This is a genomic window from Gemmiger qucibialis (assembly GCF_027689445.1).
Taxonomy (GTDB): Bacteria; Bacillota; Clostridia; order Oscillospirales; family Ruminococcaceae; genus Gemmiger; species Gemmiger qucibialis.
Genome location: NZ_JAQFEN010000002.1, coordinates 115,344 through 230,686, shown reverse-complemented (window position 1 = coordinate 230,686; position 115,343 = coordinate 115,344). Strand labels below are relative to the sequence as shown.

Below are 115,343 nucleotides of genomic sequence, written 5' to 3'. Positions count from 1 at the left end.
AGCCCGCTGGGCACCGCCTTGTGCGCCGTTGCTGCCTGCCTGCTGGCCGTGGTGCTGGTTTGGTTGGCCGCGGTGCGCCCCAACAATGACAAGAGCCTGTCGGAGCGCATCAGCGATGATTACAGCCAGTACAGCGCCGAGCTGGACGAAGCCAACGGCGCTGCCCAGACCTTTGATACCGACAATGACCTGCTGGCCATGGCCTTTGTGTTTGGCACCAGCAACGGCCAACCCACCGGTGAGCTGCACCTGGAACTTGCCGATGCCGACACCGGCGAGGTGCTGGCCCGCTCCACCGGCGATATGGCGAACATTGTGGCCGGGCAGTACACCGGCATGGGGCTGGATACCCCCGTGACCGGCAGCGCAGGCCGCCGCTACCGCGTGACCCTGAAACCGGAGTATACCGGTTCCGGCCGGTTGACCGTGGGCTGCAGCAACGGCGCTGTGCTGTGGAACGATACCTTTACCGTAAACGGCGAAGCCGTAGACGGCACGCTGGCGCTGCTGGTGACTTACAAACAGATTGGCGGATTTTTGACCCGGTTCTTTTTGCTGGTCGGGCTGCTGGCCAGCGTTGTGGTGTTCCTTGGCATTTATTTTGCCATGCGGGGCCGCATGCCGCTGCATCGGCTGGTGTTTGTGCTGGTGCTCTGCTTTGGCATGCTGTGCAGCTTTGTGCTGCCGCCCTATGCCGCGCCGGACGAAAAATACCACATCAACCAGTCCTTTACTTTAGCCTGCAAATGGGCCAACATGCTCTCGCCGGATGAATGGCGGATGGGCAATGTGCCGCTGGATATGACCTACCGCCGCGAGCACGACTTTGCCCCCCTGCTGCAAAACGAAAAGACCACCGTGTTCAGCTGGCAGGAACTGAGCGAAAATCTGTTCACCACCACCCCTGACAGTTTTGACAGCCACACGGCGCTGGAAGAACTGCAGACCGACCGCAATCCCACGCTGTATCTGTTCAGCGCGGCAGCGGTGTTCCTGGCATATGTTTTTCACCTTGGCTTTGTTCCGGCGCTGATGCTGGGGCGCACAGCAAATTTAATTGTGTTCGCTTTGTTAGCGGCGCTGGCCGTTAAAGCCGCGCCGTTTGGCAGGCGGGTATTCGCTGCGGCGGCCCTGCTGCCCATGACGCTGCATCTGGCGGCTTCTTTCAGCCGGGATTCCCTGCTGCTGGGGCTGGCGTTTGCCTTTACTGCGCTATGTATGCAGGCGATTTTTGGCTGCAAGGACGGCACGGTGCTGCCGGTGCGGCTGTGGCTGCCGCTGGCGGTGTTCGGCATCCTGCTGGCACCGGCCAAACTGGTTTACCTGCCGCTGGCAGCGTTGTTCCTGCTGATTCCCAACAGCCGCTTTGGCCAGAGCGCCGCAACCAAAAAAGCCGCTTATCTGGCCGGATGCGTGCTGCTGGCGCTCAGCATCAACCGCGCGGTGCTGGTCACCTCGGTGGCCGGTTCTTCCGGGTTTGAAAATCAGACTACCCAGACAGAAACCACCTCTGCACAGGGTTCTACCCCGGCTGCCGCGGTTTCTTATACAGCAACAGAGGCAGCTGACAATCGTACCCTGCATGCCGCCCCTGCCGCGGGTGACGGCAAAACCTCCAACCGGTTTGCCAACATGCCTGCCGAGTACCGCGAAAACACGGCTTCCAACTTTGTGCGCCGCCTGTATTACTGCGTGGAGGGCGTGACCGAGATCCCGCAGAAGGAGCTGGAGTTCTGGGTGCAGGCCTTGCAGGAGGGCGATGTGACCGCCGCCGTTCTGGGCCAGAGCTTTTTCTTCAGCCCGGAGGAAGTGGAGCATTCCAGCCTGACCGATGATGAATTCATGAGTGCGGCTTCCCTGGTTTACCTGAACCGCGACCTGATGACCACCGACGCCGAAATGTGCCGGGAACGGCTGGCCACTGCTGACCGCCGAGACTTTTTCAAGTCCATGTTCAGCAGTGATGAATGTGCAGAGCTGCTTTCCGCCTGCCAGATCTACCCCGGCGTGGAGGATGACCGCTACCCGTTGGACCGCAATGTGCTGATCAAAGAGATCGAAGCTGTCCGTACCGTGCGGGACAGCCAGAGCACCCCCAGCGAGGAAGACCAGACCACCTTTACCCCCGGTTACATTCTGCACAATCTGCCCGCCGTGGCTATGCTGCTGGTACGCAGCGTGGTGCAGGATGCCGACAACTGGGTGCGCGGCCTTGTGGGTGGCAGCTTAAGTTACAGCTCGCTGGACCTGGCCTGGTTCTGGGTGTTGGCGCTCTACCTGCTGCTGTGGTATGCCGCCGTTCCGGCGCAGGATGTTCCCGTGCCGGGGCTGCCCCAGGGGCGCTACCGGGTGTGGTGTGCGCTGGCCGCGCTGCTGTGCGCCGCGTTGGCCTTTGCCGGCTGCCTTGTGTGGACCCCGACCTATTACCAGACCGTTTACGGCTTCCAGGGGCGGTATCTTCTGCCCGTGCTGCCGTTGTTCCTGCTTACCTGCCTGCCCCGCCGGGTCCAGGTTGCCAGCGGCAAACCGTCCGCCTGCACCCTGGTCTGCTGCCTGTGCGTAGTCAACGCCGGGGTATTGCTGAACGCCATGCTTGCGGTGATTGCCCGATGACGATTTGTTATTTTTCTGCGCAGTACCTGCCCACGGTGGGTGGTGTGGAACGCTACACCTGGAACCTTGCCCGCCGCACTGTTGCCGCCGGGCACCGCGCCATTGTGGTTACCAGTGCTCTGCCCAACCTGCCGGAGCACGAAATTGACGGGGATGGCATTGAAATTTACCGCCTGCCCGTCTGGCCTGTCATGAACGGGCGCTTTCCTGTCATCAAGCCGGGGGCGCGCTTCCACGCGCTGACCGCGCAAATCTGGGCGCAAAAGCTCGATTTCTGCGTGGTGCAGACCCGCATGTACACCCAAAGCGTCTGGGCTGCCCGCGCGGCCAAGCGCCGCGGTATCCCCATGCTGGTTATTGACCATTCCACCGGATACATGCCGATGGGCAGCGGCCTGCTGGGGGCCTGCGGGCGGCTGTATGAGCAGATTGCCTGCCGCATGGTGCGCAGCACCGGCGCGCCGTTCTATGGCGTTTCCGCCGCTGCCTGCCGCTGGCTGCACACCTTTGGCATTACGGCTGCAGGAACCATGCCCAACGCCATTGACCCCGCTGCTTTGGAACAGGAAGCCGCCCACGCGCCAGACTGGCGCGCCAAGCTGAACCTTGGCGACCGTAAGATCGTGCTGTTTGTGGGCCGCCTGATTCCCGAAAAGGGCGCCGGATTATTAGCCCAGGCCGTGGCCCAGCTGCCGGGCGTTGTTCTGGTGGCGGCTGGCAGCGGTCCGCAGCAGCAGGAACTGGCGGACCTTGGGGCCGTTACCCCCAGTGCCCTGCCGCATGATGCGGTGGTTCAGCTGCTGCGGCAGGCAGATGTATACTGTCTGCCCACCCGGTATGCCGAGGGCTTTCCCACCACCTTGCTGGAAGCCGCGGCCTGCCGCTGCCCCATCGTGTGCACCCGTACCGCTGGAACCGAGGAGCTGCTGCCGGACGATACCCACGGCATTGTGCTGCCCGGCCAGCCACAGGACGCCACGGTGGAAACCATCCGCGCCGGGCTGCAGACCCTGCTGGATGATCCCGCCCGCGCCCATGCCTGTGCCGAGGCGGCGTACCGCAATGTGTACGCGCACTTTACATGGGATGCCGTATTTGATAAAATGATGGGGATCATAAACCAAAGCTGACATCTGCCCGGTGTTTGCCGGGCAAGTGGATAAGGAACATTTGTTATGTCAAAATTGCTGATTGTTATTCCTGCATATAATGAGGAAGCCAATATTGTCAAGGTCGTCAACGGCATTGTCAAGAACTACCCGCAGTATGACTATGTTGTAGTCAACGATGGCAGCCGTGATAAAACCGCGGCCATCTGCCGGGAACATGGGTTCCGCTTGATCGATCTGCCGGTCAACCTGGGGCTGGCAGGTGCATTCCAGACCGGGCTGCGCTATGCCGCCGAAAACGGGTATGACTGCGCCATGCAGCTGGATGCTGACGGCCAGCACCGACCGGAATATATCGCCGCCATGCTGGAAGAGCTGGAAAGCGGGGCCGACATCGTGATTGGCAGCCGTTTTTTGACGGTAAAAAAGCCCAAAAGCCTGCGCATGCTGGGCAGTTACATCATCAGCTGGTCCATCCGGCTGACCACCGGCCGTGCAATCTGCGACCCCACCAGCGGCATGCGGCTGTTCAACCGCGCCATGGTGGAAGAATTTGCCCAAAATTTGAACTATGGCCCGGAGCCGGATACCATCAGTTACCTGATCAAAAACGGCGCTGTGGTACGCGAAGTACAAGTTACGATGGGCGAGCGCGAGGCCGGTCAAAGCTACCTGACCTTTTGGCGCAGCATTGAATATATGGTCAAAATGTCCATCTCCATTTTGCTGATTCAGTGGTTCCGCAAGCGGGACACCGAAACGCCTTACCCGGAAAGGAGCCTGTAAGCCATGTTTGATCAGCCAATTATCCGTATATGCCTTGTGTTGGGCAGCCTGATCACCGCAACCTATATTCTGCGCCGCGTGCGTTTGGCTAAGGTGCAGATCGAAGATACCATTTTCTGGCTTCTGTTCAGCGGCATTCTGCTGATTTTGGCCATCTTTCCCGGCATTGCCTACTGGGCGGCGTATCTGCTTGGGTTCCAGAGCCCCATCAATTTTGTTTATATCGTCATCATCTTTTTGCTGCTGGCCAAACAGTTTTTTATGTCCATCCGGCTCAGTCAGCTGGACAGCAAGGTGCGCATTTTGACCCAGCGCGTTGCCTTGAACGAAGAAAAGATCGAAAGCGAAAAATTAGATTTGTAATCCCCTATCTTGTATGGTATAATATTTTTTATTGATTAAGGTGTAGCTGAAAACAAAGAAAATGACGCATATTTCGCAAACGCAAGACGGATTTAAGGCAAAAGCCGCCGGAATCCTTTGTGGATTCCAAGGTCTTTTAACGCAAAATCCGGCTGTGTTTGTAGAAACAGGCTATATTTTCGGCTTTTCGGATACAACAACAGCGAAAGAAGGTTGTAAGAGATGGCTTTTACCCCCAGTCTGACCTATAAGGGCCGCCCGCTGGTGCGCTGCGGCAACGATATTTACTATGGTTCTATGCATGATCCCTATGTTGTGTACCTGCAGGTACTGACCACCAAAAAGGAAGGCAATGCCGACGTGGCCGATAAGGTTCACATTGTATTGCTTTCCACCGATGAAAGCAAGCCTCTGCCGGCGCGCATTGTGCGCCAGGCCAACAAGGCCGGCGGTTTGTTCAACGCCCTGACCTTTGGCGATATCATGCTGCGCAACCAGCTGAAGAACGAGAAAAAGTAAACAGGAACCCACAATGCCCGGTCCGTTTGGACCGGGCTGTTTTTGTTGTACTTCATCCCTGTGCCGCAGGGCGTTGCTACCTGACCACGCCGGAGCTTTTACATCATTGAGCATCACAAATTTTATAATGATATATTGTCTTACGGTTTCGGAACGGTCAAGCATCGTCCCCTACACATCGTCTACAGGTTTATGGCAGCGTTTGCAACCTCGCTGCAAATTACTTTCTTCCCCAATAATCAAAAAATCACCCCTGCGGCCAGAATAATCCGGCCACAGGGGTGATTTTCTATCTGTTATTCTATTTTGTGCACTTAACCGCTTACTCGATGGTCACATCGGTACTTTCGGCTTCTGCATCGGCGGGCATCTCGGCATCGTCGGGCAGAACTTCCACATCGAAAGCTGCGCCGCACTCTGCGCAGACGATCTTATCGCTGTCCATCAGGGTGTCTTCATCCACAATGTTGACGGTACCACAGTTGGGGCAGGTGACTTCATAGCTGGTTTCAAATGCGCCGTCGTCATCCTCGTCCTCATCTTCGTCCTCATCGTCATCGCCGAAGATGTTGTCCACCAGATCATCCATATCTTCATCAATGGCGTCCAGCTCGTCAAAAGCCTGATCCAGGGCATCGTCATGCTCGCTCACAACATCGGCCATCTCTTCCAGCAGGTCCATCATTGCAACAATGATCTTGCCTTCCTGGGTGGTGGGGTCAAACTCCATCCCTTTCATCATACCGCGGATGTAAGCGGCCTTTGCATTCAGATCCATAGCCATAAGGGAAAACCTCCTTCACGCACTGTAAACAGGGTGTTTGTTTTTGCAATTTTCCAAAAAAGCCGGGACGCGGCAAAAACCACGGCCCGGCCATTTGTTTTAAGATCAGACGCGCTCCATATACTCGCCGGTGCGGGTATCGATGCGGATCTTGTCGCCCTCGTTGATGAACAGGGGCACGCGGATCTCGGCACCAGTCTCAACCTTAGCGGGCTTCAGGGTGTTGGTAGCGGTGTTGCCCTTGAAGCCAGGCTCAGTCTCGGTAACTTCCAGCTCGATGAAGTTGGGGATTTCAACGCTGAAAACCTTGCCCTTGTAGGACAGCAGTTTGCAGATTTCGTTTTCTTTGCAGAACTTGAAGTTTTCCGGCACATCGGCAGCGGCAACGGGGATCTGCTCGTAGGTTTCATTATCCATGAAGTAGTACAGGTCGCCATCCTCGTAAGAGTAGGTAACCTCACGGCGCTCAATGAAAGCCTGGGGGAACTTAGCGGTCGGGTTGTAGCTGGTTTCAACAACGGAACCGGTAATCACGTTCTTGGTCTTAGTGCGCACAAAAGCAGCACCCTTGCCGGGCTTAACATGCTGGAACTCAACGACCTGAAGGACCTGGCCGTCCTGCTCAAAAGTTACACCGTTACGAAATTCGCCTGCAGAGATCATATAGGAACTCCTCCATAATTTTAGAATCGGGCCTGTTTGAAAAAGCGGCCCCGCCGCCCATCAAGCAATGCCATTGCATTGTCATACCTGTAAGTATTTTACCCGAAAAGCGCCAGTATTGCAAGAGGTTAGCGGGATTTTCGGGTGATATTTTGGTTTTTTTCGGCTTTTGTTGGCTGTTTTTGGGCTTTCTCAGCCCTGTTCATACAGTTTTTTCAGCGCCGCCGCATCCTCGGCCTGGGTTCCGGCGGATTCACAGATAATGGTGGGCGCCAGGCCACGGGTTTTCAGCAGCTGCATCAGCGGGGCAGGCGGCGGGCCAAACTCGGTATCCGCAAAAGTCAGGTGGCATTTTTCCCCACCCTTGGTGTAGGCAATGCGGGAAAAATGCGCGTGGAACTTTTTGGCCCGCTCCCCCGGCAAGGCTGCGGCAATGGCATCCAGGATGGCGGCGTAATCTGCCGGGGCGGTCTCATCGTTCAGCTCGGTGCCCTGGCTGCGGGCATACAGGTGTCCAAAATCCACGCAGGGAATAATGCGTTCATCCACACTGCAAAGGGCCAGCACTTCATCCAGCGTGCCCAGCTGGTTCACCTTGCCCATCGTTTCAGGGCAAAGGATACAGTCGCCATAACCGGCTTCATCCACGGCCTGAACGGCGCGGCGCATGGTGTCCAGCGCCTTTTCCAGTGCAGCTTCCCGGCTCTGCTTGCCGCAGCTGCCCGCGTGGAAGATGACCCTGCGGCCGCCCAGTGCCTTGACCAGTGCACAGCTTTGCAGCAGGTAGTTCACGCTGTTCAGCCGCTTGTCCTCCTCCAGGCTGCTCATGCTGATGTAGTACGGCGCATGGACCGAGAAAGTGATGCCTTTTGCATCAAACGCTTCTTTTAAGGCGGCGGCTTTATCCAGCCTCAGGCGCACACCGCGCCCACACTGGTATTCAAACGCCGTCAGCCCAAAGGAAGCCGTATACTCCGCCATGGCCTGCGGGTCAAAGCTGCGGACACGGTAGCTGTCCGAAAGCCCAGCCGTGCCAAAGCGCGGTGCTTCACTCATACAGGCGGCCCCCTTTTTGGTAATACCGGTCCAGCCAGTAGGGTTCAAACCTGCGCTTGAACTGCACACCGCGCTGGTGGTCGCCCCCACGCGGCATGGTATACAGGCAGGGGATACCGTACAGCCCCGCGGCAAGGCGGTCCGTAAAGATCTGGTCGCCCACCATGGCCATCTGATTTTTGCGAACGCCAAGGCGGCGGCGGGCAACGGCCAGGCCGACCGGCAGCGGCTTGCAGGCCAGCGGCACCCAAGCCAGGCCCACACGGTCCGCAAAGGGGCGCACGCGGGCGGCGGTATTGTTGGAAACAATCGTCAACCGCACACCCGCGGCACGCATAGTATCCAGCCATTGCTGCACGGTGGCATCCAGCTGCTGGCTGCCATCCCCCGTCAAGGTATTATCCACATCCAGCACCAGGGCGGTGATACCGTGCTGGCGCAGGAACTCCGGCGTGATGGCCTCAATGGCACGGAAAATATATTCAGGGGTAAGAAGCATAGACAAACTACCTTATTATAAGCGCGGGGCAGCGGGCAAGCGCCACCCCGGTTTTTAGACATAAAGAAAGAACAGGCCCGCATCTCTGCGAACCTGTTCTGCCGTTCCTTTGGGTAAACACGGTTATCGAAAACGGCGGCATAGCCGCTGCGATGGCTCCGGATTACTTAAACTTGCGCTTGCGGGCGGCTTCGGACTTCTTCTTGCGACGCACAGACGGCTTCTCATAAGCCTCGCGCTTGCGCACCTCAGCAAGAACACCGCTGCGGGCAGTGCTGCGCTTGAAACGGCGCAGGGCGCTCTCAAGGGATTCGCCCTCTTTGACACGGATCTCCGACATCTTTTTCCCTCCCTTGGTCTGAGACAGGAGTTTGCCGGTCAATCAAAATTACAATCAACCAGTAACTGAAATTATACTATACTTTATAGGCTTCTGTCAACCACGATTTTACGCGTTCTGGCCCACTTTTTGAAATTTCATAAAAAGTTCAGTTTTTTGCCCTCATACGCGGGGTCTGGGCAATAGTTTATACAAAATAATAAATAATAATGAATAAAGAATAATGCTGGTGCGCCGCCCGCAGCGGCGCAAATAAAATAGGTTGGCTGCTCTGGCTGGAATGCTTTTTGCCGGAGCAACTGACTTGGTTAAAATGTGACGCCGTGGGCGGCACACATCCATTATTCATTATTCTTTCTTCTTTTTTCTTTACCCAAACTTTATGCCAACCCCAATGCGTGCAGCCCCAGCAAAGCGCCGTAAATCACCGGCTGGTGCAGCATATAAATCAGCAGCGTGCGGCTGCCCACGGCGCACAGGGGGCGCAGGGCTTTGGGCGGCAGGCCGGGCTGCGCGGTGCAGCGGGCGCGGAACCACCGCGCAAAAAAGTACCCCACCCAATACAAAAACACCCACGGCAAAAGCGGGAAATAATCCGATGAGGAAAACACCGTCAGATCTGGCAGACCCAGCCAGAAAAGATTCGGCTTGTACCAGGCGGCGGGTAGGGCCGCCAGGTGCGTTCCCTCAAACCCCAGCCAGCCCTGCGGCAGCTGGTTCAGCAGGGCAAACAGCACCGCGCTGCCCGTAACCCCTGCCAGCGGGGGCAGCTTTTCCAGCGCGGGGTGCAGCAGACAGGTCAGCAGGGCCGCACAGCCCAGCAGGTGCAGCACGCCGAACCAGATGACTTCCTCCGGCATGGCAACGGCGGTTGCCACGGTCAGCACCACCGCGCAGGCCGCCGTGAGCAGGCCGTTCTTGAGCGGGCGGCGGGATAGGGTAAAGCTGTAACCCGAAAGCAGAATAAAGCTCCAGCAGATATACTGCTGCCACACATGGCAGTGCGTGGACCAGATATCGTACCAGCCGCTGGCATGGCCAAAAATATACACCCAGTCATACATGGCATGGTAAACCAGCATATTCAGCAGCGCCAGCCCGCGCAGGGCATCGATCTGCCAAAAGCGCTGCCCGGCTGCCGCACGCAACGATTGTTGTTCAGTTTGCATCGCGTTCCCCTTCCCTGCCCTGTGCCAATATGCAAAGGGCTGATGTCACTTTACCATACTTGGCATAGCAAATGCAAGGCGCCCTTGCAAAATGACCGAAAATGCGCTAAAATCTTTGGTGAAATATAACAAAGGAGGGGTCCGTTATGCCCGATATCCGTCTTGTTGCATTGGATCTGGACGGCACCGTATTCAATGATGAAAAAGAGATCACACCCCGCACGCTGGAAGCCATCCGCGCTGCCATTGCCAAAGGGGTTGATGTCATCCCCGCAACGGGGCGTGTGGCATCGGGTGTGCCGGAAGCGTTTTTGCGCATTCCCGGCGTGCGGTATGCCCTGACTTCCAACGGGGCCAGCGTGGTGGAGCTTTCCACCGGCAAACCGCTGGTCAACCTGCCGTTTGATGCTGCCCTTGCCAGCGACATTTATGATATCGTGGCCGCAATGGGCGGTGCCATGGGCATTTTTATCGGCGGCAAAGCCTACACCGATTATTTTGGTGCTAATGACGGCCTTGCCCTGATGCCCCCTGCCCTGCGCCGCTACCTGCGCGACAGCCGCATTGTGGTGGATGACATGCACGCAGTGTTCGCCGCCCACCCGCACGAGGTGGAAAAGTTCAGCATCACCTATCGGGACAATGCCGCCCGCGATGCCGCCTGGCAGGCTGTTGCCAGCCGGTTTAATGTTGAGATTACTTCCAGCATTCCCAACAACATGGAGATCAACGCCCCTGGCGTGACCAAGGGCAGCGGATTAAAAACGCTGGCCGATACCCTGGGCCTGGCGATGAACCAGGTGATGGCCTGCGGCGATTCCGGCAACGACCTTGCCATGATCCAGGCCGCCGGGTACGGCATTGCGATGGGCAACGCCACACCGGATGTTCTGGCCGCCGCCCGCTATGTAACGGACGACAACAACCATGACGGCGTTGCCAAGGCCATTGAAACCTATGTGTTGAAAGGATAACCCCCTATGCCAAATATCGTTGACCGCTTTGGCCAGCTGGTGGATGATGCCATTTCCAAGCCGGAGCTTGCCCGCCAGCTGCTGCTGTTGGGCTACCGCGCCAAGGATGTGCAGCTGCTGCTTGCCCCGGAAAAAGAGCTCACCCCCGCGCGGCAGTATGCGGCACAGATCGCCATGGACGCCATGATTGCGCCCCTGGCCCACCCGCAGCGGGCGGCGCTGGTCAATATCTTTATGCCCTGTGAACTGCTGCACGCCTTCCACCTGCTGCCGATGTTTGCCGAAGCCACCGCCTGTTACCTGAACGGTGCCGCAGCCGAGCGCGGCTTTATCCATTATGCCGAGAGCGCAGGCATCAGCCCCACGCTGTGCAGCTACCACAAGGCTTTGCTGGGCATGGGGCTTTCCGGCACGGCGGGCAAGCCGCTGTTCACTGCCTGCACCTCCATTGCCTGCGATGCCAACAACCTGACCTTCCGGCGGCTGGCGCAGCATTACGGCATCCCCCACTTTTATCTGGATGTGCCCTATGACCACGATGAGTACGCTGTGGCCGAAGTTTCCGACCGCCTGCGAGAGTTCGCCGCCTTTTTGGAGGATGCGACCCACCAGAAGCTGGACGAAGCGGCCCTGCAGCAGGCAGTCGCCCACAGCGGCCGCACGCTGGAACTATTGCAGCAGGCACAGGCCGCCAAGGCCGGGCGGAACCTGCACAACGATGTCACCTCCGAATTTTACGAAGTGTTTGTGACCCACACCATGCTGGGCACCCCGCAGGCTGAACAGTACGCCCGCAAGCTGCTGGCTGATATCGAGTCCAGCCCCATGGGTGGCGGCACCCGGCTGCTGTGGGCGCACGCCGTGCCGTTTTATCAGGCGCCCGTGCGGGAGCGGCTGAATTTCTCGGCAGAAAACCAGCTTATTACCTGCGATATGAACGCCGATACCTTAGGCTGCTACATGGACCCGGACAAACCGTTTGAGAGCATGGCCGCGCGGCTGGTGAACAACATCTTTAACGGCAGCGCCCAGCACCGCATCCAGCGCGCGCTGGAGCTGTGCCGCATGCAGCAGATCGACGGGGTGGTCTACTTCTGCCAATGGGGCTGCAAGCAGACGATGGGGGCCGCACAGCTGTTCAAGAGCGCACTGGAAGCCGAGGGCTACCCGGTGCTGCTGCTGGACGGCGATGGCTGCGACCGCGCCAACACGATGGACGGCCAGACCGCCACCCGGCTGGATGCTTTCCTGGAGATGCTGCACAGCAAACAGGAGGCGCTGGTATGAGCAAAACGATTTATTATGCCTGCAAATACGCCCCGCTGGAGCTGTTTGCCGGGTATGGGGCTACCTTCTCGGCGCTGGATCCGCTGGCGGAAAGTTTTTCCTGCGCGGAGCGCTGCGCCCACGCCAACCTGTGCGGTTACGCCAAGGCTGTGCTGGAACAGGTGGAGCAATCCGGCATCCGGGCTTTGGTGCTGACCAACTGCTGCGATGCCATGCTGCGCGTTTACGATGTGCTGGCTGCCAGTGGTAAGATGGAATTTTTGCAGCTGCTGCCCGTCCCCCACCAGAGCACCCCGGCCACCCGCGCCCGCTTTGCGCGGGACCTGCGCAGGCTGGCGGATGCCCTGCAGCGGTACACCGGGCAGGAATTCGACGCCCAGCGCGCCCACGCCTTTTTTGTGCACAAACCCCACGCCGAGGGTCCGCATTTGACCCTGCTGGGTGCCCATGGCGGCAGCGTGCTGTATGATACCGTGCAGAAAGCCTTTGCCCTGCCCGTGGTGGATGCTACCTGCACCGGCAACCGTGAGCTTGCCGATGTTGCCCCCGCCGCACTGGAGGACTTTTTGCCCAGTTACGCCGCCGCCCTGCTGGGCCAGATACCCTGCATGCGGATGGATGCCCCGGTCAGTGAGCGCGCCGCCCTGGTGGACGGCCAGACCGTTGGCATTGTGTACCACACCGTGCAGTTCTGTGATTATTACGCCCCCGGCCTGACCGCGCCGGAGCAGTTCCATCTGCCGGTATTAAAAATTGAAACCGACTGTTCCCGCCAGACCTTTACCAGCGGCGGCGGGCAGCTGAGCACCCGCCTGGGCGCATTTGCCGAAAGCCTGAACGCCGTTCCCGATACCGAAAACAAGGAGGCCCCCGCCATGAACACCAACGCACAATATGCCGCCGGCATCGACAGCGGCTCTGCCAGCACCGATGCCGTGATCCTGGATCGCAGCGGAAAGATCTGCGGCTGGGCCATTGTGCCCACCGGCGCCGGGGCTGCAACCGGCGCCCGCCAGGCACTGGAACAGGCCCTGACGATGGCAGGCATTGCCGAAAGCGACCTGGGTTCCAAGGTATACACCGGCTACGGGCGCGAGTTTCTGGGCGATGACGGCGCAGCCGTGACCGAGATCACCTGCCATGCCCGCGGGGCTCATCATCTAGACCCCGCCGTGCGCACCGTGATCGACATTGGCGGGCAGGATTCCAAGGTGATCCGCCTGAGCGAAAGCGGCGCTGTTGAAACCTTTGCGATGAACGACAAATGCGCCGCCGGTACCGGCCGTTTTTTGGAGATGATGGCCCGCACCCTGCAGATGAAGCTGCCGGAGATGAGCGAGCTTGGCCTGGACTGGCACAACGATGTGACCATTTCCAGCATGTGTACCGTGTTTGCGGAAAGTGAGGTCGTCAGCCTGATTGCCCGCAGCACCGCACCGGCGGATATCATCCACGGCCTGAACAAATCTGTTGCGGGCAAAACCGCTGCCCTGGCCCGCCGCACCGGCGGCGTGGCCCCCTTTATGATGACAGGCGGTGTAGCCCGCAACCGCGGCGTTGTGAAAGAGCTGGAAACCGCCCTGAAAGCCCCGGTGGAGGTCAGCGAGTACAGCCAACTGTGCGGCAGCCTGGGCGCAGCGCTGTTTGCGCTGGAAAAAATGGGCGTGAAGCTGTAAAACCTCCGGTGCGCAAAGTACTTGCTTTAAGTCGTACTTTCGTGTACACTAGGGTGTATCATATTAAGATAGCATGATGGCTGCAAAAATAAGGAGGGCTTTCTTATGTCTTGGGGAACAAATGTACTGGTCGGCCAGTCCGGCGGGCCGACTGCTGTGATCAATTCCAGCCTGGCCGGTGTGTATGAAGCTGCCAAAGCTCTGGGTGCCGCCCATGTATACGGCATGGAGTATGGCATTCAAGGGCTTTTGCAGGGCAAGATTGTGGACCTGGATGACCGCCTTGACGACAAGATGGAAATTGAGCTGCTCAAGCGCACGCCGTCCAGTTACCTGGGCAGCTGCCGGTTCAAGCTGCCCAACCCCGCCACGGACGAACGCCCCTTTGTGCAGCTGTTTGAGCTGTTTGCCAAGTACTGCATTGGGGCCGTGTTCTACATTGGCGGCAATGATTCGATGGACACCATTGCCAAGCTTTCCGCTTACGGGGCTGCCAAGGGCAGCGAGATCCGCTTCATCGGCGTGCCCAAAACCATTGACAACGACCTGATGTACACCGACCACACCCCCGGTTACGGCAGTGCCGCCAAGTACATTGCCACCATCCTGAAAGAGGTCATCTGTGATTCCAGCGTGTATAACATCCGCAGCGTAACGGTGGCCGAGATCATGGGCCGCCATACCGGCTGGCTGGCCGGTGCCGCCAGCCTGGCTGCCGGGGCTGACTGCAACGGCCCGGACATCATTCTGCTGCCGGAGCGCCCCTTTGACGAGAATGTGTTCCTGGAAAAAGTAGCCCAGCTGGAAAAAGACCGCCACAATGTCATCATTGCGGCCAGCGAGGGCGTAAAAAACAAGGACGGCGTTTTCCTGTGTGATTTGGTATCCACAGCAGGCCAGCTGGATGCTTTTGGCCATAAAGCCATTTTGTCCGGCACCAGCCGCTACCTGGCGGATTTGATCCATGTGCGCCTGGGTTGCAAGACCCGCGCGATCGAGTTTTCTACCCTGCAGCGCTGTGCCTCCCATCTGGCAAGCCGCACCGACATTACCGAGGCATACCAAGTGGGCGGTGCTTCGGTGGAAGCTGCTTACCGCGGCGAAACCGGTAAGATGTGCGCCATCCGCCGCATTTCGGATATGCCGTACCGCACCGAAACCGAGATGGTAGATGTGCAGAAGGTTGCCAACCTGGAAAAGCGCGTGCCGGATGACTGGATCAGCCCGGACGGCATGCATGTGACCGAAGCATTCCATCACTATGCCCGCCCCCTCATCCAGGCCGAGCTGACCCCCATCTACATCGACGGCGTGCCCCGCCATCTGCATCTGCATTGATTTACGGGGGTTTTTGTTCCTTCTTTGAAAAGAAGGAAGCAGAAGCTTTAATAATATAACACAATAATATTATTTTCCATCAAGAAAGCAATGAATAATAAAAGGCGCATCGCAACCCCTTGGATAGGGTGTGCGGTGCGCTTTTGTGTTGTACTTTTATTTAGGCACTGTAGGGTGGGATGCCTTCATCCCGTCCTTGAGGAACATAAATCATCCACCACATGCTAAAAAAGCTTCTGTAGGGAACAGTCTTGACCGTTCCGAAACCTTGTCCCGAATACCATTAACAAAATTCACCGCATCAGCTCATCCGCGGGACGATGCAAGCATCGTCCCCTACAAATGTTTGTAGGTTTGCAGCAAATATTTACGTTTCTCAGCGGGGTCGGGTGCCCCCACCTTACCGGGCAAGTTGCTCTTTCCCCACAAAACAAAACACCCCCGTCCTTATTCCAGCTGTCACGCAGCCAAAACAAAGGCGGGGGTATTTTTTAATGCCAGAGGGTAAACAGCAGCGCCAGCAGGGCCAGCAGGCCAAGCAGGTAGACACCACAAATCAGCAGGGTAGCTTTCAGCGCACCCAGGATCGCCCACAGGCGCTCCTTACCGGTCAGCTGGGGGTCTTCCTCCCAGGGACGGTCAGCAGCCTGTTGGGGCTGCTGCGCGGGGGTATGGCCCTGCTTGCGGCGGCGCGGCAGCCAGATACTGTCGTGCTCAATGCCACTCATATCGGCCACGGTGCGGCCGTCATCCTCAAAGGGTTCGTTATGCTTCATTTTTCGTACAGGTGGCACACAACATAGTGGCCGGGTTCCACCTCACGCTGCTGCGGCGCTTCGGTCTTGCAGCGCTCGGTCGCATAGGGGCAGCGGGTATGGAACTTGCAGCCCTTGGGCGGGTTGGCCGGGGACGGAATGGAGCCCTGCAGCACGATGCGCTCGCGGCGAATGGTCGGGTCCGGGATAGGAATGGCGCTGAACAGTGCCTTGGTGTAGGGATGTAGCGGATGGCTGAAGATATCCGGCGTTGCACCGTACTCCACCAGGTTGCCCAGGTACATAACGCCGACCGTATCCGAAATATGCTCAACAACAGAAAGATCGTGGGAGATGAACAGGTAGGTCAGGTTATATTTATCCTGCAATTCTTTCAGCAGATTGATGATCTGGGCCTGAATGGAAACGTCCAGTGCAGAGACCGGTTCGTCACACACAACAAACTCCGGGTTCAGGGCCAGGGCGCGGGCAATGCAGATGCGCTGGCGCTGGCCGCCGGAAAATTCGTGCGGATAGCGGGTTTTGTGGTAGGGCTGCAGGCCGCAGTTATCCATGACCTGGTCAATATAATCATTGAACTCTGCCTTGGGCACCAGGTTATGCTCGCGCACAGCCTCACCGATGATCTCACCAACCGGCAGACGCGGGGACAGGCTGGAGAACGGGTCCTGGAAGATGATCTGCATCTTGGTACGCAGGTTACGCAGCTCCCTGCCGGTCATATCGTACACTTCTTTGCCGTTGAACAGTACCTGACCGCCGGTTTTTTCGCCGGCAAGGCGCAGGATTGTACGGCCGGTGGTGGATTTGCCGCAGCCGGATTCGCCGACCAGACCCATGGTATGGCCGCGCTTGAGGTTGAAGGTAACGCCATCGACAGCCTTGACATGACCCACGGTCTGGGACATCAGGCCGCCCTTGATGGGGAAGTATTTTTTAAGCTGGTTGACCATCAGAATATACTGATCATCATAGGTGACGGGGGTATAGTCCAGCTTTTTTGCGTTTTCTGCCTGTGCCATCGTCACTCACCCGCCTTTCGATTATTTTCATAGTAGCGGTAGCAGCTGACCTTGTGCGTGGGGGACAGGCTGATCTCGCAGGGGTATTCACCATCGCAGCAGGGCAGAGCCATCTCGCAGCGATCCTTAAAGTAACAGTAGTTGGGCATATTGACCGGGTTGGGCACCTTGCCGGGGATGGAGTACAGTCGGTCCACCTTTTTGCCCACGATCGGTTTGGAAGCCATCAGGCCGATGGTATAGGGGTGAGCCGGGTTTGCGAAAATCTCCTGAGCGGTGCCCTTTTCCACCACGCGGCCTGCGTACATGACAACAACGTAATCTGCCATCTCGGCAATCACACCCAGGTCATGGGTGATCAGCATGATGGAGGAGTTAATGCGGTCCTTCAGGCTGCGCAGCAGGTCCAGGATCTGGGCCTGAATCGTCACGTCCAGTGCGGTGGTGGGTTCGTCGGCGATGATAACCTTGGGGTTGCAGGCCAATGCCATGGCGATCATGACACGCTGGCGCATACCGCCGGACAACTCATGCGGGTACATCTCATATACACCCTGGCTGTTGGCGATGCCAACCATCTCCAGCATTTCAACGGTGCGCTTTTTGATGTCCTCTTTGCTCTTGCCTTCGCCGTCATGCAGAGCAATGACTTCATCGATCTGAGCACCGATGCGGAACACCGGGTTCAGGCTGGTCATCGGCTCCTGGAAGATCATCGAAATATAGTTGCCGCGCAGGTGCTGCATGACCGTGCCGGGAGTTTTGGCAACATCATAGGCTTTGCCATTACCCAGGTTCAGGCGGATCTCGCCCTGAACGATCTGGCCCTGGGGGCGCTGCAGCAGCTGCATCAGCGAAAGGCTGGTAACGGATTTGCCGCAGCCGGATTCGCCCACAACGCCCACGGTTTTGCCCACGGGAACTTCAAACGAAACACCGTCCACGCTTTTTACCACGCCGGTATCGGTAAAGAAATAGGTGTGCAGGTTATCAAATTCAACAGCGTTTTCCGGGTTCTTCATCTGGGTCAGATACTCAGATTCCGGCACATTCTTGCGCTTGCGCTGTTTTTCGTACTGGTCCGTAATGCGGCGGTTTTCTTTGGAGATACGCCGCGACTCCTTGGCGGAAAGGTAACCGTCCTGTTGTTTAGCCATCGTGTGTGTCTCCTTTCATCAGCGTTTCATCTTGGGGTCAAAGGCATCGCGCAGGCCATCGCCCACAAAGTTGAAGCCCAGAACCGTGATCAGCAGGCAGATGCCGGCCGGGACCCAGATGAACAGATAATTGGTCATAACATAAGCGTTGTTGACATCGTTGATGATGTTGCCCCAGGATGCAAACGGGTACTTAACGCCCAGACCCAGGAAAGACAGGGTGGCTTCCGTCAGGATGGTGGAGCCAAGGCTCATGGTGCAGGTAACAATCAGCTGCGGGATAACGTTGGGGATCAGGTGGCGGAAGATGCGGTGCCATGCGCTGATACCGCAGGCTTCGGCTGCCGTCATAAACTCCTGCTCGCGCAGGGACAAAATCTGGCCGCGGACCAGGCGGGCAATGCCGGGCCAGCCCAGGAAGCCGAGGATCAGCATCAGGTACATCATACGGGTCCAGGAATCAATGCGCATAGCGTCCATGGCAGCGCCCAGAATGATGATGATGGGCATGGAGGGCAGGCAGTAGAACACGTCCACGATACGCATGATGAGGTTATCCACCCAGCCGCCGAAGTAGCCGGAGATACCGCCCATGACAATACCGATGGAGCCTTCAATCGCAACAACGATGAAGCCGATGATCAGGGAAACGCGGCCGCCGTACATCAGGCGGGTCAGCATGTCCATACCGTTGGTATCGGTGCCCAGCCAGTGCTCCTTGTTGGGGCTTGCGTAACGGTCAAACACATAGGTTTCCGTCATCTGCTTAACACTCCAAACACCGGTGCTGGCATCGTACACGATGTCATACTCGGCTTCGTTGCCGTCGGCATCGGTGTAGTTGAACTCGGTAATATTATCGTCAATGGCTTCTTCCAGGCGGTCGCGGAAGTCACGGCTGATGACCACGCTGGCATCGGCAGCGGAAACGACAAAGCGGCCGATGTAGGCAACTCCGCTGCCGCTCTGGGTGATATTGCCGTCAGCGTCCAGTTCATAATCCTGGCCATCAGCAGTAAAGGTGGTCTCCCCTGCTGCCTGGGCAGTCAGGGCGGCCAGCTTGGCATCAAAGCTCAGCTCGGCCACGCCGTCCGCTGCGGTGACCATATCCTTAGCGGCATAAGCCAGCACAGTGCGGCCCTGGCGGAAGACGTACAGGTCCTCGTTCAGGGTTTCCACTTCGTAATCGTTATCTTTATAGGTAAAGGTCTCTTCACCTTTCTTGATGGCCTCACTGCCCTTGCTCTGGGCAATGGAGCCGAACTCCTGGCCATCGGCAACAACAAAGCGCAGTTTATCGTTGCGGGTCACACCCACATACTCTTTGGACATCTGGGTGTAGGTGTAGAACTGCTGGTCCTGGCCGTAAGGGCTGACCACGCCGCCAATGAAGGAAAAGACGAACATGGCAAGCAGCATCGTCAGGCCCACAACGGCCAGACGGTTGCGGAAGAACCGCTTGGCAACCAGCGCGCCGGGCGAAAGCACCTTAACGCGGCGGTCGTCGTTCAGGGAGTACTGCTCCTTTTTGGGGGTGTTGTTCTGGGTATTCTCACTCATGGGTGCAGTCTCCTTTCTTTAAGAAATGCGCACGCGCGGGTCAACCACTGCGTACATGATATCAGTCAGCAGGTTGCTGACCAGGGTAAGCACCGCCATAAAGGACAGGTAGAACATGGTGAACGGGATATCGCCCGCAACCATGGACTGGTAAGAGATGTAGCCGATGCCGGGGATGGAGAACAGGGTTTCCGTGATCAAGGCACCGCTGAACAGGCCGGGCAGGGAACCGCCGATGATGGTAACCAGCGGGATCAGGGTGTTGCGGAATGCGTGCTTATAGATGACCACATGCTCCGAAAGGCCCTTGGCGCGGGCGGTACGGATATAGTCGGCGTTCAGCACTTCCAGCATGTTGGTGCGGGTGTAACGCATGGTAGAGCCGATGGAAACAATGACCAGCGTGACGATGGGCAGCACCAGATGGTTGGCGCGGTCACAGAACTGGCCCCACGAGCTGAGCTGGGCATAATCACGCCCGACCAGGCCGTACAGGTCAAACCAGCCAAGCTTGACAGAGAACAGCAGCTTGAGCAGCGTGGCAAAGAAGAAGCTGGGCAGAGAGATGCCCACCAGAGCCACAGCGGTGATGACGTAATCGGTACGGGAATACTGTTTGGTAGCAGCCAGGATGCCCAGGGGCACAGCGATGATCATGGACACCACAAAGGAGATGCCGCCCATGACAACAGACAGACCAATAACTTCCTGGAATTTTTGAACAACAGGGACGTTCCACTTCCAGCTGTCACCGAACTGACCGCGCACTGCGCTGGACAGCCAGGTCATGAAGCCGGGCAGGACGCCCTTATCCAGACCATAGGCTGCGTTGAGCTGATCCAGCCATTCCTGATACGGTTTTGCGCCCGGTGCCTGAGACAGCTGCATGGCCATGTTCTCGGCAAAAGAGCTGGGCAGGCTGCGCATCATCACATAGATGATGAAGGTAACGCAAAACAGGATCACAAAAGAAAGCAGGATACGCTTGATGACGTAGTTTCGCACTTGAAAAATCGTTCCTTCCTTCGCGGGCAGGGAGGCCGCGTTTTTAATGGCTGCGCCGCATGGCTCCAAAATACACATGAGCCGGGGCCTTGTAGCTTCGCCTATGGTGTACCTAAAAAGTCGAAAATTTAGGGCAATACCGCATAATTCTAAGTGCCGATACGGCGAGCGAGGTGCGGCAGATGCTAAGCCAAAAGCGCAGATAATACTGGAGTCTTATCGAGCATTTTGGCAACGCAGATGCCGTGCCGCAGCCGCCGGAGCGGTGCTTAAGCCGTCAGGCGGGAATTGTGCGGTGTTGCCTTAGCCTGTTTCTACAAACACGACTGAATTTTGCGTTAAAAAGCCTTGGAATCCACAAAGGATTCCTGCAGCTTTTTGCCTTAAATCCGCCTCATGTTTGCGAAACATCCGTCATTTTCTTTGTTTTCAGATACACCTCATTACTTTGATACCGAATATGGGCATCCCCCTCCCTCGGACAGAGGGAACTGTCCGGGGGAATGGGACGGCCACATTTGGGCTGCAAATGTACCGTTGCTTTTACCACAGCAAGCAACCGCCCCCTTAACCGGATCGGTACAGAGAGCGGTTGCTCACCATAAATTCAACAACAGGCTGCGCTGAAAAAAATTACTTCAGAGCAATCTTGTTGATCTCAGACTGATAAGTCCAGTACGGGGTCATATCGTTGGGGATAGTAGTGGTGTCGACACGCTCGCTGGAGAAGATGGTAGCTTCGCTGCGCTGGTAAACCGGCAGTTCAACACCCCAATCCAGGATGATCTCCATTGCTTCCTTGTACATGGCCTTACGGGCATCCTGATCGGTGGTCTGGCGTGCAGCCTCGATCAGTTCGTCCAGATCAGAATCGTTGATCTTGTAGTAGTTGGTGGAACCGTTGCTGTCGTACAGCTGGTACATATCGGGGTCGTTGGTGGACTGCCATGCAGCAACCCAGCCTTCGGCAACGCCGGACTGATAAGAGCTGTACAGGTCAGATGCGTTTGCCAGGTCGTTGACGGTCAGGGTGAAGCCGATGGTCTTGAGAGCAGCGGCTGCATTGGTCAGAACCTGGAAAGAGGGGTGGTCGCCGTTGCCGGAAGCACCGATGTTGACGGTGTATTCCATCTTGGCGCCAGCCGGAGCTGCGGTGACCTGGCCGTTTTCAACGGTGTAGCCGGCTGCTTCGAAGTAGCCGAGGGCGGCCTGCAGAGCAGCAGCATACTTGGTGTCGCCGCTCATATCGCTGGTGTAGATCTCGTTGCCGTCAACGTCGGTAGAGTAAGCGATCTTGTAGCCGTCGTCGGTAACGGAAGGAGCTGCCCAGGAAGTGTTGGACATGGGGTAGTTGATGATGGTTGCGGTGTCGCCGTAGTAAGAGTTGATGCCCTCATCACGGTAAGCTGCGATCACGGTCATGATGGCCTTGCGCAGGTCCTTGGACTCTTCAGAAGCCGGGTCGTTGCCAACCTTGACGTTCTCAGCGCTCAGGGCAATGTAGCCGTAGCCGCGGAAGTCCTTCAGACGGGTGGTGATGACAGAGCCGTCCAGATCAGAGTCGCCGCCGTTGATGGTAGCGATCTGGTTGGCAGCTTCCAGAGAGTAAGAAGGATCGGAAATGTCGATGGTGCCGGCCTGAACACCGGTGATCTTATCGGCTTCCTGGGTCTCCTTCATGTTGACGTGCTTGATCAAGGCTTCGCCTTCGTAGTAGTTCGGGTTAGCATCCAGGTAGATGACACCGTCGCTGTACTTGTTGAAGGTGTAGACACCGGCACCCATGGGAGCGCTGGTGACAGAACGAACCTTGCTCAGGTCGCCCTTCTTGAAGCCGTAGGAGTGGTTGTCGTAATCATACAGGCTGCGGTCGCCATAGTAATCCAGGGAGGCGATAGGCAGCTGCAGCTGGTAGATCATGGAGTTGGACAGCTCGGTGGTGGTGATGGTCATGCTGTAATCGCCGGTCTTGACAATGCCGGAAACGGTGTCAACGTCAGCGCCGGTGGCAACACCGGTGGTGGAGTAAGCATAAACATCAGCCGGGATCAGGTCAGACAGAGCAGAGCCTGCGGTCTCAGCTTCCATGGAAGCAAAGTTCCAGTCATATTTTTCTGCGATAGCCAGGAAGAAATCCTTTGCGGTAGCGTCAGCGGCCAGGCCGTCAAAGCCCCAAGCGGAAGCAGCAGCGGCAACGTTGCCTTCGTCAGCGTAACCGGCAGCAACGCAGTTATCAACGATCTCCTGTGCAAATGCAGTGCCGCCTTCGTTAACAGCATCCCAGAAAGCCTTCTGCTGCTCAGCGGTGAACAGGCTGTTATCAGTGTTGTCCTCGCCTGCCTCAGCAATCAGCTTGGACAGGGTGGTCATGCTGTTGCGGTAATCATCCAGGCCGGCAATGGGCATGGAGTACAGGGTGGCGGAACCGTCATAGGTCGGGTCCATGTAAACATACAGGTTGAAGATGACGTCATCAATGGTGATGGGGGTGCCGTCAGAGAAGACCAGGTCATCGCGCATGTTGATGGCATAGGTAACGGTGCCGTCAGCATTCTCGGTCACTTCGCAGTCAGCGGGGCCATAGTAGGTGTAATCGGTGCCGTTGTACTCGCGGGTCTCACCCTCGATGCCCTTCAGGATCATTTCGCCCTTACGGTCAGCGCCCAGCAGGGCAATGTTGGTCAGGTCGATAACGTGCTGGTCAGCGGAAGAAGCGGCGAAGAACGGGCTGAACTTGCCCTCAAAGCCGGTATCTGCCAGAACCAGGGTGCCATCGCTGCTGCCGGTATCGGTAGCAGCGGCTTCGCTGGTAGCCTCGCTGGAAGCAACAGACTCAGCGCTGCTGGAAGCGGAAGAACCGCAGCCAGCCAGCAGGCCCGCAGCCATTGCAACAGCCATGGCCAGTGCAAGCACTTGCTTGGTGTTTTTCATGTTTGTATAACCTCCCAAATCATTTTGGTAATGGCGGCAATTTTAACACTACCAAAAGGAGTGTTAAATAAGAAAGGCTTAAGCCTTTCCGCATTTGCGGTGTTCCCTCACCGCAAACAAATGTCACCAATAACTATGTTATAATATCGCAATTTTCAATTTCTGTCAACCAAAAAACGCCGTTTTGGCAACATCTAAATAAAAGTCAGCAGGATAACCATAACAGCACGCTGAATTTTGTAAAATTCTTCCGCGCCGCACTTTAGCGGGCTAAATTCTGCGTTATGGTGCAAGGTCTTTTACTCTTCGCGCCCGGAACCGGATTCTTCGGTATAAACCGCTGCCCGGATGGTGTGCCCTGCGGCAAAAGCAGCCGCAGCAGCCGCAGCGGCCAGCGCTGCAAATAATACTGCATACCGGATAGCGTTTTGTCCGCCATTCAAGAACACATCCACGCACTCCCCTACTGCAGCCAGCGCGGCGAACACCCCGGTCAACAGGCAGCGCAGCGGCAACTTGGCTACCGTTTCTTCATACACATAGCTGCGCAGGCGTGCCCCGCCGCGGCTCATGCGGGCCAGCGCCCACACCGCGCTGATGCCAGCCACCAGCGCCCCGGCATACGGCAGCAGTACATAAAATTGCTGCATGGCCCCCGGCGCGGGCACCATGCCCGCCGCCGCCAGCGCCGCCAGTGCCCCGCCGCACAGCGCCCACAGCAGGCCCCGCAGTTTGGCATACGGCATGCTGCCGGTATAGCAGCGGTAGCTGCCCTGGTACAGGTAGCTGCCGTTGACATCCCTGCGGAAGTCATTCAGGTATTCCCGCCCACGGCGGGTTTTCTTTTGCTGCATTATTCGATCCCCGTCAGGTCATAGTTGTCCAGCCACTGCTTGGCCGTTTCGCACACGCCGCGCAGGCAGCTTTCCTCAAAGGGGCTGTCCAGTCCGGCGTTTTTCAGCAGCTCAGTAAACACGCGGCTGCCGCCCTGGCGGGTGTATGCCATGTAGTGCTCCCACGCGTTGGCGCGGTCCTTTTGCAGCATGGCCCAGAACTGCAGGCTGACGGTCTGTGCCAGGCAGTAGTCAATATAATAGAAGGGGCTTTCGTAAATATGCTTCTGGCGCTGCCAGCCCTCACCCTCGCTGTAGAACGGGATCTCGCCGTCCAGCTTCATCCACGGCATATAAATGCCCAGCAGTTCTTTCCAGGCGGCGTGGCGCTCGGCAGGGGTCAGGTCCGGCTTTTCGTACACGATATGCTGGAAGTGATCCACCATGGTGCCATACGGGATAAAGGTCAGCGCACCGGCCAGGTGGCTGTACAGGAACTTGCGGGTATCCTTGCCAAAGAAGCCCTCCGCCCACGGCCAGGCAAAGAATTCCATCGACATGGAGTGGACTTCGCATCCTTCCATGCTGGGCCACACGGTGGAATACGGCACGCGGTCACGGTTGGTGTATGCGGCAAAGGCATGACCCGCTTCATGCGTGACCACCTCAACGTCATGCTGGGTGCCGTTGAAGTTGGCAAAAATGAACGGTACCTGATAATCCCACAGGCTGGTGCAGTAGCCGCCCGCCGCCTTGCCGGGGGTGGAAAGCACGTCCAGCAGCTCATTGTCCAGCATGGTGTTAAAGAAGATGCCGGTTTCGGGTGAAAGTTCCTCATAGAATTTTTTACCCTGGGCCAGAATGGCATCGGCATCGCCGCAGGGGGCGGGGTTGCCGGAACGGAACATCAGGGCATTATCGGCAAAGCTCATGGGGTACTGTTTGCCCAGGCGCTTGGCCTGCTCACGATAGATGCTGTCCGCCAGCGGCACCAGATACTTGACCACGGCGGCACGGAACTTTTCTACATCCGCTTTGGTATAGCAGTTGCGGCCCATGCGGTAGTAACCCAGGGTGGTGTAACCCTCGTACCCCAGCTTTTTGCCCATCTTATCCCGCAGGTGGGTCAGCTTGTCATAAATATCATCCAGCTGTTTCTGGTTGTCCTTATACCACTGGCCCTCGGCTTTCCAGGCGGCCAGGCGGCGGGCATCGTCCGGGTCATTCTTGAACGGGCTCAGCTGGGACAGAGTGTACACCCCGCCCTCAAACGGGATCTGTGCGCTGGCCAGCAGCTTGCCATACTGCTGGGTCAGCTCGTTTTCCTGCTGCAGTTCCTCCATGATATCGGGCGAGAATGCCTTGCGCTCAATTTCGGCGTTCACAAACATCAGGTCGCCGTATTCTTCGGCAAAGTCTTTGCGGTAGGGGCTTGCCAGCATGGCGGCGGTCCAGGAATCCTGCCACTGCTGGATCTGCGGCATGGCGCTGTTGGCAAATTCCATCTCTTCATCATAGAACTTATCCCGCGTATCAATGGTATGGCGCACGCTGGCCAGGGTGAACAGGGTATCCACATGCTTGTTCAGCACCTGCTCCTCCAAAAAAGCGGCGCGGGCAGCGGCATAGTCAGGGGCGTTCTGCAAACGTTCGGTCAGTGCGGCAAACTGTTCTTTCAGGGCGCTCATGTCCGGGCGCTCATAGGGCATTTCGGAAAATTTCATGGGTTCGTTTTCTCCTTATTCTACAGTTTTGTTCGTGACTTAGGGACATTATACCATGGCGCAAAAAATAAGACCAGCCCGAAAAAGGCTGGCCTTCCATGATTCTGTATGATTTTACATGCTATTCATAAATTATCGCACGCAGCGGCGGCGCGCGCTCCCCTGCCCCTTTGCCGTCAGCGCAGGGGTTGGCCCGCCTGCCATTCTGCCCGCCGGACCTGATAAACCGCCAAGCGGCGGGCGGCAAGGGCATTTTTGCAGGCAGCTACCCGGCGTTGCACCTGCTGTTCGGCACAGGCGGCAGCGCGCTGCTGCGCGGTATTTTGTGCAAGCATCAGTTTCATGGTTTATGCCCTCCCCTTGTGTGCTTCCAGCATACCACGGCGCGGTGTGGCACACCATACCGTATTTCTCCATTCAGGAAAAATTTTATTTTACTTTCAGGAAAGTTTTATCCGCTTGCATCCCTATGGTATAATAAAGCTGCAATATTAAATGAAAGGGATGGCACTACCATGACCAATGAAGTTTTGAATACCATGAAAACCCGCCGCAGCTGCCGCTGCTACCTGGACAAGATGCCGGAGCCGGAAGCGCTGAACGCCGTGCTGGAAGCCGGCACCTGGGCCCCCACCGGCATGGGCCGCCAGAGCCCGGTGATTGTCTGCATACAGAACAAGGCCGACCGCGATACTTTGAGCAAGATGAACGCCGCCGCGATGGGCGGCAATGGCGACCCGTTCTATGGCGCTCCCTGCGTTGCCGTTGTGCTGGTGGATAAAACCATCCCCACCTGTGTGGAGGACGGCAGCCTGGTGATGGGCAACATGCTGAACGCCGCCGAGAGCGTGGGGCTTTCCGCCTGCTGGATCCACCGCGCAAAGGAAATGTTTGAAACCGCCGAGGGCCAGGCCCTGCTGAAAAAGTGGGGTGTGCCCAATGCCGAAAACCTGCGCGGCGTGGGCAACTGCATCCTGGGTTATGCTGCCGAGGGCGGCAAGAAGGCCCCTGCCCCGCGCAAAAAAAACTATGTGGTGCTTGTAAAGTGATGCAGAACGAGAAAAAGCTGGTTGTTTTGTTCCCCGGCTTTGGTTACGGACCGGACAAACCGCTGCTGTATTATGCCGCCAAGGTTGCCCGCCGGCAGGGGTTGGACTGCATGGTGGTGCAGTACAGCCAGCTGTTCCCCCACGAGGAAACGCCGCAGGCCAGCGCCGCCAAAAGCTACCCCGGCGCCGCGCAGGACGCCATGACGCAGATCCCTGCCGGGTATGACCGGTACATCTGCATTGCCAAGAGCTTTGGCACGATGGTGGCCGCCGGTTGGGTAAAGGCCCACCCGGAATACCATGTGACCCTGCTGCAATTAACGCCCCTTGCGTGGGAGTATGCCCCGCTTTACGCCGGGATGCCCGCCTGGCACGCCACCGGCACTGCGGACCCGTTGGGCGGTGCCGCGCTGCGCCGTGCTTTGGAGGATGACCCCGCCATTACCACCTATTTTGTGGAGGGCGGCAACCATTCGCTGGACACGCCGGAGGATTACACCATTGGCCTTGAGGCGCTGAAAGACATTGTGAGAAAGTATGAAGAAGCGATGAGGTAAGTTAGGCGGGAGGAGTTTTCGTTTTTAATTAGAAATGAGAAATTAGGGCAATACCGCATAATTCTAAGTGCCGATACGGCGAGCGAGGTGCGGCAGCTGCCAAGCCAAAAGCGCAGATAATACTTTGTGTATTATCGAGCATTTTGGCAACGCAGATGCCGTGCCGCAGCCGCCGGAGCGGTGCTTAAGCCGTAAGGCGGAAATTATGCGGTGTTGCCTTAGCAATTAGGAATTGGAGATAAGGCAGGGCCCGGTGCATGGTTTAAGATGCACCGGGCCTTGTGTTTGTTTTGGAAAGAATAATTAAAAAAGAATAATGGCCACATTTTTCGTGATGTGCCGCGATTCTATTCGTAGGGGCGTATATTATGCGCCCGTCGCCTTGCGGGTGGGTGATGGGGTGAGATATCCGGCACGGCCCGTTATTAAAGTTTCTGCTTCCTTCTTTTCAAAGAAGGAACAAAAACCCCCATAAACTCATTCCACCTTCAAAATCGTCACGCTGACGGGGGCGAGTTCGATGGCATTGCGGCAGGCGGGGCCAAAAGGTTCGGCGGCGGCACGGGTACCATCGCACAGATAGCGCCAGCTCCCGGCAGGCAGGGCCGCCCACTGGCGGGTGCACTCCGGGTTATAATAAACGGCCAGTCGCCCTGGCAAGCTTTCGCCCTGGCGCTCTGGCACAAAGCCGATCAGCCACCCCGGCAGGGACAGAATGCAGGGTTCTGCATCCCCCGCCATACCGGAAAGCTCCGGATACGCCTTGCGGATTTCCAACAGTCCGTGATAATACTGCACCAGCTCCTCCAGCTGGGCGGCGCGTGTCCAATCCAGGCGGTTCAGCTCCAGCGGGCCGCGGTAGGTGTTGTGGTCGCCATGCTTGGTGCGGGCAAACTCTTCGCCCCCCTGCATGAACGGCAGACCCTGGCAGGTCAGGTAAATACCCGCCGCCATGCGGTTCTGGGCTAGCAGATCGGCATCCGGCGCGGCATAATCCCCGCGGCGGGCCACGCATTTCAGCTTATCCCACAGGGTATAGTTATCATGGGCCGAAACATACTGCACCACCTGGCCCGGCGCCTGGGGCATAAAATCCGCCTGGCCGCCGCGCCACGCCGGGATAGAATGCAGCACTTGATACCCACAGTGCATATCGCCGTTGATGTAGCCCGCGCTGCCCGCATTGAACACCCCGCCCTTGATGGCATCGCGGGTGTTATCGCAGAAAAATCCGATGCGGCTGTCCAGCAGGCCCGCCGCCTGTTTGTTGGCGGGGATCGCGCCGTGTTCCATGCGGGTGCTGCCGCCCTGCCACGGTTCACCGTACATGAGGATATCTTCGCCGCCGGGCAGGGCATCCAGTGCAGCGCGGATTGCGTTCATGGTTTCCACATCGTGCAGAGCCATCAGGTCAAAGCGGAACCCGTCAATATGGTACTCTTTGGCCCAGTACACACAGGAATCCACCAGATACTTGCGCACCATCGTGCGCTCGCTGGCAAGGTCACATCCACAGCCGGAGCCGTTGGTCAGGCTTCCGTTTTCCCACCGGCGGTTCCAGTAGCCGGGCACCGTGCGTTCCAGCCAGCTGTTGGAATAATAGGTATGATTATACACCACATCCATCACCACGCCCAGCCCGGCGCTGTGCAGGGCCTGGATCATAGCGCGGCATTCCCGCACGCGCACCTCGCCGTGGAACGCATCGGTGGCATAGCTGCCCTCCGGCAGGTTATAATTCAGCGGGTCATACCCCCAGTTGTAGTCCTCGCCGCTCACTTCGTCCACCGTGGCAAAGTCAAAAATAGGCTGCAGCTGCACATGGGTCACACCCAGCCGCTTAAGGTAGTTCAGCCCGGTGGGGTGTACGCCGTCCCCGTTCAGGGTGGTGCCGTCCACCGTAAAGCCCATAAACTTGCCGCGGTAAGCCTGCGGCACGCCGCTGGCCGGGTCGGCGGTAAAATCCGCCACATGCACCTCCCACACGCTGCGGGCATGGGCGGGGATAGCCGGGCGTTCATCCTTCTGCCAGCCGTCCGGCACGGCGGCGGCCTGGTTCAGCACCATGCTGCGGGTGCCCCCTGCCCCGGCTGCGTGGGCGTAGGGGTCCGCTGTAACGGTGGAGGTTCCATCCGGGAACTGCAGCTCATACTGGTAATACTGCCCGGCCAGGTCACCCGCCAGTTCCAGGTACCAGGTGCCGCCCTCACTGCGCTGCATGGCCAGGGTGCCAAGGTCGGCAGCTTCCGGCTCTGCGTCCGTGCCCGTAGCAAAGCGGTGCAGCGCCGCGCTGCACGCCGTGGGGGCCCACAGGCGGAATGCCGTAGCGCTGCTGCGCCACACTGCACCAAGGTCATTCCCGGCATAAACCGGCAGCTGGGATGCCTGTGTTTCGTTCATGGGGATTCCTCCTACTGATATACCACAAAAAAGGCACAGCCTTTGCGGCTATGCCCAAAATGCTTACGCTATAATTTTAACAGGTCTGGCCCGCCAGTGCAAGGCTGAAATCAGCCGCGGTTTTCCATCGGCAGGTAATCTCTGGTTGCCATAACACTTTTGTACGCGGGGCGAATGATTTTATCCACATTGACCAGCTCTTCCATGCGGTGGGCGCTCCAACCGACCACACGAGCCACAGCGAACATGGGGGTATACAGTTCCACGGGGATGCCCAGCATGTTGTAGACAAAGCCGGAATAGAAGTCCACGTTGGTGGAAACGCCTTTATAGATATGGCGCTTTTCGGCAATCACCTGCGGGGCCAGGCGCTCCACCGTGTTGTAAAAGTCAAAGTCCGCCTTGCGGCCCTTGGCCATGGCCAGCTGCTGCACAAAGCTCTTGAACACCACCGCGCGTGGGTCCGACAGAGAGTAGACCGCATGGCCCATGCCGTACACAAGGCCCTTATGGTCAAAGGCCTCTTTATCTACAATTTTGCCGATGTAGGCACGCATTTCGTCCTCATCGGTCACATCGGAAACATGGGCGCGGATATCGTCCATCATCTCCATGACCTTGATGTTCGCGCCGCCGTGCTTGGGGCCCTTCAGACTGGAAAGCGCCGCTGCAATGACCGAGTAGGTATCCGCCCCCGAAGAAGTGACCACGCGGGTGGTGAAAGTGGAGTTATTGCCGCCGCCGTGCTCCATGTGCAGCAGAAGAGCAATATCCAGAACATGGGCTTCCAGCGGGGTATACTGCTGGTCGGGGCGCAGCATCTGCAGCAGGTTTTCTGCCGCCGAAAGCTCCGGCCGCGGGCGGTGGATGTACATGCTGCCGTCATTCAGGTAGTAATTATAGGCATGGTAGCCATACACCGCCAGCATGGGGAAGACGCTGATCAGCTTGATGCACTGCTCCATCTGGGTCTGCAGGCTGTTATCCCCCACCGAATCATCATAAGAAGCCAGGGTCAGCACGCTGCGGGTCAGGCTGTTCATCAGATCCTTGCTGGGGGCTTTCATGATAACGTCCCGCACAAAGTTGCTGGGCAGGGCACGGCATTTGGTCAGGCAGTCGGTAAATTCATGCAGCTGCTGTTCATTGGGCAGATCGCCAAGCAGCAGCAGGTAGGCAACTTCCTCAAAGCCATAGCGCTTGCCGCGCAAACCACGGATCAGGTCATACACGTTATACCCGCGGTACCACAGTTTGCCATCGCAGGGGGTTTTAACGCCGTCACGCATTTCAAACGCATCAATGCGGGAAATATTGGTAATCCCGGCCAGCACACCGTTGCCGTCCTTATCGCGCAGGCCGCGCTTTACACCGAACTCATCAAACAGGTTCGGATCAATGGCATCGTTATGTACACACAGTTCTGTAAACAGCTTGGCTTCTTTTTCGATTGCCGCATACTCACCCATGGTTTGTCCTCCTTTTACTTTTGAGACTTATCGTTGCATTATACAGTGTATTAGATATATTATACACCGTGTTCAACGTCAAAAGGTGAAAAAAGCGTTAATTTTAATTAGGGTGTATCTGAAAAGTCGAAAATTTAGTCTATTTCTACAAACACAGCCGGATTTTGCGTTAAAGAGTCTTGGAATCCACAAAGGATTCCTGCGGCTCTTTGCCTTAAATCCTGCTTGTGTTTGCGAAATATCCGTCATTTTCTTTGTTTTCAGATACACCTTAGCGAAATCATGTCGAACGGCAGCAAAAAGCCGCAAATGTACTAAAATAAAGAACATTCACGGCCATCTTAAAGCAATGTATAAATACCAGAATAATTATTCGTCGGAGACCTCGGAACCTGGTAGTTGCCCGCGGGCGACGGTGTGAAGTTCCGGGACATACCGGGCGCTGGCACCCCATCGGCATAGCCGCCGGGGCCTCACTCCGCATCATCCCGAAACTTCCCCCGCCGCCCTTGGTTCAGCTCAAATTCCTAAGGCAACACCGCACAATTCCCGCCTTACGGCTTAAGCACCGCTCCGGCAGCTGCGGCACGGCATCTGCCGCACCTCGCTCACCGTATCGGCACTTAGAATTATGCGGTATTGCCCTAATTGAGATAACTCCTACCTCCTGCTTCCTAACTCGTAACTTATGCTTGCAGTGCCTGCAATGCCGCCATCAGCGGGGGGATCAGCTGCTTTTTGCGGCTGACAACCCCGGGCAGCACAGCTTTGCCGTCCTTGGTTTCCACATGGAATGCGCTGCGCACAATTTCTTCCGCCTGCTGGCCGCAGAACAGCAGGTCTGTGGCCTGGGCACGCATATCGGTGCACATAAAGAACACCATGGGCACACCGGCCTGGGCCAGTGCTTCCGGCAAAAATGGCGTGATGAGCGCTTCTGCCGCCGAGCGGGAGTTGGAGGTCATGTAAATAGCCTGGCCAACGCCGAACTTGGCATCGCCGCGGCTGAATACCTTAAAGTCAGAGAAGAACACATCGTCCGCCGTGCGGCCCGTCAGGTCGGCGCCGGCTTCAAACATCTGCTCCGCATAGGTGGGGATCTCCTCGCCCGCGATCCTGGCCAGCTTTTCGGCAATGTGCTGGTCAAGCGGCGTGGAGGTAGGCGAACGGAACATCAGCGTGTCCGACAGAATAGCGGAAAGCAGCAGGCCTGCAATCTGGGGTGGGATCTCTACACCGTGCTCTTCATACATGCGGCTGATGATAGTAGCGGTGCAGCCAACCGGCTCGTTGCGGAAATACACCGGCCCGGCAGTTTCCAGTGCACCAAGACGGTGATGGTCGATGATCTCCAGAATCTCCGCCTGCTCCAGACCATCCACAGCCTGACCGCGCTCGTTGTGGTCCACCATAATGACCTGCTTGCGGTGCACGTTCAACAAATTACGGCGGCTGATGACACCGCAATATTTGCCATTGGCATCCAGGATGGGGAAATAGCGGTGGCGCACATTGGCCATGACCTTGCGGGCGTCTTCCACTGCAGTATTCACGCTGAATTCCAACAGGTTCTTGCTGCGCATAAAGTGGCGCACCGGGGCGGCGGTGGAAATCAGGCGGGCGGCGGCGTACGTATCAAACGGGGTGGTAATGACAATGCATCCTTTTTCCTGTGCGCGGGCCAAAATGGTACGCGGCACAGCAGAGCCGCAGCAGACAACAATGGCACCGGCGCCACAGTCAATGGCGCACATCTGCACTTCGTACCGGTTGGACACCAGCACAATATCACCGGGGTTCACGGCACCATCCATAATTTCCGGGCTGGTGCCAATAAAAATGCGGCCGGAGGTAATGCAGGCATCGGGGTCGCCCAGCAGCATTTCGCCTTCCAGGGTGCTGAGCACGTTTTTGTAGCTCGTCTTGGATTTTGCCAAAACCTCAGTATCAAATAGGTCCATATTGGCATTGGCAATGTCCTTAACGGTGATCAGGCCCAGCAGTTCTTTATCCTCGTCAATGGCGCACAAGGTATCGATCTCGGTGTCGCGCATCATGCTCCATGCGGCACGGATGCTCATTTCCTTATCAATGCCGGGCTGCTCGCGGATGTCGATGTCCTTCACCTGGGGGCTGACGTCGGTACACAGGCGCGGCGGCTCCACCCCAAAATGCTTGAGCACAAAGGCGGTTTCGCGGTTGATCTGCCCGGCACGGCGGGCTTCGTACACAGCATCCCCCAGCTGGTTTTTCAGGTAGGTATAGGCCAGCGCAGAGCAGATAGAGTCTGTATCCGGGTTGCGGTGACCAATGATGTTGACCTTACGGCGTGTCTTTGGCATAGTTTTTCCCTTTCCCAATCAATTCAAGGGGTATATGCAGCAGCCTTTCCCCTCTTTTGGGTTATTTACCGCAAACCATGTTGTTGGTAGAATAACCAGAAAACCGCGCAATTCCCCACGATTATTTTTAATTATACCATAAGAAAAAACAATTTACGATTCTTGACAATTTCATCATGGTGCCGTACAATATAGTATAAGTGTGCTGCAGTTGGGATGTTAGCCCCTGCCGCAGCCTATGTTCGTGCACCAAACCCCAGATTTTGAAAGTATAAAGAGGTATCGTAGGTTATGATCCAAGAAAATCTTCGCAATATTGCCATTATCGCCCACGTTGACCATGGCAAGACCACCCTCGTGGATCAGATGCTGAAGCAGTCCGGCGCATTCCGCTCCAATCAGCAGGTTGCTGAGCGCGTGATGGACTCCGGCGCCATCGAGCGTGAACGCGGCATCACCATCCTGGCAAAGAACTGCTCCTGCGTCTATAACGGCGTCAAGATCAACATTGTTGACACCCCGGGCCACGCCGACTTTGGCGGCGAGGTAGAACGCGTGCTGAAAATGGTCAACGGCGTTCTGCTGCTGGTTGACGCAGCCGAAGGCTGCATGCCCCAGACCCGTTTTGTTCTGCAGAAAGCTTTGCAGCAAAATCTGTCCCTGGTCATTGCCGTCAACAAGATCGACCGTCCCGACGCCCGCATTAAGGAAGTTATTGACGAGATCCTGGAGCTGCTGATGGACCTGGGCGCTACCGACGAGCAGCTGGACAGCCCGATGGTGTTCTGCTCCGGCCGTAACGGCACCGCCAGCTATGATTGGACCCACCCCGAAAACGGCACCGACCTGAAGCCGCTGTTTGATACCATCCTGAAGTACGTTACCCCGCCGGAGGGTGAACCCGAAGCCCCGATGCAGATGCTGGTTTCCAGCGTGGACTACAACGACTTTGTGGGCCGCATGGGCGTTGGCCGCGTGCAGAACGGTATCATCAAGGTTGGCCAGGCTGTTCAGGTTTGCGACTGGCACAACCCCGACCTGCACATGACCGGCCGCATCACCAAGCTGTTTGACTTTAAGGCAAACGGCCGCGAGCCCATTGAGCAGGCCGCTGCCGGTGATATTGTTGCCTTTGCCGGTCTGCCCGATATTTCCATCGGCAACACCGTGTGCGACCCCAGCAAGGTTGAGCCGCTGCCCTTTGTTAAGATCAACGATCCTACCGTTGAGATGACCTTCTCCGTCAACGATTCCCCGTTTGCCGGCAAGGAAGGCAAGTACGTCACCAGCCGCCAGATCCGTGACCGCCTGCAGCGCGAGCTGCTGAAGGACGTTGCCCTGCGTGTGGAAGATTCCGCCACCAACGATTCCTTCCGCGTAATGGGCCGTGGCGAAATGCACCTGTCCATCCTGATTGAGACCATGCGCCGCGAAGGTTACGAGCTGCAGGTCAGCCCCCCGCATGTTCTGACCCATGAGGAGAACGGCAAGACCATGGAGCCCATGGAGCGCGTTGTGATTGACGTGCCGGAAACCTATCAGGGCAACGTTATGACCGCTCTGGGCGCCCGCAAGGCCATCCTGATGAACATGCAGATGATGAACAACCGTTCCCGTCTGGAGTTCCGTATGCCCAGCCGCGGCCTGTTTGGCTACCGCAGCCAGTTCCTGACCGACACCCACGGCGAAGGCATCATGAACACCATTTTTGATGGTTACGAAGAATGGTGCGGCCCCATTGCCACCCGTTCCAGCGGCTCCCTGATCAGCTTTGATACCGGCGATGCCGTCACTTACGGTCTGTTCAACGCCCAGCAGCGCGGCACCCTGATTGTGACCGCAGGCGAAAAGGTTTACGAGGGCGAAGTTGTTGGCTACACCCCGACCGGTGAGGACATCACCGTCAACGTGTGCAAGACCAAGCACCTGACCAACACCCGTGCATCCGGCAGTGACGATGCTCTGCGCCTGATCCCCGTGACCAAGTTCAGCCTGGAAGGCTGCCTGGAATTCCTGGCACCGGACGAGCTGCTGGAAGTTACTCCGGAGAACCTGCGCATCCGCAAGCGCATCCTGGACCACGACCTGCGCATGAAGGCCACCAGCAAAAAGAGCAAGGGTTAATGTTAAGTTTGCCTTTCCAGCCTTTTTGAAAAAAGGCTTCGGCGAAAAACTTTAATCGGCTTCGCATAGAATAATAAAGATCCCGGCATGATTTTGGAATGAACAGCACCCCATTTGTTAGACAGTATGATATACTATTTAACAAGTGGGGTGTTTTGCTATGCCAAAAGGAGTACCAAACAAACGATATACGCCGGAATTCAAGAGAATGGTTGTAGAAACCATGAAAAAAGAACATCTGAGTATCTATGCAGCGATGCAGGAATTTGGAATTAACGACCATAAAATTATAGAGCGTTGGGAACGCATTTATCTGGAAGAAGGGCCGGAAGGGTTAGCCATCGAACGGCGTGGTCGCAGCAACAAAGGCCGTCCGCCAAAGCAGTTGCCGAAGCAGGTGGAAGAAGATCTGCTAGCCGAAGTGCAGAGACTGCGTGCGGAGAACGATTACCTAAAAAACTTGCAAGCCTTGGTTTTGGAAGACGAGCGACGCCAGCGCAGAAAACGCAGGTAGTTCAAAAGCTGAGGCAAAGACATTCTCTGGATATTCTTCTCTCAATCGCTCAACTGCCCCGTGCCACTTTCTACTATCATCTGAAGCGGATGAACAGTTCAGATAAGTATAAAGCTGTCAAAGCGGAGATCACGGCCATCTACCACGAAAACAAAGGAAGATACGGCTATCGCCGCATTACAACAGAACTTCACAAGCGCAATTTTCTCCTGAATCACAAGACTGTCCAGCGGCTTATGAAGGAGCTGGGTTTAGTTTGCCGTGTCAGGAGGAAGAAGTATCGTTCTTACAAGGGTGAAGTTGGCAAAATTGCGCCGAATCTGTTAAACCGGGACTTCCGCGCCGAAAAGCCGAACCAGAAGTGGGTCACCGATGTGACAGAGTTCAGTTTGTTTGGCGAGAAGCTCTATCTCTCGCCCATCCTTGATCTGTGCAGCAGCGATCTGGTCAGCTATACCATCTCTGACCATCCTGTTCTGAGTATGGTTACGACTATGCTGGATAAGGCTTTTGAGAAGATACCGGATGGAATCGGGTTGATCCTTCATTCTGACCAGGGCTGGCAATACCAGCATAAGCGGTATCAGCGGATGCTCCGCGAGAAGGGCATCCGACAGAGCATGAGCCGGAAAGGAAACTGTCTGGACAACGCCGTGATAGAGAATTTCTTCGGACTGCTCAAAAGTGAGCTGCTGTATTTGCAGGAGTTCCGCTCCATGGAACACTTCAAGCAGGAACTCGTTGCATATCTGGATTACTACAACAACCGCCGCATCAAGGCAAAGTTAAAGGGCTTGCCGCCTGCAATTCACAGACAGCAAGCCCTTTCAGCTGCTTGAACAATTTTTACTTCAAAATATTGTCTAGCTTTTTGGGGTCACTTCATTTGCATACTCTGCTTTGGTTTTTGTTCAACGATTTTCCGGTCAATTACCCGTGCAGAACGCTGCGCAGCTGAGCCAGCAGGGTTGCCTGGTATTCGGGGCTGAACGTGCCGTGCAGCAGTTTGGGCAGGGCTTCTTCCTGCAAACGGCGCCAGCTTTCGGCTTCGCGGCCGGGCAGAATGGGCACAAAGGAAACGCCGTTTGCAGCGGCTGCCTGGGCATCGCCCATGGCATCGCCCACCATGACCACCTTGCGGCTTTCATACCCGCAGGCCAGCATGGAGGCAATGGAGTTTGCCTTGCTGCCAACCTCCTGGCCAAAGATCACATCGGCATGGGTGGCAAGGCCGTAACGCGCCCACTCGCTGGCGATAGCGCTTTCATTGGCGGCAGAAACCACCGCCACATCGGCCACGGTGTGCAGCTGATGCAGGCTGTATTCCACGCCGGGGAACGGCTTAAAGGTAGGTTCCAGGGCCTGAATGCGGCGGTTGCAGGCGTTATTCCACTCCTGCAACTTGCGCAGGGCCAGGCTGCCGCTGCGCAGAACTTCCTGCTGCAGGCTTGCGGTGGAAAGTTCCGATGCGGTGGAAACCCACGCGGCGATATCTTCACTGCCGGGAACATCGATGCCACGGTTTTTCAGGCGGTCAAAAATCAGCACCGCACTTTCAAAGCGGGAAATCCCGCGGGTGATGCTGTTCAGGTTGATCTCTTCCCACGCGGTGGTAATAAAATCAGTGTGGGCTTCCAGGCCAAACACACGGATCAGCTCTGGGCAGAACACCGAGCAATGCTTGATGCGCACCGTATCCATGACGCAGCCGTCAGAATCCATACAGACAAGAAAATCCCGTTTGCGGATAAAATCAGTCAATGCGTTTGCCATACAAGAACCCCCTCTATGTTATCAATCGCAAAACCTCACATGCGGCATGCGGCGCTTTCCCGCGCTCTGCCGTCAACTCTTATCATACCAGAAAGCAGCAAATTTTTGCAAGCGTTTTTGTAAGGTTTTACACTTTTATGACAATTTTCTTTCAGCGACAAATTGCCCCTCCTTCCCCCTCGGTCTCACTCAGTGCCTGGCCGATGGGCTTGTTTACCAGCAGGGTTGCCATACCGTCCGCCGGGGTGGGTTGCTTGTTGATGACCACCAGGTCATCCCCGCGGAAATAGCGGATCAGCCCCGCCGCCGGGTAAACGGCCAGGCTGGTGCCGCCCACGATCAGCATATCCGCCCTGCGGATGGCGCTCACCGCACCCTCAATGGTAGCTTCGTCCAGGCCCTCCTCATACAGGACCACATCCGGTTTTACAATGCCGCCGCAGTCCGTGCAGCGGGGCACACCGTCCCCCTTGCCGCCGGCTTCCTCGATAAAGCTGACGGGGTAGAACTTGCCGCAGCGGGTGCAGTAGTTGCGCAAGGTGGAACCGTGCAGCTCATACACGGTTTTGCTGCCCGCTGCCTGGTGCAGGCCATCAATATTCTGGGTGACAACGGCTTTTAATTTACCTTCCCGCTCCAGTTTGGCCAGCCGCAGGTGGGCAGCATTAGGCTTGGCCCCATGCACAATGAGCTTTTGGCGGTAGAAATCAAAAAATTCTGCGGTGTGCTGCTCATAAAATGTGTGGGACAGCATGGTTTCGGGCGGGTACTTGAATTTTTGGTGGTAGAGCCCGTCCACCGAGCGAAAATCTGGGATGCCGCTTTCCGTCGAAACCCCTGCGCCGCCAAAAAACACGATGTTCTGATGTGCTTGGATCAGCCGTTCCAGTTCCGGTACCATGGTGCCGCCCCTTTCGTTTTATCGTGAAATGCTTTATAATAAAAGATATGGAACCATCCTGTTAGGGTGTATCTGAAAAGTCGAAAATTCAGTTTATTTCTATAAGCACAGCCGGATTTTGCGTTAAAAAGCCTTGGAAGCCGCAAAGGATTCCCGCAGCTCTTTGCCTTACATCCTGCTTGTGTTTGCGAAATATCCGTCATTTTCTTTGTTTTCAGATGTACCTTAGATACTTTTTACTATACATCTTTTACGCCAAAACGTAAAGGGGGGAAACCGCTGATGCATGATCTGAATCAACACAAGATCGCCGCCCTGCTGCCGCAGCGCAGGGCGCAGAGCAACAAGGGCAGTTACGGCAGTGTGGCTGCTGCAGCGGGCAGCCTTGCTTACCGGGGGGCTGCCGCCCTTTGTGTGGAGGGTGCGCTGCGCACCGGGGCCGGGCTGGTGTACCTTGCCAGCGTGGAGCCGGTGATCCAGTTGGTGCTGACCCGCACGCCGGAATGCTGTGCCCTGCCCTGCCGCACCGACGCGGACGGCGGGATTCTGGCCGCAGATGCCGCTGCCGTGCGTCAGCGCTTTACGGAAAAGCCTGCGGTCCTGCTGGCTGGGCCGGGGCTTGGCCCCAGTGCGGCACGTATCTTGAACGCCCTTCTGACGGCGGATGCCAAGTGGAAAGCCGCCGTGCTGGATGCGGACGCCCTGAATGCACTGGCTGCCGGGGAGCTGGGGCAGTTCCCGCTTTTGCCCACCAATACCGTGCTGACCCCGCACCCCGGCGAGGCAGCCCGCCTGCTGGGGTGCAGCGTGGCGCAGATCCAGACTGACCGCCCCGCCGCCGCGCAGGAGCTGGCGGAGCGGTATGGCTGCGTTGCGGTGCTGAAAGGTTCCGGCACGCTGATTGCCGCACCGGGGCGCGAGATGCTGCACAACCCCACCGGAAATCCCGGCCTGGCCCGCGGCGGCAGCGGGGATGTACTGGCTGGAATGCTGGCTGCTCTGCTGGCCCAGGGGTTAGCGCCCTTTGACGCCGCAGCCTGCGCGGTATGGCTGCATGGCGCCGCTGCGGACCGCTGCGCCGCCCGCACCAGCCAGCTGACAATGCTGCCACATGATATTTTAACGGATCTTGCGGATGTTGTGAATGAGCTTACAGGGAGATAATAAATAAGGCAGTGCTGCCAGGCAAAGGACAGCACTGCCTTTTTATGGTTTGGTTTTTGCATGATCCCGGGGGTGAAATATTGAGAAAGACCCGTCATGTCGGACAGCGGGCATCGCCCCCTACAGATAGTTTACGGCGTTTGTGGCAGTCAACAAGGTTCCTCTGCGGCGCGATGAGGGCATCGCGTCCTACCCGCATTTTCAAGGGCAACACCGCACAATTCCCGCCTTACGGCTTAAGCACCGTTCCGGAGCATTGCCTTTACAAAAATCTTCGGCAAGTATCTGTTTCCTTATTCCATTCTCCGCACGCTGAGGACAAGGCCCTGTTTATCCCAGCCAAAATCTGCCACGGCGCCGCCGCGCTCCAAAAGGCGCGGCAGGGCGGGGTCCTGCAAGTGTACGCGGCGCACCGTGCTGCCGCGGCCCACCGGGGTGTGGGCCGCAAACACCAGCAGCTGCTGGCTGTCCAACGGCACCACGGCGCGCAGGGTAAGGCCAGATGCCAAATATTGGGCGCATAGTTCCTCGCCGTCCGGGGTGGGGGTCAGCGGCAGGGCGGCCCAGATATGGTAGCTGGCGCAGCGCTGTTTGGCCAGCCCCAGCGCCATGGCCAAAAAGCGCCGCACCGGCAGGTACTGCGCGGTAAAGGCGGGCGGTGCCAGCACAATGCCCTGGCCGTCCGCCCCAAAGCCAGCTGCGCGCAGCGCGAGCGCCAGACGGCTTTGGCCAAACATGGGCAACATGCCCATGGCGGCCTGTAACGTGTCGGTTCCGGCATAGTCCCCCAGAACGGCATTGGTCTGCAGCAGCGCGGCGGTATCGGGGCCGCCGGGGGTGCCGCAGGCGGCGCACAGCTGATCCATTGCAGGTGCATCCTGCGGGGTAAGCAGCTGCGCGTGGAACACATCAAGATTGGTTTCGGTCATCAATAACAATGGAATACCCTCCCATACCGCCCGCCGGGCGCGGCAGGCGGTGAATTTGCATCCCTATTGTATGATGCCGCCGCCAGCAAAAATGCGCGAAACCTGCAAAAAGGTTCCGCGCATTTTTCGTTTGGGGCAATACCGCATAATTCTAAGTGCCGATACGGCGAGCGAGGTGCGGCAGATGCTAAGCCAAAAGCGCAGATAATACTGGATGTCTTATCGAGCATTTTGGCAACGCAGATGCCGTGCCGCAGCCGCCGGAGCGGTGCTTAAGCCGTAAGGCGGGAATTGTGCGGTGTTGCCTTGGCTTTATCGGGTTTTGTTATGGCTTTTTGTTACCGTTTTACGCCGGTTGCGGGGTCAAAATAATAGGTCATACCGTCAATGGTGGTTGTACCTTTGGCCATGGCACCAGTGATGGGATCGAAGTAATAAGTACCGTCGGCATTGGTGTTCCAGCCTTTGATCATCTGGCCGTTGGCATCATACCGCACCCATTTGCCGCCGCTGGATTCCTGATAGACATCCTTGCTGACGGCTTTTGCACCCTGCTGCACGTTATCCAGCCAGTACCAGCCGTTGCTGGCGGGGTCATAAATCTCTTTGCCGCGGTAGGCTGCGTTGTTGGGGTCATAGCCCTGACGTTTGCCGCCCTCGTACCAGTAATCTTTACCGTTGATGCGCTTCCATGCGCAGTTCAGGCCAATACCGGTCACCGTATCAAAGCAGCAGGGCAGGCCGTCGATCGTTGCATCACCCTTGGTCATGGCACCGGTGACAAGGTCAAAGTAATAGGTGCCGTCATCGTTGGTATCCCACCCTTTGATCATATGGCCGTTGGCATCATAGCGCACCCATTTGCCGCCGTTGGATTCCTGGTAAACATCCTTGCTGACGGCTTTTGCGCCGCCCCGGTTGGCGTCCAGCCAGTACCAGGCGTCGGAATCGGGGTCATAAATTTCCTTGCCGCGGCCAGTGGTGCCCTGCTTTACGCCGTTTTCGTACCAGTAGTCCTTGCCGTTCACGGTTTTCCAACCGGTATAGCCGCTGGCAGGGGTTGCGGTGGGTTTCACAGGGGTAGCGGTAGGTGTAGCAGTCGGCTTGACCGGCGTTGCAGTGGGGGTCGCGGTAGGTGTTGCGGTAGGCGCTGCAGTAGGCGTTGCGGTAGGCGTTGCGGTAGGCGCTGCAGTAGGCTTGACCGGCGTTGCAGTGGGGGTCGCCGTAGGCTTAACCGGCGTTGCAGTAGGCGTTGCGGTAGGTACAGCAGTCGGGGTTGCTGTGGGGACTGGGATATCCCTTGTCTTGATATACTGGCGCACATCCTGGTGGTATTCCTGCTGGCTTACGGCATAATAAATGCCATCCCACTGGGCCGCAATGCCGATGCTTTGGAGACTTTCCTTCTTTTTCTCGGTCACTTCATGGCTGGCCGGATCCAGTTCATATTGTTTGATCCAGCTGCTCTGCTCGCACGCTTGTTTGTCCGTGGCGACCAGCAGCGTTCCGTCCAGCGCAATACTGCCGGCAACCACACCCGAATCATCTTCATGCGCCAGGTTGGAATCACAGTCGCCCAGGTCATCACGCCAGAAAAGGCGTTCGCCGGACGCATAGTACCAGTCGCCCCCGCATGGGAAGATTGCACTCTTTTTGTCTTTCCACCAGGTGTTTTCATAGGTATCGTCCGTGGCCAGGTTCACGATGTTCTGCGTGCCAAGGTTTTCAAGGTCAAAGGCAACGCTGTCATCGCCGTCATCGTTATGGTTGGTGTTCATCTTCTCTGTGGTACACAGCAGGTGTTTATGCATGCAATATCCCAGCTGATCCGAACCGTCCACCGGGTCATCCCAGGTGCAGTCCACCTGGTACCAGTTCCCGTCCAGCTCGACCATGTTCCACGCATGGCCGATATCTTTACTGGTTACCAGCACACCAGTGATACCCAGCTTGCGCAGGGTAAGGGCATACGTTTTGGCGTAACCGTCACAGACGGCAGTCCCTTCCAGCAGGGCGCCGCGCAGGTTGTGGTCGTCCTGCACATCATCACTAAGGTGTTCCCGGTCATAGGCAATGTTCTGCACCAGCCATTCATGCACATAGAACACCTTTTCCAGATCCGTCTGGCACAGGGTGTTGGCCTGGTCCACCAGCTGATCCAGCTTTACCTGCATGGCGGCAACATCCTGCGCCGTGCAGTATTCAAGGCCGATTGCCACCGCCAGCCCGGTATCTCTGCTATAATAGCAGGACAATTTGCTGATGGCCTCGCCGCCTTCCACACGCGCATTCAGGTCAGCCAGGGTGGAAAGCACCAGATCTTTATCCAAGTTCAGGTCTTTGATATTTACTTTCTCTGCTGTTTCCGTATGGTTCTTTACGGCATTGGCCACGCGCTCCACCATGGCCTGCGCCGCCTGAATGTTGTTGTCATCCTCCGCCAGCGTTGCCGGCCGCGCAGCCAGTGCTTCACGGGCAGCTATGATGTTTTCCAGCGTGCCTTCCACTTCCACCACGCTGCTGTCCGCCGTTTCCGGGGTCTGGGCCCAAACCGGAAGCGCAGTGGTGCCCATCATGGCCGCCGCCAAAACAAGGGCCAAAATCCGTTTATCTTTTTTCATTTTTCCCTCCCTGGAATACAGCCAAAAAAACGTTTTTGCCGCTGTATATCCTAATTTTAAATTTTACACGAAACAGAGGAGAAATACAATGCCAGACGCACCAACATCCTGCACAGAAAAAGTTTTCAGACTTTACATTTTTTAATAAAAAGGCTATCTTTTCGCGTGCAAAGTGGTGTATAATGATACAAAATATGGGGGTGTGTGTCCATTTTGGCACACCCCGGAGGCAGCGTGGGCGGAACGGTGTATCCGGCACGTTTCCACTGCCCGAACAACCGCCACCTGCCCTTGCCCCCCACCTGCAGCTGGTGGACAAAAGGAGGATGACTTTTTGATGGAACACAACATTCCCGAACTGGTTGCCCAGCTCACGCTGGAAGAAAAGGCCGGGCTTTGCTCCGGCGCGGATTTCTGGCACACCAAAACCGTGGAACGCCTGGGCATTCCCACCCTGATGGTTTCGGACGGCCCGCACGGCCTGCGCACCCAGGACCCGGAACGGGACGACCCCAACCACAGCCGCAAGGCGGTCTGCTTCCCCGCCGGGTGCTCCGCTGCCGCCAGCTTTGACCCCGACCTGGCCCGCCGGGAGGGTGCGGCCATCGGGCGGGAAGCCCGCGCGTTCGGCGTTGGCGTTGTGCTGGGGCCTGCCATAAACATCAAGCGCAGCCCGCTGTGCGGCCGCAACTTTGAATATTACTCCGAAGACCCGGTGCTGGCCGGTGAGCTGGCCGCCGGGTACATCAATGGCGTACAGAGCCAGGGGGTTGGTACCTCCATCAAGCATTTTGCCGCCAACAGCCAGGAGTACCGCCGCATGAGCGCATCGTCCGACATGACGGAGCGTACGCTGCGCGAAATTTACCTGCCTGCATTTGAAACCGCCGTCAAGAAATCCCAGCCCTGGACGGTGATGTGCAGCTACAACCGCGTGAACGATGTATTTGCCAGCGAAAGCCGCATGCTGCTGACCGATATCCTGCGCACCGAGTGGAACTTTAAGGGCTTTGTGATGTCCGACTGGGGCGCTGTAGCTGACCGTGTAAAGGGTGTTGCGGCTGGGCTTGACCTGGAAATGCCCGGTTCCGGCGGTGTCAATGACGCCAAGATCGTGGCCGCCGTTAAAGCCGGCACCTTGAGCGAAGCCGCGCTGGACAAGGCTGTGATCCGCATTTTGAACATTGTGTTCCGCGCGGCGGACGAAGCTGCCGCCCCGGCCCCGGAGCTGGACCTGAAAGGCGACCACACCATCGCCGCAGAGCTGGCCAAGGAATGCGCCGTGCTTTTGCAGAACCGCGGTGTGCTGCCGCTGAAAAAGGGCAGCAAGGTAGTATACATCGGCGGCTTTGCCAAAACGCCGCGCTATCAGGGCGGCGGCTCCAGCCACATCAACACCATCAGGGTGGACAGCGCGCTGGAAATGGCCGAAAGCCATGGCCGCCGGGTGAGCTATGTGGAGGGCTTCCCCGCTGATCTGGACCAGCGGGAGGAGGAAGAGTTCCTGCGCGCGGTTTCCGCCGCAGCAGAAGCTGACGCGGCGGTGATCTTTGCGGGCCTGCCGGAATCTTTTGAAAGCGAAGGCTTTGACCGCAGCCATATGCGCCTGCCGGAAAGCCAAAACAACCTGATTGCCCGCGTGGCCGCCGTGCAGAAAAACACTGTTGTGGTGCTGCACACCGGTTCCCCGGTGGAATGCCCCTGGGCCAACGATGTGAACGCCGTGCTGTGCATGTATCTGGGCGGCGAAGGTGTTGGCGCTGCGGCGGACGCCCTGCTGTGGGGCGATGCCAACCCCAGCGGCCGCCTGCCGGAAACCTGGCCCCTGCGGCTGGAAGATACCCCGTGTTATCTCGACTTCCCCGGTGACGGCCGCCATGTGGAATACCGCGAGGGCGTGTATGTCGGCTACCGCTGGTACGATGCCCGCAAGATGCCGGTGCTGTGGCCGTTTGGGCACGGGCTTTCCTACACAGGGTTTGTGTACCGCAATGCCCAGCTGACGGCGGACGAGTTTGCCGAGGGCGACAGCGTGCGGGTACGGGTGAGCGTGAAGAACGTTGGCATGATGCCCGGCAAGGAAGTTGTACAGCTGTATGTAGCAGACTGCACCGGCACAACCGGCCGCCCGCCCAAGGAGCTGCGCAAGTTCGTGAAGGTCAAGCTGGAACCTGGCGAGGAAAAGCAGGTAGAGTTCACCCTGACCGCGCAGGATTTGAGCTACTATGACGAAACGCTGGGCAGCTGGTACGCCGCCCCAGGCGAGTACAAGATTTTGCTGGGCCATTCCAGCCGGGATATCCACGCAACGCTCAGCGTGCGGTTCAGCACCCCGCGCCGCCGCCCGTTCGTGATTGACGAAAACACCACCATCGGCGAGCTTTCCAAGGATGACCGCACGGCTGCCATCATCCAGCAGGTGCTGGCACAGGCGGGCAATGCCCTGACCGGCGGCAACGCAGGCGGCAGCGAGATTGCCAGCAGCGAAGCCGTAGCTCAGATGCTGGATTCCATGCCGCTGCGCGGCATCGTGAACTTTGGCGGTCCCGCTGCAGCCGGGATGATCACCCCGCTGCTGGAAATACTGCGCGCCGCTATCCAGTGATTTGGGCCTTGGCGTAATCAAGGCATCCCCGAACCCCGCAAAAGAGAGTTGAAATATTCCGATCAACACATTTCGATCAACACATTTATAAAAGAAGTACATGCAGGAGGAATATCCCATGCAATTTCGTTTTCGCTGCGCGGCCGTTCTGACCGCCGTATTGCTGTGCAGTGCTGCTGCACTGCCCGCTTTGGCGGAAGAGACCGCCACGCCGGAAACCGCCGACAGTGTTGCCACCTACACCGGTTGGAAAACCGTGAACGGCAAGGATTACTGGTACGAGAACGGCGTGAAACAGGGTACCACCGGCCGCGGCAAAGAGATTTACGACCCTGATTCCAACGCCTGGTACTGGCTGGACGCCAAGCAGGGCGGCGCAAAAGCCGTCAATAAGGATGTCTACCAGGAAACCAACGGCGGCAAATGGGTGCGCTACGATGCAAACGGCCATATGATCAAAGGGTGGGATACCAACGATGACGGCACCTATTACTTTGACCTGATCACCGGTGCCATGGCCAAGGGCGATATTGTGGTGGACAACCTGCCCTGCAGCTTTGATACCACCACCGGCATTGGCTGCAACCTGATGTGGCACAGCATGGACGGCAAAGATTACTGGTACGAGGCTGGCAAGCGCCAGGGTTATGATCCCAATAATGCAGCCTACCGCGGCAAAGAAATCTATGATCCGGCCTCCGGTGCCTGGTACTGGCTGGATAACGTGCAGCAGGGTGCTAAAACCGTCAGCAAGGATGTATACCAGGAATCCGAAGCCGGCGACTGGGCCGAAAACGCAGACGGCACCGGCAAGTGGGTGCGGTATGATGCCAACGGCCACATGGTAAAAGGCTGGGATACCAACAATGACGGCACCTATTACTTTGACCAGGTGTACGGCACCATGGCCAAAGGCATTGTGACGATCGACGGCAATCTGTACCTTTTTGATGTTGATACCGGCGTGATGCAGGCCAGCATTACGACCAGCGAGGAAGCCATGGCAGACCGCGTGATCGAGCTGGTCAACCAGGAGCGCACCTCCCGCGGATTGCAGCCCCTGCTCAAGCACGATGGCCTGATGGTTGCCGCCGCGGCCCGCGCCAAGGAGCTTTCCCAGCGATACAGCCACACCCGCCCCGACGGTTCTGAATGCTTTACCATTTTGTGGCACCTGGGCATTGACTATGCCTATGCCGGCGAAAACATTGCCATGGGCCAGAGAACCCCGGAGATCGTGATGAACGACTGGATGAACAGCTCCGGCCACCGCGCCAACATCCTGAACGAAAACTATGACTGCATCGGCGTTGGCTACACTATGGTGGATGGCCACCCCTATTGGGTGCAGCTGTTTACCGGTGACTTTGATTTATAAGTAGTTTGTAAACAAATTTAAAACACAGCCCCGCAGCCGTTGCATTTTTTCGGCTGCGGGGCTATACTGTTTCCATATGCTTAACATATGCCAACTATTTACATATAGCAACAGAAAGGAGAACCTTTATGGAGGGACATATTGGTGACCAGCGCAGCAAAGCCGTGATGCGCTATCTTGACCGGCTGAAAAAGTCTGTGCGCCGCGGGGCGTCTTTAAGCCTTGCCAACGCCCCCAAGCTGCATCTTGGCATTCTGGAAGGGCTGAACCACGCCATTGAGGTGCGCGGCCAGGATGGTGCCGTGTATGTTTCGGACCTGGCGGAGATTTTCAAGCAGCCGCTGCCGGCGATTTCCCGCGGACTGCGCACACTGGAGCAGGATGGCCTGGCCCAGCGCCAGACCGATCCCAATGACCGCCGCCGCACTCTGGTGCGCATCACCCCAAAAGGGGAGGAATCCCGCCTGATCTGCGAAAGCCGTCTGAATGATTACATCACCGGCATTATGGATGACCTGGGCGAAGAATTTTGCCAGCAGTTTGCAAAGGATGCCGAAACCCTGCTGCAGGCCATTGAGCGCCAGAACGAAAAGCTGCTGGCCGAAAAGGAGAAGATGCCATGACAAAAATTTTCAAACATCTGGCCAAACACTGGGCGGCCTGCCTTGTTATTATTGCCCTGCTGTTGGTGCAGGCATACGGCGATTTGACCCTGCCGGACTACACCAGCAAAATTGTGGATACCGGCATCCAACAGTCCGGCATTGCGGACGCTGTGCCAGAAGTAGTACGGGATTCAACCCTGCAGGTGCTGGAGCTGCTGATGACGGACGCGGACGCCGCCGCGGTGGAAGCCGCTTACACCCAGCCGGGCGGCACCGACAACGCACTCTCCTCCGCTGCCAGCTTACAGAAAAAGCTCGCATCCCCCTATACGGTCCGCCTGCTGCGGGGCGATGCGGACCGGGATACGCTGGCGGAGGTATTTTCCACCCCGGATATTGTGCTCTATCTGGCTTCCGCTCAGGCAGCCGGGGAGGGCAACGCCCCGGATGCCGCCGCGCTGGATACCGTTACCGCCCAGTTTGCGGCCATGACCCAGATGCCCGGTTTCAGCCGGGATGCCGTACAGGCCCAGCTGGCCGCAGCCATGGGTCAGGCCGGCGAAAGTGAGCTGAGCGGGCTTTCAGCCCAGGCAGTGCTGCTGGTGGGGCTGGAATATCAGGCCCTTGGCATCAGCGATGCGGTACAGATGAACTACCTGATACAGACCGGCGGCCGGATGCTGGGGCTGACCCTGTTGATGGTTGCCGCCGCGGTTCTGGTGGGGCTGCTTGCTTCCCGCGTGGCGGCTGCCATTGCGCGGGATCTGCGCCGCGGTGTGTTCCGCCGGGTGGTCAGCTTTTCTGCCTCTGAAACGGACAAGTTTTCCACCGCATCCCTCATCACCCGCACCACCAACGATGTGCAGCAGATCCAGATGACCTGCGTAATTTTGCTGCGCATGGTGGCGTATGCCCCCATCCTTGGCATTGGCGGCATCATCCATGTGGCGCAGGCGGGTTCCAGCCTGACCTGGATCATTGTGCTGGCCGTCGCTTTGCTGCTGGCGCTGATTACGGTATTGATGCAGTTTGCCATGCCCAAGTTCAGGATCATGCAAAAGCTGGTGGACCGGCTGAACCTGGTATCCCGCGAGATTTTGACCGGCATTATGCCCATCCGCGCATTCAGCCGCGAACAGCACGAGGAAGCACGCTTTGACGCCGCCAACACCGACCTGATGCGCACCCAGCTGTTCACCAACCGGGTAATGGCTGCCATGATGCCCTTTATGACCCTGATTATGAACGGCACTTCCCTGCTGATCGTCTGGTTCGGCGGCAAACAGATTGATGCCGGCACCATGCAGGTGGGCAGCATGATCGCCTTTATCACCTACACGATGCAGATCGTGATGTCCTTCCTGATGCTGACGATGGTTGCCGTGATGCTGCCCCGTGCCGGCGTTGCCGCGGACCGCATTGACGAAGTGCTGACCACCGAGCCGGCCATCCATGACCCGGTGCCGGAAGCCATCCCCGGTGACCTCAATCAGCACCACTGGAACGGCGAAGTCGCATTCCATCATGTCAACTTTACCTACCCCGGCTCCAGCGAGGACGCCCTGCACGATATTGATTTTGTCGCCAAACCCGGCCAGACCACGGCCATTATCGGCTCCACCGGTTGCGGCAAAACCAGTTTGCTGCATTTGATCACCCGTTTTTATGATGTGACCGGCGGCAGCGTGACGGTAGACGGCGTGGATGTGCGCCAGATGCCGCAGAGCACCCTGCGCGGCCTTTTGGGTTATGTGCCGCAAAAGGGCGTACTGTTCAGCGGCACGATTGATTCCAACCTGAAATTCGGCGGCGAGAATATCACCGATGCCGATGTGCGCACCGCCGCCCGCATTGCCCAGGCGGAAGAGTTCATCTCCGCCAAGCCGGAGGGGTACGAAAGCCCCATTGCCCAGGGCGGCACCAACGTTTCCGGCGGGCAGAAGCAGCGGCTTTCCATCGCCCGCGCCATTGCCAAACACCCGAAGATCTACCTGTTTGATGACAGCTTCTCCGCGCTGGACTACAAGACTGATGTTGCCCTGCGCCGCGCGCTGAAAGCCGAAACCGGCGACGCCACCGTGATTATTGTGGCACAGCGCATTTCCACTGTGCTGCACGCCAACCAGATTCTGGTTCTGGAAGATGGCCGCATTGTGGGCAAGGGCACCCACGCCCAGCTGATGGAAAGCTGCCCGGCTTACCAGGAAATTGCCCGCAGCCAGCTGAGCAACAAAGAGCTGGACCTGAAAGGAGGGGAAGCCTGATGCCGCATCCCGGACGAATGACGACCCAAAAGGCAAAAGACTTTAAGGGCACCATGCGCAGCCTGCTGGCAGAGCTGGGGCACTACAAGTTCCGCCTGATTTCCGTGATTGTTTTTGCCGTTCTTTCCACGATTTTTAATATTGCAGGCCCCAAGGTGCTGGCCAAAGCCACCACTGCCCTGGCCACCGGCTGGGTGGCCAAGCTGCGGGGCACCGGCAGCATTGACTTTGGCTATATCGGCAAAATCCTGCTGATCCTGCTGGTCATGTATCTGGTTTCCGCTGCGTTCAGTTTCTGCCAGAGCTGGATCATGAGCGGGCTTTCGCAGAAGATGTGTTATGACTTCCGCCGCCAGATCAGCGAAAAGATCAACCGCCTGCCCCTTGCCTATTTTGAAAAGCGCACCGTAGGCGAGGTACTTTCCCGCATTACCAACGATGTGGACACCCTGGGCCAGAGCCTGAACCAGAGCATTACCCAGCTGATCACCAGCATTACCACCATGATCGGCGTGCTCATCATGATGCTGACCATCAGCCCCACGATGACGCTGATTGCCATTTTGATCCTGCCGGTCTCGATGGCGCTGGTGCTGTTGGTGGTCAGGTTCAGCCAGAAATATTTCCGCGCCCAGCAAAAAGTTCTGGGCTCCGTGAACGGCCAGGTGGAGGAAGTATATTCCGGCCACAATGTGGTCAAAGCGTTCAACCGCGAAGATGCCGTTCTGAATGATTTTGACGAAGCCAACAACCGCCTGTTTGAATCCGCCTGGAAAAGCCAGTTCCTTTCCGGCCTGATGCAGCCCATCATGACCTTTGTGGGCAACCTGGGCTATGTAGCAGTGGCCGTTTCCGGCAGCATTTTTGCCGCGCGCGGCATCATCACCATTGGTGACATCCAGGCGTTCATCCAGTATGTGCGCAACTTCACCCAGCCCATCCAGCAGCTGGCCCAGGTCAGCAACATGCTGCAAAGTATGGCGGCGGCTTCGGAGCGCGTGTTTGAATTTTTGGGTGAGCCGGAAGAAGAACAGAACGCTGACCCCGCCCGCCGGGCAGACCCCGCCTGCATTGACGGCCAGGTCACCTTTGACCATGTCAAGTTTGGCTACACGCCGGAAAAGACTGTTATCCGGGATTTCAGCTGCGATGTAAAACCCGGCCAGAAAGTTGCCATTGTCGGCCCCACCGGCGCAGGCAAAACCACCATGGTCAAGCTGCTGATGCGCTTTTACGATGTCAACTCCGGCGCCATTACGCTGGATGGCCACAACGTAAAGGACTTTGACCGCAGCGCCCTGCGCGAAGGCTTTGGCATGGTATTGCAGGATACCTGGCTGTTCCAGGGCACCATTATGGAAAACATCCGCTATGGCCGCCTGGATGCCACCGATGAGGAAGTCATCGCCGCCGCCAAGGCCGCCTGTGCCGACCACTTTATCCGCACGCTGCCCGGCGGCTACCAGATGGAGTTGAACGAGGATGCTTCCAACGTGAGCCAGGGCCAGAAACAGCTGCTGACGATTGCCCGCGCCATTCTGGCGGACAACAAAATTTTGATTTTGGACGAAGCCACCAGCAGTGTGGACACCCGCACCGAACAGCGCATCCAGACCGCCATGGACAACCTGATGCGCGGCCGCACCAGCTTTGTGATTGCCCACCGGCTTTCCACCATCAAGGACGCCGACCTGATTTTAGTCATGCGGGATGGTGACATTGTGGAGCAGGGCACCCACGACGACCTGTTGGCCGCTGGCGGGTTCTACGCCGATTTGTACAACAGCCAGTTTGAAGATGTAAGCGCGTAATTTTTTCTCTGATAAAACAGCAAAAGCCCAAAGCTGCCGGTTAAGTGAACCGTGCCGCTTTGGGCTTTTGGGTTATAAAATAGAATTTTTCAATACATGTACACTCTGCATTGCTTCTTCCACTTTTCTGCCAGGTTTCATTTCCAGCAGTCTACACATAAAAACACCAAAGGGCCAGCGTGCAGTGCTGGCCCTTTGGTGCGGTATAGGAAAACATAAAAAAGAGAATGGCAATGTTATTGGGTGTACCTGAAAATTCAAAATCCAAGCAGTTGGCTTCAGGTTCACCTTGGGGCGGCCTCACACGCCGCCGGGCAAGATCACACGATCTTGCGGGATTTGTGAACGCCGGTCTTTAAGAATTCGACCCATTCGGCCACGTTCACGGCGTGGTCGCCAAGGCGTTCCAGATATTTGGTCGCCATGAACAGATCCAGCGCAGTCTCTGCTTCGGTGGGGTGGGCGGCAATGTACTGGGCAATTTCGCTGCTGATGCGCGCGAACGAGGCGTCGATGACGTCATCATGGGCGATCACTTCCGCGGCAACGGCAAGGTCCACCTGCACATAGGCGGCAATGGAGCGCTTGACCATCTTCAACACATCATCGCCCATTTTCAGGATATCTTCCAGCACGCCCACGGCATCGGTGGATTTGGCGTGCAGGTGCAGTACCAGCTCCGCAATATCGCTGGCCTGGTCGCCGATGCGCTCCACATCCGTTACCATTTTCAGGGCTGTACTGACCTTGCGCAGATCCGAAGCCACCGGCTGCTGGCGCAGCAGCAGCTGCAGGCAGCGGTGTTCGATCTCATGTTCGCCTGCGTCGATCTGGCTGTCCCGCGCAACCACGCTGCGGGCCAGTTCAATATCATCATTGCGCAGGGCAGTCAGTGCGCTTTCAATGGCGGCACCGGCTTCGTGACCCATGCGGGCCAGCAAGGTATCCAGCTGCAAAAGCTCTTCATCATAAGATTTACGCACACTAGGCATGGTATTGCTCCTCCGATCAACCAAAACGGCCGGAAATATAATCTTCCGTGCGCTTGTCCACAGGGGTGGAGAACAGGCGTTCCGTATCGCCCATTTCCACCAGCTCACCCAGCAGGAAGAACGCCGTCTTATCTGAAATACGGGCGGCCTGCTGCATGTTATGGGTCACGATTACGATGGTGTAGCGGTCCTTTAATTCCAGAGCCAGCTCTTCCACCTTGGAGGTGGAGATGGGGTCCAGGGCGGAGGTCGGTTCGTCCATCAGCAGAACTTCCGGCTCCACCGCCAGGGCGCGGGCAATGCACAAACGCTGCTGCTGGCCGCCGGACATGCCCAGCGCGCTTTTGTTCAGGCGGTCCTTCACTTCGTCCCAGATGGCAGCGCCGCGCAGGCTTTTTTCCACAATTTCATCCAGCTGCGCCTTACTGCGCACACCGTGGGTGCGGGGACCGTAGGCGATGTTATCGTAAATGCTCATCGGGAAGGGGTTGGGCTTCTGGAACACCATGCCAACCCGCTTGCGCAGCACATTGACATCCATCTTATCCTTATAGATATCCACACCGTCCAGCAGGATATCGCCGGAAATGCGGCAGCCTTCCACCAGGTCGTTCATGCGGTTCAGGCTCTTCAGGAAAGTAGACTTGCCGCAGCCGGAAGGACCGATGAACGCCGTGATCTCTTTTTCGGGGATGGCAATATTGATATTTTTCAGTGCATGGAAGCTGCCGTAATACAGGTCCATGTTTTTAACTTCGAATTTATTCATCATGCAGTTCCTTTCGGCATTACTTTTTGGCAAGGCGGCCGGCAATAAAGCTGGACAGGCTGTTGATGAGCAGCACCAGGATCAACAGCACCACGGCAGTGCCGTAGGTTTCATTGATATGCAGGCCCTCGTTGGAAAGCAGATACATATGGGTGGCAAGGGTACGTGTGGAGTTGAACACGCTGGCGGGCACGGCGGCAACGGTGCTGGCCGTGTAGATCAGGGCCGCGGTTTCGCCTACAATGCGGCCCGTTGCCAAAATCACGCCGGATAGGATGCCCGGCATGGCGCTGGGCAGCACAATGGTGAATACGGTGCGCAGCTTGCCGGCCCCCAGGCCAAAGCTGCCCTCGCGGTAAGAATCCGGCACTGCAAGCAGCGCTTCCTCGGTGGTGCGCATGATGACCGGCAGCACCATGATGGCCAGCGTGAAGGCACCGGCGATCAGGCTGTAGCCCCATTTGAGCTGCATGACAAAGAACAGCATACCGAACAGACCGTATACGATGGAGGGGATGCCCTGCAGCGTTTCGGTGGTGATGCGCACCACCTTGACCAGCTTGCTGCCGCGTTTGGCGTATTCCACCAGCCAGACCGCAGCAAAAATGCCCAGCGGTGTGGCAATGGCCAGCGAGAACGCCGTCATCAGAATGGTATTGATAAGCGCGGGCATCAGGGATACGTTGTCGGAATTATAGGTCCACTCAAACAGGGACGGCTTGAGGTTGGGAATACCGTTGACCAGGATATAGCCGATCAGGAACACAAGGATCGCCACGGTAATCAGGGCCGCCAGCCGCACCAGCCAGCGCATGACAAGGGCATACGCGCGGGCCGCCATGCGGTTTTCGTGGCGGGTGGGGGGAACGATTTTCGCATTTGCGTGGGTCATATCATCGGTTTTACCGGCGGTTGCAGCAAAATCAGCCATTCTTTTTGCCCCCCTTTACCAAACTAAAGCAGAGATTGATCAGCAGAATGAAAACGAACAACACAACGCCGGTTGCGATCAGCGCTTCGCGGTGCAGGTCTGCAGCGTAACCCATCTCGATGACGATGTTGGAGGTCATCGTGCGCAGCCCCTGGAACAAGCCCTTGGGCATCCAGGTCTGGTTGCCGGCAACCATCACAACGGCCATCGTTTCGCCGATGGCGCGGCCAACACCCAGGATTACAGCGGACATTACGCCGCTTTTGGCGGCGGGCAGCACCGCGCAAAACACGCTGCGCTCATGGGTAGCACCCAGAGCCAGGCTGCCCTCGTAATAGCTTTGGGGCACAGCGTCCAGGCTGGTTTTGCTGACCGTGATGATGGTGGGCAAAATCATGATGCCCAGCAGCAGGCTGGCGGTAAACAGGCTCATGCCCTTGCCGCTTTTCACGTGCAGCACAGTTTTGAAAAAGTCCGATTTGACCATAGCCTGCACCGCCGGGACCATAACGATCATGCCGAAGAAGCCGTACACGACCGAGGGGATACCGGCCAGCAGCTGTACCGCCGGCAACAGCACCTTGTTGATACGGGGCGATGCAAAGCGGGACATATAGATGGCCGTCAGCAGCCCAATGGGCACCCCCACAATGATCGCGCCTGCGGTGACATAGATGCTCCCCAGGATCATGGGCAGGATGCCGTACAGGTTGTTGCCGGGTTTCCAGGTGGTGCCAAGCAGGAACTTGAGGGAGCCGATCTCAAAAATGGTGGGCAGGCCGTTTGCAAATAAGAAGATGCAGATCAGCGCCACGGCCAGAATGGAGATGCATGCGCAGGCGGTAAATACACCCTGCATGACGATCTCTTTCAGGTGCGAAGTTGTTGTTTTCATTTTCCCATACTCTCCTGTCTTTGCTCAGGAACGATATACCGATGGCTTTCAAAAAACGGCCGTTGCCGCCTTTTGCCGCCGCAACAGCCGTTTTTTTTAGAAAGGGGGATTACTGAACGTCTGCCCAGGTGGTCAGCTCGCCGGTGTAGATGCCTTTGATCTGGTCAACGGTCAGGTTATCAGTGGGGTTGTCGTTGCTGACGATAACAGCAATGCCATCCTTTGCCAAGACAGTCGCCTTTGCGCCGCCCTCAACCTCAGAATCTTTCAGCTCACGGCTGGCCATACCGATGGTGTAGGTGCCATCCAGTGCGCCGGAAACGCCGGTGGTGGAGTCGCTGGTCTGGAGTTCCAGGGTTGCGTTGGGGTTCACGGTCTTATACGCTTCGATCAGTTTTTCCATCAGCGGGGAAACAGAGGAGGAACCGCCAACCACGATCTTGCCTGCGGGCTGGGTGCTGGTGTAATCAGCGCCAACATCGCCGATGTAACCTTCCTCGGTGGCCAGGGCCTGACCGTCGGTGCTCATGCAGTAAGCAATGAAGTCCACGGCAACGGGGTCGGCAGCTTCGCCGTTCGTAACGATGTTGAACGGACGAGCCAGGGTGTAAGTACCATCCTTCACGGTGTCAGCGCTGGGGGCAACGCCTTCCACGGTGACAGCCTTGACATCATTGTTCAGAGAACCCAGGCTGATGTAGCCGATTGCGGTCTCATCGTTGGAAACAGCGGTCAGAACGCCGTTGGTGGAGCTCTGGATGGCAGCCGCCTCGGTGGTGTTATCAACCTTTTCGCCTGCATCGTTCTTGGCTTCCACACCGGTCAGCTCGATGAAAGCGCCGCGGGTGCCGGAGCCATCCTCACGGGAAATCACGGTGATGTCCTGATCGACATCGAAATCGCCGGCAGCCGGTGCAGCAGCGGCTTCACTGGAAGCAGCCTCACTGGAGACGGCCTCGCTGGAAACTGCTTCGCTGGAAGCAGCGGAGGATGCCGGGCTGGAACCACAGGCGGCCAGGCTGAGAGCCAGAGCAGCAGCAACTGCAACGGAAACATTACGCTTTAACATAAACTTTCTTCTCCCTTAATTGTATCTGTTATTCTATCTCACACATTCGCTCAGGGGTTCGTGTTTTCCTATTCGTTCTTCCTGAGTGCGTATTTATTGTACCGCGCTGTTTCCCCAGTATCGACCATCGTGCAGTACAATCCGGGTAAAGCTTTGGTAATGGAAACTTCCCTTTTGCAAAGTTTGTGTAAAGTTGCCCAAAATCAATACGCCAAATTTTTACAATGTGCCAATTTTGGCAGTTTTCTTGCGTTGATTCGACATTTTACACGATCTTTACAATTCTTTTACTGGCTTTTGGTGTTCATAAAGCCCTGTTTTCTATTATAATAGGTAACGGTATCGTGCCATTGTGGGCATGTGCAAAACGATTTGATTCGGTTTTGCTCCGGGTGCGGCTGCACCCAACAATGAAAACATAACAAAAGAGAAATGGAAGTGTAACCCCCTGTATGAGCATTTTTAATGTGTTCACGCTGATGGGCGGTATTGCCATGTTCCTTTACGGCATGGACCTCATGGGCAAAGCCCTTGAGCAGACCGCTGGCAGCAAACTGCAAGGCATCCTTTCCAAAATGACGGCCAGCCCGGTGCGCGGGCTGCTGCTGGGCATGGTCATCACTGCAGTGATCCAGTCCAGCGGTGCCACCACCGTTATGGCGGTCGGCTTTGTCAACTCCGGCCTGATGGAGCTGCACCAGGCTATCGGCGTCATCATGGGCGCCAACATCGGTACCACCGTTACCGGCTGGCTGCTCTCGCTTTCAGGCCTGGAGGGTGATTCCTTCGCCATCCAGATGCTGAACCCCAACGCGTGGGCCCCCATCCTTGGCTTTATCGGCATCTTCCTTTATATGCTGGGCAAGGATAAGGACCGCCGCAGCGGCGTGGGCAAGATCATGGTAGGCTTTTCCGTCCTGATGGCCGGTATGAACACCATGTCCACCGCCATGAGTCCTCTGGCCGATGAGCCCTGGTTCATGGACCTGTTTCTGAGCTTCAAAAACCCGGTTCTGGGCGTGCTGGCCGGTGCCGTGCTGACGGCTGTGCTGCAGTCTTCCTCCGCTTCGGTGGGCATTTTGCAGGCCCTCACCTCCACCGGTGCCGTCACCTATGCGGCGGCGGTTCCCATCATCATGGGCCAGAACATCGGCACCACCGTTACCGCGCTGATCTCCTCTGCCGGTGCCAACAAAAATGCTAAGCGCACCGCATTTGTTCATCTGTACTTTAACCTCATCGGCACGCTGGTGTTCCTGTGCGGTTTTTATGGGCTGCATGCGCTGTTGGGATTCTCGTTCTACAGCGAAACCGCCAACACCTTTGGCATTGCCATTGTGCACACGATATTCAACATTGTGACCACCGCCATCCTGCTGCCGTTCAACCGCGTGCTGGAAAAGCTGGCCATCCTGACCGTGCCGGACAGCAAGGATCAGGCGGGCGAGCAGCATTCCCTGCTGGACGAACGCCTGCTTTCCACCCCGTCCGTTGCCGTTGGCCGCGCTATGCTGACCGGCGGCGATATGGCCGAGATCTGCCGCACCTCCCTGCTGCAGGCTATGTCCCTGACCCACAAGTGGGATGAAGCCATTGCCGACGAGGTGAACCGCAAGGAAGACGCTGTGGATCATTACGAGGACGTTCTGGGTACCTATCTGGTCAAGCTGAGTGCCAAGGCACTTTCCCGCGAGGACAACCGCACCATCAACACCCTGCTGCACACCATCAATGACCTGGAGCGCATCTCTGACCACTCGGTCAACCTGCTCAAGGCCGGGCAGGAAATTCAGGAAAAATCCATCCACTTCAGCCACGAAGCGATCGATGATCTTTCCGTTCTGGAGGCCGCCGTTCAGGATATCGTGAACCGCACCGTGGATGCGTTCCAGAAGAACGACTGTTACGCCGCCGGCAAGATTGAGCCGCTGGAGCAGGTTGTGGACGGCCTGGTGCGCGAAGTCAAAACCCGCCATATTGCCCGCCTGCAGGCCGGCGCCTGCACCATTGAGTACGGTTTTGTGCTGGATGATTTGCTGACCAACTATGAGCGCATTGCGGACCACTGCTCCAACATTGCCGTTGCCATGATTGAAGTATCGGAGGACCGCTTTGATACCCATGAATACCTGAACCACATCAAAAACGGTGAAAGCCCCAGTTTTGAAAAGCGCTATGAGCGCTACCGCGGCCGCTATACCTTTGAGCCCGGCCCCAGCGGAACTGCCGCTGCACCGGAGCAGAAAAAATAATTATCGCAGGGCTTTCCCCTGTAAAATGGGCCGGGACCTGTGGCATATCGCAGGTTTCGGCCTGTTTGTTTGGAGGATCTTATGATCTATATTGTTGAAGATGACGCATCCATCCGTGAGCTGGAGCAGTATGCTCTGCAAACCAACCAGTACACCGTCCGCGGGTTTGAGGACGGGGCTTCCTTCTGGGCTGCCGTGCGGGAGACCGTGCCCGACCTGGTGATTCTGGACGTTATGCTGCCCGATGAGGACGGCTACCAGATTTTGGGCCGCCTGCGGGAGACCGCCGCGACCCGCACCGTACCAGTCATCATGGTCACAGCCAAAACCAGCGAGATTGATGTGGTAAAAGGGCTGGACCACGGTGCAGACGATTACCTCTGCAAGCCGTTCGGCATTATGGAGTTCATCAGCCGCGTCAAGGCGGTGCTGCGCCGCGCCAGCACCGCACCAGCCAGCACCACCACCCTGCGGTTTGGAGACATCACGCTGGATGACGTTGCCCGCACCGTTACGGTGGACGGTGAGCCGGTGGAGCTGACCTTTAAGGAATATTCGCTGCTGCATTTCTTTTTGGAGCATCCCGAAGAAGTTCTGGCCCGCGAGCGCATCATGAAAGCCGTGTGGGATACCGACGACCTGTTGGAAAGCCGCACCATTGACATGCACGTGCGGACCCTGCGCCAAAAGCTGGGCCACGCCGGGGACGCCATCTGCACCGTGCGCAAGGTGGGGTACAAACTGTCCGCCAAGGGCACGGAGGCCGGGGAAGATGCCTGATACCGCCGAAACCGCCCACATCACTGCGCCGCGCAGCATGGCTCACCTGTTGCGCACCACTTTGATGGCTGTGGGTATTTTGTCCCTCCTGCTCAGCGTGGTGGGGGCAGCGCTGCTGTTCCAGCACGCTTTTGCCGAGCAGTTTGACACCGACCTTTCCCGCACGGTGGAAGCTATTGCGGTGGGGTATGAGCATTCTGCCGACCCACAGCCAGAGCAGCTGGCCCAGTATGCAGACGGCCTGCGTCTGACCCTTGTGGCCCAGGATGGCACCGTTTTGTACGATTCTGCCACTGCTGATCCCAGCACCTTGCCCAACCATGCCAACCGCCCAGAGATCCAGCAGGCTATGGCAGAGGGCACTGGTGCCAGCGTGCGCCGCAGTGCAACCCTTGGGTACGACACCCATTACTATGCCGTGCGCCTGACGGACGGAAGCGTTTTGCGGCTGGCGGACGAAACCAGCAACATGTGGAGCAGCTACAACCGCGTGCTGCCCGTTCTGGTGGCCGGGTGCATCCTTATCATCATTCTGGCGCTGGTGCTGGCGCAGGTCATTACCAAGCATCTGGTGCAGCCCATCACCCGAATGGCGGAGCACCTGGACTGCATCGAGGCCAATGTGCCGTATGAGGAGCTGATCCCGCTGGCGCACACGGTACAGTCTGACCGCAAGCTGCGGGAGGACAATGAGACCATCCGCCGGGAGTTTACCGCTAATGTCAGCCACGAGCTGAAAACCCCGCTGACAAGCATTTCCGGCTATGCAGAGCTGATTGAAAACGGCATGGCAAAACAGGAGGACATTCCCACCTTTGGCCACCGTATCCACAAGGAAGCCCAGCGCATGATCACGCTGGTATCGGATATTTTGCAGCTTTCGGAACTGGACGGCATGAGCAAGCATCAGGAAAACAGCCCCACCGCCGATTTTGTACCGGTAGACCTTGGCGTGCTGGTCAAAGATGTTGCCACCAACATGACGGTGAACGCCCGCAAAGCCTACATTACGCTGCAATACAAAGTACAGCCCGTTACGGTGCGCGGCAGCCACGACCTGTTGACCGAGCTTGTAACCAACCTGTGCGACAATGCCATCCGCTACAACCGGCCGGGTGGCCATGTGGAGCTGAGCTGCGGCACCAATGCGGACGGTTGCCCGTATTTCTGCGTGGAGGACAATGGCATCGGCATCCCACAGGACAGCCAGAGCCGCGTGTTTGAGCGCTTTTACCGAGTGGACAAATCCCGCTCCAAGGCGACCGGCGGAACAGGCCTGGGGCTCGCCATTGTCAAGCATATCGCTGTTCTGCACGGTGCGCGCATTGATCTGGAATCCACCGTCGGCACCGGCACCACCATCCGCATTATCTTCCCGAAGATGTGAGGTTCTATTTACGGGAGATTGGCGGTCTTTTTGAAAAAAGTCCTGGCGAAAAACTTTAATGGCGATAGAATAGAATTATAGGGCAATACCGCATAATTCCCGCCTTACGGCTTAAGCACCGCTTCGGCGGCTGCGGCACGGCATCTGCGTTGCCAAAATGCTCGATAAGACATCCAGTATTATCTGCGCTTTTGGCTTAGCATCTGCCGCACCTCGCTCGCCGTATCGGCACTTAGAATTATGCGGTATTGCCATAGAAATAGAAAAAGGCACGTGCTTACATCTTTGAGGGATGGGGCACATGCTTTTTTCTTTTCTTGTTCCTTGCGCCAGTTTTCACTTGCAACCAGGCAAAGTTCCGGCGGGGTCAGCGGGACGACAGCAAGCATCGTCCCCTACACATGATTTGCAATGTTTAAGGCATGGGGCGTATGACTGGCGAAATTTAGGCTCGTCAGTCACCCCGCCCTCCCCCTTTATTTTCCCGTCAACCGTCCCATGTCTCCCTCCCGCGCACAACATTTCCGGCAAAAGTTCCCCATTTCCCACCCTGCCACAGGGCAGTTTTCAACATTGACCACATTTTTTGCGGATAATTTCTCCTGTTTACGGTCAGTTTTCCACTATCTCTGCAAAATAATCACACGATATTTCGTCATCTATTCCTGCGCAATTTTGCAACTCTGAGTTTTCAACGTTTTTCACAGATTTTCCCACCGTTTCCACTGTGGAAAAGTTGAAAACATTGTTCAAAGACATAAATCTTTTACATTTACAGTTGTAACATCTTGGTTACATGCCTCGTTTATATATTATAGAAAGTTGAAATTTTCCGCCAAAGGAGGTTATCGTATGGGAATGCACAGCACTTATACCGCAACGCATTACAAGGATTTGAATATTGACTGGCAGGCGCGCGCCGTTACGCGCCACGGGGAGGATATTCTCCTGACCCCGCAGGAGTTTGCCCTGCTGCAAGTGCTGTTTGACCACCGCGGCCAGGCTGTAAGCCGCGGCGACCTGCTGCATACCGCCTGGGGTTACCCCTGCATCGGCATTACCCGCACGGTGGATGTACATATCCAGCATTTGCGCCGCAAACTGGGGCTGAAACAGGAGATCCAGACCATTTACCGTGTGGGGTATACCCTTTCCTGAACATAATTGGGAACACAAATCAATGGCAACACCGCACAATTCCCGCCTTGCGGCTTAAGCACCGCTCCGGCAGCTGCGGCACGGCATCTGCGTTGCCAAAATGCTCGATAATGTCGGGTTGCGGTACCCGCATCGTGCTTCGGGGGCAAAAGCCCCTCGCACTCTGCGACCGCTGCCCCTGCTTCGGTTCGCTGTTTCCGCCACTGGCGGCGCTCACCTTTGCAGCATCCAGTATTATCTGCGCTTTTGGCTTGGCATCTGCCGCACCTCGCTCGCCGTATCGGCACTTAGAATTATGCGGTATTGCCCAATATTTTTTCCGTTTGTGCCCGTCAAAGTCCGGTTTATCGCCCTTGCCTTGTGGTATAATGAGGGTATTCGGGTGTATCTGAAAAAAATCACGGCTGTTTTGCAGGCGCAAACCACAAAACTGCACTTGCGAAAAACCGCTTATTTTCGCCTTTTCAGGTACACCCAAGGCAAAAATGTAAGCAGCAGGCTTGACATTCCCTTGCGGCGGGGGTATCCTGAATACAGGAACAGAATTTAATCACTGCGTGGTTCTGCCCCGCGCAGTGCAGGTAAAGTGAGGCTCCCGCCATGAGCAGAATGTATGATATCATCCAGGAGCTGTGCCGCCGCGACGGCACTGACGTAACCAAAATGTGCCGCGCGCTGAAAATCCCGCGCAGCACCCTGTCGGAGCTGGCATCCGGCCGCACCAAACAGCTGACGCTGAAGCACGCGCGGCCCATTGCCGAGTATTTTGGCGTTACCATCGCCCAGCTTGCCGGGGATGAACCGCTGGAAACCGAGCCGGACCAGACGGATGCCGTTTCGGACCTGATCCGCGATGAGCCCATTGCCGCTTATGAGAACTTGAAGCGCTACCTGACCGAAGAGGACAAGGCTGATATTGCCACCCTGATCCGCCTGCGTGCGGAGATCAACCAGGGCAAGCAGTAAGCCGCCTTTGGCCGGGCCTGCGCTTGCGGGAGGGGCACGAATGTTCAAATATACCCTTGCAGCCACACTGGACGAGATGGACCGGGAAGGCATTACCGTGGCGGAATGCCCGCTGCGCAGCATGCGCTGCCTTTCTTTGCAGAACGGGCGCATTGTGGGCATCAACACCGCGCGGTTTGATTCTTCCGCCGAGGTGCGCACCGCCCTGATCCACGAGGACGGGCACTTTGCCAGCGGCGCGTTCTATCTGCCGTATTCGCCCTACCAGCTCAAAGCGCAGGCCGAATACCGGGCCGACAAAGCCGCCGTGCTCAAGCACATCCCCTACCCCGAACTTGCCGCCCGCCTGCGCCGCGGCGACACCCTTGCCGATGCCGCCGAATACTTTTGCGTAACCGAAGATTTCCTGCGCAAAGCCTATGCTCTGTACCGCGATATGGGGTATAGCTTTGGGGCTGAGGAAAAAGCGTAACCATGATTGTATACGACAAATTCTGGGAAACGATGAAGCGGTGCGGGGAAAGCACTTATACACTGATCAACCATTACAACATCAGCAGCGGCACCATTGACCGCATCCGCAAGGGGCAGGGCATTACCACGGCCAAGCTGGACGACTTCTGCCAGATTTTCCACTGCCGGGTTGAGGACCTGATAACCTATGTTGAACCTGCCGAGGGTGAACCGCACAGCCCTTACAGCGAAAAAAGCCAAAAATAAAACGACCGTTTGAACCCAAAAGCTCAAACGGCCGCTTTTCTATTTTACTTAGGCAATACCGCATAATTCTAAGTGCCGATACGGCGAGCGAGGTGCGGCAGATGCCAAGCCAAAAGCGCAGATAATACTGGATGTCTTATCGAGCATTTTGGCAACGCAGATGCCGTGCCGCAGCTGCCGGAGCGGTGCTTAAGCCGCAAGGCGGGAATTGTGCGGTGTTGCCCTTACTTTTCTTTCTCCCACGGCTGCAATGGTGCCAGGAAACCGGCATCCTGCAATGCCTGGCCGATCAAATCCAGGCGGTCGGGGGTGGCGGCTTCCACAAGGTGGTAGTGGTAGCCGTCCGTTGCGGTGGAAAGCACGGTGGAAGCGCCGCCTGCCAATGCCTGCAAAAACTCCTGCACATCCTGGCGGGAGCGGATATCCATTTCCGCGGTGATGCGCCCATAAACGCGGTGGCTGATGCTGATATTTTTCACCCGGCCGCCGTGGTCCACGATCAGGTTCAACTCTTGCCCGGCCTGCTCCGGGGTGTGGCGGACCTTAAACTCCCGCAGGCAGCCGGTTTCCTGCTGCTGCAGGATATAGCCGCGGTTGGTCGAGATGATATTGGGCCGGGATGCCCGGATCACGGCAAGGTCCTGCACGATCACCTGGCGGCTGACCCCAAACCGCGCGGCCAGGTCCTTGGCGGCAATGGGGGCATCGGCCTGGTTAAGCAGGGCCAAGATTTCTTCCCGGCGCTGTGCGGTCGTCATACGGGTGCCCCCTTTCCCATCAGGCTGTCCAGTTCTGCATCGTTCATGGCGTTTGCTACTTCCTTTCGCATGGGTTCTGTAAACAGTATAGCACCTGCCGCGCACCGGTGCAAACGGATGGCGAAAATTCCCGGCAAGCGGCTTGGATTTTTAGGGTTGCCGGGCTTTTTAGGGTTGCTGGGGTTCTGGGTTTACCCGCAGACCGAGGAAGTTTTCCCTTTGCATTCTTTTTGTTCTTTGGCTTTTTCGGGTTCTTTTTTGAGGGCAGAATGTCCCACGCGCTGATAGACAAGCGTTGCACTGAAAACTGCGCCAAAGCGCAGCTGACTGTGGATATTTCCCGCACGGTGGAAGCACCGATTGAAGAGATTTTTATTTTTGAGTAATTTTTAAGCACATAACAAACACCGGGCCGCATGTAATATTGCATGCGGCCCGGTGTGTTATTTCAGGCTATATTCTGTTTGAAGCGTGGGGGAAAAATCAAACCACACCCTGGCTCATCATAGCGCTGGCGATCTTCTCGAAGCCTGCGATGTTGGCACCGGCAACCAGGTTGCCCTTCATGCCGTAACGCTCGGCTGCATCGGCAGCGTTCTTGTAGATGTTGACCATGATGTTGTGCAGGCGCTCGTCAACCTCTTCAAAGGTCCAGGAGAGGCGCAGGCTGTTCTGGCTCATTTCCAGGCCGGAAGTAGCAACGCCGCCGGCGTTGGCTGCCTTAGCGGGAGCGAACAGGATACCGTGGCTCTGCAGGTAAGCGATTGCTTCCGGGGTAGAAGGCATGTTAGCACCTTCGGCAACAGCGTAGCAGCCGTTGGCAACCAGTGCCTCGGCACCTTCCAGCTGCAGCTCGTTCTGGGTTGCGCAGGGCAGAGCGATATCGCAGGGAACAGTCCAGATGCCCTTGCTGCCCTCAACGTACTTAGCGGTGGGAACGTAATCCAGGTAAGTCTTGATGCGGGCACGCTTGACTTCCTTGATTTCCTTGATGACCTTGTAGTCAATGCCGTTCTCGTCCACGATGTAGCCGTTGGAGTCGCTCATGGCGATAACCTTGCCGCCCATCTGGGTAGCTTTCTGGTTTGCATAGGTAGCAACGTTGCCGGAGCCGGAGATGACCACACGCTGGCCCTCAAAGCTCTTGCCAGCATCAGCCAGCATTTCCTTGGCAAAGTAGCACAGGCCGTAGCCGGTAGCCTCGGTACGGGCCAGGGAACCGCCGAACGGGATGCCCTTGCCGGTCAGGATGCCGGAGTACTCGTCGCGGATGCGCTTGTACTGGCCAAACAGGAAGCCGATCTCACGGCCGCCAACGCCGATATCACCGGCGGGCACATCGGTATCGGGGCCAATGTGGCGGTACAGCTCGGTCATAAAGCTCTGGCAGAAGCGCATAACTTCGGCGTCGCTCTTGCCGTGGGGGTCAAAGTCAGAACCGCCCTTGCCACCGCCCATGGGCAGGCTGGTCAGGCTGTTCTTGAAGCACTGCTCAAAGCCCAGGAACTTGAGGATAGACAGGTTGACAGAAGAATGGAAGCGCAGGCCGCCTTTGTAGGGGCCGATGGCAGAGTTGAACTGCACACGGTAGCCGCGGTTGACCTGCACCTTGCCGGCGTCATCCACCCAAGGCACACGGAACATGATGATGCGCTCCGGCTCAACCAGGCGCTCGATCAGGCTTGCCTTTTCATATTCAGGATGGGCCTCAACAACGGGCTCCAGGCTTTCGAGAACTTCCTCAACAGCCTGCAGGAATTCCTTCTGCTCAGCATTGCGCTTTGCAAGGCCCTGGTACACTTCGTTCAGATAAGCATTTTTAATAGACATGGTATACACTCTCCTTTTTGGTGGGCTGCTGTTTTCCGCTTCCGGCCGCACTGCCGGACCCCTTGAAACTGGCGGAAAGCGCGCGGTCCTCTATTTCTTTCACCGGTATTTATATTAGCACGCTAAAGCGCATTTGACAATATTTTTTGAAAAATTTTGTTTGTGCGATAGCGGCAAGTGTATTCCATTTGCACACAAATGATAGTTTTTTACGCTTTTACCTCATTTTTCAGTTCTTCACCGCGGGCAAAGGCACGGGCATTTTCCAGCGTGATGGCCGCAATGCTCTGCAATGCCGTGCGGGTAAAGAACGCCTGGTGGCTGGTAATGACCACATTGGGGAAGCTGAGCAGCACCGGCACCACCTCGTTTTCCAGCACATCGTCGGAGAAATCCTGGAACACCTGGTCATCCTCATCCTCGTACACATCCAGGCCCACGCCGCCGAACTTGCGGGCGCGCAGGGCTTCGATCAGGGCGTCGGTGTCGATCAGGCCGCCGCGGCTGGTGTTGACCAGGATGGCAGAATCCCTCATCATGGCGATGGTATCCTTGTTAATCATGTGATGGGTACCCTCGGTCAGCGGGCAGTGCAAGCTGACCAGGTCGGCTTTCTGCAGCAGTTCTTCCAGCGAAACATAGCGGGCAAACGTTTCCACTTCGGGGTTTTTGTACATGTCATAGCAGAGCACATTCATGCCAAAACCGTGGCAGATGCGCGCCATGGCGGCGCCAATGCGGCCGGTGCCCACAATGCCGGCGCAGGCGCCATAAAAGTTTTGGCCCAGCAGGCCGTCCAGTGCAAAGTTGTTATTGCGCACCTTGATATATGCCTTGCAGATGCGGCGGTTTGCGGCCTGGGCCAACGCCATGGCGTGCTCGGCAACGGCTTCCGGGCTGTAGCCCGGCACACGCATAACGGTAATGCCGTTGGCTTTGGCGGCGGCAAGGTCCACGTTATTGTAGCCCGCGCAGCGCATCAGCAGCAGCTTGATGCCCGCTTTGGCCAGCACGGACAGCGTTTCGGCACCGCAATCACTGTTGACAAAGGCGCAGACGGCATCGCCGCCCGCGGCCAGCTGGGCGGTATCCGGGTCCAGGTTGGCCGCCAGGAACTTGATGGTGCAGCCATAGTCCGGGTCAGCGGCCAGAACGTCAAAATACAGGTGGTCGTAATCACGGGTGCCATAAAAAATGATCTTCATACTTTTCCCTTTTCTGCCCTGCGGGCGTCCTCTTGTTGCGGCGTACCGGAATCCTTTTGTTTTCCGGCACACTCCGGCTCGGTCGTTAATATTTTATCATATCCGACGGTTTTAGTATAGCCAGTTTTCAGCATTTTGAATGTTGCCAAGGCAACAAAACGTGGCAAAAAAGGGGTGCATGCCCTGTTTTTCTTTTACACGGTTTTCTCGCTGCCTTCGTTCGGTTTGGCGGTTCCGGCAGAGTGTTCCACGTTTTTCAGCAGCTCTTCCGCCGAAATACCATACAGCTTGGCCAGCGCGATCAGGTTGGAGGTGTTGGGGTCCGAGGTGCCGTTTTCCCACTTGGATACCGCCTGGCGGCTGACACCGATGGTTTCCGAAACAAACTCCTGGGTCATTTTGCAGCGCACACGGTTCTCCCGCAGGGCTTCGGCCAGGGACTTGCGGGTGGCTTTCTTTTCTACCCGCACTTCGTGGGAGTTGATGTAAACCCTCAGCGCCTTGATGACCAGCCACAGCAGGTAGATACCGACAATGCCCATAACCAGCATGAGCGCAAGATTGAATACCGTCCAAAGAATGCCAAATACTTGATATTTCATTTTATAATCTCCTATCAACAGCTTGCAGTGGGCGGTGCACCGCCCGGCAAAACCCGGCCGGATGGTCCGGCCCCTTGTGTTTTGCTGGCCTTATTATAGCGAAAGCACCCGGTTGCCGCCACCAACTGGGGCGATACTTTGGGTTGCAGCCTGCTATTTTGCCGGTTTTGGGGCCATTTTGCATCAAAAAGCACCCACCCGCCGGAAAAACCTGGCCAGGCGGGTGCAAAACCATGCGATCCGATTTTGGCAGAACCAGCGCAGCAAACCGGGCCGCCGGGCGGCGGTTGTCTGCGCGCGCAGTGTTATACAGTTTGTATTATTTGTTTAGGCAATACCGCATAATTCTAAGTGCCGATATGGCGAGCGAGGTGCGGCAGCTGCTAAGCCAAAAGCGCAGATAATACTGGATGCTGCAAAGGTGAGCGCCGCCAGTGGCGGAAACAGCGAACCGAAGCAGGGGCAGCGGTCGCAGAGTGCGAGGGGCTTTTGCCCCCGAAGCACGATGCGGGTACCGCAACCCGACATTATCGAGCATTTTGGCAACGCAGATGCCGTGCCGCAGCCGCCGAAGCGGTGCTTAAGCCGCTAGGCGGGAATTGTGCGGTGTTGCCTTTAATATATCCAAGTCAAGCATCCTTTTGTTCGATCTCGACCATCACCAGTTCGGTCTTGCCCTCGGTACGAATCTTGTAGCCCCAGGTCCCGGTGCCGCCGCTCACAATGGCGGCGCAGGCGGGGGTGATCTGTTTCATGCCGTAATTCAGTTCATTATAGCGGAACAGCTTTGCCACAAGGCCGGTGGGCCAGATCTGACCGCCGTGGGTGTGACCGCTCAAAATCAGGTTTGCACCGGCTGCGGCATCGGCTTTCAGCTCGCGCGGCTCGTGGTCCAGCAGGATGGTATACACATTGTCCGGGCCGTTCGGCATCAGCTGGGCGGGGGTAAAGCGGTTACCCTGGGTGTACAGCCAGTCCTTGCGGCCCACAATACGCACCGGGGTGGCATCTTTACCCACATAGGCCAGCTGGGAAACATCCTCCAGAATGCGAATGTGCGCCCGCGCAAAAGCGCCCTCCAGGTCCGCGCGGCCATAGCTCGGCTCCCGCCAGTGGTGGAACAGATCATGGTTGCCCAACACGAACCACTTGCCGCCGGGCGGATCCAGCGTGGCAAAGAAGGCATTGAAGGAATCAAAATCCGGGCGTTCCACATGCTCGTCAAAAATATCGCCGGTGAAAAGGATCATATCGGGGTTCAGTTCCCGGATGCGGCGGTTCAGCTCCGGGATGCGCTTGCGGTCCACGGCACCTTTGCCGGGGTGCAGGTCGCTGATTTGCAGCACCCGCAGTTTGCCGCCCGGCAGGGGCTTGGTGGTTTGCAGGCGATAGGTGGTGGTAACCAGGTGCATAGCCTTGAAATAGCTCCAGACCATCATGGCGGCCGTGCCCACCCAGACCAGCAGACCGCCCATCCAGATGGTCTGCCAGACCGTCAGCACCGTTCCGCCGATTGCACGAGCCAGCAACCCCACAACGTCCCCGGCGATATACAGCCCGGTCAGATGGGAGTTGACGATCATGCCGGGGCCGAGCGGGTCCCGCCCGATCCAGGACATAACAGCCAGCAGCAACAGCGGCAGCAGCAGATACACCGCCGGATGAGCACCCGCAAAGCAGGCCACAAACGGCAGTTTGAGAAAATTCAGATACAGCACCACCGCCACAAGGACCTTGCCGATTTTGGGGATGGTGAACTGGATAAAATGCCCGTACATTGCAGGACCTCCGTTCTTTAGTTAGGAGTTAGGAGGGAGGAGTTGAGAGAATTAGAAATGAGCAATGAGAAATTAGGAATTTGAGGTGGGGCGGGGTATGGGACGGAAGATTTTATTGTCGGCAGACAACAGTAAAATTATCTGTAGGGCGGGATGCCCTCATCCCGCCGGGGAGGAACACAGATCATTTGCCACAGCCCTAAAAACAATCTGTAGGGAACGGTCTTGACCGTTCCGGGGACATATTTGCATATGCCGTGATGAGATTTACTGCAGGACTTGTCATACGGTGCGGTAATGACAACACGGCCAATCATTTTGCAAATGTGCAATAAATTTTACGCCCGCCCGGGACGTCGAGGACGCCGTCCCCTACAAATTGGGAAAGATTTGGCACAGGATCTGCAAAGTGTGCCAAGGCGTGGTTTCGGCGTGGTCGGGTGACCACGCCCTACAAGGCCCATCTCCAATTCCTAATTTCTCATTTCTAATTCCTAATTATCCCCTAACTCCTAACTCCTAACTCCTAACTCCTAACTCCTAACTCCTAACTCCTAACTCCTAACTCCTAACTGATATTGTATCACTCGTGCCCGGCAAACTCAACAAACACAACAGGCAGGCTGCCTGCGGGGTTGCGGGCAGCCTGCCTGGAAAAAGCAGGGATAAGTCTTTAGGCAATACCGCATAATTCTAAGTGCCGATACGGCGAGCGAGGTGCGGCAGATGCCAAGCCAAAAGCGCAGATAATACTGGATGCTGCAAAGGTGAGCGCCGCCAGTGGCGGAAACAGCGAACCGAAGCAGGGGCAGCGGTCGCAGAGTGCGAGGGGCTTTTGCCCCCGAAGCACGATGCGGGTACCGCAACCCGACATTATCGAGCATTTTGGCAACGCAGATGCCGTGCCGCAGTCGCCGGAGCGGTGCTTAAGCCGCAAGGCGGGAATTGTGCGGTGTTGCCTTTATTCAGTTATGCCTGTTCTTTTGCCTTGATGGCTTCGTCAATGGCCTTGGCGGCTTCCTTACCGGCGCCCATAGCCAGAATGACGGTAGCGGCACCGGTAACAGCATCGCCGCCGGCATAGACGAACGGGCGGCTGGTCAGGCCATCGGGGCCATCGGTGATGATGCAGCCGTGCTTATCGGTATCCAGGCCGGGGGTAGTGGAACGGATCAGCGGGTTGGGGCTGGTGCCCAGAGCCATGATCATGGTATCCACATCCAGCTCAAACTCGCTGCCCTCCTTGACGATGGGGCGGCGGCGGCCGGAAGCATCGGGTTCACCCAGCTCCATCTCCACGCAGGTCATGCCCTTCACGCAGCCGTTTTCATCGCCCAGAACCTCGACCGGGTTGGTCAGTGTCTTGAAGATGATGCCCTCTTCCTCGGCATGCTCGACTTCTTCCTTACGGGCAGGCAGTTCGGCCATGCCGCGGCGGTATACAATGTACACCTGCTCGGCACCCAGGCGCTTGGCGCAGCGGGCTGCGTCCATGGCGACGTTGCCGCCGCCCACAACGGCAACGGCACGGCTCTTCATGATGGGGGTGCGGCTGCCGGGCTGGTATGCTTTCATCAGGTTCACGCGGGTCAGGTACTCGTTAGCAGAGTAAACGCCCTTCAGGCTCTCGCCGGGGATGCCCATAAAGCGGGGCAGACCGGCGCCGGAAGCGATATAGATTGCCTCAAAGCCATAGTCGTTCATCAGCTCGTCAACGGTCAGCACCTTGCCGATGACCATGTTGCACTCAATATCAACACCCAGCTCTTTCAGGCCTTCCACTTCGTGCTGCACAATATCCTTGGGCAGACGGAACTCCGGAATGCCGTACATCAGAACGCCGCCTGCAACGTGCAGGGCTTCGTATACGGTAACCTTATAGCCCAGCTTGGCCAGGTCGCCGGCAACAGTCAGGCCGGAAGGACCTGCACCGATAACTGCCACCTTATGGCCGTTCGGCTCCGGCTTGGCAGCCGGGGTGTGGACGTTTTCACGGTGCCAGTCAGCCACAAAGCGCTCCAGGCGGCCAATGCCGACGGGTTCGCCCTTGATGCCGCGCACGCACTTGCCCTCGCACTGGTTCTCCTGCGGGCAGACACGGCCACAGACAGCGGGCAGCGCGCTGGACTTTGCGATGACCTGGTAAGCAGCTTCAAAATCGCCTTTTGCCACTTCGGCAATAAAGGCGGGAATATCGATCTGAACAGGGCAGCCGGTGCGGCAGGCGGGCTTTTTGCACTGCAGGCAGCGCTTGGCTTCGTTCACAGCCATTTCAGCGGTATAGCCCAGGGCAACTTCCTTAAAGTTTTTGTTGCGGATGTTGGGGTCCTGGCTGGGCATGGGGCATTTTTTCGGGTCCATATTCGGCATGTTACTCAACCTCCTTTTTCAGCAGGTTGCATTCCGCTTCCCGCGCGTGGGTTTCAAAGTCGCGGTACATGGTGCCGCGGTGCATGGCTTCATCAAAATCGACTTCAAAGCCATCGAAATCGGGGCCATCCACACAGGCAAACTTGGTTTTGCCGCCCACAGTCAGGCGGCAGCCGCCGCACATGCCGGTGCCGTCCACCATGATGGGATTCATGGAAACAACGGTCTTAACGTTATAAGGCTTGGTGGTCTTGACAACGAACTTCATCATGATCAGCGGGCCGATGGTGATGACCTCGTCAAAGTTGGCGCCAGCCTTGATCTTTTCTTCCAGCGGCATCGTCACAACGCCCTTCTGGCCGTAAGAGCCGTCATCGGACATGATGATCAGCTCGTCACAGCAGGCGCGGAATTCGTCTTCCAGGATGACAAGGTCTTTATTACGGAAGCCGATGATGCCGGTAACCTTGGTGCCCTGGGCCTTGAGGGCCTGGGCAACGGGCAGGGCAATGGCGCAGCCGACGCCGCCGCCGACCACGCAGACATTTTTGAGCCCTTCAATTTCAGTTGCTTTGCCCAGCGGGCCGACAAAGTCATGCACATACTCGCCCTCTTTGAGGGAGTTCAGCTGCATGGTGCCTGCGCCGACGATCTGGAAAATGATGGCCACAGTGCCTGCTGCGGCATCATAATGGGCAATCGTCAGGGGGATGCGCTCGGAATCCTCCTTGGCGCGGATGATGATGAACTGGCCCGCTTTCGCCTTTTTGGCAATCAGCGGTGCTTCAATGACCATTTCGGTCACTGTGGGGTTCAATTCCCGCTTTTTAACGATCTTGAACACTTGTTCTAACCTCGCTTTTTCTCCGTTTTATCATTCCGTCCCCCGCCTGCCAAATGCGCACAAGCAGGCAAAAGGGTAGATGGTATCATTGTACCATATTTACTTTACCAGCTTTTTTCAGGATTGTAAAGCGGTAAAGTGTGGTGTTTTATCGTCGCAGTGTGTCAAAGAATGCTCTGTCGGGGCGAACATTGTTCGCCCGCAGTCTTTCTCCATGTATGCTGTTTCCCGGAAAAGCCGCTGCATCATCAGGTTGGTGGGCACACAATGTGCGTTCCTACGGCCTCCACAGAATATTTGGGCATACCAAGTTATGACATGCGGTACCGTCCTGTCTGCGCTGTTCACACCGTCAAAGCGTCAATGGCGGCTTTGCATGCCTGCAGGGTCAGGTAGGTGACTGCACAGTCTGAGCCGATAAACCAGCGTTCTTCGCCGTTACAGACAATTTTGCGGATCAATTTTCCACGGTACTCCGCCTGGATATAAATGCCGTTTGCCATGTTGCTGCCCCCTTTTCCGGCCGGCTAAAAGTAGCCTTACTTTTTATTGTGCCATCTTTTGGAGCAGCTTACAAGGGCAGGCAGTGTAAAATTTCGCCCATGCTGCGTACAGAAAATTCAGCAGTTGCACCAAAACTTTATCCATGCGCGGCAAACTGATAATATTTGACAGCGTTTTCCAGTTTTTTCACTGGAAAACTGTAGCTTTTTATGCTATACTGTATCAAAATATCTGCCGTTTTATTTTTACAAAATTATTGCGTCCTTTTGCAGGGCGTGTATAATATAATAGTAGATAATACGGGTGTAGCTGCACCCGGCTGGAGGAATACGGATATGACAAAGCAAGAGATGCTGCAGTTAAAAATGACTGCGACCCGCGTGCGCATGGGCATTATTGAAGCGACCCATGGCGGCAAAAGCGGGCACCCGGGCGGCAGCCTTTCTGCTGCTGATGTGCTGACTTACTTATACTTTAAGGAAATGCAGATCGATCCGCAGAACCCGCAGGACCCTGACCGTGACCGTTTTGTGCTTTCCAAGGGCCATGCAGCGCCGGGTCTGTACTCGGTGCTGGCAGAGCGCGGGTTCTTCCCCGTGGCTGACCTGCCTACCCTGCGCCGCTCCGGCAGCTACCTGCAGGGCCACCCCAACATGAACACGGTTCCCGGTGTTGATATGAGCACCGGCAGCCTGGGCCAGGGTGTTTCCGCCGCAGCCGGCATGGCACTGGCCGCCAAGATGAAGAACCCCGACATCAACGTGTACACCCTGCTGGGTGACGGCGAGATCGAAGAGGGCGAGTGCTGGGAAGCATTTATGTTTGCCAACCACTATAAGCTGGATAACCTCTGCATCATGATCGACGTGAACGGCCTGCAGATTGACGGCCCCACCGCCAAGGTCATGAACAGCGAACCGCTGGACCAGAAGATGGATGCCTTCGGCTTTAACACCATCATCTGCAACGGTAACAGCCTGGCTGATCTGGAGCAGGCATTCATCCTGTTTGACCGCTCCCATGGTTCCGGCAAGCCGACCTGCTTCCTGCTGCACACCACCAAGGGCCTGGGCGTGAGCTTTATGGAGAACGCTGTGGATTGGCACGGCAAAGCCCCCAACGATGCCGAGTATGACAAGGCGATGGCCGAGCTGCGCGCCAGCTATGAAGTGATGGAAAAGGAGGCTGAACGGATCAATGGCTGATAACAAGAGCATTGCCACGCGCGACAGCTACGGTGCTGCGCTGCTGGAACTGGCCGATGCAGGCCATGACGATATCGTGGTATTTGATGCGGATTTGTCCGCTTCGACCCGTACCTCAGTATTTGCAAAAAAATATTCTGAACGCTTTTTTGACTGCGGCATTGCCGAGTGCAACATGGTCGGTGTAGCCGCCGGCATGTCCACCTTTGGCTATGTGCCTTTTGTTTCCTCGTTTGCCATGTTTGCTGCGGGCCGCGCTTTTGAGCAGATCCGCAACAGCATTGGTTACCCCGAGCTGAACGTCAAGATTGCTGCCACCCATGGCGGCCTGTCCGTCGGCGAGGACGGTGCTTCCCACCAGTGCTGCGAGGACTTTGCGCTGATGCGCACCATCCCCGGCATGGTCGTGATCTGCCCCTCTGATGATCTGGAAGCCCGTGCCGCTGTGCGCGCCGCTTACGCCCACAAGGGCCCCGTTTACCTGCGTTTCAGCCGTCTGGCCACCCCTTCCCTGCATGATGCCAATAACTATACTTTTGAAATCGGCAAGGGCGAGGTTCTGTGCGACGGTTTTGATCTGGCCATCATCTCCACCGGTCTGATGACCAGCGAAGCTCTGAAGGCTGCTGTCACCCTGAAGCGTCAGGATGCCATCAGTGTGCGCGTGATCAACATGCCCACCATCAAGCCGCTGGACGAAGAGATCGTTCTGCGCGCTGCCCGCGAGTGCCACAAAATCATCACGGTGGAAGAGCACAGCGTGATCGGCGGCCTGGGCGAGGCTGTTTGTAGTCTGCTGAGCGAGAAGGCCCCCACGCCCGTGCGCCGCATTGGTGTGCAGGATAAATTCGGCCATTCCGGCCCCGCATGGGAGGTTCTGCGCGATTACGGCCTGACCGCCGACGCCATTGCCGATGCCGTGCGCAGCTTTGTGAAAGAGGACCAGTAAGCTCTTTCCCCCGCCCCATTTGATTCAATAAGCAACACCCCGCCATCCGGTTCAAACGCCGGGCGGCGGGGTGTTTTTGTTTGTTGGATTTAGGGCAATACCGCATAATTCTAAGTGCCGATACGGCGAGCGAGGTGCGGCAGATGCTAGGCCAAAAGCGCAGATAATACTGGATGCTGCAAAGGTGAGCGCCGCCAGTGGCGGAAACAGCGAACCGAAGCAGGGGCAGCGGTCGCAGAGTGCGAGGGGCTTTTGCCCCCGAAGCACGATGCGGGTACCGCAGCCCGACATTATCGAGCATTTTGGCAACGCAGATGCCGTGCCGCAGCCGTCGGAGCGGTGCTTAAGCCGTAAGGCGGGAATTGTGCGGTGTTGCCTTAGGTTAGAACTGATTGCACGCAAACACGCTGGCTCCGGTGGCGCGGGCGGCGGCAAGGCCGGTGGCGCTGTCCTCAAAGATCATGGTATGGGCGGCGTCCACGCCAAAGTGGGCCATGGCTTTCAGGTAGCCCTCCGGGTCCGGCTTATTGTTGACCACATCTTCCTGGGTCAGGATCAGGTCAAACCAGTCAGTGCAGTGAAAGTGGTCCAGCATTTCCGTTGCGTTCTGGCGGCTTCCTGTGGTAATCACAGCCAGGTAATGGGTGGGGCGCAGGGCTTCCAAGATGACAAACAGTGCCTCGTTTTTGCGGGCTATGTCCATGTTGGCGGCGTAATACTGCTTTTTCAGGTCATGCACCCGCTCCACATCCTCGGCAGAGGGGCTGCCGCCCATCAGCGGCTGCAAAAAGGCGCGGTAATGCCTGCCGTTGCAGTAAGCGGCATAGTAATCATAATCCAACGTAAAGCCGAACGACTCCAGCGCACGGCGGTAGCTTTCAGCGTTGACGGCAACCGTATCAATCAATGTGCCGTCCAGATCAACGGCGATCAGTCCTTGCTTTTTCATCAAATTTTCCCTCGTTTTCCCATGTGTTTAGGTCGTTGGCCACCATGACAAGCCCAGCATAGAACATGGGGGCACGCTTTTTATCTTTGTTGAGCTTGTAGGGCATCAGGCGCAGCCAGTGGATGAGCTCGTGCGCCAGGATGCTGTGCAGCCCTGCCGCGCCGCAGCGGGCACGCAGGTCATCGCAGACCGCTTCAAACAGCGTATCATAGGCGGCGGAGCGGGTCAGCTGGAAGTCAATGTGGTTTTCCTGCACAGTGCAGCGCGGGGTCATCATCATGAACTCATAGCCGCCGTGCAGGCTTTGCAGCAGTTTGCCGTAATCCAGGTAGGGGCTGTCGTGCAGGTTGCCGGTGTTGGGGTCAATGATGTACCACGCTTTATCGGGGTTCTCCACATCGGTGCGGCAGATGATGTTTTCCACCGTCAGATCGCCGTGGATATCCGCCACGGGGTCTGCGGCAAACAGGGTACGCAGCGCATTGTGGTCAAACAGGCGGCCCAGCTCTTTCAGGTTGCGGTAGCTGCGGCCATTGATCCAGATGCGGTCATAGTTCCACAGTTCTTTCAGGATGCGGGCGTCCCGGATCTTTTCCAGATTGGCATCCATCTTTTTGTTCAGGTATTCCTCTATTTTTTCGGGATCCGCCGGGCGGGCTGTGGGGCGGTAGAGCTGTTCATCCAGTGCCCGCAGCACACTGCGCAGGATGGCTGCGCTTTTTCCCGGCGGGTTGGAATGGATATAGCGGAACAGCCCCACCGCGCTGCCGGAATAGGTCATATCATACCAGCAGTAGCCTTCGCCGGTGCCCTCGCGCAGAATTTCGCACAGCGGCAGGCGGGCGGCATTGCGGCGCAGCCAGGCCAGCTGTTCGGCCAGTTTGGCACCGTCCGCGCCAAAGGCGTATTTGCGATAAAAGGTCGCGGCACCATCGGTACACAGCATGGTGGTTGCGTTGGAACCGGCGGAATAATCCTGCAAAATGGTAATGTTCTGGTTGATCTCAATGAACTTGGCCACATAGGCTTTGTTCTGCAGGCTGAAATACTGGTTGAGGAATGCGCCGCGGTCCCGCGGGTCCACCTGGGGCAGCAGGTTCAGGTAGTTTTCCTGCCCGGCTTCCCGGTTGGCGATCGGCTCCGCTGCACCGTTCAGGGCGGCGCGCAGATGTTCCGGCAAAAGAGGTGCCGCAAACATAACCGCCAGCGGCAGCAGGAACCAGGCGATCACCAGCCCACGGGCGGCATCGCTCAAACCGAGGGAGCCCGCCACGCCAAGGCTGGTCACATCCACGCTCTTGACGCCGAACAGCATGTTGAACACTTCCACCAAGCCAAAGCTGCCGCCAGCGCCGCCGCAGGCAATGATTGCTTGCCCCAGCACCGCGTAAGAAGCAAGGTAGGCCCCCCACATGAGAACTGTATTGAGCAGCAGCCGCCACAGGTTGACGCGGCGCAGATCCTTGAAGGTATTGATGAGACTCCAGCAGAACACAAGGCCGTCCAGCTTGATGGTATCATTGAAAATGCTGCACACGGCCAGGCAACACCGCTTGAGCAGGTCCCGCAGCAGCACCACCAGCACCAGGGCGGCGGCCAGCAGCAGCGCAAAAACCAGATAATACCGCGCTGCGCCCAAAACTGCAGCGCCGCCCAGCCCAGCCAGCCGGAACCCGCCGAACAGCAGCGCCACCACCCACACATCCAGAAAGCGATCCATGATGACAGTGGCAAAAGCAAAGCCTGTTCCGGTTTTCATTTTGCGGCCAGCCAGAGCGGCGCGCAGAAAATCGCCCACATGGAATGGCAGCAGAAAGTTGACGGCATAGCCCCCGGCCATGGCGCGCAGCAGGCTGCGGCGCTGGGGGTATTCATAAATGCGGATGAACTGTTCCCACCGGAGCAGGCGGAACACATGCCCCAGCAGCACCAATGCCGCGGAGGAAAGCAGCAATAATAAAATGGTTCCGAAAGGTTGCATCGGCGGTCACCTGAATCAGTTAGTTTATTGGGGGGAATTTTACATCAGCATTTCAAACGCGGCCTTGTTGGCTTCCTGTTCCGCCTGGGCATACTCCGCCGGGGTGCCAAAGGGCAGGTGCAGATCAGTTGCAAATCCGCGCAGGTCCGCCCCGCGGTCCGCCAGCACGTTGTAAATGCCGGAAACAAAAAATTCTTTATAATCGCAGTGGTGCAGGTACTCTGCACAGGCAGAAGCATAGAGCTGCTTATTTTTGAAGTAATACGCCCCGCAGATGGCATCATGGCTGACGACCTGCTTTTCCACCGTGTGGCACACCCTGCCGTCGGCCTCATATTGCAGGTAGCTGTAGGCCGGGGAATCGCTGGCAAAGGTCAGCAGTGCGCCGTCTGGGCCGTTGGCAAAATCGCCCGCCTTGCAAAACTCATTGAACGGCTTGCAGAGGAACAGGTGGTCGCAGTCATTAAAGAGCAGCGGCTCATCGTCCGGCAGGCTTTCCGCCCCGCGCAGGGCGGTGATGGCGGCGCCCTCCGTCACTTCGGGCAGGGCCACGATTTTGGCATCGGGGTAATAGGTTTTGATTTCCCGGTCAATGGCATGGTCGCGGATATGCTCCTCCAGCACCACAAAGGTGATATCGGCACAGTCCACAAATTTGGCAATGCTCTGGGTTGCCCAATAGAAAAACGGGTGGTCGTTGATCTCGATCAGGGGCTTGGGCATCACAAAGCCGTTTTCAAAAAAGCGGCTGCCGCGCCCGGCCATCGGCATTACAAGGTGCAGCTTTGCCATGTTATTCCCCTTTCGCATCGCGGGCAGCCAGCATGGCGCACTCGTTCTCGATCACGCGGCGCAGGCCTTCGCGGATGTCGATCTTCGGTTCCCAGCCATAGCACTCTTTGGCGTGGGTGTTATCGCACAGGGAATACTTGTTGACCTCGTGGTCCAGAATTTCCGGCTTGATGCCGTAAGCGCCGCCGTACAGCTCCGGGTACTTGGCCCAGTAATGGCTGGACGGGCAGTATTTGGCTTCGATCTGCTTGCCCATCAGCTCGCAGGCCGTGGCGTACAGTTCGCGGACGGAGTAGTTCTTGTTGCTGGAAACGTTGACGGCATCAAAGCCCGGCTGATCCCACACGCGCATGGCCAGGTCGATAAGGTCATCCACATAGATATAATCGCGGCGCTGGTTGCCGTCAGAGTGGAACTCCGGCACGCGGTCATAGTACAGCTCGCGGATCATATAGCCCACAAACGGCGGCTGCTTGCGCAGGCAGTCAATGTGCGGGCCGTAAACGTTGGCAAAGCGCAGGCAGGTGATGTTCATGCCGTAGGTATCGGCAAAGCTCTGGCAGAACCGCTCGCCGCAGTATTTGGTGTTGGGATAGATCAGCGTGGGCGGGTTGAACTTGGATTCCACGGTCGGGAACTCGGTTTCATTCTCGTACATCGCGTTGGTGGATGCCTGAACGACATGCTTAACACCGGTGCGGCGGGCGTTTTCCAGCACGTTGACAAGGCCCAGCGTGTTGACGCTGACGGCCTCCACCGGGTCGCTCTGGCAGTCCGGCAGGGGGGCAATGCCCGCAATGTTATAGACGATATCAAACTTTTCCTGCTCAAACAGGGCTTTCATGCCCTCTTTATCGCGGATATCCATCTTGATGACATCGGCGGAAAAATCATGGTCGTCAAAATGCAGGTTATCGGCGCTGCCATAGCTGTAGTTATCCACACCAATGGCGGTATGGCCGTTTTTCCACAATGCATGCATAAGCTGGCCGCCGATAAACCCGGCAGCACCCGTTACCAGAACCTTCATAATCAACATCCCCCTTTACAGATTGGAAGCAATGATGGTGCTTGTATATTCTTCGATTGGTTTTTCCCGCCATTCGCGGGTCACAAACTCGTTTTTGTTTTTCAGGTAGCGCCCGCACAGTTTGAGCAGGCTGATGCCAAAGCTGGTCAGTTTGTTGTTGGATACCTGGTCTTCCTCCCGCCAGCTGATGGGGAAGAAAAGGACTTTCTGCTTGAGGTGGCAGAGGGCCAGGATCATGCAGTCATTAAAATACAACGTATCCGGAAATTTTTTATAATAACCGTTTGCCAGCGGTGGCACTGCGTACAGGTTCAGGCCGCTGCCCAGGTCGGTGATCTTGTGCCCGGCCACCAGGCTGAACAGCCAGTTAAAGCCATAGTTGCCCACCACGCGCAGAGTGCTGTAGCCCTTGATGCGGCTTCCCGGCATAAAACGGGAGCCAAGGCAGCAATCATACTTACGGTGGCGGCCGCTGTGTACCAGGGGCAGCACATCGCGGATATCGCCCTGGTCGTCGCCATGCAGCACAATCAGGTAGTCGAAGTTATGCTGAACGGCGTACTGGAATGCCACTTTATGGCTGCCGCCCAGGCCATAGTTCTGGTCGTTGCGCAGCAGGCGGACCGGGGCCTGCGGGTGGGCCTGCATCCAGCTTTGCACGGTGGCCTCGGTGCCATCGGTGGAGCGGTTATTGACCACGATGCACTCGGTGACCATAGCGGCCACCTGACAGTCCAGCAGCTGGTTCAGCACACGGGGCACCTGTTTTTCACAGTTATAGGCAGGGATAAAAACAAGAAAGCGTTCCGGCATAGGGCAAGCCTCCTGAACAAGATATTTTGATTGATTATAGAATACTATATTTGGGGCGGGGGGTCAAACGAAATCGCATGATTGCCAGGCGAATCATGCGATTTGAATGAATAATGAATAGAGAATAAAGAATAATGTTGGTGGACCGCCGCGCGGCGCGCGGCTCAAAAATAATAGTGGGGTCGTTTCCCTTGCAAATGCCCGCAAACTTTCCACATTTTTTCCTGTGCTTGTGGAAAACTCAATCGACTACCAGCACTTGCAGGTGGGCGGTGCCGTGGGTGACGGGGTAGCGGGCTGTGATGGTAAAGTTTTCTTCGATCCAGGCATGGAACGCGGCCATATCGCGCACTTCGGCTTCATCGTACAAGATCACATCGGGACGCTTCTCGGGCAGTTCCTCATAATACTGGATGAACCGCGGGTCGCTGTCGGTACCGGAGATGACGGACGCCTGACCGATGGTCAAGGTTCCTCCCGCCATCATAAAGCCAAGGCCGTGCTGCTCGCCAATAGCCTGCAGCACCTGCTTGCCCGCAAAGGGTTCCAGCGCTTCGTACAGGGCCATCTGCATATCGGCGGCTTTTTCATCCGCCCAGGTCCCTGCGGCGGGGCCTGCGGTGATCTGCTTCAGGTTGGCTGTTGCCACATTGGCAGGCTTCCAACCCGTTACCAGAACGCACCAGAACCGGCACACCAGCAAAAATACCAGCAGCGCCGGCAGCACACACTGGCCCTGGGGCAGTTTCCCCTGCTCCGGATTTTCCTGCCTGCACGCCAACATGGCAAAGCAGCCGCAGAGCGCGGGCCAGGTCAGATACATAAAGGTAGCCGAAAAGCCCAGCAGCGTAGAGCGCAGAATGAACGCATACGCCGCCATGCCCGGCAGAAAGCCCAGCCAGAACAGCGGCTCCCGCGCTGTGCCGCGCCCCTTGCGGAACGCCCAGGCCGCCGCCAGCACCAGCGCCGGCATAAAATAGCGCTCATCGGAGCTGGAGTCCGCCACAGCGCGCACCGCGCAGAGCAGAGCCGCCAGAATAGCCCAAAGGTTCAGGGCAAGGCCGATCCAATCCCGTTTTTGGCGGGTTTTGGCCCACCACAGCAGACAGAGCACCACGCTGGCGGCCAGCGGCTTTGCCAGGAATTTGGCGGTGTTCAGTGCCTGGCTTGCCAACAGGGCCAGCCGCTGGCTTGTGGTAAAATCATACTGCGGGTCGTTCAGGATCAGGCTGACGCGCTGCAAAAACGCGGTAAGCCCCATGCCGGGCAGCACATACGCCAGAAACGCTGCCGCGCAGGCCATACAGCCCAGCACAAACAGCACCGCGCCGCGGGGGATCTTACAGATTGTCGGCTCCTTGCCGCGGCGGCCCAGCAACACCATGCCGATAAAAATCACCGCCGCCGCCAGTGCGCTTTGCGGGAACGCCAGAAAGCTGAAGCAGGCGCACACCGCCCCCAGCACTACCAGCCATGGGCGGCGGAAACCATGGGTGTAATAATGATAAAAGCACAAAAATGCCGCCACGGTGAAGTGGAACTGCTGGCTGATATAATCCGGCCCCAGGAACCACTTGGGGGTGTAGACAAACAGCACCACCGCGCTCAGCAGCGCCCCATGGCGGCCAAGGGTCTGCTTGAAATCGCGGTAAAATACCGCGCTCATGGCCGCTTTGCAGACCAGCACCACAGCGCGCACAAACAGCAGCGCCCCGGTGGTTGTGCCTGCAATGGCGGTATACAGAGCCAGCACCAGCGCTGCCGGTAAGGCCGAAAGCTGGTGCGGCTCCCACATGGTATAAAACAGCCGGTCCCCCTTTACCAGGCGGAAGCCCAGGGAGAACGCATATTCTTCATCAATTTCCAGCCCCACAAACAGCGTTTTGGCCATGGCGAGAACCGCCAGAACCAGCAGCACCGGGGTTAAAATTTTCCACAGGCGGTCCTGTGCATTTTTTTGCGGCATAGGCCGCCCCTCCTCTATTGTTTGATTTCATGTAAGGCAAAGCGACGGGCGCACAATGTGCGCCCCTACGGGAGTTCTGCAATTTCTAATTGCTAATTAGGTTACAGGTGTTTTTGCAGCAGTTTGTCCCTTGCGCACAGCAAATACGGCAGGTAGTTTTCGCAAAAGGCTTCCCATTTGCATTGCAGCCAGCTGCGGGTGTGCTGAGAATGGTGTTTGACCGCCGCCACATCAAAGTAGCGGGATTTATTGCGCACAATGATTTTTTGCTCAAAGGGCATCTGCCAGCCTTCCGGGTACCAGTAAGCAGGGGTCAGCAGGCGGTAGCTGCCGGGGTGTTCGGCGGCATAGCGGTTCAGCTGGCTTTCGTCATGCCACAGGGGCACCACGCCGTTGCGGATATCCTGCTCTGTGCGGCGGTCCAGCTCTTTGCACATGGCCAGGAATGCCGCGGAGGTACCGCCGTTCAGCCCGCCGGAAACATAGTCCCGCCCGCAGTTGTACGGGATATAGGCCGTACATCTGGGGTTGCGGTCATAGCTGTAAAACATCGGCTTTTTGTTCCAGAACCCCGGCTGCTGGACCAGCAGCAACTGTTCCCCCTGCTGCGGACGGGGCAAAAATTCTTCCGGGGTAATGACCTCCCGGCAGGTCAGGTTGGCGTTGAAAAAGAAGAGATAATCCAGCTGTTCCAACGCCTTTTCCTGGGTTAGGAAAATCGCAAAGCGCTTCATGGTGCTCAGCGGCCAGTCATAGGCGGGCTGGTCAATGCGGTGCACAGCGGGGTCATCCTCGTGAGCGATGGACGGTGCATCGGTAAAGACAAAATATTCTTTTTTGCAGCCGGGTAAAAAGTTCCGGCTGAAAGTTTCATAAAATTCCGGCCAGAACACGGTGTATTTGCCGGTGCAGATATACAGCATGCCAATGGTTGCCATGTTGTGTTTCCCCCTTAACGATGGGTAATTTTTTGCCAAAGGCGGCCAGCCTGGGTGCGCAGATAGGCGGCATCGCTGGTCCAGATATAAAACGCAAGGTTCAGCACGTTGGGCAGGATGCAGACCACAACAGCCCGCCCCAGCAGCCCCAGAATACCGCCGGACAACAGGGCGCACACGCGGTAGCTGCCTGCCATAAGTACCACAAGGGTGACAAGATGCACCGCCTGCACCCGCAGGTAGCGCCAGCCGCTGCCGCGCATATACTGGCGGCAAACCACAATGCCGCGCCCCACCCACATGATGCAGTGGGCCACAACGGTAGCCGCCACAATGCCGGTAATGCCAAACGCCGGGAAGAGTGCAAAGCTTAGAATCAGGTTTGTGGCGGCAGAGGCGACCATGAACCACTGGTCCTGCTCAAAGTGGCCCAGCACGGCGCGGTAGGAGCCGAGCATCCGGTGGTTCCAGCCCACATATTCGTTCAGGCTGAACACAATAACAAAGCCCAGCGGCAGCAGGCGGTCACTGCCCATCCACAGGCTGATAAACGGCTGGAACAGGCAGAGATATGCCGTTGCCACAAAGCTGCCGAAAAAATAGCTGAACAGATCCAGCCCCCAGAACACCTGTTTATCATGGGCGTTGGCCGTGGCGGATTTATCGTACACGATATTGCCGATGGCTGCGGCAAAGCTGTCCATGATTTTATTGCCGATGTTGGTGGCGCTGTCCGACACGGTGGTATAGTTGCCAAGGTTAGCCGTCATAGCGCTGCCCGCCATACGGCTGGTGACGATGGTATCGGACGAGCCGTAAATGGTGTTGGATAGGCGGTGAACCAGGTAATACTTGAGGTCATGGAAGATGCCAAGATCCTTGAAATCCCGCAAAGTAACCTTGACCTCGTGCAGTTCGGGGAAGTCCTTTTTATATCGCGCTGCCACCACCAGGTTGGCACCGGTGTTGAACAGGATGCTGACGCCGAAATACAAAATATAGTTTGGCAGCCACAGCGCAATGGCAATGCGGGCCAGATAGTTGGCAACATTAAAGCAGAAGTCGATGCGGGTACACAGGTACCCCTGCTGGGTGCAGGTGTACATCAGCCGCCGGGTGACAAGGAAATAACCCGACAGCGTGGAGATGGTGTTGAGCAGGTAAACGGTATAGGCCGTCTGGATGCTGGCCACGCCGGGCATGATCCATGGCAGGGCCAGCGCCCCGATGCCCGCCAGCACGCAGATAACCACACCCACGGCGCGGTATGCCCATTTATACATGGACATATATTTACTGATCTTCTCGGTATCCTTGGCGGCGATCTGTTCATACAAGCGGTAGCTGATGACGCTGCCAACACCGAATTCCGCGATGGAGAAAAAGTTGAACAGCTTATCCACCACCTGGGATGCAGCGGTGATATCGTTGCCAAAGTTAAATACCAGCAGCCGCCGCGTGGCAAAGCCCAGCAACATCAGCAGCAGGCTGGACCCCAGCGCATAGACCAGGTTCAAAATTGTTTTTTGTGTACGCAATCAGGTGTTCTCCTAGGTGATTTGTTTGGGCAGGGTGATGCGGCCAGGTGCAGCGGGGTCGAGTGACCCCACCCTACGGGGCCTGGAGCCGAAACCGGCATTTACGGCAGAGGTTCATGGGGCATCGGGGACGCCGCCCCCTACAATGGGTGCAGAGTTTTATTTCCGTTTCAGCAGCCCGGCCGCCCAAAGGGCAAAGCGGGGGCTGAAGTGGTTGAGGAGGAAGGCAAACAGCTTCCAGTCCGGGCGGGTGTTCTCGTCCCCCAGTTTCCAGAGTGCTTTGCAGGCGGTCAGGCCGGGGGCACAGGCGGCGCGTACCTCGGCATCACGGCAGGCAGCGCCGCGGGCCTGCGGCCAGAACACATTGGCGGTGCGCCGCCAGATCTCGGCTTGCTCCGCCGGGGTCCAGGGGCAGTCCGGCGCGGCGAACATTTTTTCAAACCGGTGGATGACCGCCGCGATGCCCGCAAAATGTTTGGCAAGGCCCGCGTTCAACAGGCTGCCCGCCCGGTTGGCGCGGTAGACCACCAGCTCCACATCCAGGTAATACAGCCTGGGGCAGGCACCGGCCAGCACCAGGTCAAAGGGATAATCCTCCGCCCAGCGGACCTCATTCCAGAAAAGCAGGTTATACTTAACCAGAAATTCCCGGTCAATACAAAAGCGCCAGACCGCCCAGTGGCCCGCGGCATACAGCCGCGCCACGCGGGCGGCGTAATCGGGGTCGGCATCCGGGCCGGGGGTGAACCGCTCCACCGGGCCGGGATAAGGCTTGGCATCCATCCCCTGGCTTTCGTCCTGCTCCAGATAGCGGCAGACGTACCAGCGGTAACCCGGCGCGGCGGCCAGGGCGGCGCGCAGCTTTTCCAGCATATGGGGCGGCCAGTAATCGTCGCTGTCCAAAAACAGCAGCCACTTGCCCTTGGCGGCCTTGATGCCGGTATTGCGCGCGGCGGCCAGCCCGCCGTTAGAGCGGTGGATGACCGTAACGCCGGGGCAAAGCTGAGCAAAAGCATCACACATGGCGGGGCAGGCATCCGTGGAGCCATCGTCCACCAGGATGCACTCCCAGTCCGCCGGGCCGGCCTGCTCCACCACGCTTTTGACGCAGGCAGAAAGATAAGCCTGCACATTATACACCGGCACAATGACCGAAAATGTGATGTTTCCTGTGCGTTCCATCGCAGTTGTTTCCTTTACTTTGTCGGGATCAATGTCCAGTCGTGGTCATACAGGGCGGTCTTTTTGCCGTTGGCGTACCAGCGGTCCGGCGCGATCACACAGCGGCCCGGCACACCGGCCAGCCACTGCCCCCACCAGCTGAAGGTGGAGTTGCTCAGCACAAACGCCCGGCAGCGGCGCATCAGGGCAAGGTCCGCCGCGGCACTTTTTGCCCCGGTGCTGTAATGCACCGGCAGGCCCGCAGCGTCCAGATGCTGCCGCACATAGGCGGGGTCGTCTGAAAAGACAAACAGTTCCGCCTGGGGCAGGCTTTGGCACACCGTGCGGCAGGCGGCGGCGTAATACTCCGGCGTGCAGACCTGCAGGGCCGCGTTCTGCGGCAGCAGATAGTCCCCGCAGCGCCAATGCAGGCAGACGGGGAACGGGCTTGCCTCAATTTCCCGCGCAAAGGCGGCGGCCGCAGCGGTAAAGCCGTGTTCCGGGTTCTCAATGGGCAGCAGCTCCGCCCGGATAGTTTCAGCCTGGTCCTTAAAATAATCTGCCCCCTGGAAGTACCCCCAGGCCAGAAAGTTTTTGGCGTGACCGCGCTTGGCAGGGGTAAAGCCTTCAGTCGCAAAATGCAGGCCGATGGCGTTCAGCATAGGGGCCATGCGGGCTTCAAAGGGGTGCCAGTCCCGGTCCATCAGGCCCGCGCGCTGTTCGTGGCGGATCATCAGGGCCTTGGCGGCGTTCTGCACCGGCAGATGCTGCTTAGCAAAGCCTGCATCTGTGATGAACTGCACCTCTGAGCTGATATGCAGTGCCTGCAATGCCAATGCAGTGTGGGCCGGGGAGCCGGTTTTCCAGTCCTGCCGGTCAATCAAAGTGACAGGCTCCTGGCAGCACAGGCCCATGGCGCGGGCAAAGGCATACACAAACATCTGGTTGCCCAGCCCGCCGGAAAGTTCGGCGTAAATCATCGTGCGCCCTCCCCTGCCACTTTATCATACACCTGCTCCATGCGGTGTGCAGCGGTTTTCAGCTCATAACCGGCAGCGGCCAGCGTGGGCCAATAGTCCGCGTGCGGCCCGCCGGGAGCAATGGAATCCGCCGTTTTGGCCCACTCTTCAAACGGGGCACTGAGCGGCAGAAAATGCACCAGCTCGGTCACCGAGCCATCCCCCGGCACATTGGTGGAGGCCAGGCAGGGCACGCCGCAGCCCTGGGCTTCCACCAGGGTAACGGGGCTGCCTTCAAAGTTACTGGGCAGCAAAAACAGGTCAAAGGCATTCATATAGTCGGGCACATTGTTCTGCACCCCGGCAAACAGCACCCGGTCCGCCACGCCAAGCTGGGCGGCAAGTTCCCGCATGGGCTGTTCCTGCTCGCCGCCGCCCACCAACAGCAGCTTCCAGCGGGGGTCCTGCTGAACCATAGCCACAAACACCCGGATGAGGTAGAGCGGGTTTTTCTGGTGGTTGAGCCGCCCTACAAACCCGGCCAGACGCTCGGTTCCGGTAATGCCGTACTGGGCGCGGATTGCCGTGCGCGCCGCGGCGTTGGGGTAAAAGCGGGTTTGGTCCACCGCATTGCAGGCAACGGAAAAGTTCGGCCTGCGGTCGATATGGTCACCAAACACAAACCGGCCCGCAGCCACGCCGCAGCCCAGAAAGTAATCTGCAAACAGCTGGTACACCAGATGGGCGGCGCGCCAGGTCAGCGTCATGGGCGGGTAAACGATATGGCTGTGCACAATGATCTTGGCATGGGGGCAGAGCACCCGCATCATACCGCAGACGGGCGCGCCGATTTTGCTGGCAGTATGGTAATGGATGATATCGTAATCCTTATGGGTTTTCAGATGCTGGTACAGTGCGCGGATACGGGCTTTTTTATTGTCCGGCACCGCAATGATATGCACCCCGGCTGCTTCCAGTGCCGGCGCGCACGAAGCTTGATCCGGCGGGCAAAGGCCGACAAACAGATCCACCTGGTAGCGGGTAAGGTCCAGATTGAGCAGAAGGTTCTGCACATAGCGCTGCACCCCGCTTTGCACGCCAAGGTGGTTGCTGATCATCAGGATCTTCATGGATACGGCTCCTTTGCACATCTGGATTCGGGCGGACGGTTTGTTATAACGTAATTTTAGGGGCGCAGGTTCTACCAGTAGCTGCCACCCTCCACCGCCTGCTTGTTGGCGGGCTGTTCGGCGGGGGCGGGGCGCACCCATGCAGGGTTATACAGCTTGCTGATTTGGGGGTGGGTGTCCCACCGGCGGCCCTTGATGCCAAACAGCAGCTGCGTAGCGCCGCTCATCTGGATGGCAACATGGCCGGTGTCCCGCGCATGGGCGGCCAGCGGCAGGCCGTAAGCACCTGCGCCAATGATGGCAACCTCATAATCGCAGGCATCCATCTGTTTTTCCATTGCGGCAAGGGCATCAAACCAGGTATCATACCCAGTTTTCTGCCCGGCAAGGCCCTGCACTGCCGGGATGACGGTCAGGGAGGCCAGTTCCGGCAGAGTGTTTACCCCGCCGGGGGCGTTGGTGAACAGCTCCCCGTGCTTTTGGTACTGGGCGCGGATGGTATCCGCAAAGGGGTGTACCACCAGCACATGCTTTCCGGCCAGTGCGGCGCTCCAGGGGTTGGCATAATAATATGGTTCCAGCGCGCGCAGCTGGGTAAAGCGGGTGCCGTGGCAGCCATTGATTACCTGCCGCTCGGCCCCCACATCCCACAGCGCCAGCAGGTCCGCCCCCTGAGCGCAGGAAGTGTACAGCTTGCAGAAGCGGTTCAGCGCTTTATCATCGGTGGGAAACACACCGGACAGGGTGTTGATCTCACCCCTGGTTTTCTCGGTATATTTCCCGGTCAAATATTCGGCCACGGTGCGCATCTCGGTTGCACCGCAGCGGCCGAACAGAAATGGCTGCCCGGCGCGGATGGCATCGGCAGCAGCCGCATTGCCCTGTTCCGCGGGCAGAATGATCAGGCCGCGGTATTTCCACCGGAATCGCAGCCCTTTATAGGTATTGCGCAGTACCTCCAGCAAGGCTCCATCATTATCCACGGCGGTTTCCTCCTTGTTTGTCCAGCATGGCCAGGGCGGTTTCGGCGCTGTTTGCCCACAGGAAATGTTCATTCACGCGGCGCTGGGCAGCGTGGCCGCAGGCCGGGTCCGCCGCTGCTTTCTGGATGGCCTCAGCAAACTGGGCAGGGGTATCGGCAAAATAGCCGCTGGTGCCGGGCTCTATGATCAAATCCGGCCCCGGCGCATGGCGGGCAACCGGCGGGCAGCCCGCATACATGGCTTCCAGCAGGCTCATGCCAAAAATTTCGCCGTCATTAAAGTTCACAAACACATCGCAGGCATGGTAATAGGCCTGCACGGTTGCGTTGGGCAGCTGGGGAATGCAGGTACAGCGGTTTTCCAGCTTGTGGATGCGCAGGGCATCCTGCAGTTCCCCGGTCAGGCTCCCCTGCCCGATGACCACCGCGTTCCAGCTGCGGGGCAGTGCTTCCAGTACCGGCACCAGATCCAGCGGGCGCTTGTAGGAATCCAGCCGCCCCACAAAAACAAGATAGTTGGCTTTGGGGTCCAGCTTCAAAAATTCCCGCAGTTCATGTTTTTCCCCATTTGCATTGGGGATGATGGCGGTATCCAGCCCAACGGGCATTACCCCGGCGCATGGCACATGCAGCTGTTCCAGCTGGGCGGCCACGGCGGGGGTTTTGGCATAGGTGGGGGTTTTGCGGTAGATAGCCAGGTTGCGGCGGCACAAAAGGTCCATCACAGCCCGCATAACCGGGTTTTCGGACGCACTTTTGATGGCCCCCAGCTGGCTGTAGAAAAAGATATCGTGATCCCGGCAAAAGCGGTACAGCCCCGGCACGCCGAGGGCGTTATCCCCCATCACATGCACGGCGTCCACATGCTCGTTCAGCAGCGGCTGCCAGGTGCGGTAAAAGGCACTGACCCCGGCTTTGCGGGCCGGTACATAATAGATGCGCACATTGGGCTCCAGGTCCTCGCTGGTCACAGCTTCGGGGGCGGCGTCCGGGTCCGGGTACAGTACAACAGCCCGGCAGCCCAGGGCGGCAAACGCCCGTGCAAGGCCAACCTCCTGCCGGTTATAGGCTCCTTTTTTGCCGGATGCCCCGCAGTACAGCTGCGGGATGGCAATGGTTCGCATAAGCTTTGCTACTCCAATTTATTTTTAGGGCAACACCGCACAATTCCCGCCTTACGGCTTAAGCACCGCTCCGGCGGCTGCGGCACGGCATCTGCGTTGCCAAAATGCTCGATAATGTCTGGTTGCGGTACCCGCATCGTGCTTCGGGGGCAAAAGCCCCTCGCACTCTGCGACCGCTGCCCCTGCTTCGGTTCGCTGTTTCCGCCACTGGCGGCGCTCACCTTTGCAGCATCCAGTATTATCTGCGCTTTTGGCTTAGCATCTGCCGCACCTCGCTCGCCGTATCGGCACTTAGAATTGTGCGGTATTGCCTTAGGGTGTATCTTGCTTTTGGTCACACCTTGCGCAGGTAGCGGGCATCGATCACCTCAATGTCCGCATCCCGGCAATAGGTGTGGATGCCGATCAGATCCGCCGGGTCAATGCCCGCAATGGCAACGTTCTGCGGCATGGCGGCGCACAGTGGCACTTCCGAAGCACCGCGCCGCACCCAGAATTGCAGGTACACACCGTAATCCACCTTGGTGCTGACCTGGGCCGGGCGCACGGTCTGGTCGTTGTTGGTAAACAGCGGGCCAGCATTGCGGCTGCCCAGCTCATAATTGCGGTGCTGCAGGTTAAAGGGTTCATCCTCATCCAGGATAAACTCATCCACATCATCGCGCTCTTTCGCTTCGGGGTTTTCGCGCACAGTATAGCGGCGGTAACGGGTGTACAGCTGGTTGTCCGGCCTGGTTTCGCTGCACAGCACCGTCAGGGCTTCGGGGGTTTTATCCACAATAATGCTGTCGCACAGTTCGCGCCCCACGCTGAACGCCTGCACTTTCTCCCATTTATCCGGGAACTGGGTGCAGCGGTAAAGGGTCAGGCTGTGGTCGGCGCTGGTTTCCGGCAGCATCCACACTTCCCCGCGCCAGTCAAACACGGTGGGGAAAGAGAGATGGAAGTTTTCCTTTAATACCACGCGGGGCGGCAGCAGGTGGTCGTTTTCATCAAACTCCGCCACGGCAATATCACCGCGGTTCTCCGCCATATTGAATGCTTCGCAGAACAGCCAGCGTTTGCCGTTGTCATCCTCATACAGCAGGGGGTCGGCATACCAGGTGCCGGGGGTGTAGGGCAGCGGGGTGTAAGGTTCTTCACCCAGAGCGGGCAGCGGGTCGCAGCCTTCCCCCTTGGGGGCGCGGCGCACCGCAATGGTATAGATTTCTTTTTGGCCGCTCAGCTTTTTGATCAAACGCTTGGGCGGCATATGCAGGGCACGGTAGATCTGGTTCATGAATTTTCGTTCCTCATGATTTCCCGGTAAATTGTCATCAGTTCGCGGTAGTTTTGTTCCGCGTTATACGCCTGGCAGGCTTTTTGCTGCATGGCGGTCAAATCAAAGGTTTCGCCCACGTTTTGCAGCCTGCGCACGGCATCCGCCAGCGCGGCTGCATTGCCGGGGGCAAAGTGCAGGCCGTCAATCCCCTCCTGCACGGCAGCGCCCACGTTGCCAAGATCACTGGCAAGCACAGGGGTGCCCACCGCATGGGCTTCCGCCGGGATCAGGGCAAAGCTTTCATAGCACAGGCTGGGGCAAAGGGCGGCGCGGCTCTGGGCCAAAAGCTCGGTAAGTGTTCCATGCGGGAGCTGGCCGGTAAAGGTTACAGTATCGGGGGCGTTCTCTTTGGCCCAGGCTTCCAGCGGGCCGGTACCGGCCACGATCAGCTGCGGTGCGTCCGGCCCCAGCAGCTGCCAGGCCTCGATGGCGGTGCGCAGCCCCTTTAATTCTTCCAGCCGCCCAGCAAAAACAATCTGGTTTTTGCGCTGTGCCCAGGGCAGCGGGGAATGGTTCGGCGCGGCCACGCCGTTGGGCTTGCAGTACAGCCGCTCCGGGGTAAACACCGGGCGCGAAGCTTTGCGGTTGAATTCCAGCAGCTTGCTGCGATCAAACTCCGTCAGGGTGATCAGGTTCACCTTGCGGTAGGTGCCAAGCAGGCGATGGAACGCATAAATGCCCGCACAGACCAAACTTTGGGCACGGCTGCCGCGGTAGCAGCTGTGCCGCACCGCACAGCCAAGGCCATGCTGCGGGCATTCCTCGCACACATGGCCGTCCCGCATCAGGATGCCGTTGGGGCAAAAAATGCGGAAGTTGTGCAGCGTCTGCACCGCCGGAACATGCTCTTTGAAGCATGCCTGGAACACCGACGGGCTGATGGTCAGCAGGGTGTTATGCACATGCACCAAATCCACCTGTTCTTTGCGGATCAGGGCGCGCACTTCCCGCACGGTTTTGGTGCTGTAGATGGCCCGCAGGGGCAGCAGCAGTTTTTGGGCCAGGCCGCCGGCATCATTATTGCGCTCATAGGTGATCACGCGGTGGCCGTGGGCTTGCAGCATGGCGCACTCCGCGGCAAACACGGCGTCCTCGCCGCCGGGCAGGCGGTAGTGGCAGTGCACCAGCAAAATGGTATGCGGTTGTTCCGGCTGCGGCATCTGCGGCCCCCTTTCCCTGCGTGAACAGAACTAAGGCAGCACCGCACAATTCCCGCCTTACGGCTTAAGCACCGCTTCGGCGGCTGCGGCACGGCATCTGCGTTGCCAAAATGTTCGATAATGTCGGGTTGCGGTACCCGCATCGTGCTTCGGGGGCAAAAGCCCCTCGCACTCTGCGACCGCTGCCCCTGCTTCGGTTCGCTGTTTCCGCCACTGGCGGCGCTCACCTTTGCAGCATCCAGTATTATCTGCGCTTTTGGCTTAGCAGCTGCCGCACCTCGCTCGCCGTATCGGCACTTAGAATTATGCGGTATTGCTCTAAATATAATTATTATACCGCGCAGCACCAGATATGGAAAGAGATAAAACGTAAAAAATGCCCCTGTGCACAACGCCTGCGCACAGGGGCAGCGGTTATTCAGCTTCTTCTTCCAGCTCGCGGACCAAGTTCCAAACTTCGCCAATGGTACCAAGCTGTTTTAAGCGGTCCTCTTCAACCTCGGTACCGGTAGCTTCCCCAAGCTGCCAGGCCAGCTCCACCAGGTCTTCTGCATCCACGCCCAAGTCTTCAAAGCTGGTGTCCTGGCTCAGTTCGGCGGCGTCACAGCTGAACTGCTCCGCCAAAATGTCAAGCAGATCCTCAAACGTCATGTGTCCTTCCCTCCGTATCGATGCATATAGTATTTCTATAATACCCATACGGCAGCATGCCGTCAATGGCAGATTCGACTAATATTGCGAGCTTTTTCCGTTAAAAGCGCACAAGTTTGTACGGTCAGGCTTCGGGTACGGCTGAAAAGCCGAGAATTCAGCCCATTTCAGCCTGTATATCCATGCCGGGCTGCAGGGGCATTGTCTGCTTTATGTATTCAGCATGTAGAGCGCACCATACAGGTTGAACAGCATTGCCGCACCGCAAAGTGCCCAAGCGCTGGAATCCGGTCTCCACTTAGGGCGCCCCAGGAACCATACAAACAGCCACGGGAAAAGATCGATCATATACCGTGCGCCAAACTGCCAGCCGCCCAATGTGCGGTGCATACAGGTCAGGCAGGTCATTAACAGGCACATCGCCGCAACAAACCACCCCGCTGATGGCAGTGGAACACTGACCTGCACTTCCGCCTGGTGCCCGGGCAGGCGCAGCAACAGTCCGCGTACCATCGCCAGCAGGAAAAGCGGGTTGGCAGCAAAGAACAAAAATCCATTGTATATCTCAAAGTGCAGCTGTCCCTGCGCGTCCAGTGTGACCGGGCGCAGCAGCTGCAGCAAATTGGGTACAAGGTAGGTCAGGCTGAACTGGCCGTTCTCCGCGCGGACAAATTCCGGCAGATAGTTGTGTCCAAACTCCGTCACGCTGCCAAACCGCGCAAAGTTATACGCCATCATGCAGGCGGCCATCACAACGGCGGGCAGCAGCGCGGGCAGAATCTTTTTCAGACTGCGCCGCTGATAAAACTGCCAACCCAGCCAACAGGCCAGCAACAACGCGTAAAAGGGGCGGCACCCCACTGCCAACGCCATGCAGAGGGACGCTGCGGCATCCTGCACAGCGTTGCCGCCCTGTGCAAAAAACAGCCCCCAAAAAGCAAACCCCAGCGCACAGACCTGCGCCAGGAACCACACGCCATCGCTGGTTGACATCCAAAAGACATTGGAACCCATGCTGACAAACAGGGTAAAGAACGCACAAGTCACAGGCTGCATACCACCGCGCATACAGCAGGCATACACCCCGCCCGCGCAAAGCAGCGCCAGCCCCATTGCGATCAGATTACCGGGGATGGCGCTCCATTCCCCGGCTGCCGCCACAAAAGGCAGCATCAGTACCGCTGGCACCGGTGGAAAGGATTGATAATACCGTCCCTGATAAATTGCCAATTCCAGCCATGTGTAGTTTTCGCCATTTGCTATATTGTTACGGCCTGCAAGCCAGTTTTCGGCCTGCAAAGCATAACTGTTATAAGGCGAGCTTTGCAGCAGCGTGCCGCCAGCCAATGAGTGATACAGCACCAGTGCCAGCGCAAGGCACGCCAACACCGCCGTCAGTGCAGACGCATGTTGTTTTACGGAGTTTTTCACGACAGGCTCCTACAAAAAAGGGCTGTTGCACAAGAAAAATTCAGGTGCAGCAGCCACCGAGCTATACTTAAATACTTAATTTTCCAGAAAAGATCTGATCACTTGCCTTCGTGCCTTTTCCGTCCTTATTATAGCCTTTCCGGCCGGGCCGTCAAGTTCAGGACCGGCTTTACTTTTTCTGGCCGTAATAGGCGTTGGGGCCGTGCTTGCGCATAAAGTGCTTGTCCAGCACATGCTGGGGGGCGGGCTCCGCGTTGGGGTTGATCTGGCAGGTCAGCAGGGCCATCTTGGCCACTTCTTCCAGCACAACGGCGTGGTAAACAGCCTGGGCGGCATCCTTGCCCCAGGTAAAGGGGCCATGGCTGGCGCACAGAACGCCGGGCACATGCACCGGGTCAATGCCGCGGGTGCGGAAAGTTTCAATAATCACCTTGCCGGTGTTTTTCTCGTAATCTTCCTCGATCTCTTCGGGGGTCAGCTCACGGGCACAGGGCACAGGGCCGTAAAAATAGTCTGCATGGGTGGTGCCGAACGCCGGGATATCCCGCCGGGCCTGGGCCCATGCCACGGCGTGGGTGCTGTGGGTATGCACCACACCGCCCAGCGCGGGGAATGCCTTGTACAGTTCCAGATGGGTCTTGGTATCGCTGCTGGGGTTCAGGTCACCTTCCACCTGATTGCCGTTCAGATCCATGACCACCAGCATATCAGGGGTCAGTTCATCGTACTCCACGCCGGACGGCTTGATGACGAACAGCCCTTTTTCCCGGTCAATGCCGGACACGTTGCCCCATGTGTAAGTAACAAGGCTGCGGCGGGGCAGTTCCATATTGGCTTCGTATACCTGTTGTTTCAGTTCTTCCAGCATAATTGTTCCCTCACATTGTTTCAACGGCGGTGCGCTCGGCGCACAGTGCCTTTTTGTATTCTTTCAGGAATGCGGCAAACCCGGCTTCATCAGCGGCATCCGGGTTCAGGGTGGTGCTGGCGGCACCGGCGGACACGCGGTTCTGCAGGTAGTTTGCCAGCGTTTCGCCATCGGCGTGCTCCACACGGTAAGCAGCCAGCAGGGCCATGCCGTAAGGGCCGCCCTCGCCTGCGGTTTCGGTGCAGGACACAGCGGTGTGGGCGGCAGCGGCCAGGTAGCGCTGGGCCACGCCGGGGGTCTTGAACAGGCCGCCGTGGCCCAGCAGGGTATCCAGCGTCACATGTTCTTCGTTCAGGATATCCAACCCGATGGCCAGCGTGGCAAACGCGGAGTAAATGTTGGCGCGCATCAGGTTTGCCAGGCTGAAATCACTTTCCGGCCCACGCAGCAGCATGGGGCGGCCTGCATCAAAGTGGGTCACGCCCTCGCCGGAGTAATAGTTCACGGGGATCACACCGCCGCAGTCCGGTGCCCCCTGCAAAGAAAGGTTGAACAGCTTGGTAAACAGCTCACCCTTGTTCACTTTTGCACCGCAGAGTTCGGCGTTCTGGGCCAGCAGCTCCACCCAGGCGTTCAGGTCGCTGGTGCAGTTGTTGCAGTGCACCATGGCAACAGGGTCGCCTGCGGGGGTGGTAACCATATCAATTTCGGGGTAAACTTTGCTCAGGGCCTTTTCCAGCACAACCATGGCAAAAATGCTGGTGCCGGCGCTGACATTACCAGTGCGGGGCGCCACGCTGTTGGTGGCGGCCATGCCGGTTCCGGCATCGCCCTCCGGCGGGCAGAGCGGAATACCGGCCTGCAAATTGCCGGCGGGGTCCAACAGGCGGGCACCGGCTTCGGTCAGGGTGCCGGCGTCCGCACCGGCGGGCAGAACCTCCGGCAGCAGCGCGTTCAGGTCCACGGCATAGCCCTTGGCGGCGGCCATGGTGTTGAACTTTTGCAGCATGGCGGCGTCATAACCGCCGGTGGTGCTGTCAATGGGGAACATGCCGCTGGCATCGCCAACGCCCAGCACTTTATGGCCGGTCAGCTGCCAGTGCACATAGCCTGCCAGCGTGGTAAAAAAGTCCAGCTTGGACAGATGCTCTTCTTTGTTCAGCATGGCCTGGTACAGGTGGGCAATGCTCCAGCGCTGGGGGATGTTGAAGCCGAACGCCGCAGTCAGCTCCTCGGCCGCTGCGCCGGTGATGGTGTTGCGCCAGGTGCGGAACGGCACCAGCAGTTCGCCGTTGGCATCAAAGGCCAGGTAGCCGTGCATCATGGCGGAAATGCCAATGCAGCCCACCTTAGTCAGGGTGCAGCCGTATTTTTGCTGTACATCAGCGGCAAGGGCAGCGTAAGCACTTTGCAGGCCCTGCCAGACCTGTTCCAGTGGGTAGGTCCAGATGCCGTTGTGCAGCTGGTTTTCCCAGGTATAATCCCCCTGTGCCAGCGGGGTATGCTCCGGGCCGATCAGCACTGCCTTGATGCGGGTAGAGCCGAATTCGATGCCGAGAGCTGTCTTTTCCGGTACAAAGTTGGACATATTGCAGGACTCCTTTTTGGCAAGCGGAATGCCGTATTTCTTATTTGTTAGTATAGCAAAGTGCGCCCCGGAAAGATAGACCTCTTTGCTTAAATTTCTGGACTTTTGTTCAGGAATGCTGCATTTTAGTTATTTGAACAAATTTCCCCGTGCAGCTTTGTAAGGTCTGCACAGGGGGATGGATTACAGCATGATAACCAATGCGGTTGTGATCAAAACGATACTGGCAATGATGGAAACCGAATTGATCGCACTGGCAAGGCCGAAGTCACTGCCCATCTGCGCGGTAAAAGGCGGGTTGGCGCTGGCCACCGGGGCCAAAAATACGATCACAAGTGCCTGGCGGTATTCCAGCGGGAGCGGCAAGATAAAATAGGCTGCCAATGCTAACGCAATGCCGATGATGTACCGCACGCCCAGAATTTTAATGATATCCCCGATCTGGGACGGGTCGCCGTTCAGGTGGAACCCCACGCCGATCATCAGCATGGCCATAAAGGCGTTGGCATTGCCCACAATGCCCGCAAACTCCACAACCGGGGCGGGCAGGCTCAGGTGCAGAAGCCCCAGGATCGTCATAAAGATATAGGTCATCAGCGGGATGCTGTGCACAAGGTTATTCAAAATCGGCTTGATGCGGAACTTTCCATCGCCGGATTTGACAATGCTGGCAATGCTGTAAGCCCCGCCCAGGCAGATCATGCTGTTGCCGCAGTCAAACAGGCTGACGGCGATAACGCCCACCGGGCCAAGGAAGCCCTGGGCAAAGGGCATGGCAAAGTTGCCGATGTTGCAGCCGGAGGCATTAAGCATGGCAAACGCCTGGCGCTCCCTCCCCTGGGGGAGATACATAACCGAGCCAACGATCATCATCAGCACGCCGAAGCCGAAGCCCATCAGGGTGAGCAGCAGCATGGAGGTCTGCATCTCCCGCCCGGAAAAGTTTGTCACGATCGCCGCCGTCAGGGTGATCTTGATCACAATTTTGCTGAGCACATGGAAGTCGCTCTCTTTAAAGAATCCGACCCGGCGCAGCGCCCAGCCCAACAGAATGATGCCGATAAAACACCCAGCATGCGTAAGAATTTCTACCACGGTTTCCCCTTCTTTGTCCTTAAACTTTTATTTGTTTATATCATACTTTGTACATGTCGGCAAGTAATTCTGCGTCCAAACCGCATATTTTTTTTGCGGCAGCCCAGTTGTATTTACGGCAGCAAACGATTATTCTATAAGTATCATAAACCATATCATTTCCTGCGTGCCGGATTCTCCGGTACGCAGCATACAGAAAGGACTTGCATTCTAATATGGCTTGTACAACAATTCTGGTTGGCAGAAAAGCTTCTTATGATGGCTCTACCATGATTGCCCGCAATGACGATTCCGGTTCCGGGCATTTCACCCCCAAAAAGTTCGTGGTCGTTCCCCCGCAGGAGCACCCGGCCGTGTACCGGTCGGTACTTTCCCATGTGGAAGTGGAGCTGCCCGGCAGCCCGATGCGGATGACCGCAATGCCCAACGCCGTGGAGGGCAAGGGCATCTGGGCCGCAGGCGGTGTGAACGAGGCCGGTGTCGGCATGACCGCCACCGAGACCATCACTTCCAACCCCCGCGTTCTGGGGGCTGACCCGCTGGTGGAGTATATCCCCGCCAAGGACGGTCAGCCAGAAGTTCCCGGCGGCATTGGCGAGGAGGACATTGTTTATCTGGTACTGCCTTACATCCACACTGCGCGCGAGGGCGTGCTGCGGCTGGGCAAGCTGCTGGAAAAATACGGCACTTACGAGATGAACGGCATTGCGTTCCAGGACGTGCACGAGATCTGGTGGCTGGAGACCATCGGCGGGCACCACTGGATCGCTAAGCGCGTTCCGGACGATGCCTATGTGGTGATGCCCAACCAACTTGGCATTGACCAGTTTGATCTGGAAGACGCATTTGGCGCCAAAAAGAACCACCTTTGCTCCGCCGACCTGGATGATTTTATTGAGAACAACCATCTGGATCTTTCCTGGAACGGGGTACTGAACCCGCGGGACGCCTTTGGCAGCCACGATGATTCTGACCATGTGTACAACACGCCGCGTGCCTGGTTCATGCTACGCTATCTGAACCCCCACAGCAAGAAGTGGGACGGCCCCAACGCCGACTACACACCCCGCAGCGATGACCTGCCGTGGTGCATGGTACCGGAAAAGAAGATCACGCCGGAGGATGTCAAATACGTATTATCCTCCCACTATCAGGGCACACCGTATGACCCGTATGGCAGCAGCCAGTCGGACCAGAAGGGCGCATTCCGCTCCATCGGCATCAACCGCAACGACTTTATGGCCCTGATCCAGATGCGCCCCGACCAGCCGGAGGATTCCCGCGTTTTGGAATGGATCGCCTTTGCTTCCAACGCGTTCAATGTGATGGTGCCGTTCTATGCCAATGTAACCACCACCCCTGCGTATCTTTCCAACACTACGGGCGCGGTTTCCACCGACAACTTCTATTGGAACAGCCGGATGATCGCCGCCATGGCCGATGCTGCCTACAGCAAATCGGTGTTCCATATTGAGCGCTACCAGCTGGCGGCGGCTTCCGCCGGGCATGCGAACATCAATACTTACGATGCCAAGCTGCGCCGTGAACAGGATGCTTCCGCCCGCGCCGCCCTGCGCGAGCAGGCCAACGAAGCCATGGCCGATACCATCCGCGGCCTGGCCGCCGACACACTGGACAAAGTGCTGTATGAGCTGAGCTGCCAGATGAAAAACTGCTACTCCCGCTCGGATGCGTAAAACCGCATAAGTGTAAAGGCAATACCACATAATTCTAAGTGCCGCAGCTGCCGGAGCGGTGCTTAAGCCGTAAGGCGGGAATTGTGCGGTGTTGCCCTAACCCTTAAAAGCAAATCAGCCCTTGCCATCTCTCAGGCAGGGGCTGATCTTTTGCGTTAATACTGGTACTTTTTCCGGTTTTTAACCAGGAAGAATGCATTGACAAACAGTGCGGCGATTTCGGCTGCCACAACGGAAAGCCAGATGCCGTTCATGCCCAGCAGATGGGGCAACACGAGAATGGCGGTGACCTGGAACACCAGGGTGCGCAGGAAAGAAATAACGGCGGATACTATGCCGTTGTTGAGCGCGGTAAAGAATGCCGAGCCAAAGATGTTAAAACCGCAGAGCAGGAAGCTGAGGGAATACAGCTTCATGCCGAGGGTAGTCAGTTCCAGCAGTTCCGCATCATAACCCACAAAGAAGCGGGAAAGCGGGGCGGCCAGCAGCTCACTGAAGCAGAGCATCGCCACACCCCCCACGGCAATGACCCGCAGGCTGATACGCAGCAGGTTTTTTAGCTCGTCCGTGTTGTCGGCACCGTAATGATAGCTGACAACCGGGGCACAGCCCTGGGCATAGCCGATAAAGATGGCGGCAAAGATAAAGCTGACATACATGATAACGCCGTAAGCGGCTACGCCATCGGCGCCGCCCAGGCGGAGCAGCTGCCAGTTGTACAGCGCGCCTACCAAAGAGGCGGACAGATTCGTCATCAGTTCACTGGAGCCGTTGGTGCAGGCCTTAAGTAGCGCCTTGCCGCTGAACACCGGACGCACAAAGTGTAGCAGGCTGCCGTTGCCGGGGCGGGCAAAATAGAACATGGGGCCGATGCCGCCGATCAGCTGGCTAATCACCGTTGCAGCTGCGGCACCGGTGATGCCAAGCCCCATGACACCGACAAACACAAAGTCCAGCACCATGTTGGTCAGGCCGGCTGCCACGGTAAAGAAAAGGCCTAACTTTGGTTTTTCGGCCGTGATGAAAAAGCTCTGGAACAAAAATTGCAGCATAAACGCCGTCTGGAACACCGTGATGATGGTGCCGTACAAGATGCAGTCATCCAGCAGTTCCGCAGTGGCCCCCAGCAGAACAGCCGCGGGGCGCAGCACCAGCAGGGCAACCACCGTAAAAATCACGCCCAGCACCGCAGTGGCGCAGACCAGCATGGAAAACAGCTCATTGGCGCGCTTTTTGTTGCCGGTGCCCAGCGTCATAGCAACCAGAGCGCTGCCGCCGGTGCCCAGCATAAAGCCGATGCAGCCAAATGCCTGTAAAAACGGCATAATGAGATTGACGGCAGCGAATGCCTGTTTGCCGGCAAAGTTGGAAACGAAAAATCCATCCACCACGCTGTAGATGGAGGTAAACACCATCATGATGATAGGGGATGCTGCAAAGCGCAGGATGCGCGATGTGGTAAAATGGTCTGATAATTGGATGCGCTGATTCATACTTTCTCCTGTTGTAAAATTTTGTTGAATTCTGTGCGGATGGCGTTCAGGTGTTCCTGGCCAAGGCGGACGAAATGTTCAGCCTCCGCCATGCCCAGCTGTTCCAGTGCCACCTGTTCTGCGCTGTACACGGGTTTGGCCGTTTTGGCTGCCAGTTCCCGCCCGGCTGGCGTCAGGTGCAGCAGTTTGCCGCTGTAACGGCCCGGCGCGGGTTCCAGTTCCAACAGTCCTTGCTTGACCATCGAAGCCACGGCTGAATTCATCGTCTGCTTCGGCAGGTTCCATTCCATGCACAGGCGGTTCTGGGTCTGCGGTTCGCTGCTGTTATACAGTGAATACAGCAGCCAGAACACGGTATCCGAAACACCGTAATGCACGGCAAGCTCATGATAAAGGGCGTTGCATTCATTGAACTGGCGGTTCATCTGTTCCAACAGATTTCGGGCAGTGAGATGGTGTTCTTCCGGCATTACACTATCATTCTCCTATTCTTCAGGCAACACGGCGATGCTTTATTTGTGCACCGCTGTGTGATGTGTTATAATCCGATTTCGGATTTATATTATAGTCCGGGTTCGGATTTCTGTCAAGCGTTTCGGCACAAAAAATACCGCACAGCGTTTGTACTGTGCGGTATGTGCGGGTTTTCAGGCGTTATCAAAACCCTTGCCGAACACTTCGGTGGTGCTCAGCATGGACATAAAGGCGTTCAGGTGTTCCTTGTGGATAAACTCCCGCAGCTGCATTGCTTCGTGCCGGGTCAGGGTGGTATAGATAATGTAGCGCGGCTGGTTGGTGTATGCACCGTTGCAGGGGGTGTATGTTGCGCCGCGGTCCAGTTCCTTATTCACAAAGTCGCAGATCGGCTCCTTGTCGTCGCAGACGATCAAGATAGCTTTGCACATCTTCATGCGCTCCAACACCACGTCGATCATCAGGGATTTAACGGTAAGGCCAACGAAAGAGTAAAGCGCGGTGTGCAGGTCAAACACAAAGCAGGCCGCCACCACCATGACCAGATCGGTCAAAAACAACGCCGCTGCAATGCTGTGCAGGTGGGTGTATTTTTCCACGATCAGGGCAATCACATCGGTGCCGCCGCTGGAAGCCCCCACGCTGAAGAGCAATGCCGAAGCAATGGCAGGCAGCGCAATGGCAAAAATCAGTTCCAGCATGGGCTGGTCCGACAAAGGCTCGTTGAGCGGGCAGGCCTTTTCCAACAGCATCAATTCCGCCGAAAGCACCACGGTGGCATAACCGGTGGTCAGCGCAAACTCTTTGCCCAAAAAAATCAGGCCCAGAAGCAGCATCAACATATTGACCACGGCGGAAAACTCACTGGCCGAAATCGGGGTCAGCTTGGCAACCAGTGCCGCCGCGCCGGTCACACCGCCAAAGACAAAGTTGTTGGGAAATTTGAAGAAATACACCCCCACCGCCATCATGCTAATGCCGAGCGTGATGATCGTATACTGCCGTACTATTTTCATCCATTTGCCTTTCATGGTTGGTTCCTTTCCGCTGGCTTTCCAGCGTTCTTACTCCACGGAAATTATAACACCAAATCCGCCGTTTGCCATCCCCTGCCCCGCCGGGTTTGAGGTTGGCTGTGCGTAATTTGCTTTTTTATCGGATACAGTTTCGGGGGAACGCGCACCTTGTTTGGCCGTTGATGCGCCAAATGCTGAGTTTTGGCGGAAATTTGTTCGCCAGCGGCAGGCAGGGCAACTGAGCAAATTTGGTGCGTCGGGTAAACAGTTTGCTATGATGCAAACAAAAAGACATGTGCGGGATTCCGGCACATGCCTTTGGGTAAAATCGTTATCCTTTTAGGTTGGCGGGCGCAGAGTGCGCCCCTACGGGGTGGGAGGCACGGCAAATGTTGATTGCCCATTATAAAATACACTGCAGGGAGACGGGTATCCCACAAATTCTTACGCCTTTTTCTGGCTGGTGGCCAGAATCTTGTTAAAGCGGATAAAGAATGCGCTGCAGGTTACGGTTGCCGCGATGATATCGCTGACCGGCTCGGCCAAAAAGACAGCAAAAACCTTGTCCTGCAAAATCAGGGGCAGGATAAAGATCAGGGGAATCAGCAAAATCAGCTTGCGCAGGCAGGCCATGAACAGACTGATCTTGGCTTGGCCCAGCGCCACAAAACTCTGCTGGCAGGAAACCTGGAACCCGGTGGAGAAAATACCCGCCATGTAAACGCGCATGGCCCAGGCCGTGTACCGCACCAGTTCCGGATCGGTGGAGAAGATGCGCGCAAACATCTGGGGCACCAGCATGCAGGCGGCCCAGAACGCGACCGCATATACCACGCAGATGATGAACTGTAACCGAAACGCCTGTTTGACGCGGTCGCCCTTGCCCGCGCCAAAGTTAAAGCTCATGATGGGCTGTGCGCCCTGGCAAAGCCCCTGCACCGGCATGCTGAGCAGCTGGGTGGCGCTGGTGATGATGGTCATGGCGCCGACGGCGATATCGCCGCCATAGCGCGCCAGGCTGGAGTTGAAGCTGATGGAAAGGATACTTTCGGTGGCAATCATCACAAAGGTGGAAACGCCCAGCCCAAGGCAGGGGCCGATGACTTTTCCCACCAGCGGCATGTTTTTCACGCTCAGGCGCAGCCTGGTGCGGCTGCCGGTCAAAAAGCGCAGCACCCACACCGCGCCCACCGCCTGGCTGATGACAGTCGCCGTGGCGGCACCGCGCACCCCCATATTGAGGGCAAAAATCAGGATGGGGTCCAGGATGATGTTGCACACAGCGCCGATCACGGTGGTCATCATGCTGAACGTGGCAAAGCCCTGGGTGGTGACAAAGGGGTTCATGCCCATAACGATGAGCACAAAAATGGTGCCGATGATATAGATGCGGGCGTAATCCAGCGCATAAGGCAGCGTTTTTTCGCTGGCACCGAACAGCACCAGCAGGGACGGCGCAGCGAAATAAAACACAACGGTCAGCACAGCCGCCAGAATCAGCAGCAGCGTAAAGCAGTTGCCCATGATCTTTTCGGCGGCATCGTCATCGCCGCGGCCCATGGCAATGGCCGCGCGGGGCGCGCCGCCGGAGCCGCACAGCATGGCAAACGCGGTAATCAGCATCAAAATGGGGGTAAACAGGCCAACGCCCGTCAGCGCGGATGCGCCGACCTCCGGCATATGGCCGATATAGATGCGGTCCACAATGTTATACAGCAGGTTTACCACCTGCGCCACCACCGCGGGCAGTGCCAGCTGGGCCAGCAGCTTGGGAATGCTGCCGCTCCCCATATCCCTGTTTTGCGTTGCAGCCATAATCAAAGTACCTCCTGCGTTTTTGTTGTAAAAAAAGTGGAACAGTTCCCTGCTCCGCTTATTGTGTTGAAAGAATGGGTTCCGGATTGATGTTTTTATATTTTAGGTTCCCATTCCACGCATTTAACGATTTACTTTGCCCCCCGGCCGGCAAAGACGACCCATACGGTCTTGAAGAGGATCTTTATATCGCCCCACAGGCTCCAGTTATCAATGTATTGAACGTCCAGTTTGACAACGTCCTCAAAATCCTCAATATCGCTGCGGCCGCTGACCTGCCACAGGCCGGTGATGCCCGGTTTCATGGAAAGGCGGCGCTTGTGGTGGCTTTCGTACTGTTTATACTCGTCCAGCGTGGGCGGGCGGGTGCCGACAAGGCTCATATCTCCGCGCAGAACATCAAAGAACTGCGGCAGTTCGTCAATGCTTGTTTTGCGGATAAACTTACCCACCTTGGTAATGCGGGGGTCATCCTGCATTTTGAACATCAGGCCGTTCATCTCGTTCTGGGCCATCAGTTCCTTTTTGCGTTCCTCGGCATCCATATACATGCTGCGCAGCTTATGGATGTAGAAAACACGGCCATTGCGGCCCACTCGCTTCTGCTTAAAGAAGAGCGGGCCGGGACTTTCCAGTTTCAGGGGGATGGCTGTAATGGCAATGATGGGGATGCTGATGATGCAGCCCACCAGGCTGCCCAAAATATCCATCAGGCGCTTCAGGAGCTGGTCCCGCAGCTTTGGTTCAATGGTAGCCATGGTAACCAGGTTGCCGCCAGCGCAGCGGCCCAGATCGCGGCACAGGCGGGCGGAGCTGGTTTCGTTGCAGCAGCTTTCCTCGATGCGGTCCAGCAGCGGCATGTGGAAATGCACGGTCAGGCCCATGCTTTCCATCTCTTCCAGGTACGGGATAAAGGATTCGCCGCTGTCCATCGGAACATCGATATACACTTCATCCAAAGCGGCGCGGCGCAGCCAGTTCATAAAGGTATCATAATTGGCTTTTATCTCAATATTCTCCACCTTGGTACCGATTGCATCCCCCGTGGCTTCCAGCAGGGCCACACCGCACACACGGCGGGACCAGTCGTTGCTGATCTCACGGATCATCTTGCCTGCATGGTCACCGGTGGTAACAATGCCAACCAGCGTTTCGTTCTGGAGACTGTCAGGGGCTTTTACCAGCAGCTTTTTAAGCAGGGCATGGGCCGCTGGGAGCAGGAAGAGGTTAAACGACACGACCCCCACCAGAAAATAGCGGGAATCCTGCAAAACCGCTTTGGACAGCGTCAGAAAAGCAGAATAGATCACCATCATCAGCAGGTTGGACTTGATGGAAAGTTTGGCTTCCTGCCCGCGGGTACGCTTGACAATGTTTTCCGTCTGGTCAAAACAGAAAAATGTAACGGTATAGGCCAGCACCAGCAAAACCAGCGCCTGAACCCAATCCAGAACACTGTAAGGCAGCAGCTGCCCCATAATGCCGCCAACGATCAGCCATGCCAGAATCACACTGGCGGCCAGAGCTGCAAGGTCTGTTAAAAAGACATAGACATACTGCAGCTTTTCGCGCTTTGTAATCATACCCTGTTTCCCTTTTCTTCCAAGTTTTCTTCATATCCCAGGCCCGCCGGCCTGCATACCACTGCGCCCCGTTGATAAGGCAGCACCAGTATTTTGCGGCAAAGCTACCGCAATGCCGTTTTGCCTGCAAGCCCGCAAAGGCCTTTTCCCCACAGGGCAAAACCAGCTTTTTTCTTTCCTCTTTATGTCATATGAATATTTACATTTTATCATATTAAGATGCGGCTTTCAATCATTTTAGCTATAATTATCAAAAAACAGCAGGATATCTTGCATCTTGGGTCCGCGTCTTATTTTCATCGTTTTTTCGTGGATTTGTTTTTCGTTTTTGAATCTTCCTGCCCGACTTGCCGGCACCAGGCAGCGTAGAGTCTTTGTGGAATCACACAGGGCAAATACAGACTGCGGGAACACGGTAGAGGTACCGGCGCGGCCCACACCGTGGATCCGTAATTTATGGCAACACCGCACAATTCCCGCCTTGCGGCTTAAGCACCGCTCCGGCAGCTGCGGCACGGCATCTGCGTTGCCAAAATGCTCGATAATGTCGGGTTGCGGTACCCGCATCGTGCTTCGGGGGCAAAAGCCCCTCGCACTCTGCGACCGCTGCCCCTGCTTCGGTTCGCTGTTTCCGCCACTGGCGGCGCTCACCTTTGCAGCATCCAGTATTATCTGCGCTTTTGGCTTGGCATCTGCCGCACCTCGCTCGCCGTATCGGCACTTAGAATTATGCGGTATTGCCTTATATCTTCCACCCGCCCCCATTCTTCCCCAACCTCCACATAAAAACAAAACAATAAAGCCCTCTTCCCAAGGAGCAGCTGGGGAGAGGGCTATATTGTTTTGATTCAGGCAATGAAAAAGGTGCAGAGCAAACACCTGAAACGGAGAACTGCCTGACTTTGACAGGAGCAGGGAGCAAACCTGTTCCTTTTCTGGGCCACGGCGATGGGAGGCATTCCATGCGCCGTCAGCAAAAGCGGCCCTGTCGGTTAGTCCTCGCTAACCACGCGTATACTATACCATGTTTCAAGTGGTTCGTCAAGCACTTTTTATCTGTTTTTGAAATAAATTTTCGCGTTTAGCGGCACAGCTTGCCTTAGGCAACACCGCACAATTCCCGCCTTGCGGCTCAAGCACCGCTCCGGCGGCTGCGGCACGGCATCTGCGTTGCCAAAATGCTCGATAATGTCGGGTTGCGGTACCCGCATCGTGCTTCGGGGGCAAAAGCCCCTCGCACTCTGCGACCGCTGTCCCTGCTTCGGTTCGCTGTTTCCGCCACTGGCGGCGCTCACCTTTGCAGCATCCAGTATTATCTGCGCTTTTGGCTTAGCAGCTGCCGCACCTCGCTCGCTGTATCGGCACTTAGAATTATGCGGTATTGCCCTTACTTTTTGAAATCCGGATACTCCTTGATGCAAAGCAGCTCTTCAGCGCGCTGAACCGCTTCCTCGCTGGGCGGCTGAACGCCATCCAGGCTGTAGGTGATGCCAAGTTTTTCCCACTTGAACAGGCCAAGGGTATGGTAGGGCAGCACCTCCACGCGGCGCACGCTGCCAAGGGATTTGATAAAATCGCTCATCTCCCGCAGCTCGGCTTCATCGTCCGTCAGCCCGGGCACCAGAACGTGGCGGATCCACATGGATTTGCCGTGTTCGCCCATCCAGCGCGCCATATCCAGAATGGGGGTGTTATCGCAGCCAGTCAGGGCCTTGTGGCGGTCCGGGTAAAAGGCTTTCAGGTCCAGCATCACCAGGTCGGTGTTCTGCATCAGGGTCTCAAACTTGGAATAGAACGGTTCCGCGGTGGTGTAGGGCTGGCCGGCGGTATCCAGGGTGGTATGCACGCCCTGCAGTTTGGCCAGGCGGAACAGCTCCGACACAAAGTCGATCTGTAACAGCGGTTCACCGCCGCTGACGGTCAGGCCACCGTTATTTTTCCAGTAGGTGCGATAGCGCAGGGCTTTTTGCAGGGCCTGGGCCGGGGTTTGCTGCTCCCCAATGGTGCAGGGCCAGGTTTCGGGGTTATGGCAATAGCGGCAGCGCATGGCACAGCCCTGCACAAACAGGACATACCGCACGCCGGGGCCATCGACAAGGCCGAACGTTTCGACCGAATGGATGCGGCCGGTGATGGGGGTGTTTTGCTCCATGGAATATTACCTCTTTTGCGGTTGGTGTTGAGTTTGGGATGTGGCAGGGGCGGGTGACCCCGCCCTACTGGGGTATACGCATTTTTCAACGCGTGACTGGGCTGGAGTCCTGCGTTTCCTCCCCTATTATACCACGCATTTGCCCAAAAAGCCCGCGGCCGCAAAACGCAGCCGCGGGCCTTGTATGCTAGTCGACAGTCACGCCGCAGCAATTACATCTTCTTGTGGCAGGTACGAGCAATAACGTCCATCTGCTGTTCGCGGGTCAGGTCAATGAACTTGACGGCATAGCCGGAAACACGGATGGTGAAGTTGGCGTACTCTTCCTTCTCCGGGTGCTCCATGGCGTCGATCAGCTTTTCAGTGCCAAAGACGTTGACGTTCAGGTGGTGGGCGCCCTGGTCAAAGTAGCCGTCCATCACCTGGACCAGGTTCTCAACGCGCTCGCCCTCGCTGTGGCCCAGAGCGTCGGGGTTGATGGTCTGGGTGTTGGAGATGCCGTCCAGTGCCCAGTGGTAGGGCAGCTTGGCAACGCTGTTCAGGCTGGCCAGCAGGCCGTTCTGCTCTGCGCCGTAAGCCGGGTTTGCACCGGGGGCAAACGGGGTAAAGGCTGCGCGGCCATCCGGCATTGCGCCGGTTGCCTTACCGTATACCACATTGGAGGTGATGGTCAGGATAGAGGTGGTAGCCTCGGAGTTGCGGTAGGTGTGGCGACGCTTGATCTTCTCCAGGAAGGTGCGCAGCAGCCAGACAGCGATATCATCGGCGCGGTCGTCATCGTTGCCGTAACGGGGGAATTCGCCCTCGATCTCGTAATCGGTAACCAGACCGGTCTCGTCACGCACGCACTTGACCTTGGCGTACTTGATTGCGCTCAGGGAGTCAACTACATGGCTGAAGCCGGCAATACCGGTGGCAAAGGTGCGGCGCACATCGGTATCGATCAGGGCCATTTCAGCCGCCTCATAGTAGTACTTGTCGTGCATGTACTGGATCAGGTTCAGCACATTGACGTACAGGCCTGCCAGCCAATCCATCATAACGTCATACCTGGCAATAACTTCGTCATAATCCAGGTACTCTGCAGTGATGGGGGCATAGTGAGGGCCAATCTGCTCATGCAGCTTTTCGTCCATACCGCCGTTGATGGCATACAGCAGGCACTTGCCCAGGTTGGCACGTGCGCCGAAGAACTGCATCTCCTTGCCGGTCTGGGTTGCGGAAACGCAGCAGCAGATGGAGTAGTCGTCGCCCCAGACAGGCTTCATCACATCGTCGTTCTCGTACTGGACGGAGGACGTCTTGATAGAGATCTTGGAGGCGTAATCCTTAAAGGTCTTGGGCAGAGCAGAGGAGTACAGAACGGTCAGGTTCGGCTCCGGTGCGGGGCCCATATTTTCCAGGGTATGCAGGAAGCGGAAGTCGGTCTTGGTGACCATGGAGCGGCCATCCATGCCGATGCCGCCAACTTCCAGGGTAGCCCACACGGGGTCGCCGCTGAACAGCTGGTTGTAGCTGGGGATACGGGCAAACTTGACCATGCGGAACTTCATGGTCAGGTGGTCGATCAGTTCCTGGGCCTCGGTCTCGGTCAGGATGCCCTTATCCAGGTCGCGCTGGATGTAGATATCCAGGAAGGTGGAGATACGGCCAACGCTCATGGCAGCGCCGTTCTGGGTCTTGATGGCAGCCAGATAGCCAAAGTACAGCCACTGCACAGCCTCCTTGGCGTTGGCAGCGGGCAGGGAGATATCATAGCCGTAAGCAGCGGCCATGGCCTTCATATCGTTCAGGGCGCGGATCTGCAGGGCGATCTCTTCGCGCAGACGGATGACGTCATCGGTCATGGTGCCGTCACCACAGTTGGCAAAGTCGTTCTGCTTTTCTTTGATCAGGTAGTCAATGCCGTACAGGGCAACGCGGCGGTAGTCGCCAACGATGCGGCCGCGGCCATAGGTATCGGGCAGGCCGGTCACAATGTGGCTGTGGCGTGCCTTTTTCATCTCCGGGGTGTAGGCATCAAACACAGCGGTGTTGTGGGTGCGGGCATACTTGGTAAAGATTTCGTGCAGCTTCGGGGACGGAGTATAGCCATAGGTGGTGCAGGCCTGTTCTGCCATCTTGATGCCGCCATAGGGCATGAAGGCGCGCTTGAGGGGCTTATCGGTCTGCAGGCCGACGACTTTTTCCAGATCCTTCAGGTCCTCGCTGATATAGCCGGGGCCGTAAGCGGTCATGCCGGAAACCACTTCAGTCTCCATATCCAGAACGCCGCCCTTGGCGCGCTCTTCCTTCTGCAGAACCTGCAGAGCACCCCAAAGCTTATCGGTTGCTTCGGTGGGGCCGGCAAGGAAGCTTTCATCGCCGGAGTAGGGGCGGTAGTTCTTCTGGATAAAATCGCGGGTGTTGACTTCTTCTTTCCAGATGCGGCCCTGGAAGCCTTCCCACTGTACAAAATCTGTCATCGGTTACCTCCTGTTGTAAACCAAATGCGCTGCTCTATTAGTTAGGTTATTCTAACCAACTATTGAAAATCTTGTCCTTTTCCAGCTGGCGGGCGGGCAGCTTTTCTGCGTTGCCCACGGTTCCAGCCCAAAAGGACGCCATTGACCAGCCCGTATCCGGGCCACAATCATTCTACCATATGTCCTTACAAAAAGCAACAACTACACCAAAAATTGTGTTGGAAACTTTTGCATTGCTTTTTGTGCATGGCATTTGCCGCACATGTCGGTGGCTTCCCTTGGCGAACGGTGCAGGTATAATTTTGTCTTTCGTGGTTAGGTTGTGCTAACATGGAAAGCACTTTCAAAAGTCGGGGTTTTCATACCGGCTCTGCCGGGTTGTTGGTTCAGCATCCCCTGCAGAGTGCCTTTAGTATACCAACCCGCATCGGGGCTGTCTGTTGCCAAGGCAACAACCCAAAAATTTGCAAAAAAAGCCCCCGCACCGGAAGCTGCTCCGGTGGGGGGCGTTGGAGAGGGAGAGATCAGGTTTTGGGTTCCGCCGCTTTTTCTGCGTCTTCCGATTTTTCTGTTTCATCGGGTTCTGCAGCGGGTTCTTCCGGCAGGCGGCCATACAGCTCCATAGCGTCATGCAGCTTTTGGGCCAGCTCCGGGGTAAAGGCGCCGGGCAGGGCGCGCCAGCACCAGTTACCGCCCAAGGTGGCGGGGGTGTTCATCCTGGCTTCATGCCCAAGGCCCAGCACATCCTGGGCCTGTACCACGGCCAGATCCGCCACGCTGGACCAGATGCCGCGCATCATGCCCCAGTTCATACCTTCCTCTTTGGTCAGATTCAGGTACTGGATGGCGCGCTCAATATCGTCCGGCAGAGCGGTTCCAAACCAGCCGTCCACCGGCTCATTATCATGGGTGCCAGTGTAAGCAATGCAGTTGGTGGGGTAGCTGTGGGGGCGGTAGTCACCGCCGTCACGGCTGTCAAAGGCAAATTCCAGCACTTTCATGCCGGGGTAGGCGCATTCTTTCAGCAGAGCGCGCACATCATCGGTCAAAAAGCCCAAGTCCTCAGCAATAATGCGGGGGCTGCCCAGCTCTTTTTTGACGGTAGCAAAGAGGGCATAGCCCGGCCCAGTGCGCCAGCGGCCGTTTTCGGCGGTCTTATCACCATAGGGGATGGCATAATACCCCGCAAAGCCGCGGAAATGGTCAATGCGCAACACATCATAAATTCCGCACAGGTGGCGGATGCGGCGCACCCACCAGGCATAGCCGTTGGCAGCCATAGCGTCCCAGTCAAACAGCGGGTTGCCCCATAGCTGACCGGTGGCGGAGAAGCCATCCGGCGGGCAGCCGGCCACCTCGGTGGGGACCAGGTTTTCGTCCAGCTGGAACTCCTGCGGGCAGGACCAGACATCCACGCTGTCCTCCGCCACATAGATCGGCAGGTCGCCGATAATCTCAATGCCCTGCGCGTTGGCATAGGCTTTCAGGTCATGCCACTGGGTATAGAACAGATACTGCACAGCCTGCCAGAAGTCAATATCCGCCGCATATTTGGCGCGGGCCGCGGCCAAGGTCTCCGGTTCGCGGCGGCGCAGCGGTTCTTCCCACTGCTGCCAGCAGACCCCGTTATGGGCATCTTTCAGGGCCATGAACAGGGCATAGTCCGGCAGCCAGAACGCGTTTTTCGCCAAAAAATCGGCGTAATCCGCCGGGGGCGCTGCCAACAGGCGGGCACAGGCTTTGTGCAGCACCGCATAACGCTTTTGGTACAACACTCCGTAATTGACACAGCCAGGGGTGCTTTCCCAGTCGATAGATTCATATTCTTCCGGCTGGAGGAGGCCCGCTTTGGCCAGCAGGTCCAGGTCAATAAAATACGGATTGCCCGCAAAGGTAGAAAAAGACTGGTAAGGGCTGTCGCCATAGCTGGTGGGGCAAACCGGAAGGATCTGCCAGTAAGCCTGACCGGCTTTGACTAGGAAATCCACAAAATCTTTTGCTGCCGCGCCCATGGTGCCGATGCCATGGGGGGAGGGCAGGCTGGAAATATGCAGCAGAATGCCGCTTGCTCTCATCAGGGAAACCTCTTTTCTTTAGGCAATACCGCATAATTCTAAGTGCCGATACGGCGAGCGAGGTGCGGCAGATGCTAAGCCAAAAGCGCAGATAATACTGGATGCTGCAAAGGTAAGCGCCGCCAGTGGCGGATGCAGCGAACCGAAGCAGGGGCAGCGGTCGCAGAGTGCGAGGGGCTTTTGCCCCCGAAGCACGATGCGGGTACCGCAACCCGACATTATCGAGCATTTTGGCAACGCAGATGCCGTGCCGCAGCCGCCGGAGCGGTGCTTAAGCCGTCAGGCGGGAATTGTGCGGTGTTGCCTTATATACTCCGCATATGTCTGGTTCGTTCAATGATTGGGCAAAGCCGCAACACTTTCGTCCTCAATCAATTCAAATGGAACCACTTCATGTACCGCGCTGCTTCCGTTTTCAATACAGTTGAGCAGAATTTCCGCA

General features: G+C 57.2%; 98 protein-coding genes and 1 pseudogene (2 of these 99 cut by a window edge). 32 read left to right on the top strand and 67 right to left on the bottom strand.

Annotation, left to right across the window (positions count from 1 at the left end; all coding sequences use genetic code 11):
- The 6 genes from PG062_RS04930 to PG062_RS04905 all read left to right on the top strand — a co-directional run.
- A protein-coding gene (locus PG062_RS04930) for a DUF2142 domain-containing protein (protein WP_270751436.1) crosses the window boundary here: on the top strand, nucleotides 1-2,613 show its 3' portion. 27 nt of this gene lie to the left of the window's left edge; only the last 2,613 of its 2,640 coding nucleotides appear in the window; its start codon lies beyond the left edge, outside the window; its stop codon occupies nucleotides 2,611-2,613.
- The gene (locus tag PG062_RS04925) at nucleotides 2,610-3,743 is read left to right on the top strand and encodes a glycosyltransferase family 4 protein (RefSeq protein ID WP_270751435.1); all 1,134 of its coding nucleotides are present in this window, start codon (nucleotides 2,610-2,612) and stop codon (nucleotides 3,741-3,743) included. Before PG062_RS04930 ends, PG062_RS04925 begins: the two co-directional genes overlap by 4 nt.
- A 45-nt stretch (nucleotides 3,744-3,788) precedes the next feature.
- Entirely contained in the window at nucleotides 3,789-4,508 is a 720-nt protein-coding gene (locus PG062_RS04920; protein WP_114000093.1) for a glycosyltransferase family 2 protein, read from the top strand.
- A 3-nt stretch (nucleotides 4,509-4,511) separates the two neighbouring features.
- On the top strand, nucleotides 4,512-4,871 hold the full coding sequence (locus PG062_RS04915; protein ID WP_270751434.1) for a DUF2304 domain-containing protein: 360 nt from the start codon (nucleotides 4,512-4,514) through the stop codon (nucleotides 4,869-4,871).
- A gap of 61 nt (nucleotides 4,872-4,932) precedes the next feature.
- Nucleotides 4,933-5,115, top strand: coding sequence for a hypothetical protein (locus tag PG062_RS04910; RefSeq protein ID WP_270751433.1), 183 nt, complete (start codon nucleotides 4,933-4,935; stop codon nucleotides 5,113-5,115).
- Complete coding sequence (locus PG062_RS04905; RefSeq protein ID WP_114000091.1) at nucleotides 5,094-5,390, top strand: hypothetical protein; 297 nt, start codon at nucleotides 5,094-5,096, stop codon at nucleotides 5,388-5,390. Before PG062_RS04910 ends, PG062_RS04905 begins: the two co-directional genes overlap by 22 nt.
- A gap of 322 nt (nucleotides 5,391-5,712) precedes the next feature.
- Here PG062_RS04905 and PG062_RS04900 read toward each other — a convergent pair whose 3' ends face one another.
- The 6 genes from PG062_RS04900 to PG062_RS04875 form a co-directional block, all read right to left on the bottom strand.
- Entirely contained in the window at nucleotides 5,713-6,174 is a 462-nt protein-coding gene (locus PG062_RS04900) for a CD1247 N-terminal domain-containing protein (protein WP_270751432.1), read from the bottom strand.
- A gap of 105 nt (nucleotides 6,175-6,279) precedes the next feature.
- Nucleotides 6,280-6,837, bottom strand: coding sequence for an elongation factor P (gene efp, locus PG062_RS04895; protein WP_114000089.1), 558 nt, complete (start codon nucleotides 6,835-6,837; stop codon nucleotides 6,280-6,282).
- A gap of 192 nt (nucleotides 6,838-7,029) precedes the next feature.
- Nucleotides 7,030-7,893 carry a TIM barrel protein gene (locus PG062_RS04890; RefSeq protein WP_270751431.1) on the bottom strand — a complete coding sequence of 288 codons (864 nt, stop codon included), beginning with the start codon at nucleotides 7,891-7,893 and terminating at the stop codon, nucleotides 7,030-7,032.
- The gene (locus tag PG062_RS04885; RefSeq protein ID WP_114000087.1) at nucleotides 7,886-8,392 is read right to left on the bottom strand and encodes a YqeG family HAD IIIA-type phosphatase; all 507 of its coding nucleotides are present in this window, start codon (nucleotides 8,390-8,392) and stop codon (nucleotides 7,886-7,888) included. Before PG062_RS04885 ends, PG062_RS04890 begins: the two co-directional genes overlap by 8 nt.
- A gap of 163 nt (nucleotides 8,393-8,555) precedes the next feature.
- Entirely contained in the window at nucleotides 8,556-8,732 is a 177-nt protein-coding gene (gene rpsU, locus PG062_RS04880; protein ID WP_040917814.1) for a 30S ribosomal protein S21, read from the bottom strand.
- Between the two features lie 380 nt (nucleotides 8,733-9,112).
- Nucleotides 9,113-9,901: a heparan-alpha-glucosaminide N-acetyltransferase gene (locus PG062_RS04875; protein ID WP_270751430.1), complete on the bottom strand. Its 789-nt coding sequence runs from the start codon at nucleotides 9,899-9,901 to the stop codon at nucleotides 9,113-9,115.
- A gap of 146 nt (nucleotides 9,902-10,047) precedes the next feature.
- Here PG062_RS04875 and PG062_RS04870 point away from each other — a divergent pair, with 146 nt between their 5' ends.
- From PG062_RS04870 to PG062_RS04855, 4 genes are all read left to right on the top strand, one after another.
- The gene (locus PG062_RS04870) at nucleotides 10,048-10,875 is read left to right on the top strand and encodes a Cof-type HAD-IIB family hydrolase (RefSeq protein WP_270751429.1); all 828 of its coding nucleotides are present in this window, start codon (nucleotides 10,048-10,050) and stop codon (nucleotides 10,873-10,875) included.
- A 6-nt stretch (nucleotides 10,876-10,881) separates the two neighbouring features.
- A complete protein-coding gene (locus PG062_RS04865) occupies nucleotides 10,882-12,162 on the top strand; it encodes a 2-hydroxyacyl-CoA dehydratase subunit D (protein WP_270751428.1) in 1,281 nt (426 codons plus the stop codon).
- On the top strand, nucleotides 12,159-13,838 hold the full coding sequence (locus tag PG062_RS04860; RefSeq protein WP_270751427.1) for an acyl-CoA dehydratase activase: 1,680 nt from the start codon (nucleotides 12,159-12,161) through the stop codon (nucleotides 13,836-13,838). The genes PG062_RS04865 and PG062_RS04860 overlap by 4 nt, the downstream gene beginning before the upstream one ends.
- 105 nt (nucleotides 13,839-13,943) lie before the next feature.
- Nucleotides 13,944-15,176 (top strand): 6-phosphofructokinase, encoded by a 1,233-nt coding sequence (locus tag PG062_RS04855; protein WP_270751426.1) that lies wholly within the window; start codon nucleotides 13,944-13,946, stop codon nucleotides 15,174-15,176.
- A 491-nt stretch (nucleotides 15,177-15,667) separates the two neighbouring features.
- Here PG062_RS04855 and PG062_RS04850 read toward each other — a convergent pair whose 3' ends face one another.
- The 9 genes from PG062_RS04850 to PG062_RS04810 form a co-directional block, all read right to left on the bottom strand.
- Complete coding sequence (locus tag PG062_RS04850) at nucleotides 15,668-15,952, bottom strand: hypothetical protein (RefSeq protein WP_114001134.1); 285 nt, start codon at nucleotides 15,950-15,952, stop codon at nucleotides 15,668-15,670.
- Nucleotides 15,949-16,974: an ABC transporter ATP-binding protein gene (locus PG062_RS04845; protein WP_114001133.1), complete on the bottom strand. Its 1,026-nt coding sequence runs from the start codon at nucleotides 16,972-16,974 to the stop codon at nucleotides 15,949-15,951. The genes PG062_RS04850 and PG062_RS04845 overlap by 4 nt, the downstream gene beginning before the upstream one ends.
- 2 nt (nucleotides 16,975-16,976) lie before the next feature.
- Nucleotides 16,977-17,996 (bottom strand): ABC transporter ATP-binding protein, encoded by a 1,020-nt coding sequence (locus PG062_RS04840; protein ID WP_333559385.1) that lies wholly within the window; start codon nucleotides 17,994-17,996, stop codon nucleotides 16,977-16,979.
- A 153-nt stretch (nucleotides 17,997-18,149) separates the two neighbouring features.
- Nucleotides 18,150-19,691, bottom strand: a complete 1,542-nt coding sequence (locus tag PG062_RS04835) for an ABC transporter permease (protein ID WP_270751425.1) — start codon at nucleotides 19,689-19,691, stop codon at nucleotides 18,150-18,152.
- Nucleotides 19,692-19,709: 18 nt separating this feature from the next.
- Nucleotides 19,710-20,696, bottom strand: coding sequence for an ABC transporter permease (locus PG062_RS04830; RefSeq protein ID WP_270751424.1), 987 nt, complete (start codon nucleotides 20,694-20,696; stop codon nucleotides 19,710-19,712).
- Nucleotides 20,697-21,329: 633 nt separating this feature from the next.
- On the bottom strand, nucleotides 21,330-23,627 hold the full coding sequence (locus PG062_RS04825; RefSeq protein WP_270751423.1) for an ABC transporter substrate-binding protein: 2,298 nt from the start codon (nucleotides 23,625-23,627) through the stop codon (nucleotides 21,330-21,332).
- Between the two features lie 299 nt (nucleotides 23,628-23,926).
- Entirely contained in the window at nucleotides 23,927-24,481 is a 555-nt protein-coding gene (locus PG062_RS04820) for a hypothetical protein (RefSeq protein ID WP_270751422.1), read from the bottom strand.
- Complete coding sequence (locus PG062_RS04815) at nucleotides 24,481-26,184, bottom strand: M3 family oligoendopeptidase (RefSeq protein WP_270751421.1); 1,704 nt, start codon at nucleotides 26,182-26,184, stop codon at nucleotides 24,481-24,483. Before PG062_RS04815 ends, PG062_RS04820 begins: the two co-directional genes overlap by 1 nt.
- A 176-nt stretch (nucleotides 26,185-26,360) precedes the next feature.
- On the bottom strand, nucleotides 26,361-26,528 hold the full coding sequence (locus PG062_RS04810) for a hypothetical protein (RefSeq protein WP_270751420.1): 168 nt from the start codon (nucleotides 26,526-26,528) through the stop codon (nucleotides 26,361-26,363).
- A gap of 171 nt (nucleotides 26,529-26,699) precedes the next feature.
- Between PG062_RS04810 and PG062_RS04805 the strand changes: the two genes are divergently transcribed.
- Nucleotides 26,700-27,233, top strand: coding sequence for a nitroreductase (locus tag PG062_RS04805; RefSeq protein WP_270751419.1), 534 nt, complete (start codon nucleotides 26,700-26,702; stop codon nucleotides 27,231-27,233).
- Nucleotides 27,233-27,790, top strand: a complete 558-nt coding sequence (locus PG062_RS04800; RefSeq protein ID WP_114000846.1) for a hypothetical protein — start codon at nucleotides 27,233-27,235, stop codon at nucleotides 27,788-27,790. The genes PG062_RS04805 and PG062_RS04800 overlap by 1 nt, the downstream gene beginning before the upstream one ends.
- A 477-nt stretch (nucleotides 27,791-28,267) precedes the next feature.
- Here PG062_RS04800 and pulA read toward each other — a convergent pair whose 3' ends face one another.
- From pulA to PG062_RS04785, 3 genes are all read right to left on the bottom strand, one after another.
- Nucleotides 28,268-30,190 carry a type I pullulanase gene (pulA, locus tag PG062_RS04795; RefSeq protein ID WP_270751418.1) on the bottom strand — a complete coding sequence of 641 codons (1,923 nt, stop codon included), beginning with the start codon at nucleotides 30,188-30,190 and terminating at the stop codon, nucleotides 28,268-28,270.
- Between the two features lie 110 nt (nucleotides 30,191-30,300).
- Nucleotides 30,301-31,659, bottom strand: coding sequence for a citrate/2-methylcitrate synthase (locus PG062_RS04790; RefSeq protein ID WP_270751417.1), 1,359 nt, complete (start codon nucleotides 31,657-31,659; stop codon nucleotides 30,301-30,303).
- Nucleotides 31,660-32,345: 686 nt separating this feature from the next.
- Nucleotides 32,346-34,001: a putative manganese-dependent inorganic diphosphatase gene (locus tag PG062_RS04785; protein ID WP_270751416.1), complete on the bottom strand. Its 1,656-nt coding sequence runs from the start codon at nucleotides 33,999-34,001 to the stop codon at nucleotides 32,346-32,348.
- A gap of 291 nt (nucleotides 34,002-34,292) precedes the next feature.
- On the opposite strand from PG062_RS04785, the gene typA reads away from it, so the two are divergent.
- The 3 genes and pseudogenes from typA to PG062_RS04770 form a co-directional block, all read left to right on the top strand.
- On the top strand, nucleotides 34,293-36,125 hold the full coding sequence (gene typA, locus PG062_RS04780; RefSeq protein WP_270751415.1) for a translational GTPase TypA: 1,833 nt from the start codon (nucleotides 34,293-34,295) through the stop codon (nucleotides 36,123-36,125).
- Between the two features lie 160 nt (nucleotides 36,126-36,285).
- Nucleotides 36,286-36,639, top strand: coding sequence for a helix-turn-helix domain-containing protein (locus PG062_RS04775; RefSeq protein ID WP_118579008.1), 354 nt, complete (start codon nucleotides 36,286-36,288; stop codon nucleotides 36,637-36,639).
- Nucleotides 36,639-37,478: pseudogene (locus PG062_RS04770) on the top strand (IS3 family transposase); the annotation flags it as partial. The gene PG062_RS04775 and the pseudogene PG062_RS04770, both read left to right, overlap by 1 nt.
- Nucleotides 37,479-37,569: 91 nt before the next feature.
- Here the strand turns inward: PG062_RS04770 and PG062_RS04765 are convergent.
- Complete coding sequence (locus PG062_RS04765; RefSeq protein ID WP_113999526.1) at nucleotides 37,570-38,412, bottom strand: HAD hydrolase-like protein; 843 nt, start codon at nucleotides 38,410-38,412, stop codon at nucleotides 37,570-37,572.
- Between the two features lie 151 nt (nucleotides 38,413-38,563).
- A complete protein-coding gene (locus PG062_RS04760) occupies nucleotides 38,564-39,313 on the bottom strand; it encodes an NAD-dependent protein deacylase (RefSeq protein ID WP_113999527.1) in 750 nt (249 codons plus the stop codon).
- 282 nt (nucleotides 39,314-39,595) lie between these two features.
- Here PG062_RS04760 and PG062_RS04755 point away from each other — a divergent pair, with 282 nt between their 5' ends.
- Nucleotides 39,596-40,477: an NAD(P)H-hydrate dehydratase gene (locus PG062_RS04755; protein ID WP_270751414.1), complete on the top strand. Its 882-nt coding sequence runs from the start codon at nucleotides 39,596-39,598 to the stop codon at nucleotides 40,475-40,477.
- Nucleotides 40,478-40,770: 293 nt separating this feature from the next.
- On the opposite strand, the gene PG062_RS04750 is transcribed toward PG062_RS04755, so the two are convergent.
- Nucleotides 40,771-41,415, bottom strand: coding sequence for a hypothetical protein (locus tag PG062_RS04750; protein ID WP_270751413.1), 645 nt, complete (start codon nucleotides 41,413-41,415; stop codon nucleotides 40,771-40,773).
- A 329-nt stretch (nucleotides 41,416-41,744) separates the two neighbouring features.
- Nucleotides 41,745-44,027, bottom strand: a complete 2,283-nt coding sequence (locus PG062_RS04745; RefSeq protein ID WP_270751412.1) for a transglutaminase domain-containing protein — start codon at nucleotides 44,025-44,027, stop codon at nucleotides 41,745-41,747.
- A 337-nt stretch (nucleotides 44,028-44,364) separates the two neighbouring features.
- Here PG062_RS04745 and PG062_RS04740 point away from each other — a divergent pair, with 337 nt between their 5' ends.
- From PG062_RS04740 to PG062_RS04720, 5 genes are all read left to right on the top strand, one after another.
- Nucleotides 44,365-46,632 (top strand): beta-glucosidase, encoded by a 2,268-nt coding sequence (locus tag PG062_RS04740; RefSeq protein ID WP_270751653.1) that lies wholly within the window; start codon nucleotides 44,365-44,367, stop codon nucleotides 46,630-46,632.
- Nucleotides 46,633-46,750: 118 nt separating this feature from the next.
- Nucleotides 46,751-48,010 (top strand): CAP domain-containing protein, encoded by a 1,260-nt coding sequence (locus PG062_RS04735; RefSeq protein WP_270751411.1) that lies wholly within the window; start codon nucleotides 46,751-46,753, stop codon nucleotides 48,008-48,010.
- 128 nt (nucleotides 48,011-48,138) lie between these two features.
- Nucleotides 48,139-48,633, top strand: coding sequence for a MarR family winged helix-turn-helix transcriptional regulator (locus PG062_RS04730; protein WP_113999533.1), 495 nt, complete (start codon nucleotides 48,139-48,141; stop codon nucleotides 48,631-48,633).
- Nucleotides 48,630-50,879 carry an ABC transporter ATP-binding protein gene (locus PG062_RS04725; RefSeq protein ID WP_270751410.1) on the top strand — a complete coding sequence of 750 codons (2,250 nt, stop codon included), beginning with the start codon at nucleotides 48,630-48,632 and terminating at the stop codon, nucleotides 50,877-50,879. Before PG062_RS04730 ends, PG062_RS04725 begins: the two co-directional genes overlap by 4 nt.
- Entirely contained in the window at nucleotides 50,879-52,690 is a 1,812-nt protein-coding gene (locus PG062_RS04720) for an ABC transporter ATP-binding protein (RefSeq protein ID WP_270751409.1), read from the top strand. Before PG062_RS04725 ends, PG062_RS04720 begins: the two co-directional genes overlap by 1 nt.
- Nucleotides 52,691-53,010: 320 nt before the next feature.
- On the opposite strand, the gene phoU is transcribed toward PG062_RS04720, so the two are convergent.
- The 5 genes from phoU to PG062_RS04695 form a co-directional block, all read right to left on the bottom strand.
- Nucleotides 53,011-53,682 carry a phosphate signaling complex protein PhoU gene (gene phoU / locus PG062_RS04715; protein ID WP_270751408.1) on the bottom strand — a complete coding sequence of 224 codons (672 nt, stop codon included), beginning with the start codon at nucleotides 53,680-53,682 and terminating at the stop codon, nucleotides 53,011-53,013.
- A gap of 16 nt (nucleotides 53,683-53,698) precedes the next feature.
- Nucleotides 53,699-54,451 carry a phosphate ABC transporter ATP-binding protein PstB gene (pstB, locus tag PG062_RS04710; RefSeq protein ID WP_333559384.1) on the bottom strand — a complete coding sequence of 251 codons (753 nt, stop codon included), beginning with the start codon at nucleotides 54,449-54,451 and terminating at the stop codon, nucleotides 53,699-53,701.
- A gap of 19 nt (nucleotides 54,452-54,470) precedes the next feature.
- Nucleotides 54,471-55,292, bottom strand: a complete 822-nt coding sequence (pstA, locus tag PG062_RS04705) for a phosphate ABC transporter permease PstA (protein WP_270751652.1) — start codon at nucleotides 55,290-55,292, stop codon at nucleotides 54,471-54,473.
- Between the two features lie 82 nt (nucleotides 55,293-55,374).
- Nucleotides 55,375-56,277 (bottom strand): phosphate ABC transporter permease subunit PstC, encoded by a 903-nt coding sequence (gene pstC, locus PG062_RS04700; protein ID WP_270751407.1) that lies wholly within the window; start codon nucleotides 56,275-56,277, stop codon nucleotides 55,375-55,377.
- Between the two features lie 109 nt (nucleotides 56,278-56,386).
- The gene (locus PG062_RS04695; RefSeq protein WP_270751406.1) at nucleotides 56,387-57,346 is read right to left on the bottom strand and encodes a substrate-binding domain-containing protein; all 960 of its coding nucleotides are present in this window, start codon (nucleotides 57,344-57,346) and stop codon (nucleotides 56,387-56,389) included.
- Nucleotides 57,347-57,798: 452 nt separating this feature from the next.
- Here PG062_RS04695 and PG062_RS04690 point away from each other — a divergent pair, with 452 nt between their 5' ends.
- The 4 genes from PG062_RS04690 (at nucleotide 57,799) to PG062_RS04675 (ending at nucleotide 62,923) form a co-directional block, all read left to right on the top strand.
- Nucleotides 57,799-59,598, top strand: coding sequence for a Na/Pi cotransporter family protein (locus PG062_RS04690; RefSeq protein WP_270751405.1), 1,800 nt, complete (start codon nucleotides 57,799-57,801; stop codon nucleotides 59,596-59,598).
- Between the two features lie 81 nt (nucleotides 59,599-59,679).
- The gene (locus tag PG062_RS04685; protein WP_114001146.1) at nucleotides 59,680-60,378 is read left to right on the top strand and encodes a response regulator transcription factor; all 699 of its coding nucleotides are present in this window, start codon (nucleotides 59,680-59,682) and stop codon (nucleotides 60,376-60,378) included.
- Entirely contained in the window at nucleotides 60,371-61,765 is a 1,395-nt protein-coding gene (locus tag PG062_RS04680; RefSeq protein WP_270751404.1) for a sensor histidine kinase, read from the top strand. The genes PG062_RS04685 and PG062_RS04680 overlap by 8 nt, the downstream gene beginning before the upstream one ends.
- Nucleotides 61,766-62,617: 852 nt before the next feature.
- Complete coding sequence (locus tag PG062_RS04675) at nucleotides 62,618-62,923, top strand: winged helix-turn-helix domain-containing protein (RefSeq protein ID WP_114001280.1); 306 nt, start codon at nucleotides 62,618-62,620, stop codon at nucleotides 62,921-62,923.
- A 19-nt stretch (nucleotides 62,924-62,942) separates the two neighbouring features.
- On the opposite strand, the gene PG062_RS04670 is transcribed toward PG062_RS04675, so the two are convergent.
- Complete coding sequence (locus tag PG062_RS04670) at nucleotides 62,943-63,401, bottom strand: hypothetical protein (protein WP_270751403.1); 459 nt, start codon at nucleotides 63,399-63,401, stop codon at nucleotides 62,943-62,945.
- Between the two features lie 122 nt (nucleotides 63,402-63,523).
- On the opposite strand from PG062_RS04670, the gene PG062_RS04665 reads away from it, so the two are divergent.
- From PG062_RS04665 to PG062_RS04655, 3 genes are read left to right on the top strand one after another with little or no spacing between them, the layout of a single operon-like run.
- Nucleotides 63,524-63,889: a helix-turn-helix domain-containing protein gene (locus PG062_RS04665; RefSeq protein WP_114001279.1), complete on the top strand. Its 366-nt coding sequence runs from the start codon at nucleotides 63,524-63,526 to the stop codon at nucleotides 63,887-63,889.
- A gap of 40 nt (nucleotides 63,890-63,929) precedes the next feature.
- Nucleotides 63,930-64,361, top strand: coding sequence for a hypothetical protein (locus tag PG062_RS04660; protein ID WP_114001278.1), 432 nt, complete (start codon nucleotides 63,930-63,932; stop codon nucleotides 64,359-64,361).
- Between the two features lie 2 nt (nucleotides 64,362-64,363).
- Nucleotides 64,364-64,609, top strand: coding sequence for a helix-turn-helix domain-containing protein (locus tag PG062_RS04655; protein WP_270751402.1), 246 nt, complete (start codon nucleotides 64,364-64,366; stop codon nucleotides 64,607-64,609).
- A 224-nt stretch (nucleotides 64,610-64,833) separates the two neighbouring features.
- On the opposite strand, the gene PG062_RS04650 is transcribed toward PG062_RS04655, so the two are convergent.
- Entirely contained in the window at nucleotides 64,834-65,367 is a 534-nt protein-coding gene (locus tag PG062_RS04650; RefSeq protein WP_114000015.1) for a transcription repressor NadR, read from the bottom strand.
- 107 nt (nucleotides 65,368-65,474) lie between these two features.
- Between PG062_RS04650 and PG062_RS04645 the strand changes: the two genes are divergently transcribed.
- Entirely contained in the window at nucleotides 65,475-65,753 is a 279-nt protein-coding gene (locus PG062_RS04645; RefSeq protein ID WP_270751401.1) for a DUF3796 domain-containing protein, read from the top strand.
- 97 nt (nucleotides 65,754-65,850) lie between these two features.
- Here PG062_RS04645 and gdhA read toward each other — a convergent pair whose 3' ends face one another.
- From gdhA to PG062_RS04605, 8 genes are all read right to left on the bottom strand, one after another.
- Nucleotides 65,851-67,197, bottom strand: a complete 1,347-nt coding sequence (gene gdhA / locus PG062_RS04640; RefSeq protein WP_114000016.1) for an NADP-specific glutamate dehydrogenase — start codon at nucleotides 67,195-67,197, stop codon at nucleotides 65,851-65,853.
- A gap of 209 nt (nucleotides 67,198-67,406) precedes the next feature.
- Nucleotides 67,407-68,402, bottom strand: coding sequence for a 2-hydroxyacid dehydrogenase (locus PG062_RS04635; RefSeq protein WP_270751400.1), 996 nt, complete (start codon nucleotides 68,400-68,402; stop codon nucleotides 67,407-67,409).
- A complete protein-coding gene (locus PG062_RS04630; protein WP_270751399.1) occupies nucleotides 68,399-68,551 on the bottom strand; it encodes a hypothetical protein in 153 nt (50 codons plus the stop codon). Before PG062_RS04630 ends, PG062_RS04635 begins: the two co-directional genes overlap by 4 nt.
- Nucleotides 68,552-68,596: 45 nt before the next feature.
- On the bottom strand, nucleotides 68,597-69,004 hold the full coding sequence (locus PG062_RS04625; RefSeq protein WP_270751398.1) for a helix-turn-helix domain-containing protein: 408 nt from the start codon (nucleotides 69,002-69,004) through the stop codon (nucleotides 68,597-68,599).
- A gap of 629 nt (nucleotides 69,005-69,633) precedes the next feature.
- A complete protein-coding gene (locus PG062_RS04620) occupies nucleotides 69,634-70,782 on the bottom strand; it encodes a metallophosphoesterase (protein WP_270751397.1) in 1,149 nt (382 codons plus the stop codon).
- A 969-nt stretch (nucleotides 70,783-71,751) separates the two neighbouring features.
- On the bottom strand, nucleotides 71,752-73,152 hold the full coding sequence (gene gltA, locus PG062_RS04615; protein ID WP_270751396.1) for an NADPH-dependent glutamate synthase: 1,401 nt from the start codon (nucleotides 73,150-73,152) through the stop codon (nucleotides 71,752-71,754).
- Between the two features lies 1 nt (nucleotide 73,153).
- On the bottom strand, nucleotides 73,154-73,996 hold the full coding sequence (locus tag PG062_RS04610) for a sulfide/dihydroorotate dehydrogenase-like FAD/NAD-binding protein (protein WP_270751395.1): 843 nt from the start codon (nucleotides 73,994-73,996) through the stop codon (nucleotides 73,154-73,156).
- 344 nt (nucleotides 73,997-74,340) lie between these two features.
- On the bottom strand, nucleotides 74,341-74,499 hold the full coding sequence (locus PG062_RS04605; RefSeq protein WP_158538853.1) for a hypothetical protein: 159 nt from the start codon (nucleotides 74,497-74,499) through the stop codon (nucleotides 74,341-74,343).
- A 336-nt stretch (nucleotides 74,500-74,835) separates the two neighbouring features.
- Here PG062_RS04605 and PG062_RS04600 point away from each other — a divergent pair, with 336 nt between their 5' ends.
- Nucleotides 74,836-75,705 carry a transketolase gene (locus PG062_RS04600; protein ID WP_270751394.1) on the top strand — a complete coding sequence of 290 codons (870 nt, stop codon included), beginning with the start codon at nucleotides 74,836-74,838 and terminating at the stop codon, nucleotides 75,703-75,705.
- The gene (locus PG062_RS04595; protein ID WP_114000022.1) at nucleotides 75,698-76,654 is read left to right on the top strand and encodes a transketolase family protein; all 957 of its coding nucleotides are present in this window, start codon (nucleotides 75,698-75,700) and stop codon (nucleotides 76,652-76,654) included. The genes PG062_RS04600 and PG062_RS04595 overlap by 8 nt, the downstream gene beginning before the upstream one ends.
- A gap of 382 nt (nucleotides 76,655-77,036) precedes the next feature.
- Here the strand turns inward: PG062_RS04595 and PG062_RS04590 are convergent, their stop codons facing one another.
- The 20 genes from PG062_RS04590 to PG062_RS04495 all read right to left on the bottom strand — a co-directional run bounded on the left by PG062_RS04590 (nucleotide 77,037) and on the right by PG062_RS04495 (nucleotide 100,131).
- Nucleotides 77,037-77,603: an HAD family hydrolase gene (locus PG062_RS04590; protein WP_270751393.1), complete on the bottom strand. Its 567-nt coding sequence runs from the start codon at nucleotides 77,601-77,603 to the stop codon at nucleotides 77,037-77,039.
- Nucleotides 77,575-79,584, bottom strand: a complete 2,010-nt coding sequence (locus PG062_RS04585; RefSeq protein ID WP_270751392.1) for a lysylphosphatidylglycerol synthase transmembrane domain-containing protein — start codon at nucleotides 79,582-79,584, stop codon at nucleotides 77,575-77,577. The genes PG062_RS04590 and PG062_RS04585 overlap by 29 nt, the downstream gene beginning before the upstream one ends.
- A 39-nt stretch (nucleotides 79,585-79,623) precedes the next feature.
- Nucleotides 79,624-80,376 carry a glycosyltransferase family protein gene (locus PG062_RS04580; protein WP_270751391.1) on the bottom strand — a complete coding sequence of 251 codons (753 nt, stop codon included), beginning with the start codon at nucleotides 80,374-80,376 and terminating at the stop codon, nucleotides 79,624-79,626.
- A gap of 1 nt (nucleotide 80,377) precedes the next feature.
- Nucleotides 80,378-81,406, bottom strand: coding sequence for an NAD-dependent epimerase/dehydratase family protein (locus PG062_RS04575; protein WP_270751390.1), 1,029 nt, complete (start codon nucleotides 81,404-81,406; stop codon nucleotides 80,378-80,380).
- Between the two features lie 15 nt (nucleotides 81,407-81,421).
- Nucleotides 81,422-82,219 (bottom strand): glycosyltransferase family 2 protein, encoded by a 798-nt coding sequence (locus PG062_RS04570; RefSeq protein WP_270751389.1) that lies wholly within the window; start codon nucleotides 82,217-82,219, stop codon nucleotides 81,422-81,424.
- A 241-nt stretch (nucleotides 82,220-82,460) separates the two neighbouring features.
- A complete protein-coding gene (locus PG062_RS04565) occupies nucleotides 82,461-84,185 on the bottom strand; it encodes a MerR family transcriptional regulator (RefSeq protein WP_270751388.1) in 1,725 nt (574 codons plus the stop codon).
- A gap of 101 nt (nucleotides 84,186-84,286) precedes the next feature.
- Nucleotides 84,287-85,123, bottom strand: a complete 837-nt coding sequence (locus PG062_RS04560) for a family 6 glucosyltransferase (RefSeq protein ID WP_270751387.1) — start codon at nucleotides 85,121-85,123, stop codon at nucleotides 84,287-84,289.
- A 14-nt stretch (nucleotides 85,124-85,137) separates the two neighbouring features.
- On the bottom strand, nucleotides 85,138-86,661 hold the full coding sequence (locus tag PG062_RS04555) for an oligosaccharide flippase family protein (RefSeq protein WP_270751386.1): 1,524 nt from the start codon (nucleotides 86,659-86,661) through the stop codon (nucleotides 85,138-85,140).
- Nucleotides 86,662-86,820: 159 nt separating this feature from the next.
- Nucleotides 86,821-87,843 carry a glycosyltransferase family 2 protein gene (locus PG062_RS04550; RefSeq protein WP_270751385.1) on the bottom strand — a complete coding sequence of 341 codons (1,023 nt, stop codon included), beginning with the start codon at nucleotides 87,841-87,843 and terminating at the stop codon, nucleotides 86,821-86,823.
- A gap of 14 nt (nucleotides 87,844-87,857) precedes the next feature.
- On the bottom strand, nucleotides 87,858-88,802 hold the full coding sequence (locus tag PG062_RS04545; protein ID WP_270751384.1) for an alpha-1,2-fucosyltransferase: 945 nt from the start codon (nucleotides 88,800-88,802) through the stop codon (nucleotides 87,858-87,860).
- Nucleotides 88,799-89,911, bottom strand: a complete 1,113-nt coding sequence (locus PG062_RS04540) for a glycosyltransferase (RefSeq protein ID WP_270751383.1) — start codon at nucleotides 89,909-89,911, stop codon at nucleotides 88,799-88,801. The genes PG062_RS04545 and PG062_RS04540 overlap by 4 nt, the downstream gene beginning before the upstream one ends.
- Before the next feature lie 71 nt (nucleotides 89,912-89,982).
- Nucleotides 89,983-90,894 (bottom strand): hypothetical protein, encoded by a 912-nt coding sequence (locus PG062_RS04535; RefSeq protein ID WP_270751382.1) that lies wholly within the window; start codon nucleotides 90,892-90,894, stop codon nucleotides 89,983-89,985.
- Nucleotides 90,887-92,017, bottom strand: a complete 1,131-nt coding sequence (locus PG062_RS04530; protein ID WP_270751381.1) for a glycosyltransferase family 4 protein — start codon at nucleotides 92,015-92,017, stop codon at nucleotides 90,887-90,889. The genes PG062_RS04535 and PG062_RS04530 overlap by 8 nt, the downstream gene beginning before the upstream one ends.
- Nucleotides 92,018-92,351: 334 nt before the next feature.
- The gene (locus PG062_RS04525) at nucleotides 92,352-93,296 is read right to left on the bottom strand and encodes a glucosamine inositolphosphorylceramide transferase family protein (protein WP_270751380.1); all 945 of its coding nucleotides are present in this window, start codon (nucleotides 93,294-93,296) and stop codon (nucleotides 92,352-92,354) included.
- On the bottom strand, nucleotides 93,293-94,498 hold the full coding sequence (locus PG062_RS04520; protein ID WP_270751379.1) for a glycosyltransferase family 4 protein: 1,206 nt from the start codon (nucleotides 94,496-94,498) through the stop codon (nucleotides 93,293-93,295). The genes PG062_RS04525 and PG062_RS04520 overlap by 4 nt, the downstream gene beginning before the upstream one ends.
- 414 nt (nucleotides 94,499-94,912) lie before the next feature.
- On the bottom strand, nucleotides 94,913-95,149 hold the full coding sequence (locus tag PG062_RS04515; protein ID WP_270751378.1) for a phosphopantetheine-binding protein: 237 nt from the start codon (nucleotides 95,147-95,149) through the stop codon (nucleotides 94,913-94,915).
- Between the two features lie 210 nt (nucleotides 95,150-95,359).
- Nucleotides 95,360-96,580 carry a hypothetical protein gene (locus tag PG062_RS04510; protein WP_270751377.1) on the bottom strand — a complete coding sequence of 407 codons (1,221 nt, stop codon included), beginning with the start codon at nucleotides 96,578-96,580 and terminating at the stop codon, nucleotides 95,360-95,362.
- A gap of 169 nt (nucleotides 96,581-96,749) precedes the next feature.
- A complete protein-coding gene (locus PG062_RS04505; RefSeq protein WP_114000741.1) occupies nucleotides 96,750-97,448 on the bottom strand; it encodes an L-ribulose-5-phosphate 4-epimerase in 699 nt (232 codons plus the stop codon).
- A 10-nt stretch (nucleotides 97,449-97,458) separates the two neighbouring features.
- Nucleotides 97,459-99,036 carry a xylulokinase gene (locus PG062_RS04500; protein WP_270751376.1) on the bottom strand — a complete coding sequence of 526 codons (1,578 nt, stop codon included), beginning with the start codon at nucleotides 99,034-99,036 and terminating at the stop codon, nucleotides 97,459-97,461.
- 183 nt (nucleotides 99,037-99,219) lie between these two features.
- Nucleotides 99,220-100,131, bottom strand: a complete 912-nt coding sequence (locus tag PG062_RS04495; RefSeq protein WP_114000739.1) for an AEC family transporter — start codon at nucleotides 100,129-100,131, stop codon at nucleotides 99,220-99,222.
- Between the two features lie 215 nt (nucleotides 100,132-100,346).
- On the opposite strand from PG062_RS04495, the gene PG062_RS04490 reads away from it, so the two are divergent.
- Nucleotides 100,347-101,828 carry a C69 family dipeptidase gene (locus PG062_RS04490; protein WP_270751375.1) on the top strand — a complete coding sequence of 494 codons (1,482 nt, stop codon included), beginning with the start codon at nucleotides 100,347-100,349 and terminating at the stop codon, nucleotides 101,826-101,828.
- 155 nt (nucleotides 101,829-101,983) lie between these two features.
- Here the strand turns inward: PG062_RS04490 and PG062_RS04485 are convergent, their stop codons facing one another.
- From PG062_RS04485 to PG062_RS04440, 10 genes are all read right to left on the bottom strand, one after another.
- The gene (locus tag PG062_RS04485; protein WP_270751374.1) at nucleotides 101,984-103,321 is read right to left on the bottom strand and encodes an MATE family efflux transporter; all 1,338 of its coding nucleotides are present in this window, start codon (nucleotides 103,319-103,321) and stop codon (nucleotides 101,984-101,986) included.
- The gene (locus tag PG062_RS04480; RefSeq protein ID WP_270751373.1) at nucleotides 103,318-103,791 is read right to left on the bottom strand and encodes a MarR family winged helix-turn-helix transcriptional regulator; all 474 of its coding nucleotides are present in this window, start codon (nucleotides 103,789-103,791) and stop codon (nucleotides 103,318-103,320) included. Before PG062_RS04480 ends, PG062_RS04485 begins: the two co-directional genes overlap by 4 nt.
- 177 nt (nucleotides 103,792-103,968) lie before the next feature.
- Nucleotides 103,969-104,826 (bottom strand): YitT family protein, encoded by an 858-nt coding sequence (locus tag PG062_RS04475; RefSeq protein WP_270751372.1) that lies wholly within the window; start codon nucleotides 104,824-104,826, stop codon nucleotides 103,969-103,971.
- Between the two features lie 429 nt (nucleotides 104,827-105,255).
- Nucleotides 105,256-106,626, bottom strand: a complete 1,371-nt coding sequence (locus PG062_RS04470; RefSeq protein WP_270751371.1) for an MATE family efflux transporter — start codon at nucleotides 106,624-106,626, stop codon at nucleotides 105,256-105,258.
- 131 nt (nucleotides 106,627-106,757) lie between these two features.
- A complete protein-coding gene (locus PG062_RS04465) occupies nucleotides 106,758-108,209 on the bottom strand; it encodes a sugar transferase (RefSeq protein ID WP_270751370.1) in 1,452 nt (483 codons plus the stop codon).
- 237 nt (nucleotides 108,210-108,446) lie between these two features.
- Nucleotides 108,447-109,088 carry a hypothetical protein gene (locus tag PG062_RS04460; protein ID WP_270751369.1) on the bottom strand — a complete coding sequence of 214 codons (642 nt, stop codon included), beginning with the start codon at nucleotides 109,086-109,088 and terminating at the stop codon, nucleotides 108,447-108,449.
- 508 nt (nucleotides 109,089-109,596) lie between these two features.
- The gene (gene pflA / locus PG062_RS04455; RefSeq protein ID WP_270751368.1) at nucleotides 109,597-110,361 is read right to left on the bottom strand and encodes a pyruvate formate-lyase-activating protein; all 765 of its coding nucleotides are present in this window, start codon (nucleotides 110,359-110,361) and stop codon (nucleotides 109,597-109,599) included.
- A gap of 212 nt (nucleotides 110,362-110,573) precedes the next feature.
- Complete coding sequence (pflB, locus tag PG062_RS04450) at nucleotides 110,574-112,826, bottom strand: formate C-acetyltransferase (protein ID WP_270751367.1); 2,253 nt, start codon at nucleotides 112,824-112,826, stop codon at nucleotides 110,574-110,576.
- Between the two features lie 524 nt (nucleotides 112,827-113,350).
- Nucleotides 113,351-114,904 carry a 4-alpha-glucanotransferase gene (malQ, locus tag PG062_RS04445; RefSeq protein WP_333559383.1) on the bottom strand — a complete coding sequence of 518 codons (1,554 nt, stop codon included), beginning with the start codon at nucleotides 114,902-114,904 and terminating at the stop codon, nucleotides 113,351-113,353.
- A 330-nt stretch (nucleotides 114,905-115,234) separates the two neighbouring features.
- Nucleotides 115,235-115,343, bottom strand: the 3' portion of a protein-coding gene (locus tag PG062_RS04440; RefSeq protein WP_270751365.1) for a LacI family DNA-binding transcriptional regulator. The gene runs 905 nt beyond the window's last position; only the last 109 of its 1,014 coding nucleotides appear in the window; its start codon lies beyond the right edge, outside the window; it ends in the stop codon at nucleotides 115,235-115,237.

Excerpts from the sequence above, each read along its gene's own strand:
- phoU (WP_270751408.1), bottom strand. The coding sequence starts at position 53,682 with ATGCCTAGTGTGCGTAAATCTTATGATGAAGAGCTTTTGCAGCTGGAT.
- PG062_RS04540 (WP_270751383.1), bottom strand. The coding sequence starts at position 89,911 with ATGAAGATCCTGATGATCAGCAACCACCTTGGCGTGCAAAGCGGGGTG.
- PG062_RS04810 (WP_270751420.1), bottom strand. The coding sequence starts at position 26,528 with ATGAAACTGATGCTTGCACAAAATACCGCGCAGCAGCGCGCTGCCGCC.
- pflA (WP_270751368.1), bottom strand. The coding sequence starts at position 110,361 with ATGGAGCAAAACACCCCCATCACCGGCCGCATCCATTCGGTCGAAACG.
- PG062_RS04775 (WP_118579008.1), top strand. The coding sequence starts at position 36,286 with ATGCCAAAAGGAGTACCAAACAAACGATATACGCCGGAATTCAAGAGA.
- PG062_RS04465 (WP_270751370.1), bottom strand. The coding sequence starts at position 108,209 with ATGATTACAAAGCGCGAAAAGCTGCAGTATGTCTATGTCTTTTTAACA.
- PG062_RS04765 (WP_113999526.1), bottom strand. The coding sequence starts at position 38,412 with ATGGCAAACGCATTGACTGATTTTATCCGCAAACGGGATTTTCTTGTC.
- PG062_RS04785 (WP_270751416.1), bottom strand. The coding sequence starts at position 34,001 with ATGCCAAAGACACGCCGTAAGGTCAACATCATTGGTCACCGCAACCCG.
- PG062_RS04480 (WP_270751373.1), bottom strand. The coding sequence starts at position 103,791 with ATGCCGGAAGAACACCATCTCACTGCCCGAAATCTGTTGGAACAGATG.
- PG062_RS04825 (WP_270751423.1), bottom strand. The coding sequence starts at position 23,627 with ATGAAAAACACCAAGCAAGTGCTTGCACTGGCCATGGCTGTTGCAATG.
- PG062_RS04805 (WP_270751419.1), top strand. The coding sequence starts at position 26,700 with ATGACCAATGAAGTTTTGAATACCATGAAAACCCGCCGCAGCTGCCGC.
- PG062_RS04665 (WP_114001279.1), top strand. The coding sequence starts at position 63,524 with ATGAGCAGAATGTATGATATCATCCAGGAGCTGTGCCGCCGCGACGGC.
- PG062_RS04595 (WP_114000022.1), top strand. The coding sequence starts at position 75,698 with ATGGCTGATAACAAGAGCATTGCCACGCGCGACAGCTACGGTGCTGCG.
- pstC (WP_270751407.1), bottom strand. The coding sequence starts at position 56,277 with ATGAAAACAACAACTTCGCACCTGAAAGAGATCGTCATGCAGGGTGTA.
- PG062_RS04870 (WP_270751429.1), top strand. The coding sequence starts at position 10,048 with ATGCCCGATATCCGTCTTGTTGCATTGGATCTGGACGGCACCGTATTC.
- PG062_RS04500 (WP_270751376.1), bottom strand. The coding sequence starts at position 99,036 with ATGTCCAACTTTGTACCGGAAAAGACAGCTCTCGGCATCGAATTCGGC.
- PG062_RS04860 (WP_270751427.1), top strand. The coding sequence starts at position 12,159 with ATGAGCAAAACGATTTATTATGCCTGCAAATACGCCCCGCTGGAGCTG.
- PG062_RS04655 (WP_270751402.1), top strand. The coding sequence starts at position 64,364 with ATGATTGTATACGACAAATTCTGGGAAACGATGAAGCGGTGCGGGGAA.
- pstA (WP_270751652.1), bottom strand. The coding sequence starts at position 55,292 with ATGGCGGCCCGCGCGTATGCCCTTGTCATGCGCTGGCTGGTGCGGCTG.
- PG062_RS04755 (WP_270751414.1), top strand. The coding sequence starts at position 39,596 with ATGCATGATCTGAATCAACACAAGATCGCCGCCCTGCTGCCGCAGCGC.
- PG062_RS04760 (WP_113999527.1), bottom strand. The coding sequence starts at position 39,313 with ATGGTACCGGAACTGGAACGGCTGATCCAAGCACATCAGAACATCGTG.
- PG062_RS04545 (WP_270751384.1), bottom strand. The coding sequence starts at position 88,802 with ATGATTTACGCCGAACTTTCCGGCGGGCTGGGCAACCAGATGTTTGTG.
- PG062_RS04660 (WP_114001278.1), top strand. The coding sequence starts at position 63,930 with ATGTTCAAATATACCCTTGCAGCCACACTGGACGAGATGGACCGGGAA.
- PG062_RS04745 (WP_270751412.1), bottom strand. The coding sequence starts at position 44,027 with ATGAAAAAAGATAAACGGATTTTGGCCCTTGTTTTGGCGGCGGCCATG.
- PG062_RS04845 (WP_114001133.1), bottom strand. The coding sequence starts at position 16,974 with ATGGCACAGGCAGAAAACGCAAAAAAGCTGGACTATACCCCCGTCACC.
- PG062_RS04485 (WP_270751374.1), bottom strand. The coding sequence starts at position 103,321 with ATGAATCAGCGCATCCAATTATCAGACCATTTTACCACATCGCGCATC.
- PG062_RS04835 (WP_270751425.1), bottom strand. The coding sequence starts at position 19,691 with ATGAGTGAGAATACCCAGAACAACACCCCCAAAAAGGAGCAGTACTCC.
- PG062_RS04790 (WP_270751417.1), bottom strand. The coding sequence starts at position 31,659 with ATGGGTGAGTATGCGGCAATCGAAAAAGAAGCCAAGCTGTTTACAGAA.
- gdhA (WP_114000016.1), bottom strand. The coding sequence starts at position 67,197 with ATGTCTATTAAAAATGCTTATCTGAACGAAGTGTACCAGGGCCTTGCA.
- PG062_RS04585 (WP_270751392.1), bottom strand. The coding sequence starts at position 79,584 with ATGCAACCTTTCGGAACCATTTTATTATTGCTGCTTTCCTCCGCGGCA.
- gltA (WP_270751396.1), bottom strand. The coding sequence starts at position 73,152 with ATGCCGAATATGGACCCGAAAAAATGCCCCATGCCCAGCCAGGACCCC.
- PG062_RS04920 (WP_114000093.1), top strand. The coding sequence starts at position 3,789 with ATGTCAAAATTGCTGATTGTTATTCCTGCATATAATGAGGAAGCCAAT.
- PG062_RS04550 (WP_270751385.1), bottom strand. The coding sequence starts at position 87,843 with ATGGAACGCACAGGAAACATCACATTTTCGGTCATTGTGCCGGTGTAT.
- PG062_RS04910 (WP_270751433.1), top strand. The coding sequence starts at position 4,933 with ATGACGCATATTTCGCAAACGCAAGACGGATTTAAGGCAAAAGCCGCC.
- PG062_RS04570 (WP_270751389.1), bottom strand. The coding sequence starts at position 82,219 with ATGCCGGAACGCTTTCTTGTTTTTATCCCTGCCTATAACTGTGAAAAA.
- PG062_RS04925 (WP_270751435.1), top strand. The coding sequence starts at position 2,610 with ATGACGATTTGTTATTTTTCTGCGCAGTACCTGCCCACGGTGGGTGGT.
- PG062_RS04600 (WP_270751394.1), top strand. The coding sequence starts at position 74,836 with ATGACAAAGCAAGAGATGCTGCAGTTAAAAATGACTGCGACCCGCGTG.
- PG062_RS04875 (WP_270751430.1), bottom strand. The coding sequence starts at position 9,901 with ATGCAAACTGAACAACAATCGTTGCGTGCGGCAGCCGGGCAGCGCTTT.
- PG062_RS04515 (WP_270751378.1), bottom strand. The coding sequence starts at position 95,149 with ATGACGTTTGAGGATCTGCTTGACATTTTGGCGGAGCAGTTCAGCTGT.
- PG062_RS04505 (WP_114000741.1), bottom strand. The coding sequence starts at position 97,448 with ATGCTGGAAGAACTGAAACAACAGGTATACGAAGCCAATATGGAACTG.
- PG062_RS04900 (WP_270751432.1), bottom strand. The coding sequence starts at position 6,174 with ATGGCTATGGATCTGAATGCAAAGGCCGCTTACATCCGCGGTATGATG.
- PG062_RS04730 (WP_113999533.1), top strand. The coding sequence starts at position 48,139 with ATGGAGGGACATATTGGTGACCAGCGCAGCAAAGCCGTGATGCGCTAT.
- PG062_RS04590 (WP_270751393.1), bottom strand. The coding sequence starts at position 77,603 with ATGAAAAAGCAAGGACTGATCGCCGTTGATCTGGACGGCACATTGATT.
- PG062_RS04675 (WP_114001280.1), top strand. The coding sequence starts at position 62,618 with ATGGGAATGCACAGCACTTATACCGCAACGCATTACAAGGATTTGAAT.
- PG062_RS04650 (WP_114000015.1), bottom strand. The coding sequence starts at position 65,367 with ATGACGACCGCACAGCGCCGGGAAGAAATCTTGGCCCTGCTTAACCAG.
- PG062_RS04720 (WP_270751409.1), top strand. The coding sequence starts at position 50,879 with ATGCCGCATCCCGGACGAATGACGACCCAAAAGGCAAAAGACTTTAAG.
- PG062_RS04635 (WP_270751400.1), bottom strand. The coding sequence starts at position 68,402 with ATGAAGATCATTTTTTATGGCACCCGTGATTACGACCACCTGTATTTT.
- PG062_RS04680 (WP_270751404.1), top strand. The coding sequence starts at position 60,371 with ATGCCTGATACCGCCGAAACCGCCCACATCACTGCGCCGCGCAGCATG.
- PG062_RS04620 (WP_270751397.1), bottom strand. The coding sequence starts at position 70,782 with ATGTACGGGCATTTTATCCAGTTCACCATCCCCAAAATCGGCAAGGTC.
- PG062_RS04905 (WP_114000091.1), top strand. The coding sequence starts at position 5,094 with ATGGCTTTTACCCCCAGTCTGACCTATAAGGGCCGCCCGCTGGTGCGC.
- PG062_RS04490 (WP_270751375.1), top strand. The coding sequence starts at position 100,347 with ATGGCTTGTACAACAATTCTGGTTGGCAGAAAAGCTTCTTATGATGGC.
- PG062_RS04625 (WP_270751398.1), bottom strand. The coding sequence starts at position 69,004 with ATGAAATATCAAGTATTTGGCATTCTTTGGACGGTATTCAATCTTGCG.
- PG062_RS04885 (WP_114000087.1), bottom strand. The coding sequence starts at position 8,392 with ATGCTTCTTACCCCTGAATATATTTTCCGTGCCATTGAGGCCATCACG.
- PG062_RS04740 (WP_270751653.1), top strand. The coding sequence starts at position 44,365 with ATGGAACACAACATTCCCGAACTGGTTGCCCAGCTCACGCTGGAAGAA.
- PG062_RS04800 (WP_114000846.1), top strand. The coding sequence starts at position 27,233 with ATGCAGAACGAGAAAAAGCTGGTTGTTTTGTTCCCCGGCTTTGGTTAC.
- PG062_RS04525 (WP_270751380.1), bottom strand. The coding sequence starts at position 93,296 with ATGAACCAGATCTACCGTGCCCTGCATATGCCGCCCAAGCGTTTGATC.
- PG062_RS04735 (WP_270751411.1), top strand. The coding sequence starts at position 46,751 with ATGCAATTTCGTTTTCGCTGCGCGGCCGTTCTGACCGCCGTATTGCTG.
- PG062_RS04820 (WP_270751422.1), bottom strand. The coding sequence starts at position 24,481 with ATGCAGCAAAAGAAAACCCGCCGTGGGCGGGAATACCTGAATGACTTC.
- PG062_RS04560 (WP_270751387.1), bottom strand. The coding sequence starts at position 85,123 with ATGGCAACCATTGGCATGCTGTATATCTGCACCGGCAAATACACCGTG.
- PG062_RS04725 (WP_270751410.1), top strand. The coding sequence starts at position 48,630 with ATGACAAAAATTTTCAAACATCTGGCCAAACACTGGGCGGCCTGCCTT.
- PG062_RS04565 (WP_270751388.1), bottom strand. The coding sequence starts at position 84,185 with ATGCCGCAAAAAAATGCACAGGACCGCCTGTGGAAAATTTTAACCCCG.
- PG062_RS04520 (WP_270751379.1), bottom strand. The coding sequence starts at position 94,498 with ATGCCGCAGCCGGAACAACCGCATACCATTTTGCTGGTGCACTGCCAC.
- PG062_RS04865 (WP_270751428.1), top strand. The coding sequence starts at position 10,882 with ATGCCAAATATCGTTGACCGCTTTGGCCAGCTGGTGGATGATGCCATT.
- PG062_RS04580 (WP_270751391.1), bottom strand. The coding sequence starts at position 80,376 with ATGGCAAAGCTGCACCTTGTAATGCCGATGGCCGGGCGCGGCAGCCGC.
- PG062_RS04815 (WP_270751421.1), bottom strand. The coding sequence starts at position 26,184 with ATGAAATTTTCCGAAATGCCCTATGAGCGCCCGGACATGAGCGCCCTG.
- pstB (WP_333559384.1), bottom strand. The coding sequence starts at position 54,451 with ATGAATAAATTCGAAGTTAAAAACATGGACCTGTATTACGGCAGCTTC.
- pulA (WP_270751418.1), bottom strand. The coding sequence starts at position 30,190 with ATGAACGAAACACAGGCATCCCAGCTGCCGGTTTATGCCGGGAATGAC.
- PG062_RS04575 (WP_270751390.1), bottom strand. The coding sequence starts at position 81,406 with ATGAAGGTTCTGGTAACGGGTGCTGCCGGGTTTATCGGCGGCCAGCTT.
- PG062_RS04605 (WP_158538853.1), bottom strand. The coding sequence starts at position 74,499 with ATGGCAAACGGCATTTATATCCAGGCGGAGTACCGTGGAAAATTGATC.
- PG062_RS04890 (WP_270751431.1), bottom strand. The coding sequence starts at position 7,893 with ATGAGTGAAGCACCGCGCTTTGGCACGGCTGGGCTTTCGGACAGCTAC.
- pflB (WP_270751367.1), bottom strand. The coding sequence starts at position 112,826 with ATGACAGATTTTGTACAGTGGGAAGGCTTCCAGGGCCGCATCTGGAAA.
- PG062_RS04915 (WP_270751434.1), top strand. The coding sequence starts at position 4,512 with ATGTTTGATCAGCCAATTATCCGTATATGCCTTGTGTTGGGCAGCCTG.
- PG062_RS04840 (WP_333559385.1), bottom strand. The coding sequence starts at position 17,996 with ATGAAGAACCCGGAAAACGCTGTTGAATTTGATAACCTGCACACCTAT.
- rpsU (WP_040917814.1), bottom strand. The coding sequence starts at position 8,732 with ATGTCGGAGATCCGTGTCAAAGAGGGCGAATCCCTTGAGAGCGCCCTG.
- PG062_RS04470 (WP_270751371.1), bottom strand. The coding sequence starts at position 106,626 with ATGGCTGCAACGCAAAACAGGGATATGGGGAGCGGCAGCATTCCCAAG.
- efp (WP_114000089.1), bottom strand. The coding sequence starts at position 6,837 with ATGATCTCTGCAGGCGAATTTCGTAACGGTGTAACTTTTGAGCAGGAC.
- PG062_RS04850 (WP_114001134.1), bottom strand. The coding sequence starts at position 15,952 with ATGAAGCATAACGAACCCTTTGAGGATGACGGCCGCACCGTGGCCGAT.
- typA (WP_270751415.1), top strand. The coding sequence starts at position 34,293 with ATGATCCAAGAAAATCTTCGCAATATTGCCATTATCGCCCACGTTGAC.
- PG062_RS04685 (WP_114001146.1), top strand. The coding sequence starts at position 59,680 with ATGATCTATATTGTTGAAGATGACGCATCCATCCGTGAGCTGGAGCAG.
- PG062_RS04855 (WP_270751426.1), top strand. The coding sequence starts at position 13,944 with ATGTCTTGGGGAACAAATGTACTGGTCGGCCAGTCCGGCGGGCCGACT.
- PG062_RS04690 (WP_270751405.1), top strand. The coding sequence starts at position 57,799 with ATGAGCATTTTTAATGTGTTCACGCTGATGGGCGGTATTGCCATGTTC.
- PG062_RS04475 (WP_270751372.1), bottom strand. The coding sequence starts at position 104,826 with ATGAAAGGCAAATGGATGAAAATAGTACGGCAGTATACGATCATCACG.
- PG062_RS04695 (WP_270751406.1), bottom strand. The coding sequence starts at position 57,346 with ATGTTAAAGCGTAATGTTTCCGTTGCAGTTGCTGCTGCTCTGGCTCTC.
- PG062_RS04530 (WP_270751381.1), bottom strand. The coding sequence starts at position 92,017 with ATGCGAACCATTGCCATCCCGCAGCTGTACTGCGGGGCATCCGGCAAA.